This window comes from Aquabacter albus, assembly GCF_040049275.1.
Classification (GTDB): domain Bacteria; phylum Pseudomonadota; class Alphaproteobacteria; order Rhizobiales; family Xanthobacteraceae; genus Aquabacter.
The window spans coordinates 1-114,437 of the sequence record NZ_JBDZDT010000003.1 but is presented as its reverse complement, the minus strand read 5'-3'; the positions used below and the strand labels follow the sequence as shown (position 1 = coordinate 114,437).

Here is a 114,437-nt window from a genome sequence, read left to right as displayed (position 1 = left end):
GGTGACGCTGCTGCTCTATCGCGAGCTGAACTGGGACGCCTTCGTCCACGCGACGCTCGGGGCCGTGCGCACCACCGCCATGGTGCTGCTGGTGATCGGCACGGCGGGCGCCTTCGGCTGGCTTATGGCCTTCCTTCAGGTGCCCAAGGCCACCATCGAGCTGATGCAGTCCATCTCGGACAACAAATACGTCATCCTGCTGCTCATCAACGTCATCCTGCTGGTGCTCGGCACCTTCATGGACATGGCGCCGATGATCATCATCTGCACCCCCATCTTCCTGCCGCTCATCAAGGCGTTCGGCATCGACCCGGTCCAGTTCGGCATCATCCTGATCCTGAACGCCGGAATCGGCCTCAACACGCCGCCGGTGGGCTCCGTGCTGTTCGTGGGGTGCGCCGTGGGGAAGATCTCCATCGGCGAGGCCATGAAGACCATCTGGCCATTCTTCGGCGCCAGCATCTTCGTGCTGATGCTCGTCACCTACATCCCCGCCGTCACTCTCTGGCTGCCGGCTTTGTTCCGCTGAGGCGGGCGGCTTTTCTCGACTGAGGTTTCATCATGATCACCGACGTGCGCCATGTGTGCCACCCCGAAGCCGTGCGCTATTTCGATACGGACGAGCTGCGCCAGCATTTCCTCATCGAGGATCTGTTCGAGGCGGGCGAGGTGCGGCTCACCTATTCCCACATCGAGCGCTTCGTGGTGGGCGGCGCGACGCCCACCACATCTGCGCTGAAGCTGGAGAGCGACAAGGCCACCATCGGCTCGCCCAATTTCCTCGACCGGCGCGAACTCGGCGTGTTCAACATCGGCGGGCCGGGCAAGGTGGCGGCGGACGGCGTCACCTACGCCCTCGGCCATCGCGACGCGCTCTATGTGGCCATGGGCACGAAGGACGTGACTTTCGCCTCCGACGATGCGGCGAACCCGGCGCGCTTCTACCTGCTCTCCACCCCCGCCCACACCCGCTATGAGAGCAAGGTGGTGAAGGTGGCGGAGGCCAAGAGCATGCCGCTGGGCGATCAGGCCACCGCCAACAAGCGCACCATCTTCCAGATGATCCATCCGGACGTGGTGAAGTCCTGCCAGTTGGTCATGGGCATGACCCAGCTCGCCGAGGGCAATATCTGGAACACCATGCCCTGCCACGTCCATGACCGGCGTTCCGAGGTCTATCTCTATTTCGACGTGGCCGCCGACGCGCGCGTCATCCACATGATGGGCGAGCCGTCCGAGACCCGCCATCTCGTCGTGGCGGACGGGCAGGCGGTGCTCTCCCCGCCCTGGTCCATCCATTCCGGCGTCGGTACGCGGGCCTATACCTTCATCTGGGGCATGGGCGGCGACAATATCGACTATACGGACATGGACATGGTGGCCATGGACGCGCTGCGATGAGCGCTTTCGACCTCTCGGGAAAGCGCGCCGTCGTTACCGGCGCGAATACCGGGCTCGGCCAGGCGATCGCCCTGGCGCTTGCGGAAGCGGGCGCCGGCATCATCGCCGTGGGCCGCTCCTCCATGGAGGAGACCCGCGAGAAGCTACGCCCTACCGGCGTTGCCTTCACTGAGGTAAAGGCGGATTTCGGCACCCTTGAGCCCATTTCCCGCATCCTTGAGGAAGCGGGGCAGGGTGGCCGCGTGGACATCCTCGTCAACAATGCCGGCATCATCCGCCGGGCGGACGCCATCGACTTCACCGAGGCCGATTGGGACGCGGTGATGGATGTGAACCTGAAGGGCGCCTTCTTCCTCACCCAGGCGTTCGCGCGAGGCTGGCTGGCGGATGGCAAAGGCGGAAAGGTGGTCAACATCGCCTCGCTGCTGTCCTTCCAGGGCGGCATCCGTATCCCGTCCTATACGGCGAGCAAGAGCGGGCTTGCGGGCCTCACCCGGCTGCTCGCCTGCGAGTGGGCGGGGCGCGGCATCAATGTGAACGCCATCGCGCCCGGCTATTTCGTCACCAACAACACCGAGGCGCTGCGGGGCGACCCGAAGCGCTCGGCCGACATCCTCGCCCGCATTCCTGCGGGCCATTGGGGCGACCCCTCAGAGCTGGGCGGGGCGGCTGTGTTCCTCGCCTCGTCGGCGGCCAATTACGTGCACGGCGTGGTGCTGCCGGTGGATGGCGGCTGGCTCGCGCGCTGAGGTTCTTTCGGCTTTTACGCCGTCATGCCCGGGCTTGTCCCGGGCATCCACGTTTCTCCTTTAGGCGGGCATTTGCGGCGCCTCGTGGATGGCCGGGACAAGCCCGGCCATGATGGCGGGTTCATTTGCGGGGCACAGCGAGTGCCAATCTGGCTGGAGGTTTTGATCATGTCCCAGAAGGGTGCGTTCTTCGGCTTCGTCGACACCACCGAGACCGAAGTCATCGACGAAAGCGTCCGCCGCCAGATCCTCACCTATAATGACGAGATCATGATGGTGCGCATCACGGCCACCAAGGTGGGCCCCTGCGGCGTGTTCCACGACCACCCGCACGTGCAGATCACGTCCGTTGAGAGCGGCGTGTTCGACGTGACCATCGACGGCAAGACCGCGCGGCTGAAGGCGGGCGACAGCTTCTACGTGCCCTCCGGCCTGTGGCACGGCGCCGAATGCATCGAGCCCGGCGTGCTGGTGGATGTGTTCACGCCCATGCGGCAGGAGTTTGTGAAGGGCTAGGACCCGTCCGGGGCCACAGGGGCGGTGACGCCTCTTCCCGAGCGGGCGAAGTGGAGCCAAAAAAAACGGCGCAGGTCGGAAGACCTGCGCCGTTCTGTTTAAGCCCATATCTTCCGATGATCAGGCGGCCGCGGACGCGCTGCCCGCGACGGGGACCTCGGAGATGGTCTTCAGGATCTGCGAGGCGATCTGGTAGGGGTCGCCCTGGGAGTTGGGGCGGCGATCCTCGAGATAGCCCTTATAGTCGTTCTTCACGAATGAGTGCGGCACGCGGATGGACGCGCCGCGGTCCGCCACGCCATAGCTGAACGTGTCGATCGAGGCGGTCTCATGCTTGCCGGTCAGGCGCATGTGGTTGTCCGGCCCGTAGACGGCGATGTGGTCGGCGCGGTTCTTCTCGAAGGCCGCCATCAGCGCCTCGAAATATTCCTTGCCACCCACTTCGCGCATGTACTTGGTGGAGAAGTTGGCGTGCATGCCCGAGCCGTTCCAGTCCGTGTCGCCGAGCGGCTTGCAGTGGAACTCGATGTCGATGCCGTACTTCTCGGTGAGGCGCTGGAGCAGGTAGCGCGCCATCCAGATCTCATCGGCCGCCCGCTTGGAGCCCTTGCCGAAGATCTGGAACTCCCACTGGCCCTTCGCGACTTCCGCGTTGATGCCTTCGTGGTTGATGCCGGCCGCGAGGCAGAGGTCGAGGTGTTCCTCGACGATCTGGCGGGCGACATCGCCCACATTCTTATAGCCGACGCCGGTGTAATAGGGACCCTGCGGCGCGGGATAGCCGGCCGTGGGGAAGCCGAGCGGGCGGCCGTCCTTGTAGAAGAAATATTCCTGCTCGAAGCCGAACCAGGTGTCGGCATCATCCAGGATGGTGGCGCGCGCATTGCTCGCGTGCGGGGTGACGCCGTCCGGCATCATGACTTCGCACATCACCAGTGCGCCATTGGTGCGCGCAGGATCCGGATAGACCGCGACCGGCTTCAGGACGCAGTCGGAGCTGCGGCCCTCGGCCTGCATGGTGGACGAGCCGTCAAAACCCCACAGCGGAAGCTGTTCGAGCGAGGGAAATGCGTCGAATTCCTTGATCTGCGTCTTTCCACGCAGATTTGGCACCGGCGTATAGCCGTCAAGCCAGATGTACTCGAGCTTATACTTTGTCATTGCCAGTCTCTCATAAACTGATGACGCGAAGCGTTGGAAACCCCCTGATGCGTACGCAGTCACCACAGGCGTGCCCGGCCGCCAACGACCGAATGTGAATAAGCATTTAGCGTGCCAGCCGGTCCCGATAGCACGCGTTCCGCGGGCCTGCACGCCGTACCCCTTGTTTTGTCACACAAATGTCTTTGGCCGCGCTCGCGCTTTCCGAGCCGCGCACCGGCGAGCGGGGCTGTTCGCCTGGGAGCGAGGGAACAAAAAAGCGTCACTGGATATTTATTCATCAGCCTTATGTGCGGTGCGGCAAATAGGTGGAAAATAAGTTTCTGCAACCGAAAGATCGTTAGGTGAAGTCGTAAATTGAAGCGTGCCTAAATTATGATCATACGGTGATTTTCGAGAATATCCGTTGTGTAAGCATTGTGCGAACTCTGCTATAACGACTTGAACCTGATGCGCGGAGGCGCACCGCAAAACGAAGAGACATGAGATGACTGGAAGCTTCCACGGCGGCTCCGCCAAGATCTATCAGTTCCCCAAGGGAGGCCGCGCCGGGCTTGTCGCCCAGCGGCCGGAAGGCAAGCCGAGCGAGGATTTCGCCGCGCTTGCCGCTGCACAGATCGTCGTGGGTGATGCCTGGTATCACGAGGCGGCCATCAAGGAAGCCGAGCAGCCGCGCAAGCAGTGACGCCGCCCGAAGGCGGCGTCTGATCGCTTTTTCTGGGCGCGCCGGCAGGCGCGGGCTTGAGGCTCAGCGGGGCGTCAGCCAGGACAGCAACGGGTTGGCGGCGGCCGGCGTCTTGGGCAGGCTTGCCACCACGATGATCTGCTTGACCTCGCCGCGCTTATAGGCGCTCAGGAACTTCGAATAATCCCGGAACGAGATGCACCCGTTGGAGTCGCCGCGCGGCCCGAGCATGTAGGTGTGCGCGAGGATGCCATCGCGGCCATACATCTTGCCACGGTCCACCGGATTCATGCGCAGTGCCTCGACGCCGTGGAACAGCGCCTCGCGCATGGTGAGGTTGTAGGTGTTCGGCGGTGTCGGCCCGCGCATGCGCTTCGAGACATGGCGGGGATCGTCGAACATGTCCCCATAGCCGGAATGGGCCTCCAGCCGCTCGCCGCTGGGCATGTAGACGGTCTTCGCCTTGATGTCATAGACCGCATAGCGGTCGCTAACGCCGGGCAGGGAGACGTCGCCCTTGATGGGCGGCTCATCCTCGATGGGGCGGTCCGGCGGCAGGCTGGCGAGCTGGCGCTCCACGCGCATCAGCGGGTTCTTGGCGGGAAGCGGCGGGGCAGCAGCCTCCGCATCGTCCGTGGCCGGCGCGCGCGCCGCGACGCGGGGATTGACCGGGGGTAACGGCGTCATCCGCACCACTTCGGGCATCTCGCCGGGGGAGAGCGCCTCTTCCACGGCCGCCGTCTCGGTGGGCGGCGGTTCGGCGACGCCGGCGGCGGGATCGAACATCCAGCCCGGCACGGCGGAGATGGAGCCCGAGGAGGGGAAATTGCCGATATCGGACAGCCGGACCATTGCGAGGGGGCGCACCGTCAGCGGGTGCTCCACCGGCGCCTGCGCTTGGATCTCCGTCGCGCGTTCCTGAATGACCGGGGCCGATGCCCGCATCATCTGCCCCAGGTCCGATGTGCTGATCATCGCCGCGGCGATGGTGCTGAAGCCGACGAGAGCACCGAAGATGCGCACCTGCAGCTTGGTCTTCGACAGGGGGCTCTCAAGAGCGTCGTCGAACGTCAGAGTCGTATATGTCATGGTCCCCACTACGCAAAACAGAGGACTGGCCCGGTCATCGCCAAGGTTTTTTGGCCTTGCCGACCGACCCGATGCCGAAGCCTTCGCGAGAAGGCTCCGTACGACCTCGAGGAGAGTCCCGCCCGATCTGCCCTGCACCCGGAAGCCGGGCGCCGAAACATTCGGCATTCCTCACGAACCTTGTGGGGATGCGGCACACATCGCCGCAAATCCCTTCCGATCAGAGGAGACTGCCGAAACGAGGTAACTATTTTGTTTATGAGCGCGCTTTCATCAGACCAGAAAGGCGAGAATAAGAAGCTTAACCGTTGAATCTGCATGCCTTATTGCTTAGCTGATGCTCGTGCAGCCCATGTTCGACCCCCATCTCGCGCGCTGGCGCCTTACGGCAGACGGCGACCCCATCATCACCCATAGCGGTCGCCTGCTGCCCGTCCGGCTCGAAGGCGCGCCGGCCATGCTCAAGCTCGCAGCCGACACGGAAGAGCGTTTCGGCGCGGCGCTGATGGAATATTGGGGCGGGGAGGGCGCTGCCCGCGTGCTGGCGCGAGATGGGGAGGCCCTGCTCATGGAGCGCGCCGAAGGCCCTTCCCGCCTGGATGAGATGGCGCGCACCGGGCGCGACGACGAGGCGAGCCGCATCCTGTGCGCCGTTGCCACACGGCTGCATGCGCCGCGCCCGAACCCGCCGCCGGAACTGGTGCCGCTCACGGACTGGTTCCGCGAGCTCTGGCCTGCCGCCGACGCCCGCGGCGGCATCCTCGCCCGCTCCGCCGCGGCGGCGGGGGAGCTGCTGGCCGAGCCGCGCGAGGTGGTGGTGCTTCATGGGGACCTGCACCACGGCAATGTGCTGGACTTCGGGCCGCGGGGCTGGCTCGCCATCGACCCCAAGCGCCTCCGGGGCGAGCGGGCGTTCGACTATGCCAACATCTTCACCAACCCGGACCTCGATGATCCGAGCCGGCCGGTGGCGACCACGCCGGGCCGCTTCGCCCGGCGCCTGGAGGTGGTGTGCGAAGCCGCCGGCCTTGAGCGGGAGCGCCTGCTGCGCTGGATCCTCGCCTGGACCGGTCTTTCAGCCGTTTGGTATCTGGGTGATGGCGATCCGGCCCATGTGGACCTGACCATCGCCGAGCTGGCGGCGGCGGAGCTGGGGAGGTGAGCGTACGCCTCACTCGGCGACGATCTTCACCTTCTCCCCGTATTTCAGCTTCGAATCCCGGTCCAGGCCATTGAGGATCAGGAAGCGCTCCAGCGGCCGGTCGGGCACTTGCATGCGGGCCGCCATCTTCTCCACCGTGTCGCCGATGCCCACGGAGACGGAGCGCAGGCGCAAAGGCTTCACCGTCTCCGCCTCGTCGCTCGCCACCCGGCGAAACGTCTCGGCGGCGGCGCGGAACTGCTTGTCCAGCTCCGGCGTGAGATTGCGCGCGGCGAAGATGAGCCGGTAGACGTCCGAGCCGAAGCGGATGGCGAACATGCGGAACGACCATTGCTCGCCCCGCGCCACGGCGGTGGCCGCCGTGAAGCCGTTCACCGAGAGGCTTTCCACCGAGTTCACCTCCACCCCGTCGATCCAGCCCGAGGCGAGATACTGGCCGAGCGACTGGTCGCCGGCGACGCGCACCGCATCGAGCCGCAGCGCTTCGGAGCCGGAGGCGGTGGCGCCCAGCACCGCCTGGGAGGTGTTCTCCAGGGTGAAGCCCTCCGGCGCCACGAAGGTGAAGCCGAGCTTTGGATGGAAGAATTTCCGCCCGCGGACGAAGCCTTCCTTTGGGTCGTCGCCATAGACCATGCCGTCAATGGCGGAGAGATAGGCATTCCTGTCCTTCTCGCCATTGGCGGTGCCCGCGCCGGGATTGGCGGCATATTGCCGGGCATTGGCGATGGCGATGGAGATGCGCTCCGGCGTCGCCGGATGGCTGGAGAGAAAGTCCATGTCCGGCGAGGTGGAGGCGGTGGAGCCGCCGCTGATGCCGCCCGAAGACTTCAACGCCGCCTGCCGGCCCATGTCGGTCAGGAAGCGCGAGGCCCCATAGGGGTCGAAGCCGGCGCGGGCGGCGATGCCGACCCCAATGGCGTCCGCTTCCAGCTCCTGACCGCGCGAGAAGCTCGCCAGCGACATGCGGGATTTCTGCATGGCCAGCGCCCCGAGGTCCGGGTCGTTCACCACGTCGGAGATGACCCGGCTCACCAGCACCGCCTGCTTCACCTGGTCCTCGCGGATGGAGGCATGGCGGGCGATGACGTGGGCCATCTCGTGGGAGAGCACGGAGGAGAGCTCGGAGGTATCGTTGGCGAGCGAGAGCAGGCCGCGCGTCACGTAGAGCGAGCCGTCCGGCAGCGCGAATGCGTTGATGGCGGGGGAATTCAGCACCGTGACGCGGTATTTCAGGTCCGGTCGCTCGGAGGCGGCGACGAGGCGCTCCACCACCTGCTGGATCAGCGCCTTCAGCTCCGGGTCGTCATAGGCTCCGCCATAGCTCGCCACCAGCCGCTCATGCTCGCGGCGCTGGGCGGGCGTCATCATGTCCATGTCGCTGCGCATCACGGCAGGCTGGGCGCGGGGTGTCGCCCGGCTGCTGGCCTGCTGGACGCCGTCGAGACTTGCGCAGGCGGAGAGGGCAAGCGCGCAGGCAAGGGCAAGCGCGCGCCGCGCGCCCCGTATCATCGCCTTGCCCCGGCCCGCCACCCCCGTCACCACGCGCTCTCCTTGCGCCGCCCCGTTGCTGAAAACTCGGCGCCGCGCGGCTCGAAGGCGAGCATCGGGCTCGCTCCGCCGTTAACCACGCCGCGCACCCGCATCAGAGTGCCGGTCAACATGGCGGGATCGAGGCCATCGCTGGATTTGGCCGCAGTTGACGCAACAAGAGTTTCGCCGCGCGGGCCGGCAAAGTTCACATAGAACGTGTCGCCCGCCCGGCGGGCGCTATAGACCCGCCCCTCCGCGACCACGAACAGGCCTGTCCGGGCCCGCGCGGCCGCCCCGTCCCGGGCCGCCAGGATTGCATCCGGCGTGGACCACAATCCGCGCCGCTCCGCCCGGGCCCGCCGCTCCGCCGAAAGCAGCGCGTCGGTGCAGGAGGGCCGGCGCGCCGGGTCGGCATAGGCCGCTCCCGCCTCCACCAGGGCGACCGCGAGGTCCACCGGCTGCGCATCGCTGAGGGTCGCGGAGGCCGTCATGCGGCCATGGCGGTCGGCGGGAGCCGATGCGAGCCGCAGCGTGCGGCCCTCCAGGAGTTGGCGCGCGGCCTCTTCCGCAGCCTCGGCAAGCCGTTCGGAAGGATTGAGGTGGGTTGGGACGATCGCGCCGGGCGGCACGAGGCGGGTGCCGTCCACAAGCCGCACCGCCCCGCGCTCGATGCGGACCGGCGCCGCTGCCGGCTCCCCCCGCACGAGCGGACAGGCACGCGCGCCCGTGGCGGCGAGGGCCGCGAGCACAAAGACAGTGATGGCACGCTTTGATCGCCGCATCCGCAAGCTGAAACCGTTCGCTGAGCGAATATTCTAACCTTGGGGAGCCCAGCTTGGAAGCGGTTGCAGCATCACCCTTCCTTAACGCATCTTTCGCCCTTCTCCGCTACCTGTCTCCTGGGCTCCAGGGGGCAATTCATGCCCCAGAGAGACGCTGGCGTCTTCCATCCGGAACGCTGGCGCTTTAGAAGGAGTGGGTGTCTCCCGGTAGCTCAGCAGGATAGAGCACAGGTTTCCTAAACCTGGGGTCAGGGGTTCGAATCCCTTCCGGGAGGCCAAAGCCTTTTCATTCCAGCACCTGTATTGCGGCTCGCCAAGTGGAGCCGGCCGCGCTCTTTGGCGGTGCTTTGCCGGGCTATCGTCCGCTGGGGTGCTTGCCCGATTGCGGCGTTGCGTTCGTCCTCCTGACATCCTGACGACCGCGCCTGCGGTGCGGATAAATCCCCCACAAGGCTGAGCGTAGCCATCTGCATCCCTGGCAGACGGGCGCTTGCGTCTTTGGGCAGGAACTCCACCTGCTGGTCCGGCTTCCCTGAAACTGTTGACATTAGACGTTAGACCGAGATACCCAATTCTCGGGAGGAAACAAGAATGATGCCTCAGCTGAGATGCGGGATCGTGCGCGGCGGCACCGGGAATGCGGTGCGCCTCAAGTGCGCGGCGGGGTATCGCTGATGCGCGACGGGGAGCCTGCGAACGGGGCCGGCGCGGCGGCTCATTCCTTCCCGCTGCTGGCCTCGCCGGGGCGCATCGGCCCGCTGCAGCTGAAGAACCGCGTGATCATGGCGCCCATGGGCACCAATTACGGGACCACGGACGGCTTCTCCACCGAGCGGGACCGCTTCTATTACGCCGAGCGCGCGCGGGGCGGCGTGGCCATGGTGGTCACCGAGGCCATGAACATCTCGGCCGGCGCCCGCAACCACAACAATTCGCTCTGCGTGTTCCACGACCGCTTCATTCCCGGCCTCGCCAGCGTGGTGGAGGGCATCAAGGAGAATGGCGCGCTCGCTGTCGCCCAGCTCAATCATCGCGGCCATCTCCTGCGTCGCTCGGTGCTCGGCATCGAGCCGGTGGGACCCATGGATGGTGTCCACCCCGCCACCGGTGAGCCGGTGCGCGCGCTCAGGGTGGATGAGATCCGCCAGATCCAGCGCGACTTCCTTGACGCCACCCGCCGCCTGTGGCGCGCGGGCTATGACGCGGTCGAGCTGCACGCGGCCAACGGCTATCTCTTCCAGCAATTCTTCACCCGCCGCATCAACAAGCGGGACGACGCCTATGGCGGCTCCATCGAGAACCGCATGCGCCTGCTGCTGGAGACGGTGGAACTGATCCGCAACGAGCTGCCGGACCTGCCTTTGTTCGTGCGCATCAGCGCCACCGAATATGTGGCGGACGGCTATACCCAAGACGAGGCCATCGTCCTCGCCCAGGCGCTGGAAGAGGCCGGGGTGGTGGCGCTCGATCTGTCAGGCGGCTCCAACGAGAATCCCCGCCTCTCGCGCTATTGCATCCAGCCGCCCTCCCTGCCGCGCCGCTGCCTGGAGCCGCACGTGAAGCCGCTGAAGGAGGCGGTGAGCATTCCCGTCATCATCGCCGGGCGCATCATCTCGCCGGAGGATGCGGAAGGGGTGCTGGAGGCGGGCAGCGCCGACTTCATCTCGCTGGGCCGCGCCCTCCTCGCCGATCCCCACTGGACGGTGAAGGCGCTGGGGGAGGTGCATGCGCCCATCCGCCCCTGCATCTCCTGCAATGTCTGCTACGAGCGCCTGACGCTGGAGAAGGACGTGGCCTGCGTCCAGAACCCCATGGTGGGCACCGAGTTCGAGGCGCTGCACCATCTGGAGCCCCAGCTCTCCAACCGCCGGCCGGCTGAGAGCCGCCGCGTGCTGGTGCTCGGCGCGGGCGTGGCAGGCCTTGAGGCCGCGCGCATGGCGCGGGCGCTGGGGCACGAGGTGGAAGCCTGGGAGAAGGCCTCCGTGGCGGGCGGGCAGGTGCCGCTCGCCATCGCCTCCCCGGACAAGGAGGACGTTTCCGGGGTGTGGACCTACCGGGTGCAGGAGATCGCCGATTTCGGCGTCTCGGTGCGCACCGGCGTCGATGCCGATGCCGGCCGCATCCGCGCCTATGGTCCCGATCTGGTGATCGTCGCCACGGGCGCGAAGTCCCGCGGCCTGAAGCTCGATGTGCACGTCCCCGTACTCCAGGCCTGGGACGTGATCCGCGACCCCGCTCAGCTCCCGGCGGGGACCGCCGTCACCATCATTGGCGGCGGCATGGTGGGCATCGAGGCTGCCGATCTTCTCGCCGAGCACGGCTGCCGCGTCACGGTGCTGGAGATGCGCGATGCGCTGGCGCCTGAGATGGCGCGCAACAACCGTTTCGAAATCCTGGACCGCCTCTCCGGCCACGGCGTCACCCTGCGCACCGGGACCGCCATCCGCGGCACCTCCGAGGGGCGGCTGCTGCTGTCCTCGTCCGCCGGTGAGGGCGAGCTGGACCCGGGCGATGTGGTGGTGCTCGCCATCGGCCCCGAACCGGAGCGCAGCGTCCTCGGCGAGGTGGAGGCGTCCGGCGCGCCATTCGTGCTGGTGGGCGACTGCAACCGGCCGGGCGATTTCATGACCGCCATCCGCGACGCATCCATGGTGGCGCAGGCCTTGTCCTTTCCCGGCGCGGGAGGACGGCTCAGCGCCTGAACGCCTTTCCACAAACGACAACAGATTCTGGAGGAGACGCCAATGAAACCCCAGGCCCATTTGTTCTTAGCCGCGATTTTCGGAGCCGGCCTGCTGGCCACGCCCGCTTTCGCGCAGACCGCCCAGACCCCGGTGAAGGTCGGCGTCATCCTGCCCCTCACCGGCAATACCGCCTGGGGTGGCCGCCCGGCGAAGATCGCCGCCGAGATGGCGGCGGAAGAGGTGAACACGCAGGGCCTTGCCGGCAAGTACAAGCTGAACCTCGTCTTCGCCGACGGTGCCTGCGAGCCCCGCACCACTTATGCCGCTGCCGAGAAGCTGGTGAACCAGGACAAGGTCCAGGTACTCATCGGCGAATGGTGCTCCAGCGCCTCGGTGGCCATGGCGCAGGTGGCGGCCGACGCCAAGGTGCCCACCCTCGTGCAGATCTCCACCGCCGACTACATCGCCAAGAATGCCGGCCCCTACGTCTTCCAGTCCATCATGCAGAACCGGGAGATCCAGGAGCGCGAGGCCGAGCTGCTGCTCCAGAAGTTCAAGTTCAAGACCGCTGCGATCCTGGTGGAGAACAACGATTTCGGCCTGAGCTTCCGCGAGAATATCAGCCGGGTGTTCAAGGAGAAGGGCATCAAGGTCACCCTCGACATCCCGCAGGATCGCCACGACACCAACTGGTATTCCATCATCACCCAGATCCAGGGCGCCAAGCCCGACATCGTGGTGGCGTCCATCTCGGCGGGGCAGGCGGCGAACTTCGTCAAGCAGTATGCCGAGAGCAACATGACGATCCCGCTCTTCTTCGACTATCCGCCCCCGCCCTACATCTTCGAGAAGCAGGTGGGCGAGCAGGCGGGCAAGCTCGGCCTCGTGCGCGGCGCCTTCTTCCTGAAGAACCCCGACATGCCGCCGCGCGAGCAGGCGTTCATCACCAAGTTCGAGCCTTTGGTCGAGAAGGCGCTGGGCGAGAAGCATCCCACCGTTCACTGGGACATCGTCACCTATGACGCGGTGATGCTGGTGGCCGACGCGCTCAAGCGCAGCGGCAGCGTGAAGCCCGACGACATCGCGGCGGCGCTGGTGAAGGCCGACTATCAGGGCGTGCTGGCCAAGTACCAGTTCGACGCCGACCGCGGCGTGAAGCCCGAGGGCTTTGACTTCGCCTTCATCCGCAACACCCCCGGCGGCGGCCTCGAAGTCGTCAAGTAAGGAGCTGGTTCGTGCTCGTCCAAATCATCGTCAACGGGCTGATCCTTGCGGGGAACTATGCCCTGGTCGCCGTGGGCCTCACGCTGATCTTCGGCGTGATGCGCATGGTGAACTTCGCCGAGGGCCAGTCGGTGATGATCGGCGCCTTCGTCGCCTTCACCGCGACGCCCTATGTGGGCTACCTGCCGGCCATCGCCATCGCCATGCTCACCAATGCGGCGCTCGGCATCATCCTGGAGCGGACCGCCTTCCGGCCGTTCCGGGGGGTGGAGCTGAACGGCCTCATCGCCTCCATGGGCATGTCGATCATCCTGATCAATCTGGCCGAGTTGATCTGGGGCACGGTGCCCCAGACCTTCGACACCCCGCTCAATGCGGTGTCCTTCACCATCGGCACGGTGGGCGTTTCCGCCCAGCGCCTGCTGGTGATCGCCTCCAGCGTGCTGCTGCTCATGGGCCTGTGGTGGCTGGTTCAGTATTCCTCCCTCGGCCGCCAGTTCCGCGCCGTGTCGGAGGACCCCGAGGTGGCCGCAGCCATGGGCATCAACACCAATGCGGTGGCGCGCATGAGCGTGGTGCTGGGCTCCGCGCTCGCGGCGGCGGCGGGCGCGCTCTCCGGCCCGGTGAACCTCCTGTCCCCGGACATGGGGCAGGCGGAGATGCTGAACGCGTTCGCCGCCATCATCCTCGGCGGGTTCGGCAACGTGAACGGCACCATCTTCGGCGCCCTCGTCATCGGCATGGTCCAGAGTCTGGCGGCCGTCTACGTGTCCAACGCCTATTCCAACTCGATCGCGTTCGGGCTCCTGGTCGTGACGCTGATCTTCTTCCCGCGCGGTCTCATTCCGGAACGGATGGAAGAAAATGTCTGACGCCTCCATCTGGCTGATCCGCATCCTCTTCGTCGCCTTCCTGGCGGCGATCCCCTTCATGGTAGATGCGTACTGGCTCAACATGGCGATCCTGGCGTTGATCTACAGCCTGGTCGTCTACTCCATCACGGTCCTCACCGGCTTCACGGGGCTGCTCTCGTTCGGGCAGGCGGGGTTCGTGGGGCTCGGCGCCTATATCTACGGCGTCATGTCCGTGAAGGGCGTGCCGCCCGTCGCCGCCGCCGCATGGGGCATCGTCCTGCCCACCATTGTCGGCTTCCTCCTTGGGCTGCCGGCGGCCCGCCTGCGCGGCCATTACATGGCCATCGGCACTTTGGGCTTCGGCGTGCTGGTGGCCCAGCTGCTCAACAACATGGTGGACGTGACGCGCGGGCCCATGGGGCTGCTGGGCATCAAGTCGTTCGGCCTCGACCGGGTCACCTGGTTCTATTGCGTGCTCGCGCTCGCCCTCGTCCTGCTGGCGGCGCTGGAATATCTCGACCGCCGCACTTTCCTGGGCGTGGTGCTCAAGTCCGTGAAGTATGACGAGATTTCCGCCTCGGCCTGCGGGGTGGGCGTGTTCGGCGTGAAGCTGCTTGCCTTCTCCGCCTCGGCCTTCCTTGCCGGCACCTGCGGCGTGCTGCTCGCCGCTTATATGAAGTTCCTCACCCCCGACCTCTTCCTCAGCGCGGAATCCTTCCGCTATCTGATGATGGCGGTGGTGGGCGGCGTGGGCAGCGCCACGGGCGCCCTGGTCTCCACCCTCATCCTCACCGGCGTGCCGGAGGCGCTGCGGGCCTTCGGCGAGACCAATGTGCGCCTCCTGGTCTACGGCCTCATGGTGCTGTTCGTGCTGTGGTTCCTGCCAGGCGGCATTGGCGGCCTCATCGACCGGCTCATGGCGCCCCGGCGCAAGCCGCGGCGCACGTCCGCATCCGCGCCTCAGGCGCCCAAGGCCGACACGGTTCCCGGGAGGGTCTCATGACCAATCCTGTCCTCCAGCTCACCGGCGTCTCCAAGCGCTTCGGCGGCGTCCAGGCGCTCCAGGGCATCGACCTTGCGGGCAAGGCCGGCGAGGTCCACGGCCTCATCGGGCCGAACGGGGCGGGCAAGTCCACCCTCATCGGCTGCATCACGGGCGTGAATCGCATCGATGCCGGCGAGATCCGCCTGCGCGGGGATCGCATCGAGGCGCTGCCGGTGCATCGCCGGGCGCGCATGGGCGTCGCTCGCACCTTCCAGAAGATCCGCCTCGCCCAGCAGCTCACCGTGTTCGAGAACGTGGCCACCGGCCTTGCCGCGCGGCGCTTCGCGAAGGCATCCGGCTGGTGGGGCGTGCTCGCGCCCTTGTCCTCCGCGAGCATTTCCGAGCCCGTGGAGCAGGCGCTTCTTGCCACCGGCATTGCGGACCTTGCGGACGAGAAGGTGGCCTCGCTCCCCTATGGCAAGCGCCATTTCGTGGAGCTGGCCCGCAACCTCGTGGCCGAGCCCGACGTGGTGCTTCTGGACGAGCCGGCCACCGGCCTCACCGATGACGAGCGCGAGCGGCTCTCCACACTGGTGCGCCAGATGGCGCGGCGCGGCACGCTGGTGATCCTTGTGGAGCACGACCTCGATCTGGTGGGACGGCTCTGCGACACGGTCACGGTGATCGAGTACGGCCGCCGGATCTTCAACGGAACGCCGGCCGAGGCCCAGGAGAATGAGGCGGTGATCCGCGCCTATCTCGGCTCGGCGAAACTGGCGAAGGAGGCGTGAGCATGGTGCGGCGGCTCGAAGCGCGCGACCTGGTCGTGAACTATGGCGAGGTGCCCGGCGTGAAGGGCATCTCGCTTCATGTGGAGCAGGGCGAGATCATCGCCCTCCTGGGCGCGAACGGCGCCGGCAAGAGCACCACGCTGAAAGCCTTCATGGGCATGGTGCGCTCGAAATCCGGCGCCATCCTGCTGGACGGCGCGGACGTGACCGGCGAGCCCGCTTACACCGCGCCGCGCCGGGGCGTGGCGCTGGTGCCGGAAGGCCGGCGCATCTTCAAGCGCATGACGGTGAAGGAGAATCTCGAAGTGGGCGGGGTTACCCGTTCCGCCTCCGAGCGTCCCGCTTTGCTCGCGCAGGTCTACACCATGTTCCCGCGTCTCCAGGAACGCAGCACGCAGCTTGCCGGCACGCTGTCTGGCGGCGAGCAGCAGATGCTCGCCATCGGCCGGGCGCTCATGGCGAAGCCCGATTTCATCCTGTTCGACGAGCCGTCGCTCGGCCTCGCGCCGCTGGTGACGGCGAGCGTGATGGACGCCGTGCGCCGCATCTCCAGCGAGTTCGGCGTCGGCGCCATCCTCGTGGAGCAGAATGTGGAAGTGGCGCTCGACGTCGCTTCGCGCGCTTATGTGCTCTGCCGGGGCCAGATCGCGCTGGAAGGGGAGAGCGATGCGGTGCGCGTCGATCCCGCCTTGCGGCAGGCCTATCTCGGCATGAGCCACTGACCTTCAAGCTTGCGGACGCCCATGACCCAGACTTCCCTGCCCGAATACGAACTCTTCGCCATCCGCTACGCCATGCGGGGTGCGCAGCGCCGCGACCATTTCATCGGCGGCGACCCCCATGAGGGGCCCATGCCCATGGATTACTTCCTGTGGGTGGCGAAGTCCCCCGAGCGGACTTTCGTGATCGATTGCGGCTTCACCAAAGAGGTGGCCGATGCGCGCAAGCGCACCTATCTGCGCTGCCCCGTGGAGGCCCTGAACCTGCTGGGCATCGACCCCGACACGGTACGCGACGTCATCATCACCCACCTCCATTACGACCATGCGGGCAATTTCGATCGCTTCCCCAATGCGCGCTTCCACCTCCAGGAGCGCGAGATGAATTACGCCACCGGCCGCTACATGCGCTTCCCGCGCCTGTCCCACTCCTTCGAGGTGGAGGACATCTGCAAGGTGGTGCGGCTCAACTATGCCCAGCGCGTCCTATTCTATGACGGCGACGCGGAACTGGCGCCGGGCCTGACGGTCCACCAGGCGGGCGGCCATTCCCACGGGCTCCAGTTCGTGCGGGTGAACACGAAGCGCGGCCCCGTGGTGCTCGCCTCCGACGTCAGCCATTTCTACGAGAACATGGCGAGCGGCCGGCCCTTCCCCACCGCCTTCCATGTGGGCGAGATGCTGGAGGGCTTCGAGAAGCTCCTCACCCTCGCCCCGGACGAGAGCCACATCGTTCCCGGTCACGATCCCCTGGTGATGTCGCTCTATCCCGCGCCGAGCCCCGAGCTTGAAGGCATCGCGGTGCGCCTTGACGTGCCGCCCACAGGCCACGCCCCGACCCGCGCCGAAGCCCAATCCCACCACTGAACGTCGCCGCCTCAGGAGGCCACCATGCCCAGCGCCGCCACTGCCCAGCCGCTCGCAACGCCCGAAACCGCCCCCGCCGTGGAGGCCGCCGGCCCCACCATGCAGCTGGCGGAATTCGTGGCCGGTGTCCGAGGCGCCGGGGTGCCGGACGCGGTCCGCGCGGTGCTTCAGGATGCGGTGGTGGATGCGGTGGGCTGCGGGCTGTTCGGCCTCACCCAGCCGGCCTGCAGCATCGTGCAGGCCTACGCTCTTGAGCAGGGTGGCCCGCCCGAGGCCACCCTGTGGGCCTCAGGCGGGGCGAAGGTCTCCGTGGGCCATGTGGCGCTCGCCGCCGGCACGGCCATTCACGGCTTCGACTTCGACGACCACCACCGCTCCAAGATCCATGCCGGCGCCGCGGTGCTTCCCGTGGTCCTGGCCCTGGGCGAGCGGGAAGACATTGACGGCCCCACTTTCCTCGCGGCCCTGGCGGCGGGTTACGAGACCATGGCGCGGGTGAGCCTTTCCGCGAACCCCAACGCTGCCCGCATGCGCGGCTGGCATCTCACCGGCACCACCGGCACGTTCGGCGCAGCGGCGGCGGCCTCGGTGATCCTCGGCTTCGATGCCTCCACCACGGCGAGCGCTCTGGGTCTTGCGGGCACCCAGTCCGCCGGCCTGTGGGCGTTCAATTCCGACGGCGCCATGAGCAAGCGCCTTCATCCGGGACGGGCGGCGGAGAGCGGAGTCCTGGCCGCTGCGCTGGCGGGCCGCGGCTTCCAGGGACCGCGCTTCATCCTGGAGGCGGAGGACGGGGGCTTTCTCGCCGCCATGTCCGACGCCTCCCGCCCCGGCGAGGCGGGCCGCGCGCTTGGTCGGGAGTGGCGGGCGGAGGGTGTGTGCTTCAAGCCCTATGCCTGCTGCGGCAGCAACCATGCGAGCGTCGATGCCACCATCGAGCTGATGGCGGAGCACGATTTCTCCGCCGCCGACGTGGCGCGGGTGAAGGTGGGCATCAGCCGCGTGGTGGAGCGCCAGACGGGCTTCCCCTACAAGCAGTCCACCGTGCTCAATGCGCAGATGAGCATCCGCTACAATGTGGCGGTGGCGTTGCTCGACGGCACCGCTCTGGTGGAACAGTTCACGCCGCAGCGCATTGCCGCTGCCGACGTGAACGAGCTGACGAGCCGCGTGGACGTGGAAGTGGATGCCGACATGGATGCGGTTTATCCCGAGCGCTATGCCGGCATCGTCACCATCACCCTCAAGGACGGGCGCGAGGTGCGCAAGCGCGTCGACTTCTCACGCGGCATGCCGGAGAACCGCATCCCGCCGGAAGCCATGCGGCAGAAGTTCCTGTCCCTGGCCGGCGGCGCCGTGGGGTCGGACGCCGCCACAGAGCTTCTGGAGCGGCTCTCGGGCATCTTCGACTGCGACAGCATCGCCGCGCAGTCGCGGGCGCTGGGCGCACTGCGGCTTCTGGAGCGCCGTCCCGACCAGATGCTCGACTGACGGCGTTCGGATCAGATCCGGGTAAAGCCGTCCGCGCTCCAGAACTCGCTCCCCACCTGGTGATGGCCGGTGAACAGGCCGGTGGGGTCGTATTTCTGCTTGGCGGCGAGGAGGCGGTCGTAATGCGGCCCCCAAGCCGTCTCGCGCCAGTTCTCCTCGAAGAAGCTCATCTCGGATGAGTACGAGCCGCCGGCGGGCGCGGCCCGGCGCAGTTCGGCAAAGGCGGCAGAGATCTTCCGCGCTTCGGCGCGCGCCGCCGCCATGTCCGGCTCATGCCCGGGCACGCCGGGATAGGCCCGCGTCTGGCCCCCGGCGATGATCGCAAGGGCGAAGGCGTCGATGGCGTCCGGATGGATGGAGGTCTCGCGCGCCTCGCTGCGGCGGGCCTCGGTGGCGCCGGCGAGCCCCTTGTTGAAATGCAGCATGACCTCGTAGTGCCGTGAGGCCGCGAAAAGCGCTTCGGTGAGCGTGCCCTGGCCTCCGGGTTCAAGCAGGCCCTGCGGCAGCCATATGGACTGGTATCCGGAGAAATAGGCGCCGACCTCGCTGGCATTGCCCGCCCACCAGAATGTGCCCGGTGCGGCGTCGGGGCGCTCGTCGGCGATGATCGACTGGGGCAGATGCGTGCGGCGATAATCGAAGTCCCACCAATTGCGCATGGGCATCGAGATAATGCGCGGCTCGGAGGCTTCCGCGATGTCGGCGGGATTGTTGGCGATCCATGCGAAGAGCGGCGCCCATGCGCCCAGCGCCTCGGCGTCGGAGAGGCCCTGGAAGACCATTGCGATGGTCAAGGTATTGTCCGGTGCGAACGACGCCTGCTCGCCCCAATGCGGGTTGATGAGGCCTGCCTTCGCAAAGCCGCAGAATGCCGCGATGAGGCGGCGGAAGGCCGCGTCCGATGAGGCCCGGATCGTCCGCCTGAAGGAGCCCCCTCGCTCGGGCAGCTCCCGTGTGGCGAGGGTGAGCCGCGTGGTGATGCCGAAACCGGCGCCGCCCCCCTTGAGGGCGAGGAACAGATCGGGATTTGTGCAGGCATTGGCGATCCGGACCTCGCCGTCCGCCGTCACGATCTCGGCTTCCAGCAGGCTCGCCACGACGAGGCCGCCATATTTGGAGAAGCTGCCGAACCCGCCGGTCTGCACATGGCCGCCGAGCCCCACGCTCGTGCAACCGCCGCCCTGCACGAACCGGCCGCCCTTGGTGACCACGCGGTCGTAGAGCTGGATGAATTTAGCGCCCGAACCCACGCTGACCGCCGCCTGCGGCGCGACGGCGCCGGCGCAGCCCTGGGGCACGAACGCATCGTGCATTTCGATGGCGTTCAGCCGGCGGGTCCAGAGCAGCATGCTGTCCGCGGCGCTGGACTGGCCGAGATAGCTATGCGCGCCGCCCTTCACCACGAGGCGCAGATTCTTCTCCCGCGCGAAATTCACCACCGCGGCCACTTCGGCGGCGGTGCCGGGGATCGCCGCATAGACGGAGGGCGCGGACGTCCAGCCATCGATCCAACCGGACGACTGGGTGGCGCCGGCCTGGGCCTGGATGAAGAAGGGGTTGGACAAGTCCTTCAGCGCGGCGTCGCAGAGCTGGCCGTTGGCATCGCGCGCGCAGCTCGCGAGCGGGGAGGTCACGGGTTCGAGGTGCCCGCCGAGGGCCGTGCGCAATTCGTCCCAATCGCGTGCGCTCGGCCATTCGGGATCGCCGGGCCGCACCCGGCGCAGCGGCGCGGCAATGGAGGGCTGAAAGGAGACCGTGGCGCCCGCGCTTCCCGCCAGTGCAACGGACACCATGCCTTTGAGCAAGTCGCGCCGATCCATGTTTCCACTCTAGCCGTTTGGATACGAACGAGAGCCTAGCGGCGGTTCTACTCAAAAAGAAGGACTGAACGGCCGTCGCGCAGCCCATATCCGCCGTGCAAGGGGAGGTCACCCGCCGAGCAAATTGCTGCGCACGGATTTCAGATGGTCCTCGATGGCGCGTTCCGCCTGGGCGGCGTCTCGCGCGCGCAGCGCCGCGACGATGACGCGATGGTCCGCGCGGTAGGCGTCGCGCCGCTCCGCATTGATGCTGCGCCGCTTGAGGTCGCCCCATTCGGTGCGGTCCCGCGCGTCGGTGACGGCGCGGTAGATCTCGATGAGGAGCCGGTTGTGGGTGGCCTCTGCCATGGTCTGGTGGAGAGCGGCGTCCCAGCGCTCGAATTCCTCGAAATCGTCCGCCGCCTCGGCCTTGCGGTTGCAGGCATCCATGCGCTCGAAATCCGAGGCCGTGGCATTGGTGACGATGAGCAAAGCGAGCCGCGGCTCCAGCACGAGACGCGTCGCCATGATCTCGGCGGGGCTGACCTCACGCCCATTGGGCGCCTCTTCGCCAGAGCCGTTCTCCGCCACATAGGTGCCGCTGCCGACGATGCGCGTCACCTGCCCGCGCGCCTCCAGCACGGAAAGCGTGTCCCGGACCGCGCTGCGCGGGACGCCGAGATGCTCCGACAAGGCCCGCTCCGTGGGCAGCTTCGCGCCCCGGCCATAAGTGCCCGCTGCGATGGCCTCTTCCAGGAAAGCATGAACACGGGCGGCGGGCTTGGACATGGATCGGCTCCCAACGGGTAAATTGGTATACCAATGGCAGCGGCCGCGGAAGGGAAAATTCTCTTAGGGCTGATAGACATCAGCTATCAGCCGGATATAGTGCACCAAATAGAGCTACCTGCACGAAATTGGTCAACCAATAAGGGCTGTTATGAAACTGGCGACCGTTGAAATCCAAGGGCAGAAGCGCGTGGGCCTCGTCTCGCAGGACGAGAAGACCATCAACCTCATCGAGGCCGCCGACATGCTCGATGTCATCGCCCGCTGGGACGCGCTGGGCTCCAAGCTGTCGGCCAGCGGTGCCGGCCTGCCCCTGGGCGAGGTGAAGCTTCTCGCGCCCATCCCCCTGCCGCGCCGGAACATCATCTGCGTCGGCAAGAATTACCGCGACCACGCCAAGGAATTCGCCCAGAGCGGCTTCGAGGCCGGCGCGGTGGCGGGTGCGGAGATCGATACCCACCCGGCCGTCTTCTCCAAGCCGCCGAGCACCGTCATCGGCCCCGACGCGGTGGTGGACACCCATCCCGGCGTCACCGATTCCATCGACTATGAGGTGGAGCTGGCGCTGGTGATCGGGCGCGGCGGCAAGAACATCAAGGCGGCGGACGCCTTCTCCCACATCTTCGGCTACACCATCGTCAACGACGTGACCGCCCGCGACCGCCAGAAGAACCACAAGCAGTGGTTCCTCGGGAAGGCGCTGGACACCTTCTGCCCCATGGGCCCGTGGATCACCACGGCGGACGAGGTGGACGCCGAGAACCTCGACGTGAAGACCTGGGTCAATGGCGAGCTCAGGCAGAACGCCAACACCCGCGACCTCATCTTCACCATTCCGAGCCTCATCGAGACCATCTCCGCCGGCATGACGCTGGAGCCGGGCGACATCATCGCCACCGGCACGCCGTCGGGCGTCGGCATCGGCTTCAAGCCGCCGAAATTCCTGAAGTCCGGCGACGTGGTGAAGCTCTCCATCAGCGGCCTCGGCGAGCTGACCAACCGTTTCGAATGAGCTTGGGGGCCGCCGGGGTGTCAGGGCTCCCGGCGGCCACCAAAATACCGAGAAGGCCGGCTCGACCGGCACCTGAGGAAACGACCCAAACGGAGGTTCCCATGTTCAAACGCGTGACGCTCAGCCTCGCGCTTCTCGCAAGCGCTCTCGCGGCGCCTGCCGCTCTGGCGCAGCAGGACTATCCCAACCGCAGCATCCGCATCGTCGTGCCGTTCGGTCCCGGCGGCCCGGCGGACGTTTATGCCCGCTTCGTCGGGCAGCGGCTGCAGGAGGTGTTCAAGCAGCCCGTCATCATCGACAACAAGACCGGCGCCGGCGGCGTCATCGGCACGCTGGACGCGGCGAAGTCGCCGGCGGACGGCTACACGCTGCTGATGATGTCCAACACGCAGACGGTCAATGAATCCCTCCTTCGCAAGAAGCCCTATGAGCTGATGAAGGATTTCGTGCCGGTCTCGCCGGTGAATTATTCCGACCTCGTCATCGCGGTGAACCCCTCGGTGAAGGCGAAGACGCTGGCGGAGTTCATCGCTCTCGCGAAGGCCGAGCCGGGCAAGCTGAATTACGCCTCCTCCGGCCAGGGCACGCCCTACCATCTCTCCACCGAATTGTTCCGGGCCATGACGGGCATCGACATCGTCCATGTGGCCTACAAGAATTCGGGCGATGCGCGCACCGGCCTCATCAGCGGGCAGGTGGATATGATGATGGATGCGGTCACCACCATGGCGCCCCAGGTGCGGGCCGGCAAAGCGGTGGCACTCGCCACCACCGGCAAGGTGCGCTCTACCGTGATGCCCGACGTGCCCACCGCTGAGGAAGCCGGCGTGAAGGGCTTCGAGGCCTCCATCTGGCTCGGCATCATGGCGCCCACGGGCACGCCCCAGCCCATCGTCGACCGTCTCAACAAGGAGATCGTCGCCTATATGAGCGATCCGGCAGTGAAGGCGGAGTGGGCTAAGCAGGGGGCCTATCCGCTCATCATGACGCCGGCCGAATTCGGTGATTATCTGAAGGCCGACATCGAGAAGTGGCGCGGCGTCGTCACCAAGTTCAACATCACCGCCGACTGAAGCGCGGGGCGCATGCCGACCTACCAGCTCCACATCAACGGCAGCGCCCGCGCGGTCTCGGCCGAGGCCGAGACGCCGCTGCTCACCATCCTGCGGCACGAGCTCGGCCTGTCCGGCCCGCGCTTCGGGTGCGGGCAGGGCGAGTGCGGCGCCTGCCGGGTGCTGGTGGGCGACCAGTCCATGCCCTCCTGCGACACCCCCGTCTGGGCGGTGGAGGGGAAGGCGGTCACCACCGTGGAGGGTCTGGGGAGCGAGGCGGGGCCGCATCCCTTGCAGGCGGCCTTCCTGGAGGCGCAGGCCATGCAGTGCGGCTATTGCGTCTCCGGCATCATCATCACCGCCGCGGCGCTGCTGAAGCGCGTGCCGCGGCCGAGCGAGGTCGAGGTGCGCGAGGCCCTCGACCGCAATCTCTGCCGCTGTGGGGCGCACAACCGCATGGTCCGCGCCATCCTCAGGGCCAGCGAGGAGATGGCGGCATGAACGCCCCGTCCGCTCCCCCGCTGCCCAAAAGCCTCCAGGCCAATCCCCAGCTCGGCCAGTGGCTGAAGATCCTCCCCGACGGCGAGGTGCATGTCTGCGTCGGCAAGGTGGAGATCGGCCAGGGCATCGCCACCGCCTTGCTGCAGATGGCCGCCGACGCGCTGGAAGTGGATGCGGGCCGCATCCGCATGGTGCAGCCCTCCACGGCCTACAGCCCCGACGAGGGGGTCACCTCCGGCAGCCTGTCCATCCAGGATTGCGGGCGCTCCATCCGCCATGTCTGCGCCGAGGCGCGGGAGCTGTTCCGGCAGGAGGCCGCGCAGCGCCTCGGCACGGAGCCGGACGACCTCATCCTCGATGACGGCACCATCATCGGCCCGGGCAATGCCCGCACCAGCTATTGGGAGCTGGCGCAGGACGTGCCCCTCGACCGGCCGGCCACGCCGGGCGAGCGGGCCGTGCGCCGCCGCCACGCCTCCGGGCGCGAGGACCTCGCCCGCATCGATATCGCCGACAAAATCTTCGGCCGGCCCCACTTCATCCACGATCTGCGGCCTGCGGACATGCTTCATGGCCGCGCCGTGCATCCCCTGCGCCTCGGCAGCCGCCGGAGCGGGACGGAGGACCTGGCCGCCATCGCCGGCGCGGGCGTCCAGGTGTTCGAGGACGGCGCCTTCATCGGCCTTCTCTCCGACGACGAGCTGAAGGTGGAGCAGGCGGCCGCCCGGCTGCGGGAGAAGATCACCTGGCAAGGCGGCGCGCCGCTGCCCAAGGAGGCGGAGCTGCCCGACTGGCTGCGCGCCCAGCCCGTGGACCCCGTGGTGGAGACGCGCGGCGAAGCCTCCGCCCAGCCCGCCGCGCGCACCCTGTCGCGCTCTTTTCTCAAGCCCTATATCGCCCACGCCTCCATGGCGCCGTCCTGCGCGCTGGCCCTTTGGCCGCAGGATGAGGGCGAGACACGCCTTCGCGTGTGGACCCACAGCCAGGGCATCTACAATCTGCGCGCCGACCTTGCGGTGGTGTTCGATTTGCCCCTCGACGCCGTCGTGGTGGAGCACGTGGAGGGCGCGGGTTGCTACGGGCACAATCCAGCTGATGACGTGGCGCTCGACGCCGCTTTGCTGGCCCGCGGCTGTCCCGGCCGCACGGTGCGGGCGCAATGGAGCCGAGAGGACGAGATGTCCTGCGGCCCGTTCGGCCCCGCCATGCGGGTGGACCTCGACGTGGACCTGGATGCCGAGGGCGAGATCGCCGGCTGGCGCCACACCATCTGGAGCAACGGCCACAGCATGCGGCCCGGCCGCGCGAAGCAATCCACCCTGCGCGCGGCGGCGGAGATGGAGGGCGGGGCGCCATGCCCCATCGCCATCAACATGCCGGCCGCCACCGGCGGCGGCGCCGACCGCAACTCCATGCCGCTTTATGTCTTCCCGGATACGCGCATCACCAACAACCGGCTGATGGTGATGCCCATCCGCACCTCCTCCATGCGGGCGCTCGGGGCGTTTGCCAATGTGTTCGCCATCGAGAGCATGATGGACGAGGTGGCGCGCGAGAAGGGCGAGGACGCCGTCGCCTTCCGCCTGCGGCACCTGAAGGACCCGCGCGCGGTGAAGGTGGTCGAGGAAGCGGCCCGGCTGGTGAACTGGCCGGCGGGCAACGGCCTTGAGAGCGGCGGGCGCGGCTTCGCCTTCGCGCGCTACAAGAATACAGGCGCCTATTGCGCGGTGGTGGCGGACATCGTCTGCGAGGAGGAGGTGCGGGTGGAGCGCCTCACCATCACCGTGGATGTGGGCGAGGTGATCAACCGCGACGGCGTCCTCAACCAGGTGGAGGGCGGCGCCATCCAGGCGACGAGCTGGGCGCTGAAGGAGGCCGTGCGCTTCGACCGTGACGGCATCCTCTCCCGCGGCTGGGAGAGCTATCCCATCCTGCGCTTCTCCGAGGTTCCGGCGGTGGACATCCATATCATCGAGCGGCCGGACCTGCCTCCCATGGGGGCGGGCGAAGCCTCCCAGGGGCCGGCGGGTGCGGCCATCGCCAATGCGGTGTTCGACGCCATCGGCGTGCGCATGACGCAATATCCCATCACCCGCGAAAATCTCATCGCAGCCATGGAGCTGGGGCTTTGACCGAATTGCGTATCCTGAGCGGCGGTGCCGCCGAGGGCCTTGTGGGGCGCACCGCGCCGGCCTTCGAGACCGAGACCGGCTTTCATGTCGCCGGCACCTTCGGCGCGGTGGGCGTCATGGCCGCCAAGCTGCGGCAGGGGGAGGCGGCGGACATCCTCATCCTCACCCGCGCCTTGATCGATGAGCTGGCCGGGGAAGGCCGCGTGGATGCGGCGAGTGCCGTCGATCTCGGGGCGGTGCCTACGTCTGTCGCCGTGCGCAATGGCGATCCCGTGCCGGAAGTCTCCACCGGGGATAAGCTGCGCGCCGCGCTCCTCGCCGCGCCGGCGCTGTTCTCGGCGGACATCGAGACCGCCACCGCCGGCCGGCACGTGGCCTGGACGCTGAAGGAGCTGGGCATCTGGGACGAGATGTCCCCGAAGCTCAAAGTCTATCCCAACGGCGCCACCGCCATGGCGGCTCTGGCTGCGAGTGGCATCCCCGGCGCCATCGGCTCCACCCAGGCGACCGAGATCCTGAACACGGCGGGCATCACGCTCATCGCCGATCTGCCGGAGGGCGTGTCGCTGCTGACCATCTATACGGCGGCGGTGGCGATGGGCTCCGCCCATGCGCCGGAGGCTAAGAGGCTGATTTCGCTCCTTGCGGCGAATCCGGCACGGGCCGACCTCGGATTCGCAGGCTAACGCTGTCATGCCCGGGCTTGTCCCGGGCATCCACGTCTTTCCCTTAAGCACACCCAGCGGAGCCCCGTCATGGCCGGGACAAGCCCGGCCATGACGGCAGGAAAAGCGGTGAGCCTGCTCGTTCCGGAGACTCGAACTGCCCTAAAGCGGCAGCCCCTCCAGCTGCGCCACCGCCGTCATCACGCCGCGCACTTCGGCGAGGCCGCGCAGGCGACCGATGGCTGGGTAGCCGGGATGAGTCGGCTTGCCCACATCGTCCAGAAGCTCGTGCCCATGGTCAGGGCGGAAGGGCAGGCGCCAGTCGGCAAGGCCGGCCTCTTTCCGGCGCTTCTGCTCCCGCAGGAGCACCTGCACCACGGCGACGAGATCCACGTCGCCGCCCAGATGGTCGGCCTCCATGAAGGAGCCGTCCGGCTCCTTCGACACGTTGCGCAGATGGACGAAATGGATGCGGTCCGCAAAGCGCGCGGCCATGGCGGGCAGATCGTTGCCAGGCCGGGCGCCCAGCGAGCCGGTGCAGAAGGTGAGCCCGTTATTGCGCGAGGGATGGAGCGCCAGCACCGCCGCCAGATGGTCCTCGCTGGAGACGATGCGCGGCAGGCCGAGCAGCGGGCGCGGCGGGTCGTCGGGATGGATGCCCATGCGGATGCCCACCTCATCGCAGGTGGGCATCACCTCTTCCAGGAACCGGCCGAGATTCTCCCGGAGGCGCTCGGCGGAAACGTCCTTGAAGCGGGCGAGGATGGTGCGCAGGCTCGGGATGTCGTAGCGGTCGAAGGCGCCCGGCAGGCCGGCCATGATGTTGGCCAGAAGCCGGTCGCGGTCCGCCTGCGTGGAGGCATCAAACCATGCCTTCGCTCGCGCCAGCACCTCGGGCGCATGGTCGGCCTCAGCGCCGTCGCGCTCCAGCATGAACACGTCGAAGGCGGCATATTCGAAGGCGTTGAACTTCAGCGCCCGCCCGCCGCCGGGAACCGGGCTTGCAATGTCGGTGCGGGTCCAGTCCAGCACCGGCATGAAATTGTAGCAGACATTGTGGATGCCGCAGGCGGCGAGGTTGCGCAGCGAGGTGCGATAATTGTCGAACAGGGGCTTCAGGTCGCCCGTGCCGATCTTGATGGCCTCGTGCACCGGCAGGCTTTCCACCACGCTCCAGCGCAGGCCGAGGGATTTGTCCTGTTCGATGAAGTCCTTGCGCGCCTGGATCGCCTCGCGGGTCCAGACCTCGCCGGCGGGCACCTCATGGAGCGCGTTCACGATGCCGGCCGCGCCGGTCTGGCGCACATGCGCCAGGGTGATGATGTCCTTCGGCCCCCACCAACGCCATGTCTGTTCCATGAGCGCGACGCTCCTTCTTAATGATTGATTGTGCCGTCAGGCGTCGTTGAGGATGAGGCCCGGATGGGTAGCGGCCAGCGCGTCGGCCACCTTGAGCACTTCGGAGAGATGCTCGCGCGTCGCGGTCTCCGAGCGGGCGACGTCGCCGGCGCGCACGGCGGCCAGCATCGCCTTGTGCTGGGTGATGAGCGTGTCCACGGGCGTCACGTTGGGCAGAGAGAGGAAGCGCAGGCGGTCGAACTGCGCCTTCTCGCGCTCCACCACATCCCAGATGCTCCCCGCCTCGATGCCGTCCGCCAGCGTGCGGTGGAAGGCGTCGTCGGCGGTGGTGAAGCGCTCTGGATCGTCGCGGGACGCCTCCTGCTCGGCGATCACCTCGTCGAGCGTCCGCAGCCGCGCCGGGGATAGGCCGTGCTCGGTTGCGTGGCGCACGATGGCGACTTCCATGGCCTCGCGCACGAAGCGCGCCTTCTTCACCGCCCGCAGCGAGATGCGGGTGATGAAGGTGCCGCGCTGGGGCAGCACTTCGATGAGCCCTTCGTCCACCAGCCGGAACAGCGCTTCGCGCACCGGCGTGCGCGAGGTGCCGAAGCGGCGCGCCAGCTCGTTCTCGGACATGCGCGCGCCGGGCATGAGGCGGAGCACGATAATGTCCTGGCGGATCTCCGCCTGGATCGCCTCGACGCTGGGCGGCCCGGCGAAGGCGCGCACCTCGGCTCGCGCGGCCCCCGTCATGCGTTCCAGCCGAGATGGCTGAGGAAGTCGCGGGTGCGGGTCGCGTGGGGCGCGTCGAAGATCTGCTGGGGCGGGCCCTGCTCGATGATCTCGCCGCGCTCGAACACCACCACATGGTCGGCGACGCGCCGGGCAAAGGTCATTTCATGGGTCACGACGATCATGGTCATGCCGTCGTCGGCCAACGCCTTCATCACGTTCAGCACCTCGCCGATGGTCTCGGGATCAAGTGCCGAGGTGGGCTCGTCGAACAGCATCACCTCCGGCTCCATGGCGAGCGCGCGGGCGATGGCCACGCGCTGCTGCTGCCCGCCGGAAAGGTTGGCGGGATAATTGTTCATCTTGTCGGCGAGGCCGACCTTCACGAGCAGCTTCTCGGCCCGCAGACGGCAGTCCTTGTCCGCAAGTCCGAGCACGGTGGACGGGCCGATCATCACGTTCTCGATGGCCGTCTTGTGGGGGAACAGCTCGAAATTCTGGAACACCATGCCCATGCGCTGGCGCACCTTGCGGATGGAGGCGGGGTCTTTCGGCAGCGGCACGCCGTCGAAGCGGATCTCGCCGCCATCCATGGTCTCCAGCGCATTGGTGCAGCGGAGCAAAGTGGACTTGCCCGAGCCCGAGGGGCCGATGAGGCAGACCACCTGCTGGCGCTTCACTTCCATGGAGACGCCATTGAGGGCGACGAACTGCCCATAGAGCTTACGGACATCCCTGTACTTCAGCACGACGTCCGGGAGCGCCTGCGGCGCGGCAGTGGCGAGTGTCATTCCATTACCCCGAACTTCTTGCGGATCCAGTCCGCGATCTTGGCCTGCGGATAGCCCAGGAGCCAGTAGATGGCCGCCATGGCGGTGAGCATCTCCAGCACGCGGAAGGTCTGCGAGCGGATCTGCATGGCGGTGTGGGCAAGGTCGCCCACGGCGATGACGGAGACCAGCGAAGTATCCTTGAACAGTGTCACCCAGGTGGTGGCGAGCACGGGCAGCACGCGGCGCAAAGCCTGGGGCAGGATGATCTTGCGGAAGGCCTCCATCTCGCTCATGCCGAGCGCGAGGGCCGCCTCCGTCTGCCCCTTGCGGATGGAGCGGATGCCGGACCGGAACGTCTCGGAATTGTACGCCGTGTTGTTGAGCGAGAGCGCCACGAGCCCGGTGACGAAGGGCGAGAAGCTCACGTCCAGCACCACGGGCATTACATAGAACGCCCAATAGACCACCAGGAGGATGGGAATATTGCGGAACAGCTCCACGAAGCAGGTGGCGAGGAAGGACACCGGCTTGAAGCGGCTCTCCCGCAGCATGGCCACCACGATGCCGCACGGCATGGCGATGGCCATGGTGAGCACGGTGAGCGCGATGGTGATGAGGGCACCGTGAAACAGCAGCCCTGCGGAGGCGGGGATGACGGACCAATCGAGGTTCATGACCGCCCCAGGAAGGAAATGCGCTGGTAGACCATGTCCACGATGCGGGTGAGTGGGAAGATGACGAGGAAGTAGATGATCATCACGGTGGTGAAGACCTCCACCGGCGCATAGGTTTGCGCGGCGATCGTGTCCGCCCGGCGCATGAGCTCCGGCACGGCGATGACGGTGGAGATGGCGGTGTCCTTCACCGCTAGGGACAACAGGTTCCCGAAGGCTGGCATCATGCGCACGAAGGCCTGGGGCAGCACGATCTTGCGCACCACCTGCGCCCCCGACATGCCGAGCGCGAGGCCGGCGCGGATCTGGCCCGGCCGCACGGATTCGATGCCCGCGCGCACCACCTCCGCCACATAGGCGGCAAGGTGGAAGGAGAGGGCGAACAGCGCCGACCAGAAGGGCGGCAGGTTTACGCCCGTGGCAATGGGCAGGGCGAAATAGATCCATACCAGCACCACCAGCACGGGGATGGCGCGCATGGAGTCGATGTAGAAGACCAGGATGACCCGCAGCCAGGCGGGCCCGTAGCGCCGGCCGAGCGCCACCAGCGTGCCGAACGTGAACGCGCACAGCGCGACGCCGCAGGCGAGCTGGAGGGTGACCCAGAGGCCGCTGAGCAGGAAGGGCCAGCTCTCCAGGATCGGATCGAAATTGAAGTCCATGGGTGCCTATGTGCCGTTTCGAGTGGAGAAGCCGTCATGGCCGGGCTTGTCCCGGCCATCCACGTCCCTCCGTTAGCGCCCACCCGGCGGCACCCCGTGGATGCCCGGGACAAGCCCGGGCATGACGGCTGCTACTGAGGGTGGGTACTCAGGAAAGTCGTCTCACATGGTCGAGACGATCTTCTCTTCCTCGGCCAGGAGCGAGGGGAGCAGGGGGGTCGTCACGGCCTGGAGCCACGCCAGGAATTCCGGCTGGTTCTTGTCGATGGCGAGGCCGATCTCGGTGGCCGCCTCGGTCGAGTCCTGGCAGTTGTTGCCCTTGGGCAGCGCGGCGAGGCCCTTGACCTTGCGGTTCAGCGCCACCCACGGAATGCGGTTGATGGGGGTGACGTCGGCGCGCTTGGCCATGATCTCTTCCACGGGGGCGGCGGTGCCGGCGCTGGTGACGCCGCGCAGCTTGGCCTTCGGGAAGCGCTCCTTCGCCCAGTTCTCCTCACCGCCGCCGGTGAAGTAGGCGATGGTCACGTCCTCACGGTTGAAGTCGTCGATGGAGGTGGCGTTGGCGACCTTGGGATTGTCGGCGCGGCCGAACACGCAGAGCGCGGTCTTGGAATAGGTGACGAAGTCCACCACCTGCTGGCGCGCCTTGGTGACGGACAAGGGCGAGACGGTGATGTCCACCTGGTTGGCGGCGAGCACGGGCACCTTGGTCTCGTGGGACACCGGCACGGGCACCAGCTTCACGTCGAGGAGCTTGGCGTACTGCTTCACCAGCGTCCAGGCCGGGCCGGACCACGCCTCGCCCGAGCCCGTGGTGTTCTCAACCAGCCACGGCGGGTTGGCGAGCACGCCGACGCGCAGCTGGCCGGCTTTCTTGATGGCGTCGATGCGCGCGCTGGCGCCGGGCGCGGGGACAGGCACGGTCTGCGCGGCGGCGATACCGGCGGAAAGCCCGATGCCGACCACGGCGGCGGCCAGGGACAGGAAGGTGCGGCGGTGAAGCATCCAGATTTCCTCCAGGGACGCGGGGTCTGAGGCGACGATGAACGCCGGCTGCCCCTCGACTTGCACTCTAGTATACAAATTAAGGGGGCAATCAAGCCGCGCTTATTGTGCAGTGCGAAGGGCCGGGAACCATCGACATTCATCAGGGGGCGCGCAACGCTGCGCCGCTTCACCCTCCCCCCTTGCGGGGGAGGGCAGGGAGGGGGGTGATGCCCTCTCCACTTGCCGAGCCGATGTTGCTCCAGGAGGCGACCGTATCACCCCCTCCCCAACCCTCCCCCGCAATGGGGGAGGGGGCGAGGCAGTGGCCGGGACAGGCCCGGCCATGACGGAGGGAAACGCGCCTCAGGCGCCGATGGCGCGGGAGATGATGATCTTCTGGATGTCGGACGTGCCCTCATAGATCTGGCACACGCGGACATCGCGATAGATGCGCTCGACAGGGAAATCGGAGAGATAGCCGTAGCCGCCGAAGGTCTGGAGGGCGCGGGAGACGATGCGCTCGGCGGCCTCTGAGGCGAACAATTTGGCGATGGCGGCTTCTGTGAGGCAGGGCACGCCCGCATCCTTCAGGCGCGCGGCATTGAGCACCAGTTGGGTCGCGGCTTCCAGGTCCGTGCGCATCTCCGCGAGACGGAAGCCGAGGGCCTGATGATCGATGATGGCCTTGCCGAAGGCGCGCCGCTCCTTGGCATAGGCGACCGCCGCCTCATAGGCCGCGCGCGCCATGCCGACGCTCTGGGCGGCGATGCCGATGCGCCCGGTCTCGAGCGAAGACAGCGCGATGCGATAGCCCTCGCCCTCCTCGCCGATGCGGTATTCTGCGGGCACTTCCAGGTCCTCGAAGCGCAGCGAGCAGGTGTCGGAGGCGCGCTGGCCGAGCTTCTCCTCCACCTTCGCCACCACATATCCGTTGGCCGAGGTGGGCACGAGGAAGGCGGTGATGGGGCTCTTGGTGGCCGCGCCCTCCACTTGCGCGAACAGGATGATCCAGCCGCCGATCTTGCCCGAGGTGATGAATTCCTTCCCGCCGTTCAGGATGTAACGGTCATTGCGCTTCACGGCGCGGGTTTTGATGGCACCGGCATCGGAGCCCGCATCCGCCTCCGTCAGCCCGAAGGCGCCGATGAATTCGCCGCGCGCGGCGGGCCGCAGCACCTCCTCCTTCTGCGTGTCCGAGCCATAGCGCTGGAGGATGGCGTTGAAGGGGGCGTTGTGGACGCTCATGATGGTGGAGACGGCCCCGTCGCCCGCCGCCACCTCCATGAGGGCGAGGGCATAGCTCACATAGTCCGCGCCCGCGCCGTCATAGTCCGGCAGCACGGTCATGCCGAGGAAACCGAGGTCCGCGAGGCCCTGGAACACCTCCGGCTCGATGGCCTTTTCCCGGTCGCGCAGCGCGGCGCCGGGCGCGAGCACGTCGCGGGAGAAGGCGGCGGCGGTTTCCTGGACGAGGCGCTGTTCTTCGGTCACGTCCTGTTTTCCTCCATCTGGTTCAGCGGCCCGCCAAGATAGCTCGGAAAGCCCCAGCCGAGCACCGCCGCAAGATCCGCCTCGTCATGGTCGGCAGCGAGCCTCATTATGATGCTTGCCGCCGCCGTGCTCTGCGCGCGGATGAGGCGCCGCTTCACCGCCTCTGGTGTGGTGGGCGCCGCGCCGTCGCCTCCCGCTACCGCCCGGCCAAGTGCGCGCGCCAAAGCGAGCGGGCCATAGGGCATGCCGGCGGCGCGGGCGCAATTCTCGATCATTGCCGAGGGCGTGCCTTCGCGGAGAAGGGCGAGGCCCTCTTCTATGAAGGCCTCCATGCAGCGGGAGGCATAGAGGGCAAAGCCATCGCTCGGCATGATAGGGGAGGGGCGCGCATAGCCCACCTGCTCCAAGGCGCGCACCAGCGCCTCATCCTCGATGCCGGCCGCATCCGCCTTGGCCTTAGAGAAGAAGAGCAGCCCCTTCGCGCCCTCGGCGCGGGAGCGCTTCTCGATCTTCTGGCGCGTGAGGAACAAGGTGCGGATCATGGCCCGCGCCTGTGGGCCGGCGAACAAGGCGCCGAAGCGCTTGCGCTCCAGGCGGAGCGCGGTGTCCATGGGCAGGCGCGTGCCCTCGAACACGCAGGCGAGGATGGCTTCGGGCGCGGGATAGAGATGGCGGGTCTGCGCCTGCATCCTGGCATTGAGGAGGCTGAACGCATCCATGATGCGCGGGCTCTGCGGCGCGCCGCCGGGCAGGGCGAACCCCTTTCTGTCCCACGGCGCGACGGGTGACACGCGACTTTCCCTCAGCGCGCGCCGGGCGGCGGGCAAAAGGTCCTCGGGCGCCACCACGTCGTCGAGGATGCCGGCGGCCAGCGCCTCGGCGGGGGAGAGCGCGTTGCCCTCCAGCATGAGCGGCAGGGCCGCTTCGATGCCGATGAGGCGGGGCAGGCGCTGGGTGCCGCCCACGCCGGGGAAGAGGCCGAGCTTCACTTCCGGCAGGCCGAACACGGCGCCCTTCGCATCCGCCGCGATGCGGTAATGGCAGGCGAGCATCAGCTCCAGCCCCGCCCCCAGCGCCGTGCCGGGCGCGGCCGCCACCACGGGCTTGCCTGAGGTTTCGATGCGGCGGAACACGTCCGCCATCTCGCCCACCTTCGCGGCGATCTCCCGCGCCGTGCCCGCCACCTGCTGGAGCACCGCGAGGTCCGCGCCGGCGATGAAGGCGGGCTTGGCGGAGGTGAGGATGAGGCCGGTGATCGTTTCATCTGCCGCGAGCCGCGCCACCTCCGCATCCAGGGCGGCGGCAAGGTCCCAGTCCATGACGTTCATGGACCGGCCGGGCAGGTCGATGGCGAGTGTGGCGATGCCATCTTCGATGGTGGTCGTCAGCATCTCACACCCGCTCGATGATGGTGGCGACGCCCATGCCCGCGCCGACGCACAAGGTGACGAGCGCGGTGCCCTTGCCCGTGCGCTCCAGCTCGTCCAGCGCCGTGCCCAGCAGTATGGCGCCGGTGGCGCCCAGGGGATGGCCCATGGCGATGGCGCCGCCATTCACGTTCACGGTTTCGGGGTCCAATTCCAGCGCCTCGCAGAAGCGCTTGGGGATGGCGGCGAAGGCCTCGTTCACCTCGAAGAGGTCGATGTCCGCCACCTCCATGCCGGCGCGCCGCAGAGCCTTCTCGGCGGCGAAGGAGGGGGCGGTGAGCATGATGGTGGGCTCCGAGCCGATCTCCGCGAAGGCGCGAATGCGTGCGCGTGGCTTGAGGCCTGCAGCGATGCCGGCCTCGCGCGAACCGATGAGCACCGCCGCCGCCCCGTCCACGATGCCCGAGGAATTGCCCGCATGGTGCACATGGCGGATCGCCTCCACCTCCGGATAGCGCAGCAAGGCGATGTCGTCGAAACCGGCTTTGGCGCCCAGCTCAGCGAAGGCGGGCTTGAGCTTGCCGAGATCATCGGGCGTGCAATTGCCGCGAATGGTCTCGTCGCGCTCCAGCAGCGGATCACCGATCACGTCCATTACGGGCACCACGGAGCGGGCAAAGCGCCCCTCGCTCCAGGCACGGGCGGCGCGGCGGTGGCTCTCGGCGGCGAGCGCGTCGAGCGTCACGCGGGAATAGCCCCATTTGGTGGCGATGAGGTCGGCGCTGATGCCCTGGGGCACGAAATAGGTGGAGAAGGCGATGCTGGGGTCTGAACTCCATGCACCCCCGTCGGAGAGGATGGGCACGCGCGACATGCTCTCGCAGCCGCCGCCAACGGTCATGTCCGCCTGCCCCGCCATCACCTTGGCGGCGGCAAGGTTGCAGGCTTCCAGGCCCGAGGCGCAGAAGCGGTTGATCTGCACCCCCGCCGTCTCCTGCGCATAGCCCGCATTCAGCACCGCGATGCGCGGCAGGCACTGGCCCTGCTCGCCCACGGGCATGACGATGCCCATGATCACGTCGCTCACCAGCGTGGTGTCGAGATGCGATCGGGTGCGGAGCGCATCGAGCACTGTCGTGGCGAGGTGGACGGGGGTGGCCTCATGCAGCGCGCCGTCCGCCTTGCCGCGCCCGCGGGGGGTGCGCACATGGTCGTAGATGTAGGCGTCGGGCATGGGGTGGTCCTAATGGGCTGGCCGCGGGGGTTCTCCCTCCCCCCTTGCGGGGGAGGGCGGGGAGGGGGGTGATGCCCTCTCCGCTCGCTCAACAGATGCCGCTCCGGGCGGGGCCTGTATCACCCCCCTCCCCAACCCTCCCCCGCAAGGGGGGAGGGGGTGTTTTGGCGCCGAGGGGGCCGCGTAGCCCCTCATTTCGGCGCCATCCTCAGCGCGCCATCGAGGCGGATCACCTCGCCGTTGAGCATGGGATTGCCGATGATGTGCAGCACCAGCGCGGCATATTCCTCCGGCATCCCGAGGCGCGAGGGGAAGGGCACGCTCGCCCCCAGACTGTCCTGCACATTCTGCGGCAAGCCCTTCAGCATGGCGGTCTCGAAGATGCCCGGCGCGATGGTCATGACGCGGATGCCCACCCCCGCCAATTCGCGCGCCGCCGGCAAAGCGAGCCCCACCACGCCCGCTTTGGAGGAGGCGTAGGCCGCCTGGCCGATCTGCCCGTCGAAGGCGGCGATGGAGGCGGTGGAGATGATGACCCCGCGCTCGCCGCCCTCCAGCGGATCGAGCGCGGAGGCGCCGGCTGCCGCGAGGCGCATCATGTTGAAGGTGCCGATGAGGTTGATCTCGATCACGCGGCGATAAGCGTCCAGCGCCAGCGGCCCGTTGCGGCCGACGATGCGTCCGGCATCGGCCACGCCCGCGCAATTGACCAGGATGCGGGCCGCCCCGTGGGCCTCGGCCGCCTGCGCCACGGCCGCCTCGGCGCTCTCCGCGCGCGAGACATCGCACTTCACCGCGATCCCGCCGATCTCTTGCGCCACCGCCTTCGCGCCCTCCTCGTTGAAATCGAGGATCGCCACCTTGGCGCCGGCCTTGGCCAGCGCGCGGGCGGTGGCCTCGCCGAGGCCGGAAGCCGCGCCGGTGACGAGAGCCGCGTGTCCTTGAACCTGCATGTCGAACCTATCCTTGGGTTTAAAGAGAGCCCCGCTCAGGCGCGGGCATAGAGGCCTTCGATCTCGGCGGAATATTTGGTCTGGATGTTGGCGCGCCGCACCTTCATGGTGGCGGTTACCTCGTCATCGTCATGGTCCAGCTCCTTCGTGAGGAGATGGAACTTCCGCACATGGGAGACCTGCGCGAGCTGCGCATTGGCCTTGTCGATCTCGGCGGCCACCAGCGCGCGCACCTTTTCGTTCTCCGCCAGCGAGCGGAAATGGGTGTAGGCGATGCCGCGCGCCTCGGCCCATTGGCCCACCGTGTCCGCGTCGATCTGGATCAAGGCGGAGATGTATTTGCGCCGCTCGCCGATGACGATGCATTCCTTGATATAGGGGCTGGCCTTCACCGTGTTCTCGATCTCGGAGGGAGAGAGGTTCTTGCCGCCGGCGGTGATCATGATGTCCTTCAGCCGGTCCACGATCTTGAACTGGCCCTCCACCATCTCCGCCACGTCTCCGGTGTGCAGCCAGCCCTCGCGAATGACCGCGGCGGTGGCCTCCTCGCCCTTGTAATAGCCCGCGAACACGCTTTCGCCCCGCACCAGCAGCTCGCCCATCTCCCCGAGCTTCATCTCGACGCCCTTCGCTGCCGGGCCGACGCAGAGGGGCACGAGGTGCGCGCGCTTCTGGCCGCAGGCGAGGCCCGTGGTCTCGGTGGCGCCGTAGACCTCCACGAGGGGCACGCCGATGGTGCGGAAGAAACGCACGATGCGCGCGGAGATGGGCGCCGCGCCGGTCATGGCCACCTTGGTGTGGGCAAGGCCGATATAGTTCTGGAGCGCGCGGAAGATCAGCAGCCAGCACAGCGAGAAGGTGGCGCGCTGGATCAGCGTCCGCTTCTCCTGCGGCACTTCCGCGAAGGGCTCGCACGCCGCATAGGCGCGCTCGAACAGCGCCCGGCGCAGGCCGCCCGCCTCCATGAGCTTGAGATAGATGGCGGAGTTCAGTTTCTCCCAGATGCGCGGCACGCCGAGGAAGATGGAAGGGGCCACCTCCCGCAGGTCCTCCTGCACGGTGCGGATGCTCTCGCCGAAATTGATGAGCGCACCCAGATAGATGGGCATCATGGTGGTGAGCATCTGCTCGGCCACGTGGCACAGCGGCAGATAGGAGAGGTGGGTGGTGTCCTCGTCCGCCTCCAGCACGTCGGCAACTGCGATCGCCTCGGCCCTGAGGTTCCGGTAGCTCAGCATGGCGCCCTTGGGCTTACCCGTGGAGCCGGAGGTGTAGATCATGAGGCCGATATCATCGAGGGTCTGGCGGCTGAGGCTCTCTTCGATGAAGCGTGGATGGTCGATCTCATAGGCGCGGCCCATGGCCTCCAGCGCCGCGAAGGAGATGACGAGGTCGCCGGGATAGGCGCGCAGGCCCTTTTCTTCGATGACGACGATGCGCCTGAGCGCCGGCAGCTCGGCGCTCCGCTCCAGCACCTTGTCCACCTGCTCCTGGTCCTCGCACACCACCATCTCGGCGTCCGAATGGGCGAGCACGTAGGCCACCTCATTGGCCGGGCTGGTGCAATAGACGCCCACCGTCACGGCATTCACGAGCCCCGCGCCGAGCTGCGCCAGCACCCATTCCACCCGGTTCTCGGAGAGCACGGCCACATGCCCGCCTTCGCCGAGCCCGAGCGCCCGCAGCCCCAGGCCCACATGGCCGGCGCGGCGGAAATAGCCCTCGAAAGTCAGCGGCTTCCAGATGCCGAAATCCTTCTGGCGGATGGCGGTGCGCTCACCCCGCACGCGGGCCTGCTCGCGCAGCATCTGGGGAAGGGTGAGGAGCGGGAAGTCCATGGGCAGGCCTTCAGGAGAGCCAGCGCTTGCGGCGCTTGTAATGCTTCACGTCGCGATAGCTCTTCTCCGCCCCGTCGGAGCCGGCGACGCCGAGATAGAATTCGCGCACGTCCTCATCCCGCATCAGCTTCTCCACGGGGCCGTCGATCACCACCTTTCCCGTCTCCATGATGTAGCCGTAATGGGCGACCGCCATGGCCACGGCGGCGTTCTGCTCCACGAGCAGCATGGAGACGCCGCGCTCGCGATTGATGCGGGCGATGATGGCGAAGATCTCCTCCACCAGCATGGGGGAGAGGCCGAGCGAGGGCTCGTCCAGCAGGATCAATTTGGGCTGCGCGATCAGCGCGCGGCCGATGGCGAGCATCTGCTGCTCGCCGCCGGAGAGATAGCCCGCACGCCCGGAGCGGCGCTCATAGAGGCGCGGGAAATACTCATAGACCGCCTCGAACTTCGTGGGCGCCACGCCTCGGCCGGAGAGGGCGAAGGTGGCGGCGGTGAGGTTCTCCTCCACGGTGAGGTCCTCGAAGATGCGGCGGCCTTCCATCACATGGAACAGGCCGCGCCGCACCAGAGCATGCGGGGCGTGCCCCGCCACGTTCACGCCGTCGAAGGCGATGGCGCCTGACGTGACCGCGCCGTCTTCAAGGTCGAGCAGGTTCGAGATGGCCTTCAGGGTGGTGGACTTGCCGGCCCCGTTGGAGCCCAGCAGCGCCACCACCGTGCCGCGCTCCACGCGCAGCGACAGGCCGCGCAGCACCTGCACGGTCTTGTTGTAGACGACCTCGATGTTGGTGACCTCAAGGATGGGGTCGGGCATTTCGGGTTACCTTGGAACTTTCGCTGCCGTCATGCCCGGGCTTGTCCCGGGCATCCACGTCTCTCCCTTAAGCTTCACCTGGCGGAGCCCCGTGGATGGCCGGGACAAGCCCGGCCATGACGGTGGTTCTTTGAGGCGATGGTGAGCTTGAAGATCGAGGCGACCTCACGCCCCCACCCGGATCCAATCCGAATCCGCCACCATCAGCTTCTTTGCGGCGTCGTAGCGATAGACGCGCCCCACCGGGATGGAATTGCCGGGAATGGAGATAGGCACCCCGATGAGCCCGCCCGTGTCGAAATCCTTCAGGGAGTTCAGCGCGGCCTTCAGGTTCGTGCCGTTCAATTCCTGCTTGGCCTCCAGTGTGCGCTTGGCGGCCTCCAGGAACAGCATGGCGGTGAGGAAGCCCTGCATGTAGGCGGTGGACTGGTATTCGGGCCGCATCTGCCGGATCTTGTCCAGCATGGGGCTCTTGCCGTCCGTGTCGTAATAATAGCGGTAGGGCATCACGCCCATATAGCCGTCGGCGGGCTCGCCCACCTTGGTCCAGAGGGAATTGTCCATGGACCAGAAGGTGCCCATGAACTTGGTGGCGAGCCCCATCTGCTTGGCTTGGCTCATGAATTCAGGCAGCGGTGCCAGCACGTAGCCGTGGAAGATGGTGTAGTCCGGATTGGCGCGCCGCAGCTTCAGGATCTCGGTGGAGACGTCCACGGCGGTGGGCGGTGTGACGATGGTCTCGGTCATCTTCAGGCCGAGCGCCTTCACCTTCTCCTGGCCGGCGGCGATGGGGTCGCGGCCGAACTCGGTGTCGGAATGGACGAAGGCGATCTTCGCGCCCGGCTTCGTCTTCGCCACGTACTGGAGCAGGATGTCGAACATCTGCGTGTAGTCGGGGCCGGAGATGAACTGGAAGGGATATTTCTTCGGGTCGTTGAGGTCGGATGCGAAGGAGGCCCCTGCCATCAGGATGGTCTTCTTGCGGTCCAGCTCCGCATTGATGGTCTTCGAGAAGGCGGTTGAGTCCGCATAGTAGAGATTGATGTTCGCCTGGCTGGTGAGCTTGTTGAACACCGCCACCGACTGGTCGGTCTTATAGGCCGTGTCCTCCGCCAGATACGTCACCTTCCGCCCGGCGATGCCGCCGCCATCGTTGACGATCTTCACATAATCCTGGATGCCGGCATGGATGCCGATGCCCGCGAAGGCGAACACGCCCGAAAGCGGGATCGAGCCGCCGATGACGATGTCGTCCGCCGCCAGCGAGGGGCGGATGCCGGCGAGAAGGGTGCCCGCGCCGAGGGCTAAGGTGAGGGCGTCGCGCCTGTTCAATTCCATGATGTTCCTCCCGATTTTATGGTTTGTTTTGGTCGTCACGTCTTGAAGGGCCACAAATGGAAGAAGCGCCGCGTGCGCCGCCAGATCTCGGCGAGGCCGTGGGGCTCGAAGATGAGGAAGCCGACGATCAGCGCGCCGAACACGATGGTGCGCACCGGCGAGAGGATCGCCACCGCGTCCGGCAGTATGGGCGAGAGCAGGCCGACGGCGAGCTTGAGCACTTCCGGCACCATGGTCATGAAGACCGCGCCGAGAATGCCGCCGAGGATGGTGCCCATGCCGCCCACGATGACGGCGGCGAGGAAGAAGATGGAATAGACGAAGGGAAAGCTCTCCGGCGTCACCACGCGGAAGAAATAGGCCCACAGCCCGCCCGCGACCCCGGCATAGAAGGAGGAGAGGGCGAAGCTCATGAGCTTGTAGCGCAGCAGCGGAATGCCCAGCACCTCCGCCGAGATGTCGCGATCCCGGATGGCGATGAAGGCACGGCCGATGCGGGTGCGGAACAGGTTCGAGGCGGCGAGCACCATGAGGCAGGTGAGCGGCACGATGAGCCAATAGAGCGAGAAGGGCCGCGACAGCTCGATGCCGAAGACGGAGGCCGGCGCCACATTGATGCCCGACACGCCCTTGGTGACGCTGGTCCAGTTGGCGAACACGAAATGCAGGATGAAGGAGGCGGCGATGGTCGCCATGGCGAGATAGAGCCCCTTCACCCTAAGGCTCGGCAGGCCCACCACCGCGCCCACGAAGGCGGTGATGAAGCCGGCGAGGATGAGGTTGACGAGCGCCGGGGTGCCGAGCCGCGCCTCCAGCACCGCCACGCTGTAGGCGCCCACCCCCATGAAGGCCGCCTGCCCCAGGGAGACGAGGCCGGTGAAGCCGGTGAGGATGTTGAGGCCGGTGGTGGAGATCACGTGGATGGCTACCAGGCAGGCGATGTAGAGCCAGTATTCGTTGGCGGTGAACGGGAAGATGATGAGGGCGAGGAAGAAGAGGGCGAGCCACGCTTTCTGCGTGCGCGTGTCGAACAGCGCCTCGTCGGCGGAATAGGTCTCCTTCAGCGTGCCGATGCGCATGTCAGAGCCTCTCGATCTCGACCGTGCCGAACAGGCCGTAGGGCCGGATGACCAGCACCAGCATCAGAAGGCCGAAGGTGGCGAGCATCTTGAACTCGCCGCCCAGATACGTGCCGCACCAGGCTTCCAGGAGCCCCACCAGCATGCCGCCGATGAGCGCCCCGGCGATGGAATCGAGCCCGCCCACGATCACCACCACCAGCGCGGAGAGGCCGAACACGCCCATGGCCGGCGAGATGCCGCCCACGGCGCCCACGAGGATGCCGGCGCCCGCCGCGGCGGCGCCCGCGAAGATCCAGGCGAAGGAGAAGACGGCGGGCACGTTGATGCCGCAGGAATAGGCGGCTGCCTGGTCGCTGGCGGTGGCGCGGAGCGCCACGCCGCCGCGCCAGAAGCGGAAGGCGAAGAGGACGCCGGCGATGACCACCGCCGCCACCGAGAAGCCGATGACCACTTTGCGCGAGACGTAGGCATCGCCGATGAAGATGGGCGCCTTGCCCATGAAGTCCGGCAGCGCGGTGGGCTCCGCGCCCCAGATCATCTCCGTGACGCCGATGAGGATGGAGCCGAGGCCGATGGTGACCATCAGCACCGAGATGGCCGCCTCGCCCAGCATGGGGCGGATGATGGAGCGCTCGATGATCGCGCCCAGAGCGGCTCCGCCCAGCAGCGCCAGCGGGATGGCCACGAGCGGCGGAAGCCCCATGCCTGCGGTAAAGGAGAAGAAGAGATAGGCGCCCACCATGAGCATCTCGCCGATGGCGAGGTTCACCACGCGGGTCGCCTTGTAGATCAGCACGAAGGCGAGCCCCGTGAGGGCGAGGAGAGCACTGTTGCCGAGCCCGGCGAGGGTGACTTCTGAGAAGAACAGCCAGTCGAACTCCATCACGCCGCCTCCCGCCCCTGGATGCGGCGCTGGAGCGCCTCCACGTCCGAGCCGCCGAGATAGGCCTTGATGACGTCCGGGTCCTGCGTGACCTCGGAGGGGCGGCCGCGGGCGATGACATGGCCGAAATTCAGCACCACCACATGGTCGGAAATATCCATGACCATGCCCATGTCGTGCTCCACCATGAGGATGGTGACGCCCCACTCCTCCTTCACATCGAGGATGAAGCGGGCCATGTCCTCGGTTTCTTCCCGGTTCATGCCCGCCACCGGCTCGTCCAGCATCAGCACCTTGGGCTGCATGGCGAGTGCGCGGGCCAGCTCCACCCGCTTGCGCAGCCCGTAGGCGAGGGAGGCGACGGGGGCGTTGCGGATGTGGTTGATCTCCAGGAAGTCGATGATCTTCTCCTCGACCTCGGCGCGGAGCTCCATCTCCTCCTTCTGCGCCCGGCCCCAATAGACGAGCGCATCGAAGAGATTGGTCTTCATATGGGCGTGGCGGCCGAGCTTGATGTTGTCGAGCACGGTCATGCCCCGGAACAGGGCGATGTTCTGGAAGGTGCGGGCGAGGCCGAGCTTGGCGCGGTGGGGCGGGTGCGTGCGGGTGATGTCCGCGCCTTCGAACCGGATCGCGCCGGCGCGCGGGGTGTAAAAGCCGGAGATGCAGTTGAAGAGGGAGGTCTTGCCCGCGCCGTTGGGGCCGATGATGGCGGTGATGGAATTGGGGGCGACGTCGAAGGACACGTCGGTGAGGGCTTTGAGCCCGCCGAAGGAGAGGCTGAGGGTGTCGATGGAGAGGATGGGGGAGGGGGTGGTCATGCTCTTCGCCCCGTATTCGCTCTTGTCCTGGACAAGTGAGAGCGAAGCTCGAACGCAGATCCGGGACCCAGCGCAGGACTCCGGCGAAGCCGGCAATGAGCGACCAGCGTGCAAGCGCCATCGCCGCGTGGCGGCGCCGGCGGGATGAAGTGCCTTCGGCAGACTCTTGCGCTGGGTCCCGGATCTGCGCTCCGGCTGCGCCGTCGCTTGTCCAGGACGAAAGCGGACACATCTCCCGCACGGAAGAGAGCACGACCTCGTGCCAGGGCGGCAAGCCCCTCCTTCATCTCGTCCATCCTCCCGTCCGGCGCTTTTCGCGCTCTCAATGATGCGGGCGTTGGAGCGCCCGTTTGTGCTTACACAGGCCCTCCGAAGGGGAGGTTGCGCGCATAGACGCGCTCCACCGGCTCGTCGAGATCACGGCCCGCGCGCTCGAAGCCGCGGCGCCAGTCATAGATGTGCCGACGCATCCAGAGCCGGACCTTTTCCGCATCCCGCGCCTTCAGCGCGTCGATGATGTGGCGGTGGGCGGCGATCATGCGGCCCGGGCCTTCGGGCACCCGGCGGCAGATCAGCTCGGTGGTGGGGAAGAAAAGCAGGCTCGCCGGCTCGCGGGAGAGGAGAAGCACGCGGTTGCCGGAGGCTTTCGCCACCAGCATGTGGAACTCGCTGTCCACTTCGGAAAGGCGCGCGGCATCGCCTGCCTCCCCGGCGGCCTCGATCTCGCGCTGGTTCTCTTCCAGGCGCTCCAACATGTCGTCCGTGATGTTTTCCACCGCCTGCTCGGCGCTCGCCACCTCCAGCGCGAGGGAGACCGAGAACAGCTCGCGGAACGTGACCTCATGGAGGATCAGCGCCCGGCTCATGCGCGAGGAGAGGCGGTTATAGCGCGGCAGGCAGGCATAGAGCCGGCGGTCCGGCCCGCGCTGGATGAAACCGCCTTCCTCCAGGGCGCGGATGCCCTCGCGCACCGTGGAGCGGTTCACGCCGAACTGGCGCACCAGCTCCGCCTCGGTGCCAACCGGCTCGCCCGGCAGGAGGCGGCCGGACACCACTTCGCGCTCGATGGCCTCCGCCACCAGCTGGTAGGCCGGGGCCACCTGAATGCGCTCGAACCGTCCCGGAGCTGCTTCCGACATTTCGTCGTTCTCGTTATTCGTGGATGCTATCGAGCTTTGTCGGACACAGTCAATGATGCAGAGGCATGCGGGAAAAGCGCCTTATTAGAATGCCCAGGTATTGGCGGATTTCTCGCTTGTCCGACAAAGTTCAAGCGCTGAGGGCCAAAGGCCGGCAGGCCTCCCGATATTCCCGGATAAGGCGCTGGCAGAGCTGGGCGGCCGGCAGGATGTCCTGCACGGAGCCGACGCCCTGGCCGGCGGACCACACGTCGCGCCAGACCTTGGCCTCGCTCGCCATGTCGAGCTTGGCATGGGCCGGCAGGTTGTCGGGGTCGAGGCCATTGCGGAGCAGGCTGGGGGTGAGGAAGTTGGCATTCACGCCGCTGATGGCCGGGGTGTAGATGATGTCCTTCGCATGGGTGTCGACGATCATCTGCTTGTGCGCGGGGTCCGCCATGGCCTCCGCCGTCGCGAGGAAGCGCGTGCCCATATAAGCGAGGTCCGCCCCCAGCATCTGCGCCGCCGCCACGTGGGCGCCGGTGGAGAGGGCGCCGGAGAGCACGATAGTGCCCTCGAAGATGGAACGGATCTCCGGCACCAGCGCGAACGGGCTCAGCGTGCCCGCATGGCCGCCCGCCCCCGCGCACACGGCGATGATGCCGTCCACTCCCGCTTCCGCCGCCTTCTCCGCATGCCGGCGGCTGATCACGTCGTGGAAGATGAGCCCGCCATAGGAATGCACCGCATCCACCACCTCGCGCACCGCGCCCAGCGAGGTGATCACCAGCGGCACCTTGTGCTTCACGGTTGCGGCAAGGTCGTCCATGACGCGCGGGTTGGACTTGTGGACGATGAGGTTCACGCCAAACGCCGCCGCATCGGTCCCCGCGAGGCGCGCCTGGATGTCCTCGATCCAGGCCTCATAGCCTGCCGTTGTGCGCTGGTTGAGGCTCGGGAAGGTGCCGATGAGGCCGGAGCGGCAGGTCTCCACGACAAGGTCCGGCCCCGAGGCCAGGAACATGGGGGAGACGATGGCGGGCAGCTTGAGATTCTTCGTCAGCCGAGGCGAAACAGGCATGTGTCCTCCCCTTGATCCGCGCGGTGCGCCCGCCTTTATGCCGCCGGCCGGCGACGGGCTTATGGAGGCATTGTCCGACAATCCGATTTTGGGTCAACTCGGCGGCGGGACTGCGCAGGCGAAATTCTTCCAGTAGGGTGCGGGGACAAAATGGGACGAAACGCCAAATGAATGCCGAAACCCCCGCGAGCCTCGCCAATCCGAACTCCATCGAGGCCCGTGACCGGCGCTCGGTGATCCACGGCCTCACCGACCTTGCCGTCCACCAGGAGCGCGGCCCCGTGGTGATGGAAAGCGGGCGCGGCGTGTGGGTGCGGGACATCCACGGCAACGAATACATCGAGGGCATGTCCGGCCTCTGGTGCATCGCGCTGGGCTATGGGCAGAAGCGGCTCGTCGCGGCGGCGGCGCAGCAGATGGAGAAGCTGGCCTATTATCACCTCACCAATCATCGCGGGCATGAGCGGGTGGTGGAACTGGCGGAGAAGCTGCTCGCCATCGCCCCCGTGCCCATGACGCGGGTGTGGTTCGCCAATTCCGGCTCGGAAGCCAATGACTGCGCGGCCCGCATCGCCTGGTATTATTGGAACGCGGTGGGCAAGCCGGAGAAGCGCAAGTTCATCGCCCATCTCCAGGCCTATCACGGCAACACCATCGCCACCGCCAGCCTGTCAGGCGTCGGCTATGCCCACCAGCGCTTCAACCTGCCCCTCGAGGGTTTCCTGCACGTGGCCTGCCCGGACAGGCTGCGCAACGGCTTGCCCGGTGAGAGTGAAGCCGAGTTCGCCCGGCGGCTGCTTGCCGACATCGAGGCGCTGATCCTGCGCGAGGGGCCGGAGACCATCGCCGCCTTCTTCACCGAGCCGGTGCTGGCCGCCGGCGGCGTGGTGGTGCCGCCGGAAGGCTATTTCGCGGGGCTCCAGGCGCTCCTGAAAAAGTACGACATCCTCCTCGTCAGCGACGAGGTGGTGACCGGCTTCGGGCGCATCGGCGAGATGTTCGGCGCGACCGCCATGGGGCTGAAGCCCGACATGCTGGTGGCCGCGAAAGCACTCTCCAGCGCCTATATCCCCATCTCCGCGGTGCTTGTGAACGACCGCATCTTCGAGGCCATGATGCGCCAGAGCGGCGAACTCGGCGTGTTCGGCCTCACCATGACCTATTCCGGCCATCCCGTTGCGGCGGCCGTCGCGCTGGAGGCGCTCGCCATCTACGAGGAGGAGGACATTGCCGGGCGGGTCGCGCGCCTGGAGGATGCCTTCCTCGGCGGGCTGCGGCGGCGCTTCCGCGACCATCCCCGCATCGCCGAGGTGCGCGGGCAGGGGCTGCTCGCCGGCGTGCAGCTCGTGCGCTCGCGCGCGCCGCTCGCCTTCTTCCCGCCCGCAGCCGGCGCGGGGAAGCTCTGGGCGGAGGCGGCCGAGCGGCGCGGGCTCATCGTGCGCGCCATCGGCGACACCATCGCGCTCTGCCCGCCGCTCATCATCAGCGAAGACGAGATCGCCATGCTCATCGACCGGCTGGCTCTGGCCCTTGATGATGTGGAGCCCCTGCTGGCCCCATAGCGGGCGCGGGTCTATCGTCCCCGTCCTGCACCGGAGATGCGCCCATGAAGCCCCAGGTCGTCATCGCGGAAGAGGATGTCATCGCGAGCGTCGCCGATGCGCTCCAGTACATCTCCTATTTCCACCCGGCCGATTACATCGCCCACCTCACTCGTGCCTTTGAGCGGGAGGCGTCCCCGGCCGCAAAGGACGCCATCGCGCAGATCCTGGTGAATTCCCGCATGGCGGCGCTGGGTCACCGGCCCATCTGCCAGGATACCGGCCTCGTGGTCGCTTTCGTGAAGGTGGGCATGGAGGTGCGCTTCGACACGGAGCGCCCGCTGGCGGACCTCATCCATGACGGCGTGCGGCGCGCCTATCTGGATGAAGCGAACCCGCTGCGCGCCTCCATGGTGGAGGACCCGCTCGTCGCCCGCCGCAACACCCGCGACAATTCTCCGGCGGTGGTCCATGTGGAGCTGGTACCGGGGCGCACAGTCACAATCACGGTGGCGGCGAAGGGTGGCGGCTCGGAGAACAAGGCGCGCTTCGCCACCCTCAATCCCGGCGCCTCGGTGGTGGACTGGGTGCTGAAGACCGTGCCCGAGCTGGGCGCCGGCTGGTGCCCGCCGGGCATGATCGGCCTCGGCATCGGCGGGAGCGCGGAAAAGGCGATGCTGCTCGCCAAGGAGGCGCTGCTGGAAGAGATCGACATGACCGATCTTCTCGCGCGCGGCCCGGCCAGCAAGGAAGAGGAACTGCGCGTCGAACTCTATGAGAAGATCAACGCGCTGGGCATCGGTGCGCAGGGGCTGGGCGGCGTGACGACGGTGGTGGACGTGAAGATCGCCACCTATCCCACCCACGCCGCCTCCAAGCCCGTGGCGCTCATTCCCCAATGCGCCGCCAACCGCCACGCCACCATCATCCTCGACGGCACCGGCCCCGTGCGGCTCGACCCGCCGGACCTCTCCGCATGGCCGCAGATCGTCATCGGGACCGCCAGCCTCGGCGCGCGGCGGGTCGATCTCGATACGCTCACGCGCGAGGAGATGGCCGAGTGGAAGCCGGGGGAAAAGCTGCTGCTCTCCGGGCGCATGCTCACCGGCCGGGATGCCGCCCACCAGCGCCTCTCGAACCTGCTGAAGGCCGGCGAGCCCTTGCCCGTGAGCCTGAAGGACCGGGTGCTCTATTATGTCGGCCCGGTGGATCCGGTGGGCGCCGAGGCGGTCGGCCCCGCCGGGCCCACCACTGCGACGCGCATGGATCCGTTCACCGAGGACATTCTCGGCACCGGCCTCCTCGCCATGGTGGGCAAGGCGGAGCGCGGGCCGGAGACCATCGCCTCCATCGCCCGCCACAAGGCCGCCTATCTCATCGCCGTGGGCGGCGCGGCCTATCTCGTTTCCAAGGCGGTGAGGGCGGCGCGGGTGGTTGCTTTCGCCGATCTCGGCATGGAGGCGATCCACGAGTTCGAAGTGGAGGACATGCCGGTGACCGTGGCGGTGGACGCCACCGGCCAATCCATTCACACCCTCGGCCCGGCGCTCTGGCGCCGGCGGATTGCGGAGGGGCGTGTCGGCGCCGAAACGTGATGCCGGCAGCGCCGGATGTCAGGCGCGGGACAAGAGGAAGACGCCGAACAGATTTTCGCTATCGGTCCACGCCTCGTCCATCTCCCAGCCTGCAGAGCGTGCAAGGTCTGCCACTTCGCCGGGCGCGTATTTGTAGGAATTCTCCGTGTGGATGGTCTCTCCGCGCGCGAAGCGGAAGGTGCAGCCGGCGGCCCGGACCACCTGGTCCGCAAGGCTTTCGATATGCATCTCGATGCGGCTCTCCTCCTCATTGAAGAAGGCGCGGTGGGCGAAGCGCGAGAGGTCGAAGGTGCCGGAAAGCTCGCGGTTGATGCGGGCAAGCAGGTTGAGGTTGAAAGCCGCCGTGACGCCGGCGGCATCGTCATAGGCGGCCTCGAGCCGCGCTTTGTCCTTCTTCAGGTCCACGCCCAGCACCAGCAGCGCGCCCGGCCCGAGGGTGCGTCCTGCTTCGGCGAGGAAGTGGCGCGCTTCGGCGGGGGTGAAGTTGCCGATGGTGGAGCCGGGAAAGAAGCCCAAGGTCCTGCGGCCTGCAAAGGCGGGCAACACAAGGCTGCGGGTGAAGTCGCCCACCACGGGCGTGATCTGCAGGGCGGGGTGGTCGAGCGCCAGCGCCGCGCTGGCGGCGACCAGATGGTCGGCCGAGATGTCGATGGGCACAAAGGCGGCAGGGGCGTCCAGCGCGTCCAGCAGCACGCGCACCTTCACCAGCGAGCCGGCGCCGAACTCCACCAGCTTCGCTCCGGATCCGGCATGGCGGGCGATATCCGCGGCGTGGGCTTCGAGGATGCCCAGCTCGGTGCGGGTCGGGTAATACTCGTCGAGCGTGCAGATCTGGTCGAACAGGCGCGAACCCGCGGTATCATAGAAATGCTTTGCCGGCAGGCTCTTGCGCGGGGCACCAAGGCCCTTCAGCACATCCGCGCGGAAAGCTTCGGTTTCGGGCGCCTCAACGAGGGCGGCCGCGTCGGGAGCGGCCTTGCGATAAAGGGTCATCAGGCATCCTCCGCCAGGCGCAAGCCGGCGAAGGGCCAGCGCTGGTGCGGGTAGAAGAAGTTGCGGTAGGTGGAGCGCACATGGCCGTCCGGCGTTGCGCAGCATCCGCCGCGCAGCACGAACTGGCTGGCCATGAACTTGCCGTTATATTCGCCGAGCGCGCCGGGGGCGGCCTTATAGCCGGGATAGGGGCTGTAGGGGCTCTGGGTCCATTCCCACACATCGCCGTAAAGCTGTACGGGCTGGGCATCGTCCGCTGCCGCGATGGGGCGCAGGAAGGCCGCGCCCGCGAAATTGCCTTCGATGGGCCGCTCGCGCGCGACGGTCTCCCACTCGGCCTCCGTGGGCAGGCGCTTTCCGGCCCAGCGGGCGAAAGCATCGGCCTCGTAATAGGAGACATGGCAGACGGGCGCGGCACGCTCAACGGGATGCTGGCCCGACAGGGTCATGGCGTCCCAGCCGTGCGCGGTCTTCTCCCAATAGAGTGGCGCCTCGTACTCGCCAGTCTTCACGCGCGCCCAACCGTCGGCGAGCCAGAGGTCCGGCCGGCGATAGCCGCCATCCTCCATGAAGTCGATCCACTCGCCATTGGTCACGGTGCGCGAGGCGATCCGGAACGGGCGCAGCAGCGCCTGGTGGCGCGGGCTCTCATTGTCGTAGGAAAAGCCGTCGCCCGCATGGCCCACCTCGATAATGCCGCCGGCATGGTCATGGAAACGCAGCGGCGGTGCCTCCCGCGCGAGGCTTGCGCGATACGGTGCGTAGGCCGGGCGCAGGGGATTGCGCGAGAACAGGTTCAGGATATCCATCAGGATGAGTTCCTGATGCTGCTGCTCGTGATGGTTGCCGATATCCACCAGCGGCGCGATCTCGCTCCAGAGCGCTTCGTCCGCCGTCTCGAACAGATGCTCCATGGCGCGGGTCACATAAGCGCGGTAGGCGCGGACCTCCTCCACCCCCGGCCGCGTGGCGAGGCCCCGCTCGAAGCGCGGATGCCGCGCGCCGGCGGCCTCGTAATAGGAATTGAAGAGATAGGCGAACTGGGGATGGCGCACCTCGTACCCCTTCAGGTGCGGCACCAGGATAAAGGTCTCGAAGAACCAGCTCACATGGGCGAGGTGCCATTTGGTGGGGCTGCAGTCCGGCATGGACTGGACGGTCTGGTCCTCCGCCGTGAGCGGCTGCGCCAGCGCCTCGCTGTGGGCGCGCATCGACCTGAAACGTTCGATCAAAACGCTGGCTCCGGGGAGCGCGGACGGGCTGCTCTCACGTGTCTGCATGGGCGTGACCCTTCCCGATCGAACGCGGCACTTGGGGGTTAAAGTCGGGCGGGCGTGAAAAAGTTCAAGGGGCAGCGTCCCCCAGTCGCGGATACGCCACGCATGATGGTGCGCCAACCCGTGTGCCGAGATATTGATTTATATCTTCATGATTGCTTTAAAATATATAAAATATGAAATTTATACATAAAAATACTACTTAAGTTGTAGAAACTCAGCGTGTAAAAATAATACCCCCATCGACATATAGTAATAAATCATAGTAATGTACGAATAAAGAAAGTAGTTATCATACCTTAGTGATAGCGACGAAATGCGCTCGTTGTGCTCTCATGGGGTGTTTTCCCTTAGCGTACAAGCCGGGTGAGTGTATTTACTATTATACAGTCGATCGCCCGTATCAGATGGGACAATTTTTGGGTATCTTCATTTACTAGCTTACATGAGGTATTATGTGCCGCGTATGGTTGCGGAAATAGCTTTTGTCTATTTTGGAGAGAGGCTTATGACGCTGGGGTAGAGGTTCTTCGACAACCGATCCCGATTGGTCATGGGGGGCGAATATGGATCCGAAGGAAATCGCTAAACGGTTGGCGGAGGAACTGAGCCAGAAATCTCAGGACGAGGAGGAGGTGGAGCGCGCCATCCGGGAAATGTCGGAGGCCGTCATAAAGGACGTCATCATATTCATTGACGAACTCGACAAATGGATGAAGCTAAAAAATATCGGATCTGTTGAGAGGTTTTACCGCGTAAACGTTCCCGACAGGATGCTTGAAATAGAGTTGCGGATTCTGTCTCTGGGACGGGAGAAATCGCTGAGGTTCGGCGTGCAGAAGACGAAAATATTCGTCGCCCTGAAGGGTGAGAACACCAAGCTGCAGCCGTCCGGGCCGGTCTACACCCAGAAGCAGGTGATCGACTGGATCTCCAAGCAGGTCATGGGGTGAACCCCGCCGTCAATGCGGCGGCATGGGGATGAAGACCGGCGGGATGCCCGGGAAAGTGTTGCGGCTCTTGATCCAGGCGTCATCCGCGCCCTGGGGTTTCAGATAGACATAGAAGCGGTTGTTCCGCTCCACGATGTCCTCTTTCGGCGCGCTGCTCTGGCTGATGAGCATGTCGCTCTGGATGAGCACATGCATGTAGCCGGGGATGAGCTGGGACCAGTCCGACGCATCCACCTGGAACAGCACCGAATAGGTGTGTGAACCCTCCAGCTTGACCACGCCCCAAGGGGCGCCGGGCGGTGCCTGGGAGGGGACCTCCTGCCAGGAGAGCCCGGTCTGCACGAAGGCGCGCGCCGGGTTGAGCATCACGTAGAGTGGCCTGTCCGGATTGACGTTCTGCATGCTCAGCGTGGCGCGATAGGACTTTCCGTCGGGCTCGTAGGCGACCCGCACCAACTCCACATAAAGCCCCTCGAAAGCCGCGCTCCTTAGGGCGAGCGTCGCCTGATCCTGCCGCGCGAGCGCCCGCTGCTGATAGAAACCCACCCCGAAATCCAGCAGGAAGCTCAGCCCCACCAGGATGACCAGCCATTGGAGCGGGCGCCATTCCAGGAAAGAGAAGCCGCGCCCGAGCGCCGGAGCGGCCGGGGACGATGTGCGGCCCCGGCGGGACGGCGCGGTGGTTCGGATGCGCGCGCTGAGGCTCTCCGGGGGGGCAGCCGCGGCCGGGTTGGGCGGAGCGGCGGGTGCGCCGCCGTCCAAGGCGACGAGGGTCTCCCACAGGCTGACGATGAGCTCGTCCTTCTGTGCCTCCGTGAGGCTTGCAAGGTCCGGGAGCCTGGGCGGGCGCGGTCCGCTCACGGCACCATCGCTCCGTCGGCGATCTGCACCACCTGCTGCGCCTGCGCCGCCAGGGCGAGATTGTGGGTGACCAGGATGAGGGTGGTGCCTCGCTCGCGGTTGACCCGATCAAGCAGGGCCATGATCTCGCGCTCGGTCTGCTCATCCAGGTCGGAAGTGGGCTCGTCCGCCAGCAGCAGGGCGGGCTCGCTCACAAGGGCCCGGGCGATCACCACCCGCCGCTGCTCGCCCGCCGACATCTCCGCGGGAAAGGCATCGAGATGCGCGCCGAGGCCCACCTCCTCGAGAAGCGCGGCGGCGCGGTCATAAGCGTCCGCATGCCCGCCATCCAGCAGGAGTGGCAGGGCGGCATTGTCCAGCGCGCGCAGCGTCGGCAGCAGGCTGGCAAACTGAAAGACGTAGCCCACGCGGCGGCTGCGGAAGCGGGCGAGGGCGCTGCCACTGAGGGCCCAGATGTCGGTGCCCTCGATCACCACTTGGCCCGAGGTCGGCCGGCTGAGGCCGCCCATCATGGCCATGAGCGAGGACTTGCCCGAGCCGGAGCGGCCGATAATGGCCGCATAGCGACCCGCGGCCACCTCGAAATCCACCCCGCGCACCGCCTCCACCGGACCCCTGTCGGTGGCGTAGCGCTTCGCGAGGGCACGGCAGCTCAGCACCTCAGCCCTCCGCCCGGATGAGGTCGTAGGGCTCCTGCCCGCTGGCGCGCCAGGAGGGCACGAGCGCCCCCAGCGCGCCGACGAGGGCGGCTGCGGCGATGCAGGCTGCGGCGACGAGCAGCGTGCTGCCCCGGTCCAGCCACAGGAAGGGTATGCCCATCTCGGTGAGGTGGTAGACCAGCGAGCGCTCGAACAGGCGCAGCAGCAGCGCGCCGAGAAGCACGCCGAGGACGCCTCCCGCGCCAGTCGCCACCACCGCCTCCAGCACGGTCATGCCGACGATCTGCCCGCGCCGTGCGCCGATGGCCTTCAGCAGCCCCAGCTCCGTGCGCCGCTCGGAGACGATGGCGGAGAACAGCACGCTCACCATCACCGCCGTCGAGGCGAACATGAGCGCCACCAGCGCCACCGCCCCACCGAGCAGGGCGGAAAGGCCCTGGCGGATGCCCGTCAGGAGCGAGGCGCCGGCGACCACCTTGATGCCGGAGAGCCGGGAGAGCAAAGCGAAGCGCACCTGAAGTTCGCTCGCGCCGGGCGCCAGCTCCACGAGGAAGCCGGTGACCCGCGCCGGTTCCAGCATGGGCGGAATGGTGCCGGTGCGGGCCTGGATGGCCGGGGCGAGCCTGAGCAGGCCGGCGGCGTCGAGGAATATCCCGCGCTCATGGGTTCCGGCGCCCGTGGGCGAAAGCTTGCCATAGACGCGGAAGGGCGTGCCGAAGATCACGATCTCCGCCCCCAGGGGGAGGGTACGGGCGGCGCCGACGATGACGTCCTGCGGGCCCATGGGCCGGGACAGGCGCTCGGCGATCCAGGGCTGCACCGTGAAATCCCTCTGCGGGTCGAAGCCGATGAGGTCGACGGCCTCGCCATGGCCGCCAATGCCCGACTGGGTGGTGCGGAACACCCGCTGGGGCGCGGCCTTGCCGATGCCCGGGATGTCGGCCTGATCCAGGAGGTTCGCGGGCACCGTGCTGTCGGTGGGCTCCACAGTGAGAAGCGCGACGGTGATGTTGGTGAGCGCATCCTGCGCCACCACCATCAGGTCGGCGCCGAGGCGGCTGAAGCCCACCTCCATGCTGGTCTCGATGCTGCGCATCACCACTGCGCCGGCAAACGCGATGGCGCTGCTGATGGCCACCGCCGCCAGCAGCAGGCCGGTGCGCGTGCGCCGCCGGCCGAGGTTTTGCAGCGCAAGGCGCGCAATGAGGACGCGCGCGCCCGGAACGTGGGCCATGAGGTGCTAAACCCGTTCCTGAACTGTGATGCGGCGGCACGCTTGCCTCACAGCGTGCAGGACCGGGTGTGCTTCATGTGCGCCAGTTCCGTGGGCACGATCACGCAGTCATGGTGCCCACCGGAACTGGGCAGGATGCCGATGAGCGTATCCGTGGCGGTCTCGATCACCGCGATGCCGCTGGAGAGGCGCTGGAAGCCGCTGAAGGGCACGATGACATACTTGCCGTCATAGGTGATGGCGGGGGTCTGGAGATCCGGCCCAATGCCCTGGATTTCCTTCTTGATGGTCCAGGTGTCGGTGTCCACCACCATCACGCCGCTGGAAGCGGGCGAGGGGTGCAGCACCGAGAGATAGAGCTTCTTGGAATCCAGCGAGAACACCATGTGGAAGGGATTGGGATACTTGCCGCGCCACAGCGGGTCCTCCACGTGGGCGATCTTCTTCCAGTTGCGCGGGTCCGGGTCCGCGCTGGAGAAGACCGAGCAATTGTTCTCCCGCAGATTGTTCATCATGCACAGGAAACGCCCGTCCGGGGAGAAGCCGATCTCGTGGCCTGGGGAGTGGATCTTGTCGAAGGTCACCTCCCAATGGTCCTTGTCCTTTTTCACCACCTCGTACTGGTCCTGCGAGTTGGTGTTGAACTGGAGGAAGGCGACGGGGTCGAAATTGTTCTCCGCGTCCAGGATGACGATGCCGCCGCACAGACGCACCACGGTGGCGGCCCAGCGGCCGGTGGGGTGCCAGATGGTGCCGTCGGCGCCGGAAAGGCCCATGGGATCGTCGCCGGGAAGCGTGCCTTCCTCGACGAAGAGTTCGCCCATGGGCACCATCTCCCACTCGATCTTTTGTCCCTTGGTGCCGAGATAGTCGTATCGGCCGGTGGCGGCGTCGGGATAGATCTTGGAGATCTTCAGCACGCCGCCATCCTGCCAGGCGCGGGCGAGCTGGGTGGAGTTGGCCACCCAGTCGAACTTCAGCGCCGCCTTCACCCGCGAGGTGGTGCGGTCGAAGCAGGCGGCGATGTCCTTCTGCCCGTCGGTGACGAAATAGGACTGGGCATCCTTGGGATTGATGGTGACGTGCACGCCGAGGCCGAGGCCTGTGGTCTCGGAGACATTCTCCATCAGCTGCATCTGCGCGCCGTCATAGCGGACCCGGTAAATGTTGAAGCCGGGCCCCGGCTCCGTGATGTTGGTGGGGATGCCGTAGATCAGCGAGTTCTTGCCGCCCTGGGTGCTGTTGACGAACTCGAAGCTGTTGTACGGATCGGCGCTCGGGAAGGCGCACAGATGGTGGGAAATGGGGTTGAAGTCCCCATAATTCCAATACCAGATGGAGGACATCACCCGGTTGGTGTTGAGGTCCAGCGCATAGGCCCCGCCGCCCATCTTGGTGGGGAGCACGGCAACCCATTTGCCGAGGCTGCGCCCGTCGAAATTGGCGCGGGAATCGATGAGCTCGCGGGTGATGGGCGCATTCTGCGCTTGGGCGAGCACGGCGCTCCCGGCGCTCTGGCCCTGTCCCGTTCCCACCCCCAGGGCGCCGAGCGCGCCGCTCTGCACCGCGTGGTAGCCGAGCGCCGCCGTCTCGCCGGCAATGGCGGTGGCGGCCGCCATCTTGAACATGTTGCGGCGGGTGAAGATGGGCTCTTTTTCCTTCTCCAGCACTGGCGGCGCGGCCTCGGCCTTCGCCGCCAGGGCATGGGCCTGCTTCTCGCGCAGATAGGCCTGGAATTCCTCGTGATCGGACCGTGTGACTTCCGAACGGCGGGCGAGGAAGGCGTTCACGTCCGCGCGCGCGGCCGGCACGCTGGCGCCGGTCTCGCTCTCCGGCAGCGGAAGCCCGATATCAAGGCGCTCCGCGTCCTCCGCTTTCGCAGGTTTGCTGAACTCGTTCATGCCCCAAGCCCTCCTGCCAATCGACAATCCAGTTTCGAAAAATATTCGCCCCCGGCTCGTGCGCCGAAGGTCCTTACGGTTCCACGTCCTTTGTCGTGCGCTTCGTCGTCCTGCGGGTTCCGCTGCGGGCCGGCGCCTTCCGCGCCGCTTCCGCCAGGAGCACTTCCTTGGCGTGGTTGATCTTGGACGCGAGATAATTGGAGCCGCCCCGGTCAGGATGGACGAGCTGCACCAGGCGCCGGTGGGCGGCGCGCACCGTGGCGGCCGAGGCGCCCGGCTCCAGGCCGAGCACGTCGAGTGCCTCTTCGGGGCTCATCTCGCCCTGGTCCGTCGGCGCTGCGCGACGCTGGGTGCGGGGCGCTGCGCCGGAATCGATGCGCGAGGAGATTTCGGGATAGCCGGCGTGGACGAGATAATCCTCCAGCACGATGGCCGCGCGGCGCACCAGCTCGGGGTCGGGCGGCGGCTGGCCGAAGTCGCCGCGCATCTCATCCTCCGGGGGCTGCCCTTCCTGCCACATGGGGCGGAATTTCCGGCGCGGCACGAAGGCGCGCCAGTTGAGGAAGGCCGGCACCGCCAGCATGGCGGCGCCCAGCACCATGGCGGCAGTGTATTGCTCGTAGATCAGAAGCAGGATGAGGCTGGGCACGGAGGCGACCGCCGCACCGAACATCAGCCACCGGCCGGTGCGCACAAGAGTGCCGGGGTCCGAATGGAGCAGCCAGTCGGCAAACTTGAAGGCCGTGATGATGAAGGAAACGCCAAGGGCAACGGAGCTGAGGATCATGCCAAGGCTCATGCGAAAATACCTTCAGCGGAGCAGTAGATAAGGCTAAGCTCAAGGCGGTATTAAATCACCGCAGGCATACGCGGGCACGCCGCAGAGAATGCAGCGGCTGAAAACGCGAAAAAGAGTTGGCAAAACTTTACTGATTGTGGCGACGGTAAGGGAAGTTGTTGAAAAGAGCAACGATTTCCTGCATCTCTTTATGGTCCTCGTGTGCAATCTCCAGAAGTTTTCCAACGGAATGCACTTTTGTGGCGCGTCCGTTTCCGGGATTTTTATGGTCAGGCTCGCGTCTTTCGTCACACGGAATCCGGTCGCCGCCACGGCCTGCGTGGTCGCGTCGCTCGGCTTCATCGCATTCGGCGTTTCGGGTCTGGGCCACACCGAAGGCTTCGGGACCGCGCGGAGCGCCGCGGCAAGGCCCGTGACGGCGCCGGATGATCTCACGGTGCGCCTTGAGACTCTGGCCCGCGAGGCGGAGATCAGCCCGAGCCAGATGCCGGCATGGCGCGCCTTCTCCGGCGCCATGCTCAACCTGCAGCAATTGACGGACAGGTTCGACGCGCGTTTGGCGGCAGGGGAGAAGGTGGAGGAGCCGCAGGAGCGGGCGATCCACGCTTTGATGTTCGGGGCGGCCCTGTCCGAGATCGACCAGAACCTGTCACCCCGGCAGGCCGAGATCGTCCGCCGCGCCGTCGACCGCCTCATGCCCTCCGTGATCTGCCGGGGCCTCGCCAGCGGCTGACGGATCGGGGAGGGATGTTCAGGGGCGCGGCTGGCCTACCGAGGCGAGTGCACTTACTGCGAGGCAGTCATTGAGCCGGGCGATGAGATGGTCGCGATCGAGGTCGCGGCCGATCAGCACCAGCCGGTTCGCCATTTGGCTTTCGCTTTTGTCCTCCTCCACCGAGAAGCGCCCGCCCACGAGGTGGAAGACATAGCGGCGGCCGGTCTCCACCATGGAAACGAACCCCTTGGCCCGGAACAGTCCGGGCGGCCTGTCCCGGTCGAGGAAAGCCTGGAACCTCGCCAGGGAAAACGGGATGTCGCTTTCGAACGCGATCGATGTGAAGCCGTCCGCCGCCCCATGGCAATAGAACGGCTCCGCCGCGATCGATGGGGCCGCGCCCACGTCGAGGATCAGTGGCAGAGGCAATGCGCAGCGCAGGGTGCGCACGATACTGGCATTCGGATTGATCGCGGCGAGCCTTGCCTCCACTGAGGCCAGTTGTGCGGGCGTGGCCACATCGGTTTTGTTCACCAGCACCACATTGGCGTTTTCGAGCTGGCTGCGGGCGGCGACGCCGTCGAACATATCGAGGCTGAACTGCTCGGCGTCCGCCACGGCGATGATGGCGTCCAGGCGGAGGCAGCTTCTGAATTCGGACCGCTGGAGCGTGAGGGCGACGGGCAGCGGGTCGGCAATGCCCGAGGTCTCGATGACGATATGGTCCACCCGGTCCTCGCGGCTGAGCACCTGCACCAGCCCATCCACCAGATCGTCATTGACCGAACAGCAGATGCACCCATTGCTCAGCTCCACCATGCCCGCCTCGGCGGCGATGACGAGGTCTCCGTCGATGCCGATCTCGCCGAACTCGTTCACGAGCACGACCACCCGCAATCCCTCTGCATAGGAGAGGATGTGATTGATAAGGGCGGTCTTTCCGCTGCCGAGAAAGCCGGTGACGATGGTGACCGGCAGCTTCTGTCCCGCCGGCAGCACGGGCGGCCGGAAGGTCCTGACGTTCAAGGGTGCCATCACGCGGCGGGCCGGCCGGTCTGCTCGAACACGTAGGTGGTGCCCACGGCGGACTGGCTGACCCGGTCGCCGAACGTCTCGGCAAGGGCGGCGAGCGCACGCCAGCCGGTGCAGTGGCCGGTGATGATGTAGCGAATGTCGAAGGGCTTCAGCCCCTCCACCGTCTCGGGGATGATGCGCTCCATGACGCCGCCGAGATGCAGGCCGCCCAGCACCGCATGGATGGGCAGGTCTGGGAACAGCTGGCGCACCTGGGTGCATACGTTCACGATGCCGGCGTGCGAGCACGCGCTGAAGACAATGAGGCCCAGCCCGCGCACATGGGCGAGCAGCATGCGCTCGTCCATGAGCAGCGGATCGGGCTGCCAGTTCGCGCCGGGGCCGGTGCGGCAGAGGTGGTCGACGCGGCCCTTCTCGAAGGCGGACACGCGGGGGATCTCGCCGCTATAATAGAAATGCCCGTCCAGCAGCAGGCGCTCGGCGCGGTCATTGACCACCGTGGCGCCCAACGCCTCCATGTCCTCAACCGTCGGCACGTTGGCGACGGGAATGACGGTGCCGCTCTTCAGCACCACGCCGCGCTCGTTGAACATGTCGGGATTGACGTGCACCGTCACCGCCCCGCGTTCCGCGACGATGGCCGCGATGGCGTCGGGCAGCGCGCCCATATGGTCCCAATGGCCGTGGGTGACGGCGATCTCCTCGACCTCCCCGAGGTCGAGGGAGAGGTTCCGGCAATTGCGCAGGAAGATCGCGCCTTCCGGCCCGGTGTCGAACAGCATCACATGCTCGGTGTCCCCGACCCTCGAGCGCAGGCGCAGGCCGTAGCCGAGATTGGCGGCCAGCAGCGTCTCCCCTGAAATCTCCTTCGCGCCGCCGAGGATCACATTGGAGAATTCCGAGACCGCGAACTGGGTCTTGGAGACATAGGAATCGCTCACATTGTCCGTGATGACCTCCACCTGGAGCGCATCGAGGGCGAGGAGCGAGGAGGGGCCGCTTTCGGAGATCATATGGTCGGCTCCGCAAGGCGCGCTCAAGAGGCGCTCGGTGGATCACCAATGGTCAATGGAACGTACCGGCGATGAATACTCGAAGGTGCATATCAAGCTTGATTTGATCGCGGATGTTAAGTCGCCTTGATGACGAACCTATCCTGGGGAGGGCGGCCAGCGCCGCGAAGCCTCGGCCGGGCCGCCGTTCCCACGCACTATAAGCCGATGAGGCCGCCGGCCAGGAAGCCGCCATCGACGCCGATGGTCTGGCCGGTGACGAAGCCGGATTTCTCCCCGTCCAGCAGGAAGGCGATGGCGCCGGAGACCTCAGCGGGCGCGGCGTAGCGCTTCATGGGAACGGTCTGCATCCAGGCGGCGCGCGCCTCGTCCGTGTGGAGCGCCTTAACCAGGGGCGTCTCGATGGGCCCCGGGGCGATGGCGTTGACGCGCACGTTCGCGGTGGCGAGCTCCACCGCCATGACCTGGGTGAGGAGGATGACGCCCGCCTTGGAGGAGCCATAGGCCGCGCGGCCGAGATTGCCGCGCTGGCCGGAGACCGAGGCGATGTTCACGATGGAGCCGCCGCCATTGGCCTTCATGGCCTTGGCCGCCTCCCGGGCCACCAGGAAGGTGCCGACGAGGTTCACGTCCAGGATCTTGCGGAACAGCTCGGCGGAGGTCTCCAGCGCCGGGACGTCGCGGGCGATGCCGGCGCAGTTGACGACGCCCTTGAGCGGGCCGAAATCCCGGTCGGCGGCGGCGATGGCCTCCACCACGGCGGCTTCGTCGGCTACGTCGAATTCGGCGAAGCGGAGCTGGTTGCCATAGCCGGCGAGCTGCTGTCCGGCAGCCTCGATATTGGCCCGCACCACGTCGGATGCGATGACGCGCCAGCCTTCCCTAAGCAATTCCTCCACCAGCGCGAGGCCGATGCCGGAGGCACCGCCGGTTACCAGGACGCTTCCGCTATGTGGCACGTTCTTTTCTCCTTGGTCTGAGGCTCCCCCTCCCCCGCGAGCGGGGGAGGGGATGGTATCCATTCCTCCAGCGCGACCTCGAAGGTGACGCAGACCGGGTTGCGGCCTTCCACGAAGCGCCCGCCGAAGACCCGGCCGTCCGCGTCGGAGACGGTGCCGGAAAGGCGGGCGCGGGGCGTGCCGTCTACGGGGCGCACCTCGCCCATCAGCGTCAGCGTCTCCACCGCAGCGCCGGAGACCTGGATCTGCCGGCCGCCGGGCACCTCCAGGCACGCCTCCGTGAGGCTGCCAAGGCTTCCGCGCACGAGCGCCGCCGTGATGCCATGGTCGCGGCAGACGGCTTCGATGGAGCGCACCAGATCCTCATTGGGCCGCACCCGCGCATAGAGGAGACGGCCCGTGCGGCCGGCTTCCACTTGGATGTCAGCCATGGGCGGGCTCCGCGACCTTGGGATGGAAGATGGACATGGCGGTCTCGGCGTCGGGCCGCTGGGCGATGGCGACACGGCTGAAGGCCCGCGCGAACACGAGCGGCGGCTCGTCCCCCACCATCGCCTCATGGGGCAGGAGATGGCCGCCGAAGACGGCGCCGTCCGCCCCGCAGAGCAAAGCGTGGCAATGCACGATGGGTTGCCCCTCCACATCGATCCCCAGCGCCGCGCTGGCGCCGATGAGGCCCACCGGGCCGGCGGGGATAGGGGCCGAATAGCGCGCCACCTGGGGCCCCTCCGGGTTCGGGGCGGCGATGCAGTATTTCAGTCGCGCGAAACCCCCGCCCGTGAGCACGAAGGCGGCGGAGGCCGCACCAATGCGGCCCATGGCCCCGACGAGGCCCTCATGCAGCGAGCGCCCCGGCATGAGGCTGAAGCGGAAGGCGCGAGCGGCCGCGTCGGCGCGGCTCTCCCGGCGCTCGGGCGCCATGGGGCCGGGATGGGTCAGCAGCCGCAGCGGCGGCGCGCTCATGCGGAGCGCTCCGCGGCCTTGTCGAGGGGCAGGAGGCCGCGTTCCTCCAGGGCTTCGCGCACCATCTTCTTGGTGATCTTGCCATAGGCGGAGCGGGGCAGCGCGTCCCACACGAACACGCGCTTCGGCAGCTTGTAGCGGGCGACCTTGCCTTCGAGAAAGGCAATGAGCTCCGCCTCCTTCACCTGCGCGCCCGCGCGCGGCACGCATACCGCGACGCCCACCTCGCCCCACATGGGGTCCGGCACGCCGAGGATGGCCACCTCCGCGACAGTGGGGTGCTGGAGCACCTTTTCCTCCACCTCGCGCGGATAGACGTTGGAGCCGCCGGATATGTACATGTCGGAAGCGCGCCCCGTGATGTAGACGAAGCCCTCCTCGTCCATGTGGCCGAGATCGCCGGTGCGGAACCAGCCGTTTCGGAACGCCTTCGCATTGGCCTCGGGGTTGTTGTAATAGCCCGCGAACACGGCGAGGCCCGCGACGCAGATCTCGCCGGTGGCGAACGGCGCCACCTCCGCGCCTGCATCGTCCTGGATCTGCACCTCGATGCCCGTGCGCTCGAAGCCGCAGGTACCCAGCTTCACGTGTGGCCCGTCGTCCAGCTCGTGGAGGGCTGGGGGCAGCACGGTGATGTTTCCGGTCACCTCGCCCAGGCCGAAATACTGCACCAGCACCTTGCCGAGCTTTCCCAGAGCGCGCTTCTGGTCCTCCCGGTACATGGGCGCGCCGGCATAGATCACATAGCGCAGGGAGGAATGGTCAAAGGCATCCACGCTCGGATGCTCCACCAGAAGCTTGGTGATGGTGGGCACGGTGAAGAGGTTCGACACCCGCCATTCCTCGACCAGCCGCCACGCCTCCTCCACGTCGAATTTTTCAGAGGAGAGCAGGATGGTCTTCGCCCCCCGCGCGGTCTGCACCAATTGATGGATGCCGGCACCGTGGGAAAGCGGCGCCACCACCAGGGAGGCGTCCGCGTTCGTCGTGCCCGGCATCAGGTCGCACAGATGGTTGGTGATGACGAAACCCATCTGGCCGTGGGTGAGCACCGCCGCCTTCGGCCGCCCGGTGGTGCCGGAGGTGAAGAAGAACCAGCATGGATCGTCATGCTCCACATCGGCGGGCTTCACCACCGCGCCGAGATGGGCCGCCACTATGGCCCCATAGCTCTCGCCGAAGGGGGCCTCGCCAATGGCGATGACGGTGGCGATGGACGGCGCATCGCGCCGCGCCGCCACTACATGATCCGGGAAGTCCACGTGGCAGATCATGGCGGCGGCGCCGGAGGCCTGCGCGAGATAGGCCACCTCGTCCGGCGTCTGGCGGAAATTGGTGGGCACCCACACCGCGCCGATCCGGAAGCAGGCGAACATGCTCTCGAACATCTCAAGGCAGTTCTTCGACTGCACCAGAACCCGGTCGCCCTTGCTGATGCCGCGCGCGGCGAGCCCCGCCGCCATGGCATCCACCCGGGCGTTCATCTCGCTCCAGGTGACCTTCTGCGTGCCCTGCACGAAGCCGACCTCATGGGGGAAGCGGCGCGCCGCCTGGCGCAGGACATGAGCGAGGTTCATCACCCGTTTGGTGCAGGGGACGATGCCCCCCTTCGGCACCACCGGAATGGCGCTTCCTTCCCGACGATCCATTATGTGGACCTTATACTTAAGTTGAGCTAGAGACCCGACGACAAGTTCTGGGCGAGACTGTATCTCTCGCCCCTGAGCCGCCACAAGAGGCGCGCCGCGAACATCAATAACGGCCCGCGCAACGGGCCTTCACGAGGAAGCCGGCCCGCAGGGGCTGCCAAGGGAGGAAGAGGTCATGTCGCTGAGCCGTCGCACTCTGTTGAAGGCGAGCGCCGCCACCATGCTCGTGGGCGGCGTGGCCGCGCCTTACGTGGCCCGCGCCCAGGGCGCAGAATTCTCCTACAAATACGCCAACAACCTGCCCGTCTCGCACCCCATGAACATCCGCGCCAACGAGATGGCGGACGCCATCAAGAAGGACACGGACGGCAAGGTGGAGATCAAGGTATTCCCGTCCAACCAGCTGGGCGGCGACACCGACATGCTGAGCCAGTTGCGCTCCGGCGGCATCGAGTTCTTCACCCTCTCCCCGCTGATCCTCTCCACCCTCGTGCCCAATGCCTCGGTGAGCGGCATCGGCTTCGCCTTCCCGGACTATGACACCGTGTGGAAGGCCATGGACGGGGATCTGGGCGCCTATGTGCGCGGGCAGATCGCCAAGTTCGGCATCGTCGCCATGGACAAAATCTGGGACAACGGCTTCCGCCAGACCACCACCTCCACCAAGCCCATCGAGAGCGCGGCGGACTTCAAGGGCCTGAAGATCCGCGTGCCGGTCTCCCCGCTCTGGACCTCCATGTTCAAGGCGTTCGATTCCGCGCCCGCCTCCATCAATTTCGCCGAGGTCTACACCGCGCTCCAGACCAAGGTGGTGGATGCGCAGGAGAACCCCCTCGCCATCATCTCCACGGCGAAGCTCTACGAGGTGCAGAAATACTGCTCCGTCACCAACCATATGTGGGACGGCTTCTGGTTCCTGGCGAACCGCCGCGCCTGGGAGCGCCTGCCGGAGAACCTGCGCCCCATCGTGGCGAAGCACATCAATGCGGCGGGCGAGAAGGAGCGGACCGACGTCGCCGCGCTCAACGCCAATCTGCGCAAGGAGCTGACCACCAACGGCATGGTGTTCAACGACACCAAGCCCGACGACTTCCGCGACAAGCTGCGCTCCGCCGGCTTCTATGCCGAGTGGAAGGGCAAGTTCGGCGACGAAGCCTGGTCGCTGCTGGAGAAGTATTCCGGCAAGCTCTCCTGACGGCCCGCCGGGGCGCGCCGCGCCCCGGCCACCTCTTTTCGGCGGATCGCGCACATGGCTTCGGCAGGCGAAGACACCTTGCCCCTCGTCTCGGAAACCGAGGCGCCGCGCTCCGGCTCGCGCTTCATGCGGCCCGTCGAGGCCATTGCCGCCGCGCTGCTGCTGGCGGTGGTGAGCCTGCTGCTGGTGGGCGCGACCTCGCGCTATTTCTTCGCCCTGCCGGTGGTGTGGATCGACGAGGTGTCGTCCGTCTGCTTCATCTGGCTCGCCATGCTCGGCTCCATCATCGCGCTGGACCGCAACGAGCACCTGCGCCTCACCCTGGTCGTCCGCGCGCTGCCGGACGGGACGAGGGGCTTCGTGGAGACGCTGGCACTCCTCTTGATCGCCGCCTTCCTCATCGCGCTCGCCTATCCCGCCATCGACTATATGATGGAGGAATCCTTCATCACCACGCCGGCGCTCAACATCTCCGGCAGCTATCGCGCGGCGGCGCTGCCGGTGGGCGTTTGCGGCATGGCAGCGCTGGCGGTGGCGCAGGCGGTGAAGCGCGGCACGCTGCGCGACATCCTCGTCAGCCTCGTCCTCATCGGCCTTGTGCTCGGCGCGCTGTGGCTGGCTTCGCCCGCGCTCATCAAGGCGGGCAATCTCAGCATCATCCTGTTCCTGGTGGGCTTCGTCGCCCTGTGCCTCGCGGGCGGCGTGCCCATCGCCTTCTGCTTCGGCATCGGCACGCTGGCCTATCTCGCCTTCGCCACCCGCGTGCCCGTCTTCGTGATGATCGGGCGCATGGACGAGGGCATGTCGAGCCTCATCCTGCTCTCCGTGCCGGTCTTCGTGCTGCTGGGCTGCATCCTCGACTCCACCGGCATGGGCAAGGCCATCGTCGATTTCCTCGCTTCGCTCCTCGGCCATGTGAAGGCGGGCATGTCCTATGTGCTGCTGGGCTCGCTGTTCGTGGTCTCGGGCATCTCCGGCTCCAAGGTCTCCGACATGGCCACCGTGGCCCCGGCCCTGTTCCCGGAGATGAAGCGGCGCGGCCACAAGCCCAAGGAGATGATCGCGCTGCTCGCCACGGGCGCGGCCATGGCGGACACGGTGCCGCCCTCCATCGTGCTCATCGTGCTGGGCTCGGTGGCGGGCGTGTCCATCGCCGCCCTCTTCACCTCCGGCTTCGTGGTGGCCATGGTGCTGCTCGCGGCCCTTGCCGCGCTGGCGCGCTTCAAGGCGCGGGACGAGGACATGCGCGGCGTCCGGCGGCCCACCGGCGCGCTGGTGCTGCGCGCCGCTTTGGTGGCACTGCCGGCGCTGGTGCTGCCCTTCCTTATCCGCAGCGCCGTCTCCAGCGGCATGGCGACGGCCACCGAGGTCTCCACCTTCGCGGTGGTCTATGCCTTCTTCATCGGCATCGTGCTCTATGGCGGCATCACGCTGCGCACCTTCTATTCCATGCTGGTGGAGACCGCCGCGCTCACCGGCACCATCCTGATGATCCTCGCCTGTGCCGTCGCCATGGCCTGGGCCATCACCCAGGCCGGCATCGCGCAGGAACTGGCGAACATCATGGCCGGCCTGCCGGGCGGGTGGATCGGCTTCATGGCCGTCTCCATCATCGTGTTCCTGGTGCTGGGCTGCATCCTGGAGGGCCTGCCGGCCATCGTGCTCATGGCGCCCCTGATGTACCCCATCGCGCGCAAGCTGGGCATCAACGACATCCAGTATTCCATGGTCATCGTCACGGCCATGAATATCGGCCTCATGACGCCCCCCATCGGCATTGGCTTCTATCTCGCCTGCAAGATCGGCAACGTCTCGCCTGACGAGGCCATCAGCGCGATCTGGCCTTATTTGGTGGCGCTGTTCATCGGCCTCATCTTCGTGGCCGCGGTGCCGTGGATCTCCATCGGGCTGCTGTAGGGCGCGATAAGGCGCGGCGGACTCCCTCTCCCGCTTGCGGGGGAGGGCTGGGGAGGGGGCTCCTCAAGCAGGGCAACGTATCCGGACCCGAGGCGAGCGCCCTTCCCCCTCCCTCCCCGCACGCGGGAGAGGGAATAAGGCAACGGCCCCCTCACACCCCGTAATAGCCCCGATACCACTCCACGAAGCGGGAGACGCCCTCGCGCACCGAGGTGGTCGGCCGGTAGCCCACCGCCGCCATCAGCGCGGACACGTCGGCCCGCGTATCGGGCACGTCGCCGGGCTGGGCGGGGAGCATCTCCTTGATGGCCTTGCGGCCGAGGCAGTCTTCCAGCACCTCGATATAGTCCATCAGGCTCACCGGCGCGTCGTTGCCGATGTTGAAGATGCGGAACGGCGCGTTGGATGTGGCGGGGTCGGGCGCGTCCGAGTTCCAGTGCGGGTCCGGCGCTGCGATCTGGTCGCTGGCGCGCACCACGCCCTCCACGATGTCCGCCACATAGGTGAAATCCCGCGTGTGGTGGCCGTTATTGAACACCTTGATGGGCTCGCCCGCGAGGATGCTCTTGGTGAACAGGAACAGCGCCATGTCCGGCCGGCCCCACGGGCCGTAGACGGTGAAGAAGCGCAGCCCCGTGGTGGGCAGCCGGAACAGGTGGCTGTAGGAATGGGCCATCAATTCGTTGGCGCGCTTGGTGGCGGCGTAGAATTGCAGCGGGTGGTCGGCGCCGTGATGCTCGGAAAAGGGCATGCGCGTGTTCGCGCCATAGACGCTGGAAGTGGAGGCATAGGTGAGGTGCGGCACGTTTCGGTGCCGGCACGCTTCCAGCATGTTGGTGAAGCCGACGATGTTGGAGGCCACATACTCTTCCGGATGGGTGATGGAGTGGCGCACGCCCGCCTGGGCGGCGAGATGGATCACCCGGTCGAAATCATGGGCCTTGAAGCAGGCATCCACGGCGGTCTTGTCGGCGAGGTCGCCGCGCACGAACTGGTACACCCCATTGCTCTGGCGGGCGGCCGCTTGCAACTCGGTGAGGCGGCTCTCCTTTAAGGAGGGGTCGTAATAATCGTTCACCACATCGAAGCCGACCACGTCGTCGCCCCGCGCCAGCAGGGCTCTCGCCGTGTGGTAGCCGATGAAGCCCGCACTGCCGGTAACCAGTATCTTCATGTCTCAAGGCGCTCGAGGAGGCCGGTCCGCGCCGGCCGTTGCCTGGATACGCTGCCAGCAGCGTCCGGCCAAGTGCGGGAAAAGCGCGCTCGCGCCAAAAGCACATTGGACGCCCTCTCCCTTTGCGGGAGAAGGGAAACAATCTTAGCCCGCCGCCGCCTTGGCGCGGACCGGGGCCTTGCGGGCGCGGGGCGCCGCCACTGGCGCGAACTCGTTGAGGAAGTTAGCGACGATGCGCGCCACCATGGCCGCCTTGTCCTCCATCACCGGCAGGCGGTGGATGTATTTGCGCACCAGGAAATAGATGAAGGTCGAATGCAGGTGCCACACCAGCTCGAATTCGAGCGGGTCGATGGCGCTGTCCTCCGGCAGGCCGCGATAGACGCGCAGCTCCCGCAGGATGATCTCCAGAAGGCCGTTGACGTGGCTCTGGATGTACCGGGCGATGATGTCGTGGCCCGCAAGGCTCGCATAGAGCGACACGCGGATCCAATGATACTCGTCCACCGCATCGAAATAGGAGAGGTAGAAGCGCTCCAGCCGGGCGGGGAAGGGCATTGTCCGGTCCTTCAGCCCCATCTCCCAGGTGCGCGACCAGCGCTGGAGGAAGACCTTCTGGTAGACCTGCTCCACGAGGTTCTGCTTGGTGCCGAAATAGCGGAAGATCAGGCCCTGGGAGACGCCGATGCGCTCGGCCAGATCCTTGGTCTGCGCCTCGAAGCCGTGCTCGGCGAAGAATTCCACCGCGGCGTCGAGGATCATGCGCGTGCGCACGCCCGGATCGAGGCGGGTGCGGGGGAGGGCCGCTTGACGGGGGACTTTGCCGGCGCGCCGCGCACGCCCTTTTCCTTCAGTGGGATCGGTTTCTTCACGCCTTCCTCCGGCGGGCCGCCTTCGAGGGCGCCTGTCACATCGTTTAGACCCGTCAGCGCCTATTGACAATCGACTCAATATGAATTGATCTCCTGATCAATAAGGCGGAGAGGACACCCGCCGAATTGGGAGAGAACGTTGGCAAAATCCCGGAAGGTGATCATCACCTGCGCCGTCACGGGCGCGATTCACACCCCCACCATGTCCCCGTATCTGCCGATCACGCCCGACGAGATCGTGACCGATGCGCTGGCCGCCGCCGAAGCCGGCGCCGCCATCCTCCACCTCCACGCCCGCGATCCCGAGAACGGCAAGCCGGACCAGCGCCCCGAGGCGTTCGCCCCCTTCCTGCCGCGCATCAAGCAGGCGACCTCCGCGGTCATCAACATCACCTCCGGCGGCAGCCCCTATATGCGGGTGGAGGAGCGCGTGCTCCCGGCGGCCACCTTCAAGCCGGAAGTGGCCTCGCTCAACATGGGGTCCATCAATTTCGGGCTCTATCACCTGCTCGACAAGTACAAGGACTTCAAGTTCGAGTGGGAGCGCCAGCATCTCGAGAACACGCGCGACCTCGTCTTCCGCAACACGTTCAAGGATATCGAGTATATCCTGCACACCTGCTACGATAACGGCACGCGCTTCGAGTTCGAGTGCTACGATATCGCCCACCTCTACAACCTCGCCCACTTCCTCGACCGCGGCCTCGTGAAGCCGCCGCTGTTCGTGCAGTCGGTGTTCGGCCTCCTCGGCGGCATCGGCCCGCACCCCGAGGACGTGATGCACATGAAGCGCACCTGCGACCGGCTGTTCGGCGACAAGTATCGCTGGTCCGTGCTCGGCGCCGGGCGCAACCAGCTCCCCATCGCCGCCATGGCCTGCGCCATGGGCTCCAACATCCGCGTCGGCCTTGAGGATTCCCTCTGGGCCGGGCCGGGCAAGCTCGCCACCTCGAACGCCGACCAGGTGAAGCTCGCCCGCAAGATCATCGAAGGCCTCGGCCTGGAGATCGCAAGCCCGGACGAGGCGCGCGAGATCCTGGAGCTGAAGGGCGCCGACAAGACCAATATCTGACGATCAGGACCACACCGCCGGCACGGGTGCCAAGCCGGCCGGCGGTGATGAGAAGAGCGGAGCGAAAAGCCCGTCAATCGGCCGGAACAGGCCGTCGCCTAGGAGAGGAAAAGCCATGGGATTCCTTAAAGGTATTACCCGCCGCGCGGTCGTGGCCGCGTTCGCGGCGGCGGGGCTGGCCTGCGCCAGCCTTCCCGCCATTGCCCAGACCGCCCAGCCGCCCGTCCGCATCGGCATGGGCATCGCCCTGTCCGGCGGCCTTGCGGCCTTCGGCAAGTCCGCGCTGCTCGCCATGCAGCTCTGGGCCGAGGACCAGAACGCCAAGGGCGGCCTGCTCGGCCGCAAGGTGGAGCTGGTCTATTATGACGACCAGTCCAACCCGGCCACCGTGCCCGGCATCTATGCCAAGCTGATCGACGTGGACAAGGTGGAGCTGGTGGTTTCCGGCTATGCCACCAACCAGATCGTCGCGGCCATGCCCACCGTGATGCAGAAGAAGAAGGTGTTCATCACCCTCTTCGGCCTCGCGGCGAACGACAAGTTCAATTACGACCGTTACTTCCAGATGCAGCCCAACGGCCCGGATGCGCAGGCCGAATTCTCCAAGGGCTTCATCCAGGCGGCCATGTCCATGGACCCGAAGCCGCAGACCATCGCCCTCGTGGGCGGTGACGCGGAATTCCCGGCCATCGCGCTGGCCGGCGCCCGCGAGAACGCCAAGAAGGCTGGCCTCAAGATCGTCTATGACCGCACCTACCCGCCGAACACCATCGAGTTCGCATCCGTGGTGCGCGCCATCAAGTCCACCAATCCTGACGTGGTGTTCCTCGCATCCTACCCGCCGGATTCGGCCGGCATGGTGCGCGCGGTGCGCGAGGTGGGCCTCGACAATGTGAAGATGTTCGGCGGCGGCCTCATCGGCCTCCAGGCGGCGGCTCTCAAGACTCAGCTCGGGGCGTCGCTGAACGGGGTGGTGGGCTACGACCTTTATGCCCCCGAGCCCACCATGAAGTTCCCCGGCGTCGAGGACTTCCTGGTGCGCTACCGCAAGGAAGCGGACAAGCAGGGCGTCGATCCGCTCGGCTTCTACATCGCCCCGCTCGCTTATGCGGAGCTTCAGATCCTCGGGCAGGCGGTCGAGGCCACGAAGTCGCTCGATGACGCCAAGCTCGCGGACTACATCCGCAGCACCGATTTCAAGACCATCGCCGGCGACATCAAGTTCGGCCAGCGGGGCGAATGGGCCGAGCCGCGCATCCTCTGGGTCCAGTACCAGGGCATCGTCGGCAACGACCTCGCCCAGTTCAAGGAAGCGGGCAAGCAGGTGATCATCTATCCGGACAAGTTCAAGTCCGGCACCCTGAAGTATCCGTTCAGCGCGGCCTCCAAGTAGTCGCGCCGATCAAGGCTCGTAAATCAGAATGCTCCGGGTGGCGGAAGCCGCCGCCCGGAGCTTGCCCGCCACCTTGAACCGAGGCGGCACGCCGGGCTGCGCCCGCACGCCGCCGAACCGGGGACGGACATGGACTTTAGCTGGGACCTGCTGCTGAACGCAGTGGCCTCCGGGATCATGCTCGGTGGCTTTTATGCCGCCGTGGCGATCGGGGTGACCATCGCGTTCGGCATGCTGGATATCGTCAACATCGCCCACCCGGCCTTCATCGTGCTGGGCTCGTTCCTCGCGTATCTCTCCATCAACAGCCTGGGCATCGACCCGTTCCTGTCGGCGGGGCTGTTCGCGGTGGTGGGGTTCGTCTTCGGGCGCTACTTCTATCGCGCCTACTATCATTTCTTCGAGCGCCGGGGAGATGACTCCCTCCAGGGCCTCGCCTTCTTCTTCGGCATCATGTTCATCGTGGAGATCAGCCTGGTCCTGATCTTCGGCGTGGACTATCGCCTCATCGATCTGCCCTATCTCGCCAAGACCTACGAGATCGGCTTCGTCCAGATCCCGCTGCGGCTCGCCGCGCCCTGCGTGGCCGGTGTCGCGATGCTGGTGGCGATCCAGCTCTATCTGTCCAAGACCTTCACCGGCCGCGCCATCCTCGCGGTGGCACAGGACCTGGAGGCGGTGCGCTTCGTCGGGGCGAACCCCATCAAGACCAAGGAGATCGCCTTCGGCATCGCGGTGGCCAGCGCCATCGTCGCCGGCATGCTGCTCATCGTCATCCAGTCCGTGGAGCCGTCCATCGGCCGTGAGTTCATCGGCCGCGCGTTCGCCATCTGCGTGCTCGGCGGCATGACGAGCCTTCCCGGCACCCTTATCGCGGCCATGATCCTCGGCATCGCCGAGACCATGACCTCCACCTTCTTCGGGCCGTCCTGGTCTCCGGCGGTCGCCTTCGGGCTGCTGCTGCTGACCCTCGCCTTCAGACCTGCGGGGATTCTCGGCCGATGACCGCCATCCATTCTTCCGCTGCGCCCCCGGCCCTTCGCCGGGTCCCCAAGCCCTTCTCCTGGCCCATCCTTCTCGTCGGCGCCGCCATCGTCGCCGTGGAGATCCTGCTGGGCAGCCAGGTGAGCGAGTACTATTTCCTGCTCGCCTACGTGATCATGCAGTACATCGTGCTCGCCACCGGCTGGAACATCCTCGGCGGCTATGCGGGCTACGTGAATTTCGGCACCGCGGGCTTCTTCGCGGTGGGCTGCTACACCACCATCGCGCTGGAGAAGCTGGCGGACGTGCCGCTGCCCATTGCCATCCTCGCCGCCGGCGTGGTGGCGGGGCTGCTGGGCCTCGGCACCGGCTATCTCACCTTGCGCCTGCGCGGCGTGTTCTTCTCCATCGCCACCCTCGCCATGGCGGTGGTGCTCCAGACGCTGATCGTGAACTGGAGCTTCGTCGGCGGCTCGCGCGGTGCCTACATGATGCGGCCCGACGCTTTGGCGCCGTTCACCACCTATGTGCAGTACCTGCTGGTGGTCATGACCGTGCTCGCCATCGTCGCCGTGATGGTGGCGGTGGCGGTGGAGCGGTCCTGGATCGGCATGGGGCTCGCCGCCATCCGCGACGACGAGCTTGCAGCCGAGGCGAGCGGGGTGCCGGGGCTGCGGCTGAAGCTGCTCGCCACCACGCTGTGCGGCGCCTTCATGGGCATGGCGGGCGCACCCTTTCCTTACTTCATCACCTATGTGGACCCGCCCTCCGCCTTCTCGCTGGCCATCGCGGTGAACGCCATCGCCATGCCGCTCATCGGGGGCACGGCCACATGGTGGGGGCCGGTGCTGGGCGCGGTGCTGCTGGGCACCACCCAGCAGGTGCTCACCGTCACCATCTCCTCCGCCGCCAACCTGCTCATCGTCGGCATCGTGCTGGTGGTGTTCGTCACCGTGGCGCCGCTGGGCGTGGTCGGCCTCGTCCGGGCCTGGAAGGGGAGGCGGACATGATCATGACATCGCGATCGCACGCCGCCGCGCCCATCCTCGAAGCCAAGGGGGTCACCAAGCAGTTCGGCGGGTTTACGGCGCTGGACACGGTGGACTTCGCCATGGCGCCCGGCGAGCGGGTGGGGCTTATCGGCCCCAACGGCTCGGGCAAGAGCACCTTCGTGAACTGCCTCACCGGCGCGCTGACCCCGGAGCGCGGCACCATCTCGTTCGAAGGCAGCAGCATCGCCGGCCTTCCCGCCTGGCAGCGGGCGCGCAAGGGGCTCGTGCGCTCGTTCCAGATCCCGCGCCCGTTCAAGAAGCTCAGCGTCATCGAGAACGTGCAGGTGCCGCTGCGCTTCGCGCTCGCCCAGCCGCCGGCTGGCGGCAGCGAGCACAAGGCGCTGGAGATCCTGGAGAGCATCGGCCTCGGCCCCAAGGCCTATTGGAGCCCGAAGGACCTCAGCCAGGTGGAATTACGTAAGCTAGAGCTGGGCCGTGCGCTCGCCGCAAGCCCGCGCCTCCTCATCGCCGATGAGGCCATGGCGGGCCTCTCCGACAGCGAGGTGGACGAGATCGTCGAGCTGCTGGAGCGCCTCAACGGGGAGGGCATCGCCATCATCCTCATCGAGCACATCATGCGCGCCGTCATGCGCTTCTCACAGCGCATCGTGGTGCTGGTGGCGGGCAAGAAGATTGCCGACGGCGATCCCCACGAGGTGATGCGGCACGAGGACGTGGAAAGGGCTTACCTTGGCCAATAGCATCACCATAGAGGGCCTCCACGCCGGCTATGGCGCGGTGCGCGTGCTCACCGGCATCGACATGAAGGTGGGCTCCGGCGAGACCGTCGCGCTGCTCGGCACCAACGGCAACGGCAAGAGCACGCTCATCAAGTGCGTGACCGGGCAGGTGCGCCCGACGCAGGGAACCGTGCGCGCCACCATCGACAATGTGGAGTACGACCTCGCCGGCCGCGCCACCGAGGACATTATCGGCCTCGGCATCGCGCTGGTGCCGGAAGGCCGGCGCCTCTTCCCCAAGCTCACGGTGGAGGAGAACCTGCTGCTCGGCGCCTTCCGGGCGGCGGCGCGGCCGAGGCGCAATGAGAGTCTCGCCTTCTGCTACGACGCCTTCCCGCGCCTGAAGGAGCGCCGCTCCCAGCTTGCCGGCTCCATGAGCGGGGGCGAGCAGCAGATGCTCGCCATCGCGCGGGCGCTGATGACGCTGCCCAAGATCCTGCTGGTGGACGAGCCGTCCGTGGGCCTCGCGCCCATCCTGGTGGCGCGCACCATCGACACCATCGCCGAGCTGAAGCAGCGGCTCGGCCTCACCGTGCTGATGGCGGAGCAGAACTTCCCCCAGGCCATCCGCATCGCGGACCGCGGCTACGTGCTGGTGCACGGCCGCATCGAATTGTCCGCCGACGACCCGCAATCGCTGAAGGACAGCGACATCGTGCGCAAGCTTTATCTCGGCGGCGTTTGAGCCGCCTTCGTTTCAAACCCGAGAGGACAAGACCCATGGATATCAAGGTCGGTAAGAAGGCGATCGCCGAAGCGACGGAAAAGCTCTCCAACTGGGGGCGCTGGGGCAAGGAAGACGAGATCGGCACGCTCAATCACGTCACCCCTGAGAACATCGTCGACGCCACCAAGCTGGTGAAGAAGGGCAAGGCCTTCGCGCTCGGCATCCCGCTCGGCTCCTCGGGCCCCCAGAACGGCCTGTTCGGCGGCCGCTGGAACCCCATCCACACCATGCTCGCCACCGGCACCGACGCCATTGCCGGCCGCTTCGACGAGACCAACAAGATCCGCTATGCGGATGACGCGCTGAACATGCCGGTCCAGGCCGCGACCCACTGGGATTCGCTCGGCCACGTCTTCTATGAGGACAAGATGTACAACGGCTTCGAGGCGAAGCTGGTGGACTCTGGTGGCGTGCACAAGAACGGCATTGAGCACACCCGCAACAAGATGATCGGCCGCGGCGTGCTGCTGGACGTCGCCCGCTTCAAGAAGGTCGAGTATCTGGAAGACGGCTACGGCATCTCCAACGACGAGCTGGACGCGGTGGCCAAGGCCCAGGGCGTCGAGATCCGCAAGGGCGACTTCGTCATCGTCCGTACCGGCCAGATGGAGCAGCGCCTGAAGACCGGCGAGTGGGGCGGCTATGCGGGCGGCGACGCGCCGGGCGTGAAGTTCGAGAATTGCTACTGGTGCCAGGACAAGCAGATCGCCGCCATCTGCTCCGACACCTGGGGCGTGGAAGTGCGTCCCAACGAGACCACCGAAGTGTTCCAGCCCTGGCATTGGGTGGTGATCCCGGCCATGGGCCTCACCATGGGCGAGATCTTCTTCCTGAAGGAGCTGGCTGAGGATTGTGCCGCCGACGGCGTGTTCGAGTTCCTGTTCGTCGGCCCGCCGCTCGTCATCACCGGCGGCACGGGCTCGCCCATCAACCCGCAGGCGATCAAGTGAGCTCGGGCGTTCTCGAGGGCCAGACGGCCCTCGTCACCGGGGCCGGCAAGGGCATCGGGCGCGCCTGCGCCCTTGCCCTTGCGGGGGCGGGCGCACACGTCATCGCCGTGGCGCGCACGGCGGCCGACCTTGCGAGCCTGGAGCAGGAAGCTCCGGGCCGCATCGAGCCCTGGATCGAGGACGTGCGGGGCGATACCCTGCCGGCCCGCATCAAGGGGCTGAAGCGGCTCGACGTGCTGGTGAACAATGCCGGCACCAACAAGCTGCAATATGTGCTCGATGTGGACGACGAGACCCTCGACATGCTCATCGCCCTCAACATCCGCGCCGCCTTCAAGGTGGCGCAGGCGGCGGCGGCGGCGATGGTGGCGCAGGGCGGCGGCGGCTCCATCGTCAACATCTCGTCCCAGGTGGGGCATGTGGGCGGCCCGCGCCGCACGGTCTATTCCATGACCAAGCACGCGATCGAGGGCATGACCAAGTCCATGGCCATTGATCTTGCGCCCAGCAAGATCCGCGTGAATGCGGTGGCGCCCACCGTGGTCGAGACGCCCATGACGGCGCCCTTCTTCCAGGACCCGGCCTATCGCGACGCCGCCATGGCGAGCATTCCCTTGAAGGAATGGCTCCAGCCTGCGGACGTGGCGGGAGCGGTGCTCTATCTCGCATCTCCCGCCGCCCGCCTCGTCACCGGCTCCAGCCTCCGCGTGGATGGCGGCGCGACTGCGATGTGATGGGCTGGGCGGTGGCGTCTGGCGCGCCGCCGCCCGCCGGTCGCGTCATGGCCGGGCTTGACCCGGCCATCTCCCGCCCATGTCGCGGACCTTCGAAAGATCCCCGGATCAGGTCCGGGGATGACAATCCTTCGTGAAGCCCGAAATCAGGCCAACTCGCATTGGGCCAGATCTCCTGTCCGTGCACTTGCTGTGCCTTGCCCCGGGCCGTGACGGCGACCAGGGCGACGATCGCCTTGGGCACTGCATCCGCTTGAACGGACCCACGGCGCCAACGGGCTTACTGCGTCGGGCCACTTTAATTCATCATTATTATATCAACACTCACAGTGTGAGAGATAGGAAAGTTCGGATTGGCCACGTAAGCTGGCCCTGGATCTCTTCCATTCTCGGGCTGGAGCCTTGCATCGGAAGGCAGATTTGATATCGAGAATTCACGTTTCACATAAAGAATAAAACGGAGGGAATGCCATGGCCGGCGCCGATGCGGTCTGCGATGTGATCGTGGTCGGGTCCGGGGCCGGAGGGCTTGCGGCGGCGGTTTTCTGCGCGGCGGCGGGGCTGGATGTGCGGGTCCTGGAGAAGGACCACACGGTGGGCGGCACCACCGCCATCTCCGGCGGCATGGTGTGGATCCCCGACAACCCGCACATGCGCGCCATGGGCGCGCAGGACAGCATCGCGGCGGCGGAGCTTTATCTCGACGCGTTGGGCGCGGCCGCCACGCCCCTGCGCCGGGCCTTCCTTGAAGCCGGCCCCCGCGCCATCGCCTTTCTGGAGCAGCGCACGCAGGCGCGGTTCCGGCCGGTCAAGAGCTATCCGGATTATTATCCCGACCGGCCCGGCGCCACGTTGGGCGGGCGGGTGCTGGAGCCCCTGCCGTTCGACGGGCGCGCGCTCGGCCCCTGGTTCGCCCGCGTGAAGCCCCCTCTGCCCGCCTTCACCTTGTTCGGCGGGATGATGGTGGACCGGGCGGACATCCCCCATTTCCGAAAGGCCGGAAAATCCCTGCGTTCCTTCGCGCGGGTGGCGGAGCTCACCGCCCGGTATGCCGGCCAGCGCCTGTCCCATGCGCGTGGCACCACGCTCTATCTCGGCAACGCACTGGTGGCGCGCCTTCTGGCCTCGGCGCTCGATGCGGGTGTCAGGATCGAGACCGGCGCGGCGGTTTCCGCCTTGGTGGAGGAGGACGGGCGCGTCGCCGGGGTGACCTCAAGCGAGGGGCGCACGCTGCGCGCGCGGCGTGGCGTGGTGCTGGCCGCAGGCGGCTTTCCCCATTGCGGACGTCTCGCGCCGGCCCTCCTGCCCGGAAAGGCATCCACCTATTCCGCCGCCGATGCGGGCGACACTGGCGATGGCCTGCGCCTCGGCGCCTCAGTGGGCGGCGTGATGGGGCGGCAGGCCCATGGCAATGCCTTCTGGGTGCCGGTCTCGCTGCCGCCGGGCGGGCGCCCCCATCCCCACACGGTCACCGACCGGGGCAAGCCGGGCGCCATCGCGGTGGACAGGAGCGGGCACCGCTTCGCCAACGAGGCGCGCTCCTACCACCAGTTCGTGGAGGACATGCTGGCTGCGGGCGCGGTGCCCTGCCATCTCGTCTGCGATGCGGATTTCCTGAAATCCTACGGTCTCGGCACCATCAAGCCCTTCGCCCTGTCCACGCAGGCGGAGGAGAAAAGCGGCTATCTGGTGAAGGGCGGCTCGCTGGCGGAACTGGCGGTGAAGCTCGGTATCGATCCCGCCGGGCTGGAGCGCACGGTGGCCGCTTTCAATGCCGGTGCGGACGAGGGCCGCGATCCTGCCTTCGGGCGCGGCAGGGATGCCTATCAGCGCCACATGGGCGATGCGGCGCGCCAGCCCAATCCCTGCGTCGCCCCACTCCGCCGCCCGCCTTTCTATGGGGTCACCCTTTATCCCGGCACGCTCGGCACCGCCGCCGGCCTTGCGGTCGACGGGGCCGCGCGGGTGCTGGATACGCAGGGCGCGCCCATTCCCGGCCTTCATGCGGCGGGCAATGACGTGAACTCGGTGATGGACGGCACCTATCCCGGCCCCGGCATCACCCTCGGCCCCGCCCTCACCTTCGCCTTCCTCGCCGCCGAGGCGCTGTCCGCCTCGAATGTGTGAGGCGGCTCAGGGGCGCGCCAGTTCCGGCGATCCCTTCGAAAGGAGGGCGTCGAAATAGGCGATGGTCCGGATGAGGCCCTCGCGGAGCGGCACTGTGGGCTGCCAGCCCAGCGTTTCTCCGGCAAGCGAGATATCGGGGCGGCGCTGCTTGGGATCGTCCTCGGGCAAGGGCTTGGTGACGATCTCCGACGGCGAGCCGGTAATGTCGATCACCGTCTCGGCCAGCGCGCGCATGGTGAACTCGCTGGGATTGCCGATATTGATCGGCCCCGTCACCTCGTCCGGCGTCCGCATCAGCCGGACGAGCCCGTCGATGAGGTCGTCCACATAGCAGAAGGAGCGTGTCTGCGAGCCATCGCCATAGAGCGTGAGGGGCTCGCCGCGCAGCGCCTGCACGATAAAGTTGGAAACGACGCGGCCGTCATTCAGCTTCATGCGCGGGCCATAGGTGTTGAAGATCCGCGCCACCTTGATGCGCGAGCGGTGCTGGCGCCAATAGTCGAAGAACAGGGTCTCGGCGCAGCGCTTGCCCTCGTCATAGCAGGCGCGGCTGCCGATGGGGTTCACATTGCCCCAATAGCCCTCGGGTTGGGGATGGACGGTGGGGTCTCCATAGACTTCCGACGTCGAGGCCTGGAGCACCTTCGCGCGCAGCCGCTTTGCGAGGCCGAGCACGTTGATGGCGCCGAGCACGCTGGTCTTCGTGGTCTGCACCGGATCGAACTGGTAGTGCACCGGGGAGGCGGGACAGGCGAGATTGTAGATCTCGTCGCATTCGACGAACAGCGGATGCGTGATGTCGTGGCGCAGCAGCTCGAAATTCTTGCTGTCCAGCATCGTGTTGATATTGGCGCGCTGGCCGGTGAAGAAATTGTCGACGCACAGCACCTCCGCGCCGGATTCCAGCAGCTTCTCGCACAGATGGGAGCCGAGGAAACCGGCGCCGCCGGTCACGAGCACTCGCGAACTTTCGATCATTTCAAACGGCCTTGGTCCTGTTCGGCGTTAAAGGCGCACCCGCCTGCCATGGAGTTATCGCGCCAATTGTCCCGAAGTGCGCACCCGGCGCAATGCATCGAGGAAAAAGTCGGTGAATGCCGCGCTGCGCTCCGCGGTGAGATGGGGCGAGGAATCCATATAGAGGAGTTGCCCGTTGAGCCAGCTCCCGCACGTCGCCTCCGCGGATGCGCCCGTCTCGCACAGCATGTCGTGAGGATCGAGGATTTCGACGTCCTGACGCCGCTTGATGTCGGAATAGATGTCGGAGAGCAGCTGGCGCCCCTGCCGCGACTGGCTCAGGGGCGTCCGGCACGCGGTAGGGTCGAAGGTGGATCTCAAGAATTCGCCTTCGCCGCAGACCTTCGGAATGTCCTCGATGAGGATCACATGCAGGCCCATTCCTGAAAGGTCTGACGTCAACGTCTCCAGCGATGCCTGGAAGGTCGCCCGGAGATTCGGATCAAGCCGGGTCCGGACGAAACTGAGAAAGACCACGTCCCCGGGCTTCGAGACGGCCGCCATGCGGGCCGTGAGGTCCTTCGCGGTGCCCTCCTGGCAGAAGCCGGCGCTGCATCGATTGGTCAGCGACAGATAAAGCGAGCGTCCCGTCAGGTGCTGCACCCCCATGCCCATGCTCTTGCCCGCCGCACGGAGCGCGAGAAGGAAGCTGCCGGCATGGGAATCCCCAAGGAGCCAGACCGTACCCTGACCGCTCCCTGCGTCCCGCAGGCAGGTTTGCAACCCGTCGCGTCCCGGAGCGTGGCATGGGGTTTCCACCAGGAAATAACGCTCCAGCATCGCCGGTGGCCCGAGATAGAGCATGGGTCGCGCCAGCCACAGTCCGGCGATCAGTACGGCGCTGGCTGCTGCTGCCGCCGGGAGCGCAAGGACGATGCGCTCCCGGCGGCAGGGCCAGGTCATGCGGCGGAGCGGCCGCTCCACAAGGACGTATGAGAGTGTCGCCGTGGCGAGGGTTGCGCTCGCATAAAGGGGCAGAAGAAGGCCGGGGGGCGCCAGCAGCTTGGTGAAAACCACCACCGGCCAATGCCACAGATAGAGCGCGTATGAAATCCTGCCGATGCCCTGCATGAGGGGATGGCAGAGCAGGGGATTGAGCTGCGCTTGACGGGAGGAGGCGAACACAAGTCCGCAAGCGAGGGCGGCGCATAGGACCGTCGCCAGCGCTTCCGGGAGGCCGTTCGTCCCCATGAGGATCAGCAGTGCGGCCAACAGGGCATATTGCAGGCAATGCCAGAGGCGCGGCGACCATTTGTCCTCGCGCTGTGGCCGGGGCACGAAGAAAATCAGTGCGCCGCTCAGGAATTCCCAGAAGCGGAAGATGGGCAGATAGAAAGCTGCTGTCGGAAAGGATGTCCCGGCTGCGAGATAGGCGGCAAGGCTCGTCGCAGCGATGAGGGCGAGCACCAGCCTGACGAGCGGTCTGCCGGACAACAAGGCCAGGAGGAAAGGGAAGACCAGATAGAACTGCTCCTCCACGCCCAGGGACCATGTGTGGGTGAGCGGGTTCCATTCCGACGGAGCGGCGAAGTAATCGTGGCCGAGGCCCCAAAGAGCGATGTTCGAGACACCCGCAAGGGCCGCGGCGCCAGTAAGAACGATGGTCTGCTTGGGCAGGACCAACGCGGAAAAGAAGATGGTCGAGATCACCAGCAGCGCGAGCGCGGGAAAGAGCCGCTTGAATCGCCGCATGAAGAAATCATCTATGGCGAACCGTCCTTCATCCATCCTTTTCCATATGGACTGGCTGATGACGAAGCCGGAAATGACAAAGAATACATCGACGCCGAGATAGCCGAACGGAAGTATCGACTTCTGGAAATGGAAGGTGATGACGGCCATGACGGCAAAGGCTCTGAGGCCGTCAATCTCCTTGAAATAGCCGAGGAGCTTCATTCTCGCCTTGCCGGTCTGGCTTCAGTGCCGGTTCAACTGCTCGGCTGGGGAATGAAGGAATTGGCGACCGCTTCGCCCATGCGGCCAACAAGGGCGTCGCGGAACCCTGCACGGTCCTCCGGGGGGAGGGCCGCAAAGGCGGTGCGGACCATGTTGAACTCGAACGGCGTGTAGCCGAGGCGCGCGCTCGCTATGTCCTGCACCACGGCATTCCTGAGGGTTTCGACCTCCTCCGCGGATGCCGCCAGGGACTGGATGCGCGCCCAGCTCTGAAGCATCAGGAGGGTACGCGCCAGAGCGGGCTCGACCTCGCGCGGGGCGGTGAGCTGCGCCATGGCAAGCGACGAGAGGACGGGGGAAAGGGTGGCCTCGTCCAGCAATTGGAGCTGGGCGAGCTCGAACCAGAGGTCGGAGCGGGTCGGGCGAAGGGCGAGCGCAGCCTTGATGCGCGCCGTCTGTATCTGCCGTTGCGCGCCCTCGTCCGCAGCCCCGGCGAGGGCGCTGCGGGCCTCCGCCTCGGCGGCGCGGCCGGCAAAGCCCACCAGGCGCCAGGCGCCGGCCGCAGCCTGCCAATGGGCCTTTTCCGTGTTGATGATGTCGGCCCGGTCCGGCGCCAGCTCCCGCCTTTGGGCGGCATTGGCGAGGTCTTCCTCGACGACCGCATAGACCAGCACGCTGCCGAGATAGAGCCCCACGGCCGCCAGGGCGCAGATCACGGTCCGGACCAGGAGTGCGACCACGGCCTTCATCGGCGGTAATAATTCTCGGTGTACTGGCTGTAATATCCGCCGCCATAAAGCGAATAGGCGCTGTATTTCGCGGCCGCGCGCTCATCGATCATGGTCAGCACCGCGCCGGCGACCTTGCGATGGTCGCGGATGGTCTGGAGGGCTTCGCGTGCGAGCTGGCGGGGTGTCTCGTTCCAGCGGACCACGAAGAACAGCTTGTCCACGAGATTGGACAGGATGACCGCATCGGCCAGCGGTCCCAGCGGCGGGGCGTCCACCAGCACATAGTCATAGTCCGTGCTCAACTCCTGCAGCAGCTTCTGCAGCCGGGTGGAGGTGAGGAGGTCCTGCGGCGTCTGCGTATCGGCGCCGCCGGGGAAGATGTGCAGCCCGGTTTCCGTGTCCTGGAAGATGCAGTCCCGCAGCGCCCGCGCGCCCGTAAGCACATCCACGAGACCGGGATTGTTCTGAAGGTGGAACTGGAGCGTCAGGCTTTTCTTGCGCAGGTCGCAGTCCACCAGCAGCGTCCGCGCGCCGGAGACGGCACACGACAAGGCGAAGCTCACCATGGTAGTGGACTTGCCTTCGCCCGGCATGGTGGAGGTCACCATGATGAGCTTGGGCGGGTGGTCCACGTCGCTCATGTGAAGGCTGGTGCGCAGCGTGCGGATGGCCTCGCTGTAGTGGGCCAGGGGCTTCTCCACGATGAGATGCGCGATGGCCTGGCTGTCGGCCCGCCGCTGGACGGCTTTCTCGCGGCGGCCTTTTCTGTCGGCGGTGTTGCCGCCGGACGCTGAGGGAGCGGGCCCTTCCTCCAGGGTCAGGGGGATTCGCGCCAGGATCGGGATGCCCAGCGTCTCCACGATCTGGCTTGGGGATGTGAAGCCGGTATTGAGAAGCTCCACCACATAGGCGGCCGCAAGGCCGATGACCAATCCGACCACCATGGCCAAAGCGAGGCCCAGCGTCTTGCGTGGATAGCTCGCCGACCCCGGCGGCACCGCCACGGTGATGATCCGGCTTTCCGGGGCTTCGAACGTCACATATTCGCTTGTGAGCTTGGCGCGTGAGAGGAAGTTCTCGTAGAGGGTGCGGTTCGCATTGGCCATCCGCTGAAGCTCGCGCAGGCGAATGGACACGGCCTCGTCCACGCCGCTCTGGCCGGTCAGCTGGGCGATATTCTGCTCCAGCGCCACCTGCTGTGCCTTGGCCACCTCGTAGGAGCGCTGGATGGTGTCGAGGATGCGCCGCGTCTCGGCGGTGATGGCGCCCTGGATGTCGGCCACCTCGGCCCGCACGTTCACCACCAGGGGGTGGCGCGCGCCGTAGCGTGCGACGAGGTCCGCTTCCTTGCGGTTCACCTCCGCCTCCTGCCCCCGCAGCTGGGCGATGACGGGGGAGCGCATGACGTCGGGCAGGGAGGCGGGGTTGGCGCCCTTCTCGCGGGCCGAGACCACCTGGTCATAGCGGGCGGCGGCGACCGCGGTTTCGGCGCGCGCGGCGGCGAGCTTGACGTTCAGCTCTGAGAGCTGCTGATCGTTGATGGTGCCGTTGGGCAGGGCGACGAGGTTGTTCTGCTTGCGGAATTCGGCAACGGCCTCTTCGGAATCCCTCAGCTGATCCGCCAGGGTCGTCAGCCGTTCGGCCAGCCAGACGGACGCCCGCTGGGCGGTCTCGTAGCGCGCCTCCAGCTGGTCGATCACGTAGGCGTTCGCCACCGCATTGGCGAGTTTGGCCGCCATTTTCGGGCTCTTGGCGGTGGCCGAGATTTCGATGACGTAGGTCAGCTTCACCCGCGAGACCCGTATGGCGCCGCGAAGCTGCCCGATGGCGCGCAGCTCGGCCGGGGTCAGCGCATTGGCGTCCTCGGGGGTGGCGGCTGCCGGCTCCTCTTGCGGCCCCGTATCGAAGAAGGAGGTGATGACGCCGATGACGGTGGAGAGGAGGGAGCGTTGGCCCGTGCCGGAGAATTCGGGATTGTTGAGGAGGTTTTCCTTCTGAACCACCCGCCGCAGCAAGGCGCTGGAGGTGATGAGGCTCAACTGGCTGTCGACGACCGCATTGCTGCCGCTGATCTGGCTGAGGACAGCATCCGCGCCGCTGCTCTTGGAATCCGCCTGGTTGAGCAGGATCTGCGTCCGGGCGGTGTAATAGGGCGTCATTGTGAGCATGATGATCAAGGCAAGGATCATCGTTGCGGCGGTATAGGCCGCGATCATCTTCCAGCGGCGCGACAGGAAGGCCAGGGCCGCGCGGATGGCCGCGCCGCCGGCCTTGCCCTCCTCTTCTTCCGCGTAAGGCTCGGTCTGCATCAGCATGGTGTCGTCATAGCCCCGCAGGTCGCCGGATCGCGGCGCGCGCCGCATCGGCTGCCGGTTTCTCGCTCGGCCATGATTGGCTTGCGCCGACGCCCAGCAGCATCGCGTAGGTCACCGCCACCCCCTGCATCTGCAGGCTGAAATCCACCATCGCGTGTACCCCAACCGTCACGCTCACGGCAGCAGCGAGCAGGGGAATCTCCTCATCCTTCCTGCGAATGAGGCTGCCCCGCACGCACAGCGCCACGAGCAGGATCAGGGCCGCCATCAGCAGGGCGAAGGCGGGCAGGCCGAGGCCGAGGGCGGCTTCCAGATAGGTGTTGTGGGCCTTGTCGATCAGGAGCGCGCCGGGGAGGCTGGCGTCGCGGTAAAGCCGGAAGCTCTCCTCGAAGGTGCCGAAGCCGAAGCCCGCCAGCGGCTGGTCACCGAGCGCGGTGAGGCCCAGCCGCAGGATGGCCAGCCGCACCGCATCGAGGACGCCCTGGGCCTGAAGCCTCTGGCTCACCAGATCGTCGTACTGCAGGACGACGACGAGTATCACGAGGGCGGCGGCGCCCAGCGACACGGCCTGGGGCCAGCGGAAGCCTTTGCGGCAGGTGTGGAGCAGGTAATAGACGATGACGCCGAGCAGGCTCGAGGCGATGCCGGCGCGCGAGCCGGTCAGCATCAGCGCCATGCCGTTCAGCATCACCGCGCACAGCAGCAGGCCGGGGACGATGGCGCTGCGCGTGAGGAGAAGAGAGATCCAGCGCTTCCAGGAATAGGCGCTATCGTGGATGCGGGCGATCATGCTGGACAGGGCGCTGAGGCTCGCGAGCAGGCCCATGCCGGCATAGGTGGCGTAGCTGTTCCGGTTGACGAAGGTGCCGGTGGCGGAATCGAGATAATACTCCTTCCGCACCCAGAGCAGGCGGGTGGGGAACCAGCCCAGAGAGAAGATGGCGTATGCGGCGTAGGCCGCCGAAATGCCGGCGAAGCCGAGGACGGCGAGGCGCGCGCGGCGACTTTCCCGGCCCAGCTGGAGCGCGAGCCAGAAGGCGGCGGCCGGCGGCAGAAGGGTCAGCAGCGCGAGCTTCGTCGTATCGGGATCGATGGAGATGGCGCCACCGACGGGCATGTCCAGGGCGCCGGCCGCGAGCGGCCACAGCGGATTGTGCATTCCCACGGGCATCAGGGGGCTGCACTGGGCGAGGATCCAGGCGAGGACGCAGGCCATGAGCGCGAGAACGGGGGCCAGCCGTGCCGGCGGCACGGGATAAGGCCGGCGCTTGAAGGTCAAGGCCGCCTCATAGGCGAGGATCAGGCCCGACCACACCACCGCATTGACCATCCAGGCGAAGGGGCGGTTGCCGCCGAACCAAAAGGGCGCGAAGGCGAGCTCGGCCAGGAGCAGAAGGAACAGCCCGTCTTCCAGGCTCGCATCGGCGCGCCGTTCCGCCGACCGTTCCGCCGCGCGCGCCGGCCGTGCCTGCCTGCCGCGGTCCGGGAGAGGGCGCCCCGTGGCGCCGGCTGGGAGAGCGGGTTCTCTCATGGGCGCTCAGAATGCGTTTCGGGGCCTGCAGACCTCGTACACGGTTCTCATGAGAATCCAGATGTCGAGGAGAAGGCTCCAGGAGGAGATGTATTCGAGATCGTGCCGGACCCGCGCTTCCATCTGCGAGAGGTGCGCGGTCTCGCCCCGCAGGCCGTGGATCTGCGCCCATCCGGTGATGCCCGGCTTCACGTGATGGCGCCGGGCATATTCGGCGACGAGCCGGCCATAATGATCGTCATGGGCTACCGCATGGGGGCGCGGCCCGACCAGCGACATCTTCCCGGACCAGACATTGATGAGCTGCGGCAGCTCGTCGATGCTCGACGCGCGCAGGACGCGGCCGATGCGGGTGATGCGCGCATCATTCCGGCGCGCCTGGGGAATGGCGGCGCCGTCCTCCTGCACGGTCATGGTGCGGAACTTGAGGATCTGGAATTCCTGGCCGTCGAAGCCGATGCGGCGCTGGCGGAAGAAGACCGGCCCCGGACTGTCGAGCTTGATGATGAGCGCGATCACGGGCACGAAAGGCAAGAGCAGCGCGCCTGCACAGGCCGAAAGGACAAGGTCGAGGCAGCGCTTGCTGGCCAGCTCCAGCACCGTCAGCGGACTGCGCTGGACCTCGTAGGCCGGTGAAAAGCCGAGCTCGACCTGCGGATAATGCTGCAATTCGGACGCGACGGAATCCGGGAGGAGGCGGACGGGGACCGGCACGGCGCGCAATTCGGCCCGCAGCTCGGCGATGCGCTCCTTGTCCGACCAGGGGAGGGCGAGGATGATCGCTTCGGCCTGCTCGCCCCGCGCTGCGGCCACCGCCCTGGCGGCGACCTCCGCGCAGGACTGTATCCCCGCCGGCAGGAGAAACGGGCCGATGAACCGGACGCCGTGCGTGCCGAGATGCTGGGAGGCGGGAAGGCGCGCGATCTCCTGTTCGGTGCCGATGACCACGAGCCGGGTGGGCGCGACCACGCCGCGCACGATGAGCTTGCGCAAGGCCGCCGAACGCCAGGCATTGCATTGCAGAAGCGCCGCGAGGGCGAAGACGCCGAACAGGGTCGTCGATCCGCGCGAGACCTCGGCGCCGCGCTTGAACAGGAACAGGATGAGCACCAGGAACAGGACCGCGCCCAGCCACCGCCAGACGATCACGTTGCGGCTGGCGCGTTTCGAAAGAAGGACTTGCGGCTGGTAATAGCCGCCTTCCAGCATCATCGCGATATAGACGCCGCCGGATATGGCGGCGCTGCGCAGCAGGCTGGTGAATTCCTCGAACGACCCGTCGGTGCCGATATAGACCAGGTAGCCGGCGATCGCCGCAAGGAGCAGCGCGATGGCGTCGAAGCAGACGCCGAGCAGCGAAATGAAATGCCGCGAGGCGAAGCTGCTCAGCCGGGGTGAGATCGTCTCGCGCGGCGCGTGCAGGGCTGCCGCTCCCGGAGGAAGCGAGCCTCCAAGATCTGCACTCCACAAAGCCGGGTCGCGTTTCGGTTTCATATATCCTCGGCCGCGTCATGCGGTCGAAAGAGGGGTGACAAAGCTAAAAGAAGCGCTCGGGAACGCGGATGAGGTCTCCCGGATAGATCATCACCGTCGGGCTCAGCGGGAACTTCTTGAAGTCCCCCTTCCCGCCGCGCTGGATCAGGACTTCGTTCTGGCTGGCGCGATAGGTCGGGCCGCCGGCGACCGCCATGGCGCTCAGCACGTTCAGATTGCTGGTGTAGCTGTACTGGCCGGGCTTCTCGACTTCCCCGAGGATGAAATAGGGACGGAAGCTCGCGATCTCGACGGTGATCTTCGGGTTGGTGAGATATTCGCCCTTCAGCTTCGAGGCGAGCACGCGCTCGAAATCCACCCGGGTCATCCCGCCGGCCTTCACCGTGCCGGCGAGGGGCAGGGAGACGAAGCCATCGTCATCGATCTGGTAGGTGCCGGTGAGCTGGGCCTCGTTGAACACCGTGATCCGGATGGTGTCCCCCGGCGAGAGGGCCAGCGCCGTCGCCGGAAGGCTCGCCTCCTCGGCCGTCGCGGTGGGGGCATTGGTCATGCTCGCGCTGGAGCACGCCGAAAGGGCCATTGCGAACATCATGCAGAGGACCGCACGCGGCCTCCCCGTCCATTGACCGGCTCGGCTGCCCCTCGCGGTTCGCAGGGCGCCTTCAAGCAGAGCAAGCGAAGCTCTCAGCAAACGACTCACCAAATGTTTTCGGGCATCAGATACGCGACCCCGAGACAGCAGCCTCAGTGGGGGCTCAGCACGATGGCGGCGCGGCCGCCACCGGTGGCGATCACGCCGGCCTGCACATTCGCGCTCATGCTGTTCAGGAAGCTCAGCGCGGCGGCCTGCCCCGCCGTGCCGATGGAAGCGGTGCTGAAGGCATCGGGCAATGCATTCAGAACGGCGGTGCGCAGCCGGCTGTCCGGCTGCAGCATCACGGCGTTGGCGATGTCGTTGGCGAATTGTGGATTGGCAACCGCGAAGGCCGCCAACTGGTTCGCAAGATCATGCACGATGGCTGCGCGGTCGGCGTCGGACACGCAGGGTGTGCCCGGGACGGGGGGCCGCGTGACGGGCGTGCGGCTGAATTCCGGCAGGCACGGCGCATTGTATCGGGTGGCGGCGGTGGCGAACATCAGCACCACCTGCGCACGCGCAGCGGCCGCGCTGGTGACGGTGATGGCCTGGGCCGACGCATTCTGCGCGAGGCCGCACAAGGCCAATGCCAAGGCGGCGAAAAACACGGAACGGAATGCCCATTGCATGAAGCGCGCCCCCCAGCCCAATCCCGGCATCGGCTCAGCCGAAAGCACGTACGCGTGTTGTATGTAAGTTTTAAGTCCGTAGCGGGGTGCGGGGTAATATTCCACGCGGTTTTTGCAGCCAATCGAGAGGGCAATGCGCGTTATTGGTGTGGTTCGCGCTGCCGGGACCTTCAGGCGGTAGCCAATGTCTACCGGCGTTCCAGCGCCTTCAGGACACCTTCCGAAAAGCGCCCCGCCATGTCCTCTATGGTATAGGTCGCGGCGATCTGCCTGGCGCCGCGGGACAAGCCGGCCAGCCGGGCCGGATCGCCCCTCAGGAGATCCCCGACCGCCTTCGCGTAAGCGTCCGCGCTGGTCCACGGGCGCGCGACGAGGCCGCTCGTCCCATCGTCCATGTAGGCGATTTCGGGGCTGTGAAAGGGATAGTCGGTGGTGACGACCGGCAGCCCTGCGGCGCCTGCGTCCAGCACCGCAAGGCCCACGAGCCCGGGCATCAGAAACGCTTTCGCCAGCGCCATCAGCTCCGCCTTGTCGGCGCCGAAGCGCGGCCCCGTCACCTTGAGCCAGGGTCGGGTGGATGCGGCCCTGGCCGCGACCGGCGCATCGACACCCCCGCCGACGATGATCAGCTCGAAATCAGGGATGAGGGCCCGTATCCGGTCCGCGGCGGCGATGACGAAGTCCAGGCGTTTTTCCGGGTAAAGGCCCCCGACGAAGATCGCGATATGGCTGCCGAGGAGGTCCAACTCCGCCCGCCTTGCGGCAAGCCGCTCGGGCGTGACGGCGGCGGAAAGGCGCGCCGCCTCGCCTGTATCGATCGCATTGTTGAACACCGTGATGCGATCCGGCGGAAAGCCCAGGGAAGCGATGTGGCGCCCGCCTTCCTCCGTATAGGCGAACCACCAGTCCACCCGGGTGGCCCAGAAGCGCTTCCACCGCTCGCCGCGGCTGCCGGGATCTGCTGCCTGGAAATTGCGGCCATGGCCCCAGAACGCGATCTTCCGGCGGGGGGAACGGTGAAGCGACTGGAGAAAATAGTTCGTGAGAACCTTGTTCTCCTGGGGGATGATCAGAAGGTCCGATTGCAGGATCGGCTTCGGCAGGGCTTGAACGACCGACTGCTTCCCGAGAATGTCCACATAGACAGTCTTCACCTCGCAATAGTGCGGCAGAAGCACCGAATCCGCCGTCGAGCGCAGGTTCGCCGGAGGGCGCCCGGCCGCCACCACATAGTCGATGCCGCTGCGGGCGAGATGCTCCTGCACCAGCGCGTGGAAGCGCACGCGATAGGAATTGACCACGAGGCTGAGGAAGCTGACCCTCATGGCCTGGCTCCGCTGTCGCGCGCGAGATACGTGCCGTAAAGGGCTTCATAATCCCGCGCCATGCGCGCTGCGGAATAGGCCTGCTGCGCGGCGGATATCTGCGCTTCCGCGCCGGCGTTCAGTTCGGGCAGCTTTTCCAGGCAGAGACGCAGCGCGTGGGTGAGGGCGGCGGGGTCCTCCGCCGGAACCCGCAGCATCTCGTGGGTGGTCGGCACGTCGCATATGCCGGGTGCGTCCGACATCAGTGTGGGGACACCGGCCATGCGGGCTTCCAGGGCGACGGTGGGAAAGCCTTCATAGCGCGACGGGACGATCATCAGGTCGAAGGCGGCCATGAGGCGGCGTGCATCCGCCCGCGCGCCGTGAAAGCGCACGGGTAGCCCAGCCGCCCGTGCTTCCAGGGCGTTCCGCTCCGGACCATCGCCGATGACGTGGACCTCGATCTGACGCGCGCCTCCCTCGAGGCGCTCAACTGCATCCAGCAGGAGGTCGAGGCCCTTCTGGCGGTCCATCCGCCCGACAAAGCCCAGGCGGAGCCGGTCGGGCGCGAGGCCGAGGATTGTCTCCGCCTGCGCTTTCGCTCGCAGGTCGCTCTCCTCCGGCGGGACGATGCCGTTGGGCACGACGTCGACGAAGTTCGAGGCGGGCAGGCCGAGTCGGGCTCTCAGCGCGAGGTAGGCGACCTTTGCGCCTTCACCCACGCACACCACCAGATCGTCGCGAAACCGCCCCTCGACCATGCGCGGAATGATGGTCCGGCCGGGCCAGAGAACGGTGTTGTGGATGGTGCGCGCCTGGGTGAACGGCATCGCGCGGCGCACAAGGCTGACGAAGAAATCCGGAATGTCCGTATGACTGTGCACGATGTGCGGACCGAAGTTCCGGATGGCGCGGCCAAGCCTTGCGAGGGCGCCCAGCATCTGCGGTCCTTTCCCGCGCAGGCCGATCTCGATGGTCTTCACCCCGCCCGCCGCCAGCAGCCGCAAATTCTCCTGCCGAATGGTCTCGTACGCAGGCTGCACCCCGAAGATACCCACCACCAGGACATCGTGATGCCGCGCAAGCTCGGTCGCGAGCGAGAATGCCACCCGCTCGGCGCCTCCCATGCCGAAGCTCGTGACCACGTGCAGGATCTTCAGCATCTGAGCGCCCCCTCCGCGCCGGTCTCAGGAGGGAATGGAAATGCCAAGGCCGCCGCCGGGATGCCAGTGGCCTTTGGGTTCCTCGCGCCAGAACAGGAAGCGGCGGCCATGCTGCCGCGACCAGAGGGCGAGCTCGTCCGTGACATGGGCATTGTCCGAAACCACCAGAGCGCCGGGCGCAAGCAGGGGCGCGATGGCCCGGTATTCGGCCGCCTCATAGGCGGAGGAATGGTCGCTGTCATTGATGAAGAGGCCAATCTGATCGAGCGTTGCCAGGGTCTCGATGCTGTCGCCATAGGCGACTTTCCCAACCTCCGCATAGGGGCCATCGAGGAAGCGCCCCGCCGCGGGATTGATGTCGGTGCCCACAAACCGCCCATGGCCATTCTTCAGCAAGGCCGCGCAGAGCACGACGGACCCGAGGCCCTTGTCCACGCCCGTCTCGACGATCAAGGCGGGCTTTACGATGCGGGCCAGGGCGTACCATCCCAGTCGCCGGCCAAAATCGACCCGCATGTCGGCCGTGGAGCGATAGCGGGCGACATGGCCCAGGATATGGTCCCGCAGCTGCGCTTCGTTCAGAAGTTCTGAGAAATAGGTCTCGACAACTTCGATATCCACATGGGTCGCAAGAGCAATGAAGTGGGCCAGATAGTGTTGGTTGAGGTCCGTCAGCGAGTAGGTGAAATTCGTGTCTTCGCGCGACGTGAACAGCCATTTGACCATGCGTACGAGCGGCTGGCTCGCCAGGGGTATGGAGCGAAAGGCGCGCCGGGGAATGTTCACATAAGGCCCGATCGGCGAGGCGCGGACGGCGCGAAGCACGGGTTTGATCTGCATGTCCATTCCCCCCTGAAACCTGTACGCAGCCGGCATTGTCCCGTCACTGGAGCGGGGTCTGTTCCCTTCGAACAGCGTGATGGTCGGCAACCACGGAACGGTAGATGTCCATCAGCGCGGCGAACCCCACCTCCGGCGACAGGGCGCGCTCATAGGTGCTGCGCGCCTGCGCGCCGAGCCGGTGCTTGTATGGCCTGTCCCGCCCCGCAAAATCATCCGTCAGGCGCCGCAGGGCCAGCGCGTCTCCCGGCGGGAACAGCAGGCCGTTCATGCCATCGGCGACGATGTCGGGCAGCGCCCCGAGGTTCGATGCGATGACCGGCGTCGCGAGCGCCATCGCCTCCACCAGCGACAGGGGAAAGTTCTCATACCAGACCGAGGGCAGGATGAGGGCTTCGGCCGAGGCCACCGCCGCGAACATTTCGGATCGGGAAAGCCCGCCGCCGAGATAGCGGATTGCGGGGTTGAGGGCGGCCGCGGCGGCGACTTCGTGCGCCAGAGGCCCATCGCCCACGATCGCCAGCGGGCGGGGATTGTCCCGCCAGGCTTCGAGAAGGGTGGAAACGCCCTTCTCCGGGCTGAGCCGTCCCACGAAGACAAAGCCGTTGCGGATGGCGGCCGGGCCGATAAGGCCTGATGGATCGGCGATGAAGTTGGGCTTCACCGCGATGCGGGCGGCGGGGAGGCCAGCGCGGATGAAGATGTCGCGGGCGAACGCGGTGAGGGCGATGTAGCGCGCCACGTATCGCTGCCATGTGCCGATGCTGCGATGGATGCCGATCATGGCGGCGACCGCCGCCGAGCCGGCACGCGAACCGCGATAGCAGCGGTGCTGCACGGCGCGCCAGGGCAGATGGCCGACACAGGCCTCGCAAGGCTTGAGGTCCCTGAGCAGGAAGCCGTTCGCGCATGTCACGCGGAAATTGTGGAGGGTCCACACCGCCGGCACCCCCGCCGCCGCGCAGGCGCCGAAGATGGACGGGCTCAGCAGGGGAAAGAAATTATGCACATGGACGACATCCGGCCGCGCATCGGCGATGGCGTGGCGCATGAGGGCGCGGCCCTGCGGGCTGTGGACCGCGCCGGCGGCTGCGCCGAGCGCCGCCCACGAACCGCTGATCTGCGTGTTCGACACCTCCAGCGTCGCGACCTCATGGCCGCCGGCTTTCAGAACGTCGCGCTCCGTCTCAAAGACTACGTCCTCGCCGCCGACCCGCTGGTAGCGGTTATGGACCAGAAGGATTTTCATGGCGCGGCGCGGGCCTTCTCCAGAGAGGAAGGCATCCCGAGATGGCCGAGAATGTCCAGAAGGAGCCCTCTGTGGAACAGGCCGTAATAGGCGACCGTCGCAAGGCCGCAGGCGGCCACTTCCAATGCAAGGCTCAGGGGCATTGAAATCGGGCCGCTCGCGGCCTGCGACACGCTCCAGCCCACGGCGCCGGATAACAGGGCCGCGACGGCGCCCGGACGCATCCATCCCGCCATCTCCCAGAGGCCCGTCTCTAGCCGCTGCCCGGCGCAGTGCATGGAGAGGACAAGCCACAGAAGGCTTGCGGCGGCCATTCCGGCTGCGGCCCCGGCAAGCCCGAAAAGGACGGCGCCGCCTGCCATGGCAACCACCAAGGCCAGCGTGCTCACGACCTGGATGCGGGTCTTCTCCCGGAACAGCTGGGCGGCTTCGTTGAGGATGCTGAAGATGACGCCGGTCATGATCGCCCAAGTAGACACGGCGAGGAACGGCACCAGTTGCGCGCCCTCAAGCCATTGCGGCCCGAGAACCACCCCGACGAGGTCATGGCGGCAGGCGATCATGCCGGCGGCCACCGGCGAAGCAAGGGCGGTGGTGAGCGTGACGACCTTCCGGAACGCACGCAGGAGCCGCTCGCGGTCCTCCTTCACCAGCACGAGGCCGGAGATCAGCACCCGCGTCAGCGCGTTGACGGAAATCTCCACCGGCAGCTGGATCAAGGCATAGATCCGGTTGAAAAGACCCAGCTGCGCCACGCCAAGCAAAGCCGGCACGAGAAGCGAGGGGATCTGCGCATTTGCGATCTCGGACGCCGTCATCTGCGCGGTGAGCCAGAGCTGCTTCAGGAGCTTCACCAGTTCCGCAAGATCGATGCGCAAGTCGAAAGGATGGCGGGCGGCGAGGCCGACATAGGCGGCGGAGACGAGCGCCTGGACGAGGGCTCCGGCGGCGAGCGCATAGGCGCCCCAGCCCGCAAAGGCGCACAGGACGGCGACGAGGCCGGTGCCGAGGATCTGGCCGGAAAGATCCCCCAGCACGATGGGCCTGAACTGCAACTGGCGCCGCAGCGTCGCTCTGGCCCCCACCACAAATGCGCCCGGAAAACTGGCGGCAAGAACCACGAGCGCCAGCCATTCGTGGTGCGGAAACCCGCCGAGCCAGCTCACCAGCCAATGGGCCGCAAGGCCGATGGCCGAGGCTGCGGCGACGAGAAGGGTGTGCAGGACCGCAGGCGCTGCAGCGCGCCGATCATCGGGGCCAACGGTCAGCAGCCGTTCCAGGCTTCCCAGGACGAGCGCGCTCGACAGCCTGGAAATCGACGCCGCCAGCGCGAACAGGCCATAGTCTTCCGGCGTCAGAAGGCGCGCGAGAACAACCAGGATGAGCCCCTGGACAAGCATGCCGGCAATGCTGGCGAGCACCGTGATCCGGACGGCGGAAACGGCGCGCCGTGTCAGCGGCTCGCTCACCGTTTCGACTGCCGTTCCAAATGCACGTCCCGGCATTGCGCGAAGGCGCGCGCATACACGATGTCCGCTTCCAGATTGTCCTTCACCCATTGCTGGGCGGCCAGCCCTTCCTCCCACAGGTGCTCATCCGGGCGGCTCAGCAGCCACGACACGCATTCGGCCACCTCTTTCGGGGTCTTGCCCGTGTAGAATCCACGGCAGCCAGAGAAGATATGCTCGTATCCCGGCTGGTAGGATGTGACATGGGGGACGCCCGCGGCAAGAAATATGGGAACCCTGTCTGAGAAATAATAAGGAAGATGCGGAAAGTTGTTCCAATGCACTGATACGCGCGCTTCTCGAACCGCATCATGCTGTTCCAGATACGGCAGCGGGCCTTTCGAAGACCGGAGTTTCTCCCAGCCTGCACCGTGCAGCGCAAACCTCTCCCCGTAAGCTTGCGAGAGCGCCTTGAACAATTTGTATCGCGTGCGGCCGCCGGGAAGGAACAGGAATTTCAGTCGCGCTCTGCGCCACGCATTTCCAACAGCGATGATGTCGTATTTCTTTTCAGTATTTGGCGGCGCAATGGGAAATCTCATTTTATCGAAGCAATGCGGCATGTAAAATACCTTTCCATTGCTCAACTTGGAAAACTGATCTGCCACGTAGCCGAGGCTCACCACGAAGTTGAGGTGGGAGGCACCCAGGATGTGCCGCATGGGCTCGTCGATCTTCTTTACAAGGCGGCCGTAGGCATCCCCGTCCTGATAGGCAAGCGTTGCCATCGGGGCCCGCTTTAGGGCGTCTCTCCATAAGTCCTTGTCCAGCGGACGCCTGGTCACGTGCTGAACAAAGATGATGTCCGGTTTGAAGGCTTCGATTTCACTCAGCAATTCGGCGCGAAAGGCGCCGTAGTCCGGGTTCTTATTAAGCCGTTCTATATAACTATAGGTATGAAGATGAGAAATGGAGCCTTTCAGGTGAAGGTGCTTGAATGCGTTGCGGGCGCTCAGCTCCATCTTGGCGGGGTCTGTGCTGCTCAGCTCGTTGGGCAGGTGCAACAGTCTCACGAGACCTCTCCGCGACCGAACCTTGATCTCACGTCCGCAGTCTCGGGCATTGCCGCTTTCATTCGAGATGGGAGGAGGTCACCGGCCCGCTTGGGGCCGACGGGTTGAAGCATCCTTCTGGAGGGGGCGCTCTTGGTTGAGCTGGCAATGGCAAGCGCGAGCATCAGCCCCTGCTCGTTCCGCAAATCGTAGCTATAGCCGAATACGGCGCACATCATCGTCAGAGCCAAGCCCACGCTGGGGCCGGGCAGGTATGGGTTGCTCGGCGTCTTCTTGAGGCGGGTGAGATTGCCGAATGCGGTCAGGCCCAGAAGAAGAACATAGAGGGTAACGCCCACCAGGCCGGCCACCGCCAGATAGCCGTAATACATGCTGTGTACGCCGAGCTCCCAATAGATGCCGCCCCACAACGAAATGAAAATCGTCGGACGCTCCCCCATGGGCAGGCCGAAATATTGCGAGATCCAGGGCCAGCTGTCGAAGTCGACCATGAGGCCTGCCCATATTTCCTGTCGTGTCTCCAGATTTGCGGAACGCCGGAGCAGCCAGTTCTCCATGCCGCTCGGGAGCAGATGCTCCAGGGAATCGTAGGTCAGAAGGTCCGAGGCGGTCACGATCACGAGGCCAAGGAGGGTCATCGTGCCGATGGCGGCGACCCGGAGCTCCCGGGATGGACCCGGGGCAATGGCGAGCACGAGAAGAATGGACAGAAGTCCCGCCGCATTCGCCGTTCCCTGGCCGCTCGCAACTAGTGCAACGCAAAGAACCAGGAGGATGATGCCGTAGTTCAGCCTGACATGGGGGCCCTGCCGGGGCGCTATGGCTCTTTCGGCAGCGAAGATCCCGCCGAATGCAAGCCATAGTGCGCCCGCCGAGGTCAATGCCCGGCCGCCATCATTGATATCGACTTCGCGGATGATGTCGTCGGTGATGAACAGGCTGGCGCCAAATATGGAGCGCAGCGCGACGAGACTTGCAAGGATGATGCTGGAAACAATGACGACGCGGCGAATATCAGCAAAGATGCGACCTTCATCCGGCAGAAGGACGGATATCACCAGCAAAACAATGAAAGCCCCGGTGGAGCGCAGGGCAAAAACCGCGTCATAGGGGGAGACCAGAAGCCCCCTCAGAAAGCCCGCCAGAGTTATCGCGACAAGCGCGATGATGATCAAGGATATGGCGTTGAGCTTTATCTTCTTTAACAGGGCGATGAGGCACGCCACGGTGGACAGGAAAATCACATCGTGGATGGAGAAATTCAGCGCCCCGACATACAGCAGCGTCTGGCTTCCGGTGATTTCCTTGAACAGGACGCAGAAAGAAATGACGCACGTTGTGTATAGAATAATACTGCTCTGAAAGGAGCCTTTCGTCCTTCTTGAATGGCCTGGAGGGTTTCCCCTGCGTGTCGTCACAACTTATGCCTCGGTCTGATGGGCGAGCGGCGGATATGTGATTTGGGTGTTAGCTGGCTGTGGCGAGCAGGTTTATACTGGAGATGGCACTCTTTTCTTCGTAGATTTCACGGTATTTTTGCGCATTGATCTGCATTGAATATTTGCCATCCACATACGTGGAAAGAGCTTTCCCTCTTTCTACGCGTTCATGTAAGGGAATGTCGGTGATCGCGCGGACCGTCTCGGCGATGGCGCCGGGATCTGCCGGAACGAGATAGACGTTCGGCAGCCCTTCAAGCTCGGGCGCAAGACCAACCCGTGTCGTCACGCAGCAAATGCCGGCGGCCGCAGCCTCCAGCAATGCGATGGGGCCGCCCTCGACGCTGGAAGCCGAGATGAAGACGTCGCTTGCGGCAAGCACATCCTTGATATCGGGGACCCTGCCAAGGAAACGGACGCGGTCTTGCACGCCCAGTTCTGAAGCGCGCTCCCCCTCCCCATGGTCCGCATGCCCTTCCCCGCAATGCAGATAAAGCGGTGGCCGGGAGGGGGCGAACCGGAGAAGCGATTCAATAATGACGCTATGGTTCTTCAATGAAGAGCAGTTGCCAATGGATGCGATGACGATATCGTCGTCCTTGATGGACAGGATGCTGCGGGACCTTGCCCGTTGAGCGAGATCGGAAAAGACCACCCTGTCCGGACAGTAACCGTTGCTGATCACCGCCGGCGAATACCCGAACTCCGCCGCCTCGTTATGGCCCACCGTGGTGGAGCAGGCGACCATCGCCACACCCATCTTCGCCATCAACCGTCGCTGAATGCCGCGAACCCGCCTCAGGCGAGGCGGGAACCTGAAGGTGTTGTGGATGGTGCGCACGCAGCGGCCCCCCGCCGCCATCGCGGTCAGGGCTGTCCAGAATGATGCGCGCTCCATGTGGATATGGATGATGGAATATTCATTCTCGCGAATGAAAGAAAACAGTCGCCAGAAATAAGAAGGAGAGGGGCGGAACGGCAAATGGTGCACCTGATATCCGGTGCTTTGCAGGGTTTCCGCATACGCGCCAACGTCTTCGCCCGTGGCGATGATGTGGTGTTCGAAGCCGCCCTCCGAAAGATCCTTGAACGCGGCATTGAGCATGATCTCCGCCCCGCTGAACCGGAGCGACACCAGGATATGCAGGACCTTCCGGCGATCACCCTTCACGATCGGCTCCAAGGGTGACGCTCTCGAGAGGCGGGGCCGGGTCGCCGGCAAGGCCGCTGCTCGGCGGGGCCTTTCGGGCTGTGCCCCGTCCCGTCGCCCACGTTGAGCGCAGATGTGCCGCCAACAGCCGGACATAAGGAGACAGGACGGGAAGGAGGCCGGAAGGGCCAAAGTTCCTGAAATTATAGAAGAGGCTGGGCCAGAAGGGGTGGCCTAGGGGGTGCTCGATGGACCTTAGCCGCCCGCCCAGCGTCAGGCCGGGGTCCAGCCATCCCCTTCGCCTCACCACATTGGCAAGGGTGACGCCCAGATGGCCCGGGGCAACCCAGATGCGAAAGCCCGCGTGGCGCGAGGAGAAGCCGAAATCAAGGTCGGCCAGAGAGTGGCGATAGGCCCTGGGGATATTGCCAACCTTTAGCGCCACCGCCGCCGGGACCAGCACGAAATTGCCGTGCAGGGTGTCGCATTCGCGGGGGGCGTCCGGCCAGGGCTCGATCCGGCGCAGCCGCCAGGGCTTCAGTCCCGAGCCGCGCGCGAGGCCGCCATAGGTGGTGGCGCCGTCCTGGTCCCGCATGGCGCCCACCACCACATGGGCGCCGCCATGGGTGCGCTGGAGGTGCTCCAGAGTGGAGAATGCGCGCCACAGCGCATCGTCGAGAAGCAAAGCGTCGTCATTCATCCAGAGGTAGAAATCATGGCCTTCGGCCAGGGCCGCGCCATAGACGATGCGCATGCCGCCGGCCCAGTATCTGTGGCCGTCGCCCTGGTGGATGATCACATCCGGGAATGCACGGGCCACGGCCGCGCCGGTGCCATCTGTGCTTGCATCGTCCAGAAGATGAACCACGAGCCGCATGTCGGCGGGGCGGCGCTGGGCGAACAGGCGCTCCAGGCAGGCCAAGGTTTGGTCGCGTCGATTGAAGCATGCAATGCAGACAGCAAGACTCGGCATGCCGGCGGCGCTCTCCCGGTCGAATTCTAAAAACCTGCGAGAATTGCGCAGGATAACACGCTGAACATGTCCGAGCTGCGACGCTTCTGACCGGCGCCACTTCAACGGGTTGAACGGGTGCCCGGCTTATTTCCCGGTGGGTGCCTTCGCCCTGATCCGGCGGATGGCGCGGCCCATTTCCTCGGCCGCGGCGGCCATGAGAAACTGCGGGGCCAGCAGAAGGTAGCGGCGCCAGAGACGGCCGGGCTCGCTCGCCAGCCTGTGCAGCCATTCGAGGCCGTGATCGCGCATCCAGGGCGGCGCGCGCCGGATCGTCCCGGAATGAAAATCGAACGCCGCGCCGACGCCGAGGAAGACGCCCTGGCCGATGCGCGGGGCGGCGCGGGAGATCCAGGCTTCCTGCTTCGGGCTGGAAATCCCGACCCAGACGAAATCCGCCCCGGATTTCCGGATGAGGTCGAGTTCCGCCAGCCCGTCCGTGTCGAAGGAGGCGGCAGGATCGAACGCCCGCATGGGCGGGGAATGAACCCCCGCGACCCTCAGGCCGGGATACCGGGCTTCCAGCCTATGCGCCATCTCTCCGGCGACCCCGGGCTTGCCGCCGTAGAAGAAGTGGGTGCGGCCGGTTTCAAGGGAGGCCGCGCAGACCGCATCGACCAGATCGGCACCGGCTACGCGCCCGATCTCCCCGCCGAAGCCCCGCAGGCGTCCGATCCAGACCAGGGGCGTGCCATCCGGCACCACGAGGCTGGCATGCTCGTGCAATCGCTGCAGCGGCTCATCCCTGGAGATCAGCATCAGGCTGGGCGCGTCGCGCACGAAGACGGAGTGGGGCCCTCCCTCCTCGGCCCACCGGCTCAGGAGCGATGTCGCGCGCGGGAGGTCGATCACATCCACGCGGACGCCCAGAATGTGCATGCGGCCCGGCAGTGTGCCGTCGGTGCCGCCCTGTGGCGTCGGCATCTCCAGATGTCGGGCACTGTGCATGGGGCGAGGCAGCCTTGGGTTCAGGAGCGCGGGCGCCTTGGCGGCCGCGATTGCGGGGCGGCCGTCATTTTGCGGGTCGCAGCCCTTTCGCGGACACCTGCATGAGCCGGCGCGTCTCCCCCTGGAGCCGCAGAATGGTGAGCTTGCCGGTCATGCACGCGCCGGTGTCGATATTGATCCGGTTGTCGCGGACGTCCGGCTCCATGACCGGGGTGTGCCCGTGAACGATGAACTTGCCATGGGATTTGCCGCTGGATGTGAACGCCTCGCGGATCCAGATGAGGTCTTCGATGGCCTGGTCCGACAAGGCGACGTCCGGCCGCACGCCGGCGTGGCAGAAGAAATAGTCGCCGAGCTCGAAGCTGGAGCGCAGGTTTTCAAGCCATAGGCGGTGGCGCGGGGGCAAGGCGGCGCAGAAGGCGCTGCGGGCTTCCGCGATGTTCGTGCCGCGCTGCAGGCCCCGCACGTCGACGCCGTAGGAGAAGAGGGTCGGGAGACCGCCAAAGTCGCACCATTGCAACAAGGCCGGGTCGGACTCCCATGCCTGGCGCATGATGTATTCGTGGTTGCCGAGCAGCGCGACGATCGGGGTTGGAAAATCCCCGGCGCTGAGGCGCTCGATCACATCCGCCGAGTTCGGGCCGCGGTCCACATAGTCGCCGAGAAAGACCGTGAGGGTGTCCGCCCCCGGCGCGTCGGCCATGTCCTTCGCGATCGCCTCTGCCGCAAGCTGCAGGAGATCTGCCCGGCCGTGGAGATCAGCAATGGCATAAACGAGCCGGTTCTCCGGAAGGCAATGTTGAACAGCCACCGGTTCCGGGCCTTTGAAAAGAGATCGGGCGCGACGAAGCATGGTCTAGGATAGCCGGGCGCGGCGGGCGCTCCAACGTGTCCGAAATCTCATATGGCCCTGGCACATGTCAGATCTGACCGCGGGCGGAAATCCGCACGATATTCTGGACGAAGCTGTCGGTGGGAATATTGGAATCAACGTTTGTGTATGTGTAGTTGAGGTTGATGCCCCAGTTGTTCACAAGCATGTAGGTCAATCCCGCCATCAGGCCCCACTGGTTGTCGACCCGCGGCTGGTTCACATAGTCCGCATGCAGGTATGACACGCCCGCCACGGAGGAAAGCTGCCGGGTGATTTCATACGTGCCGGTGAGGGCAATGTTGGTGTTCTTGGTGACGTAGGAATTATAGATGCCGATATTGTCGGTGGTGAAGGCCAGGGTCGGCGCGGAAACGGCAACCGACTGGTCCACCGTGAAATTCACGGTGATGAGGCGGGTGGGATACCAGGCGAGGATCATGCCGAGCACCGGCATGTCCACATCCCCGAAGGAGGCGTTTCCGAAGTCCTGGACCTGATAGCCGCCGTAGATCTCGCCCCGGAACAGCCCGATCCGGTCGGTGCCGATGCCGCCGATGAGGCGCACGCCGTTGGAGTCAAAGAGGCTGTTTTGATACTGCCACCAGTTTACCTGTGGCTCGAGGAAGACATAGATAACCGGAGAAATTTCGTATCCGACGCGGCCCGTGAGCGTATAGGTGGTGCCATCTGGGGAGTTCACCGTGAAGGCCTGGCCCGATACGGCGCTCGGATCGGCATAATCCAGGTGCTTGATGCTTGCGCCCAGATCCACGAAGGCCCGACCGATTTCCTTGTGCACGCCCATGGAGCCGAAATACTGGTTATAGCCTTCGGGGCTGCTGTAAATTGTTTGCCCGAGGGGGACGTTTCCGGCGCCGCCCGGGTAATAAATCCCGCGGTAGTAATCCAGCTGGGTGCGAAAGATCATATCCCGCTGGATTTCCCAGAGATTGACCATGCCGCCGCGGCCGGTGACGGTGTCGGCCTTGCTGGTCGTCTCGTAGAAATCGGCGTTCAAGGCGCCATAGAGGCTCGTCTTGACCAGCCCGCTGGACCGCTCGGCGACGATGGTGGGCGCGACGCCGAAGCCCCAGCTGCCCACCTGGTTGGTCTCTGTGCCGAACAGGTTGTCGTTGTAGAGCACGCCGGCGTTGAGGGTGCCGTTGATCAGCCAGTCCCCAAGCTGGAACGTGTGCTCGTCGGGCTTGATCAGGGTCTGTCCAGCCGCGGACTTCTTCGACCCGAACTCTCCCCAATCATTGGCGAAAACGGTGGGGACCGGCGTGCCGGAAGCCTGCACCACCTGCGCCGCGACGGGCGCGGAACCCATGGCCAGACAGGCAAGAAGCGAACATGACAAGCGAGCGGGCGCGCGGTGCGCCCACCTCAAACCTTTCATTCCGCCGTTGGATTGCAACGTCGACGCCCCCAGCCACCTGACGAAACGCGGTAGCCCCAGCGTTTCGTTGGAGGTCTAACAAGTTTTATATTGGGTATCAAGTGGGGCAGTTTAGGTCATATGCCCTCAAATCAGGCAAAATGTCCAAGTCAACATTGTCGTATTTTTGTAATCATCAACATTATGTTGTGTATATATTGGAGCCACTAAATTTCATCGAGGTGTGAACGCTGGCGGATGCGAGGGCTTTCTGATGAACGGAAGCTTGCGGCGTTAAGTTTCGCGGCAGCGGTAAGGCTCAAGTTATTTGGCGCGTATTGGCGCTCTGCATGGGTCTGTTCAGAGCTCTTGCGGCCTGTGCCCCGCGTGAGCGTCAAGACCTTACCGTCGCCAAGTTGCAGTTTCTGAAGGGCCTGCATGCGCGGGCCGGGCGGCACCGGCTAGAGGCGCAGCAAAGTCCTCAGTCGCCTGAAGACCCAGCCCGGCAGCTCGCGGGCCAATCGCTTTCCGGCGATGGCGTCATAGGACGCCATGCGCTCGTATTTTTCAGGATGCACTGCGTCGAGAAGGATGGGCGACGCGTAAAGGGTTCTTTGCGCGTCTGTTGCAATGTCGATCTTTGCCCTGTTGTCGCGGCGAACATAAACAAATGTGTTCTGCCGATACCAGTAATGGATATCCCGGTTCAGCCAATGCTTCGGCCGGACAAGGTCGAAGACGTCAAATCCGGCGGCGGAGAATTTCGATTGCCACCAGGACGGCCATTGCTCGTTCACATGCCGATAGCCGCCTTGGAGGGGAATAGCGGCGCTGAAGAGCACGATATCCGCGCTCGCGGTGAGCGAATTAACCAGGATGTCGGAAAACGCGCCGTCTAGATGCTCCGCCACCTCCAGGCAGACGCTCATGTCGAACCGCCGTTCGAGATTCAGCGACTCCGAGAGGTCGCGCACCCGGTAGAGTTGCGGATCGATGAGCAACTCCTCGGCCTTGTTCCAGGGCCCGTCCACCGCAAGGCAATCCTCGACACCGGCATGGATCGCCGCCTGCGCCCAATGGGCGTTGCCGCAGCCGACTTCGAGCAGGCTCCTGACCTGGAAGAGCGACATGAGATCGGGCAGGATCGTCCGCGCGGAATGGGCCGTCTTGTCGGAATAGACCTTGTGCCATTCCACGGCATACATGACGTCCCGGCTCCGACCGAATATGGATGGTGACGCGCTTTTAACGGCAGGAGCGCTACGGCGCGATGTCATTCCGCCGAATGGCCCCGAGCAAAAGAACCGAAGCCGCTAGGGCAGGTCGATGTCTTCCGCTTTCCAGGAACTTTCATGTTAGGAAAGAGGATTGAAACCCGCCGCGCCAGCGGATAGGGCCAGTGCGATGCAGCCGTCATGGGGGTCACCCTTGTGGCGGTGATCCGACGGGACAGCCCTCTGACGCCAATCTCCATTTCCTGCCCGCCATCGTCGGCCCACAAAGAAAGAAGAGGTCCATCATGGATGCCAAGACTGACCGCAGCGATGTTGTGAAGACCCCCTTCCGTGTGGAAGAGGCGACCATAGACGCGCTGCACGCGGCGATCCGGAGCGGGGCCACCACCTGCCTCGATGTGGTGAAGCAATATGTGGCGCGGGTCCGGGCCTATAATGGCGTGTGCACCCGATTGGTCACGGCGGACGGGGCGCCCGTCCCGGCGGCCGAAGGCACCGTGCGCGGCGGTTCGCCCATCGCCTTTCCGCAGGAAACGGTGGCGGCGGCGGACATCCTTCCCGATTTCGCGCGCTATGCCGGCCCCCCGCTGGAATATGGCCGCATGGAGCCCACGTCCTCGGACCCCTCCGTGCTCCAGCAATATGGCTGGGTCACCGGCATCCCCGATGCCAGGCAGGTGAACGCGCTGGCCACCCTTAACATTCGCGGCGAGCGCTCGGTCACCTGCAAGGGGGATTTCGACCTCCACCCGTCCAAGGGTCCGCTGCCGGCCGGCGCGCCGCCCATGTGCGAGATGTTCCGCCATCTCCCCGACGCGCTGGAGCAGGCGGCGGCGTTGGACGCGCAGTACGGCACGAATCCCGACCTTGAGAAGATGCCCATGTACGGCGTCGTCTTCTCCTTCAAGGATGCCTTCGACGTGAAGGACATGCGCTCCACCGGCGGCGGTGATGCGGCTTATGATATCGACGTGCCGGCCCGCGACCATGTGCTGGTGGACCAGCTCCGCAAGAAGGGCGCCATCATCTTCGCCAAGGCGGTGATGACCGAATATAACGGCCGCGGCGGTGACCCGGGCGGCGCGCACGAGCCGACGAAGGTCCTGCCCTCCGTGCTCGGCTATCAGCGCTCCTCCTGGGGCGGCACGCCGGGCAATCCCTACGACACCACCCGCTCGGCCTCGCTCGGCTCCTCCTCCGGCTCGGCGCTCTCGGTGAGCACCAATCTGGTGATGGCGAGCCTGGGCGAAGAGACCCGCGCCTCGTGCCGCGGTCCGTCCAACCACAATGCGGTTGCGCTGCTCCTGCCCCACAAGTCGCTCATCGGCTTCGACGGCGGCGCCATCGGGGCGGACATCTATGTGGACCGCACCGGCATCCACTGCCGCGCCATCGGCGACTGCGCCAAGGTGCTGGACGCGCTGAAGGACGACGAGGAAGGCTATTACGACCCGCGCGACGTGTTCACCACCGTCCCGCGCTCGTCCATCCTGCCCTCCTATGCCGTCCACGCCGCGGCGCCGGCCCCGCTGAAGGGCCTGCGGCTCGGCATCATCCGGGAATCCATGATCATCCCGCCGGGCTCCAAGACCGAGGTGCCCATCGTCGAGGCGGCGGACCGGGAGATCAAGGCGGTGCTGCGCGACGCGCTCGGCGCGCAACTCGTGGAATCCGCCCACGCGCACTGGACGCCTGATCCCGAGATCGAGCCCATGAACGTGGACTTCCGTACCGCGCTCGCCCGCATGGTGCCGGTCTTCATGCCCGAGCTGCTGTTCCGCCTGAAGCTGGACGGCACGCCCTTGTTCGAGGAATTCGCCGCCGCCATCATCCCCACCGAGTTCATGCCGGGGAAGATCTTCGGCTCGGGCACCATGCGGCCCATCGACTATTTCGTGGCGCTGGCGGAAGGGAAGATCACGCCGCCCGCCAATTTCGATTTGATGAGCGTGCAGCAGCAGCAGCTCGCCAACGCCTTCCAGTTCCACATCCACCAGTATCTCGGCCGCCGCGCGCAGGACTGGAAGGCGCTGGGCTTCGAGGAGACGCTCACGACCTTCGCCGCCCTCAACGCGCGCTCCAAATTCTGGGGTGACGACCAGCGTGCCGCGTTCAAGAACTGGGAAGATGTGGTGGACATGCGCAACCGCTTCGACCAGCGGCAGGGCGTGAACGAGCGCATCATGCTGCGGGAACTGCTGCGGCGCGTGGACATGATGGTGATCTACGAGAACAAGCTCGATGCCCTCGTGCGCCTGCACACGCCGTTCGCGCCGGCCAAGATCGGCGGGGCGCGGCAGCCGCGCACCATGTTCGGCCTGGACGCATCCCGCGACCAGAACCTCCTGCCGGAATCCTTCGACGGACCCAATGCCGGCCTCACCGAGGCCCTGGTGCCGGCGGGATACGTGACCACGGTCTACGATCCCGTCCACGAGCTCCTGCCGGACGGCTCCCGCTGGACCTCGCGCGCCTCCGAGGAGCCGACGCAGATCCCGGCGCCGGGCCTGCCCTTCTCGCTGGTGTTCCGCGCCGAGCCGGGCCGGGAGGACATCCTCCTGAAAGTGGCGTCCGCCTACGAGGCGGCCTCTCGCCGCCGCGTCCCGCCGCCGGCTTTCGGGCCCCTCTGAGGCGGGTCAGATCGGCCCGCCAAAGGCCATTTGCACCGCGCCGGGCGTGGTGATGCCATTGGCGATGAGGAGCTGGAGCAGGACGCGGGCCTTCGCCGGCCCGTAGAAGTCCGACGCGACGAAGCCCAAAGCGTCGTCCGGCACCTCGATGTTGCGCATCACCGGCCCCGAGCCCGTGCGGCTCGCGCGCACCACGACGATGCCGGCGGCCACCGCCTCCGACAGCGCGGCGATGGCCGCCTTGGCGGCGTTGCCGTCGCCGACGCCGGCCAGCACGATGCCCTTGGCGCCCGCCGCCACCGCGCCCCGGATCTCCCCGTCATCCATGCCGGCATGGGCATAGATGATGGAGACGCGCGGCAAAGGCGGGGCGGGGGGCAGAATGTACGTGACCGGGCGGCGGGCCGCCCGGCGGAAGAAGACGACGCCATTGGGCGTCACATGCCCCGCCGGGCCGAAATTCGGCGAGCGGAAGGTCTGCACCTCCATGGTGCTGCTTTTGGTCACGTCCATGGCGCCATGGATCATGTCGTTCAGGACCACCAGCGTGCCCCGGTTGCGGGCCTGCGGCGCGGTGGCCACCAGCACCGCCTCTAAAAGGTTGAGCGGGCCGTCGGCGCTGAGGGCGGTGGCCGGCCGCATGGCGCCCACCAGCACCACCGGCTTCTCGCCGCTCACCACCAGGTCGAGAAACAGCGCCGTCTCCTCCAGCGTGTCGGTGCCATGGGTGACGAGGACGCCGTCCACATCGTCCCGGGCCAGGAGCGCATCGATGCGCGCGGCGAGCGTGAACCACACCGTCTCGTTCATGTCCTGGCTGCCGATGGTGGCGACCTGCTCGGTGCTGATGCGGGCGATCATCTCCAGGCCCGGCGCGGCGGCCACCAGCTGCTCCGCCGAGATCTGGCCGGCATTGTAGCCGGCTTGAGACCGGGCATCCGAGGCGCCGGCAATGGTGCCGCCGGTGGCAAGTATGACGATATGGGGCAAGGGCGCGGCTCCGGCCGGGGAGGGAAGGCAGGCGAACAGGCGAAGCGGAAAGCATGCAGCAAGGCGGCGCGGCGCATCAAGCCGGCCGGCTTGACGCGGTCTCCCGACCGCCAGACCATGCCCGCCGTTCACGGGACGGGTATTTCATGTTTGATTCCATGAAGATCGAGAGGCGCCTCGACAAGGCGGCGTTCAAGGCGCTGGAGCCCAAGCTCCACGAGGACCTGCTCGACCTCCAGGCGGAGCTGATCGCGGGCCGGAAGCGCAGCATCCTGGTGCTGCTGGGCGGCGCGGACGGCGCCGGTAAGGGCGCCGTGCTCAACCAGCTCTATGGCTGGCTCGATGCCCGCAAGCTGCGCACGCTGACCTATGAGGCGCCCACCTGCGAGGAGAGCGCCCGCCCCGACATGTGGCGTTATTGGCGCGACATGCCCGCCGCCGGGGAGATCGGCATCGTGCTCGGCTCCTGGTATCACGACGTCCTGGCCTCCCACGTGCTGGACGGGGAGGGACGCACGCGCTTCACCGAGCGCCTCAACGCCATCAACCGCTTCGAGGAGATGCTGTGGCGCGAGGGCGTCTTCATCCTGAAGCTGTGGCTCTATCTGGAGCCGCGGGAGGCCCTCGCCCGCCTGAAGGCCCTGCGCGGCAAGCCCGACCGCCCCGTGGTGCGGGAATGGGAGGCGATTTCCGGCAAGAAGCAGCGGCGGCATCTGGAGGCGGCGGCGACGGAGGCGTTCCGCATCACCTCCACGGTGGAGGCGCCCTGGATCGTCGTGCCCTCCGAGGATGATCATTATCGCGACGCCATGGTCGGCCATGCGCTGATGGAAGTGCTGGAGAAGGCGATCCAGCCTCCGCCGCCGCCGGCCCCCGCGCCGGAACCGGTCAAGGCCCTGCCCGACGCGCTGCCGAAGGTGAGCATCCTCTCCAGCCTCGATTTCTCGAACGCACTGCCGGACGACGAATATCGCGCGCGGCTGGACATCCAGCAGCGGCGCATCACGCGCTTCACGCAATCCGCCAAATTCAGCAAGAGCGGGCTCGTCTGCGTGTTCGAGGGGAGCGATGCGGCCGGCAAGAGCAGTACCATCATGCGCTTGCGCCAGGCGCTCGACCCGCGCCATTTCCTGGTCCACCCCATCAGCGCGCCCACGGACGAGGAGAAGGCCCGGCCCTATCTCTGGCGCTTCTGGCGGTCCGTGCCGAAGCGCGGCGATGTCGCCGTGTTCGACCGCAGCTGGTACGGGCGCGTGCTAGTGGAGCGGGTGGAGAATTTCGCCGCGCCTGACGAGTGGGGCCGGGCCTATGGCGAGATCAACGATTTCGAGCACGAACTGTGCGAGGCGGGCTATGTGGTGGTGAAGTTCTGGCTCGCCATCACCCAGGACGAGCAGGCGCGCCGCTTCGAAGAACGCGAGCGCGTCGCCTACAAGCGCTTCAAGCTCACCCCCGAGGATTGGCGCAACCGCGAGAAATGGCCCCTCTACGATGCCGCCGTGACCGACATGGTGGACCGCACCAGCACCTATTACGCCCCCTGGACGCTTGTGACGGCGCAGGACAAGCACTGGTGCCGGGTGCAGGTCCTCACCACCATCGCCGACCGGCTGGAGAAGGCGGCGGGGTAGGGGCGAGGGGCCGTCTTCTGGATTCCCTCTCCCGCTTGCGGGGGAGGGTTAGGGAGGGGGCACCTCAAGCAGAGCCATGGCCTCGGGATTGAGGGCGTGCGCCTTCCCCCTCCCCAGCCCTCCCCCGCAAGCGGGAGAGGGAGCGCATATGACAACGGTTCACAGACCGCCAGCCGCCGCCTTCCAGAACGCTTCCGCTGCCGGCGTCATGCGCGCCTTCGGGCGCAGCAGGCGGATTTCCATGGGGATGTCCCATTCCTCGCCGCCCGCGCGGGCGAGGCGGCCGCCCGGCTCCAGGTCGTCCGCCGCAAGACTGAGCGGAGCATAGGCGACGCCGCGCCCGTCCGCCGCCAGCATTTTCAGCGCCGTGGAAAGATGCGAGGTGAAGACCGGCTTCAGCACCGCCGCTGGCCCGCCGGCCGCGCGGGCCGCCTCCACGATGCGGCCCATGCCGGATTCCGCGCTGAAGGCGAGATAGGGTACCGGGGCCTCCTTCGTGCCCGGCAGGGCATGGAGCGGTCTTCCCTCGCCATCGCGCCCGCAGACCGGGATCAGCGTGTCCGCCCCCAGCGTCACCGAGAGGAAGCCGGAGGCATCCAGCCGGCTCGGCGCGGCGGGGTGGTGGTGGCAGAGGAAGAACTGCCCGCGCCCTTCCAGCATCATGCGCTCGCACGCCTCCATGTTGTCCGCCGCGAGGCGCACCGCGCTGTCCGCCACCGCGCCTTCCAAAGTGCGCAGCCACGCCGGGAAGAAGGTGAGCGACAAGGCATGGGTGGCAAGGAAGGTCAGCTCCCCCGAGGCCCCCCGCGCCGCCTCGACGGCCGCTTTGCGCCCGCGCTGGAGGAGATGCAGCGCTTCTTCCGCCACGGGGTGGAAGGCGTCTCCCGCCGGGGTCAGCGCGAGGCGATGGGTGTCGCGGTCGAACAAAGGCGCGCCCACCCAGGCTTCCAGCGCGCGGATGCGGCGGCTGAAGGCGGGCTGGGTGACATTCCGGCGCTCCGCCGCGCGGGAAAAATTCATGCACTCCGCCAGCGCGATGAAGTCCTCCAGCCACGCCGCTTCCATTCATGCCACCTCGATATGGAACAAGGTGCAATCGGCATAGGGCATTTGCACCGCTGCGCGATAGTGTGCCGCCGTCCCGCTCGCGGACCAAGCAGGGGCCAAAGCCCCAAGGAGGATGTCATGGCGCAGTATCGCATCGCCGCCATTCCCGGCGACGGCATCGGCAACGAAGTGGTGCCCGAGGGCATCCGGGTGCTGGAGGCTGCCGGCAAGCGCTTCGGCATTTCCTTCCAATGGGATCATTTCGACTGGAGCTGCGCCTATTTCCAGAAGCACGGCGAGATGATGCCCAAGGACGGCCTCGACCGCATCAAGGGGCATGACGCCATTTATCTCGGCGCGGTGGGCTTTCCCGGCGTGCCGGACCATGTCTCGCTCTGGGGCCTGCTCATCCCCATCCGCCGCACCTTCCAGCAATATGTGGCCCTCCGCCCCGTGCGGCTGCTGAAGGGCATGACCTCGCCGCTCGCCGGGCGCACGGCGAAGGACATCGACTTCTACGTGGTGCGCGAGAACAATGAGGGCGAGTATTCCGTCATTGGCGGGCGCATGTTCGCCGGCACGGAACGGGAGTTCGCCTCCCAGCAGGCGGTTTTCACCCGCAAGGGCACCGACGCCATCATGCGCTATGCGTTCGAGCTGGCGCGCACGCGGGCGAAGAAGCACGTCACCTCCGCCACCAAGTCCAACGGCATCGTCCACACCATGCCCTATTGGGACGAGCGCTTCGCGGCGATGAGCAAGGATTATCCCGACATCCGCACCGACCAGTACCATATCGACATCCTCGCGGCCCATTTCGTGATGAATCCGGACCGCTTCGACGTGGTGGTGGCCTCCAACCTGTTCGGCGACATCCTCTCCGACCTTGGCCCGGCGGTGGCAGGCTCGCTCGGCATCGCGCCGGGGGCCAACATCAATCCCGAGCGGGAGTTTCCCTCCATGTTCGAGCCGGTGCACGGCTCGGCCCCGGACATTGCCGGCCAGGGCATCGCCAACCCCATCGGCCAGATCTGGTCCGGCGCCATGATGTTGGAGCATCTCGGCCACAAAGATGCGGCGGACGCGGTGGTGGCCGCCATCGAGACCGTGCTGGCGGAGCCGTCCTTGCGCACCCGCGATCTCGGCGGCAAGGCGTCCACCGTGGAGTGCGGGAAGGCCATTGCCGAGGCGGTGGCGGGCTGAAAAAGCGTCGTCATGGCCGGGCTTGACCCGGCCATCTCCCGCTGTTGCGCTCACCGTCGGAAGATCCCCGGATCAAGTCCGGGGATGACGGAGGAGAGGGAAAAATCCTTAGGACTTGAACAGCGTGTGGATCGGCCGCCAAGCCAGCCGGAACGGAGCGGTGAGGGCGTCGGCAAGGCTGCGCTCGCCGTCCCGCGGCGGGCAGGCATAGAGGCGGCGGAAATAAGCGGCGAGCGCCGGCGGCGGCTCGCCCAGACGCACCAGCTGCTTGAAGCTGCGCACCTTGTGGCGCTTCAGCATGCGCCACCAGTAAAGGGCCGCGTCCGGGTCGTCGTGGAGCTGGTCGAACACCTTCTGGAAGATGACGAGCGCCTCGCGCACCTCCAGCGTCCGATCTTCGGGCGTGGAAGGGGGCGGCTCGGTGGAGATGAGGGTGAGCGGCTCTTCCAGATAGGCGAGGCGCGGGTTGAGGCGCAGCGCGCGCAAATGGAGATCCACATCCACCAGCCGCGTCAGGCGCGGATCATACTCCAAAGGCGGCGCGCGGCGGCGGATGGCGGCGCTGGCCGATCCGATCACATCGCCCAGCAGCAGCCGTTCCGGCCGGCGCTTCAGGTCCGCCAGCTGGGCGGGATCGGCGGCGTTGAGGGACGTCTGGCCGGCTTCATCCTCCACCCGGCTCGCGGCGAAGCCCAGCAGGCAGTCGGGGTTCTCGTCCATCAGGGCCACGAACCGCCCGAGCGCATCGGGATGGGCGAAGCGGTCGTGGGGATGCAGCATCTTGATGAGCGGCGCGTGGGACAGGCGGATGGCCTCGTCCCAGTTGCGCGGCGCGCCGAGGGGGTGCGGATTGCGGAAATAGCGCAGCCGGCCGCCGAAATCATAGGTGCGGATCAGCGCTTCCACCTCGCTGTCCGGCGAATCGTCGGTGATCACCACGTCATAGTTGGTGAAGCGCTGGACTACGAGCGAATCCAGGGCCTGCTCAAGGGCGGCCACCTGCCGATAGGCGGGGATGCAGACGGAGACGGCGGGCAAGGCAGGGTTCCGGGGCGAAGATCGCCGCATTCAACCTGCGGCGTGGGCGTGGATCAAGTCAACTGATCCCGTCCGGTTCCGCGTCAGAGGAAATTCATCAGCTCGTTCAATGTCTCCTCCGGCCGCTCTTCCTGCACCAGATGGCCGCAATCCAGCGCGCGGCCGCTTACCTCACCCGCCTTCTCGCGCCAAGTGGCGAGGACGTCATAGAGCTCGCCCACCACGCCGCGCCCGCCCCACAAGGCCAGCAGCGGCGCCTCGATCCGTGCGCGCGCATCGGCCGCGTCATGGACGAGGTCGATGCCGGCGGCGGCGCGATAATCCTCGCAGATGGCGTGGCGCAAAGCCGGGTCCATGTAGCAGCGCAGATATTCGGCGAAGGCTTCGGGCTCGGTGGCGCCGGGGGTCTTGGTCTGGCCGTCGAGATGGCGGCGCAGGAAATATTCCGGGTCGGCGCCGATCATGCGCTCGGGCAGGGGATAGGGCTGGATCAGGAAGAACCACCAGAAATAGCGGGTGGCGAACGCCTTGTCGGTCATGGCGTACATGGTGGCGGTGGGGGCGATGTCGATGACGCAGACCTTCGAGACCGCCTCCGGAAAGTCGAGCGCCATGCGGTGGGCGACGCGCCCGCCCCGGTCGTGGCCGATGAGGGCGAAGCGCTCGAAGCCGAGCCGCGCCATGAGCGCCACCTGGTCCTTCGCCATCTCGCGCTTGGAATAGGCGATGTGGTCTTCGCCGCCCTCGGGCCTGGAGCTGTCGCCATAGCCGCGCAGATCGGACGCCACGACCGTGAAGCGCCGCGCCAAAGCCGGGGCGATCTTGCGCCAGGTCACATGGGTTTGGGGATGGCCGTGCAGCAGCAAGAGGGGCGGCCCCTCGCCGGCCACCGCCGCGCGGATGGTGACGTCGCCCACCGCCACGTCCAGGAGGCGGAAGCCGTCCATGAGCGGGGCCGGGCCGAGTTCCGTTACGCCTTCCAGGGGCATCTTCTCCTCCGCTTTTGTTGGAGCGTACCTTGGCACAGGCGGGGTGGGAGCGCTTATGCCGGGGCGGCATGATTCCATCGCGCTCCAAGCCATAGCGCACCAACCATCGTCATGGCCGGGCTTGACCCGGCCATCCCCTCGGGTCGGGGGGAGATCCCCGGGTCAAGCCCGGGGATGATGTCCGGAAGGAGGCTTACTTCGCCGCCTTTTCCTTGCGCGCCTGCAGGAAGGCGATGATCTCGCCCACGACGCCCCGTCTGAAGAGCGACACCGCCAGCACGAAGATGACGCCCTGGATGACGAGCACCCATTCGCCCAGCGAGGCGAGGTAGTTCTGCATGGTGACGATGATGGCGGCGCCCACCACCGGGCCGAGGATGGTGCCCATGCCGCCCACCAGGGTCATCAGGATCACTTCGCCCGACATCTGCCAGGCGACGTCGGTGAGCGAGGCGAGCTGGAACACGATGGCCTTGGTGGAGCCGGCGAGCCCCGCCAGCGCCGCCGAGAGCACGAAGGCGAGGGTCTTGTATTGGTTCACCCGGTAGCCCAGCGAGATGGCGCGCGGCTCGTTCTCGCGGATCGCTTTCAGCACCTGTCCGAACGGCGAGTGCACCGCCCGGTAGA

Annotated in this window: 102 protein-coding genes and 1 tRNA gene (1 of these 103 running past the window's edge); 38 read left to right on the top strand and 65 right to left on the bottom strand. The window is 66.4% G+C overall.

Features of this window, described 5'->3' with window-relative positions:
• From ABLE91_RS07040 to ABLE91_RS07025, 4 genes are all read left to right on the top strand, one after another.
• Positions 1-529, top strand: the 3' end of a protein-coding gene (locus ABLE91_RS07040) for a TRAP transporter large permease (protein WP_348929852.1). 752 nt of this gene lie to the left of the window's left edge; the window shows 529 of its 1,281 coding nt (coding positions 753-1,281); the start codon falls outside the window, past its left edge; the stop codon is at positions 527-529.
• 32 nt (positions 530-561) lie between these two features.
• Entirely contained in the window at positions 562-1,401 is an 840-nt protein-coding gene (kduI, locus tag ABLE91_RS07035; protein ID WP_348929851.1) for a 5-dehydro-4-deoxy-D-glucuronate isomerase, read from the top strand.
• Entirely contained in the window at positions 1,398-2,150 is a 753-nt protein-coding gene (gene kduD, locus ABLE91_RS07030) for a 2-dehydro-3-deoxy-D-gluconate 5-dehydrogenase KduD (protein WP_348929849.1), read from the top strand. Before kduI ends, kduD begins: the two co-directional genes overlap by 4 nt.
• 168 nt (positions 2,151-2,318) lie before the next feature.
• Complete coding sequence (locus ABLE91_RS07025) at positions 2,319-2,666, top strand: cupin domain-containing protein (RefSeq protein WP_348929848.1); 348 nt, start codon at positions 2,319-2,321, stop codon at positions 2,664-2,666.
• A 120-nt stretch (positions 2,667-2,786) separates the two neighbouring features.
• Here ABLE91_RS07025 and ABLE91_RS07020 read toward each other — a convergent pair whose 3' ends face one another.
• Positions 2,787-3,827, bottom strand: coding sequence for a glutamine synthetase beta-grasp domain-containing protein (locus tag ABLE91_RS07020; RefSeq protein WP_348929846.1), 1,041 nt, complete (start codon positions 3,825-3,827; stop codon positions 2,787-2,789).
• 487 nt (positions 3,828-4,314) lie between these two features.
• Between ABLE91_RS07020 and ABLE91_RS07015 the strand changes: the two genes are divergently transcribed.
• Positions 4,315-4,512, top strand: a complete 198-nt coding sequence (locus ABLE91_RS07015; protein WP_348929845.1) for a DUF2735 domain-containing protein — start codon at positions 4,315-4,317, stop codon at positions 4,510-4,512.
• 63 nt (positions 4,513-4,575) lie between these two features.
• Here the strand turns inward: ABLE91_RS07015 and ABLE91_RS07010 are convergent, their stop codons facing one another.
• Complete coding sequence (locus ABLE91_RS07010) at positions 4,576-5,601, bottom strand: DUF2778 domain-containing protein (protein ID WP_348929843.1); 1,026 nt, start codon at positions 5,599-5,601, stop codon at positions 4,576-4,578.
• A 352-nt stretch (positions 5,602-5,953) separates the two neighbouring features.
• On the opposite strand from ABLE91_RS07010, the gene ABLE91_RS07005 reads away from it, so the two are divergent.
• Positions 5,954-6,763, top strand: coding sequence for an aminoglycoside phosphotransferase family protein (locus ABLE91_RS07005; RefSeq protein ID WP_348930592.1), 810 nt, complete (start codon positions 5,954-5,956; stop codon positions 6,761-6,763).
• A 9-nt stretch (positions 6,764-6,772) separates the two neighbouring features.
• Here the strand turns inward: ABLE91_RS07005 and ABLE91_RS07000 are convergent, their stop codons facing one another.
• Together ABLE91_RS07000 and ABLE91_RS06995 are read right to left on the bottom strand one after the other, a co-directional pair.
• Entirely contained in the window at positions 6,773-8,272 is a 1,500-nt protein-coding gene (locus ABLE91_RS07000; RefSeq protein ID WP_348930591.1) for a M48 family metalloprotease, read from the bottom strand.
• A gap of 26 nt (positions 8,273-8,298) precedes the next feature.
• Positions 8,299-9,075, bottom strand: coding sequence for a thermonuclease family protein (locus ABLE91_RS06995; protein ID WP_348929842.1), 777 nt, complete (start codon positions 9,073-9,075; stop codon positions 8,299-8,301).
• Positions 9,076-9,276: 201 nt separating this feature from the next.
• Here ABLE91_RS06995 and ABLE91_RS06990 point away from each other — a divergent pair.
• The 9 genes from ABLE91_RS06990 (at position 9,277) to ABLE91_RS06950 (ending at position 18,690) form a co-directional block, all read left to right on the top strand.
• Positions 9,277-9,353, top strand: a tRNA-Arg gene (locus tag ABLE91_RS06990).
• Between the two features lie 396 nt (positions 9,354-9,749).
• Positions 9,750-11,777, top strand: coding sequence for an oxidoreductase (locus tag ABLE91_RS06985; RefSeq protein WP_348929840.1), 2,028 nt, complete (start codon positions 9,750-9,752; stop codon positions 11,775-11,777).
• Between the two features lie 42 nt (positions 11,778-11,819).
• On the top strand, positions 11,820-12,983 hold the full coding sequence (locus ABLE91_RS06980) for an ABC transporter substrate-binding protein (protein WP_348929838.1): 1,164 nt from the start codon (positions 11,820-11,822) through the stop codon (positions 12,981-12,983).
• Positions 12,984-12,994: 11 nt separating this feature from the next.
• The gene (locus ABLE91_RS06975; RefSeq protein ID WP_348929836.1) at positions 12,995-13,855 is read left to right on the top strand and encodes a branched-chain amino acid ABC transporter permease; all 861 of its coding nucleotides are present in this window, start codon (positions 12,995-12,997) and stop codon (positions 13,853-13,855) included.
• Entirely contained in the window at positions 13,848-14,840 is a 993-nt protein-coding gene (locus ABLE91_RS06970) for a branched-chain amino acid ABC transporter permease (RefSeq protein ID WP_348929834.1), read from the top strand. Before ABLE91_RS06975 ends, ABLE91_RS06970 begins: the two co-directional genes overlap by 8 nt.
• Positions 14,837-15,613, top strand: coding sequence for an ABC transporter ATP-binding protein (locus ABLE91_RS06965; RefSeq protein ID WP_348929832.1), 777 nt, complete (start codon positions 14,837-14,839; stop codon positions 15,611-15,613). The genes ABLE91_RS06970 and ABLE91_RS06965 overlap by 4 nt, the downstream gene beginning before the upstream one ends.
• Positions 15,614-15,615: 2 nt before the next feature.
• The gene (locus ABLE91_RS06960; protein WP_348929831.1) at positions 15,616-16,335 is read left to right on the top strand and encodes an ABC transporter ATP-binding protein; all 720 of its coding nucleotides are present in this window, start codon (positions 15,616-15,618) and stop codon (positions 16,333-16,335) included.
• A 21-nt stretch (positions 16,336-16,356) separates the two neighbouring features.
• A complete protein-coding gene (locus ABLE91_RS06955; RefSeq protein ID WP_348929829.1) occupies positions 16,357-17,199 on the top strand; it encodes an N-acyl homoserine lactonase family protein in 843 nt (280 codons plus the stop codon).
• 24 nt (positions 17,200-17,223) lie between these two features.
• On the top strand, positions 17,224-18,690 hold the full coding sequence (locus tag ABLE91_RS06950; protein ID WP_348929827.1) for an MmgE/PrpD family protein: 1,467 nt from the start codon (positions 17,224-17,226) through the stop codon (positions 18,688-18,690).
• An 11-nt stretch (positions 18,691-18,701) separates the two neighbouring features.
• Here the strand turns inward: ABLE91_RS06950 and ABLE91_RS06945 are convergent, their stop codons facing one another.
• On the bottom strand, positions 18,702-20,510 hold the full coding sequence (locus ABLE91_RS06945; protein ID WP_348929826.1) for an FAD-binding oxidoreductase: 1,809 nt from the start codon (positions 20,508-20,510) through the stop codon (positions 18,702-18,704).
• A gap of 108 nt (positions 20,511-20,618) precedes the next feature.
• Positions 20,619-21,278 carry a FadR/GntR family transcriptional regulator gene (locus tag ABLE91_RS06940; protein WP_348929824.1) on the bottom strand — a complete coding sequence of 220 codons (660 nt, stop codon included), beginning with the start codon at positions 21,276-21,278 and terminating at the stop codon, positions 20,619-20,621.
• 151 nt (positions 21,279-21,429) lie between these two features.
• On the opposite strand from ABLE91_RS06940, the gene ABLE91_RS06935 reads away from it, so the two are divergent.
• From ABLE91_RS06935 to ABLE91_RS06915, 5 genes are all read left to right on the top strand, one after another.
• A complete protein-coding gene (locus ABLE91_RS06935; protein WP_348929822.1) occupies positions 21,430-22,290 on the top strand; it encodes a fumarylacetoacetate hydrolase family protein in 861 nt (286 codons plus the stop codon).
• 101 nt (positions 22,291-22,391) lie between these two features.
• Positions 22,392-23,363, top strand: a complete 972-nt coding sequence (locus tag ABLE91_RS06930; protein ID WP_348929821.1) for a Bug family tripartite tricarboxylate transporter substrate binding protein — start codon at positions 22,392-22,394, stop codon at positions 23,361-23,363.
• Positions 23,364-23,375: 12 nt separating this feature from the next.
• Positions 23,376-23,843, top strand: coding sequence for a (2Fe-2S)-binding protein (locus ABLE91_RS06925; RefSeq protein WP_348929819.1), 468 nt, complete (start codon positions 23,376-23,378; stop codon positions 23,841-23,843).
• Positions 23,840-25,975 carry a xanthine dehydrogenase family protein molybdopterin-binding subunit gene (locus tag ABLE91_RS06920; RefSeq protein ID WP_348929818.1) on the top strand — a complete coding sequence of 712 codons (2,136 nt, stop codon included), beginning with the start codon at positions 23,840-23,842 and terminating at the stop codon, positions 25,973-25,975. The genes ABLE91_RS06925 and ABLE91_RS06920 overlap by 4 nt, the downstream gene beginning before the upstream one ends.
• The gene (locus ABLE91_RS06915) at positions 25,972-26,661 is read left to right on the top strand and encodes a molybdate ABC transporter substrate-binding protein (RefSeq protein ID WP_348929816.1); all 690 of its coding nucleotides are present in this window, start codon (positions 25,972-25,974) and stop codon (positions 26,659-26,661) included. The genes ABLE91_RS06920 and ABLE91_RS06915 overlap by 4 nt, the downstream gene beginning before the upstream one ends.
• Before the next feature lie 141 nt (positions 26,662-26,802).
• Here ABLE91_RS06915 and uxuA read toward each other — a convergent pair whose 3' ends face one another.
• The 18 genes from uxuA to ABLE91_RS06825 all read right to left on the bottom strand — a co-directional run bounded on the left by uxuA (position 26,803) and on the right by ABLE91_RS06825 (position 45,835).
• The gene (gene uxuA / locus ABLE91_RS06910) at positions 26,803-27,999 is read right to left on the bottom strand and encodes a mannonate dehydratase (protein WP_348929814.1); all 1,197 of its coding nucleotides are present in this window, start codon (positions 27,997-27,999) and stop codon (positions 26,803-26,805) included.
• Between the two features lie 36 nt (positions 28,000-28,035).
• Positions 28,036-28,734: a GntR family transcriptional regulator gene (locus ABLE91_RS06905; RefSeq protein ID WP_348929812.1), complete on the bottom strand. Its 699-nt coding sequence runs from the start codon at positions 28,732-28,734 to the stop codon at positions 28,036-28,038.
• Entirely contained in the window at positions 28,731-29,504 is a 774-nt protein-coding gene (locus ABLE91_RS06900; protein ID WP_348929811.1) for an amino acid ABC transporter ATP-binding protein, read from the bottom strand. Before ABLE91_RS06900 ends, ABLE91_RS06905 begins: the two co-directional genes overlap by 4 nt.
• Positions 29,501-30,160 (bottom strand): amino acid ABC transporter permease, encoded by a 660-nt coding sequence (locus ABLE91_RS06895; protein ID WP_348929809.1) that lies wholly within the window; start codon positions 30,158-30,160, stop codon positions 29,501-29,503. Before ABLE91_RS06895 ends, ABLE91_RS06900 begins: the two co-directional genes overlap by 4 nt.
• Complete coding sequence (locus tag ABLE91_RS06890; RefSeq protein ID WP_348929808.1) at positions 30,157-30,822, bottom strand: amino acid ABC transporter permease; 666 nt, start codon at positions 30,820-30,822, stop codon at positions 30,157-30,159. The genes ABLE91_RS06895 and ABLE91_RS06890 overlap by 4 nt, the downstream gene beginning before the upstream one ends.
• 162 nt (positions 30,823-30,984) lie before the next feature.
• Positions 30,985-31,827 carry a substrate-binding periplasmic protein gene (locus ABLE91_RS06885; protein WP_348929806.1) on the bottom strand — a complete coding sequence of 281 codons (843 nt, stop codon included), beginning with the start codon at positions 31,825-31,827 and terminating at the stop codon, positions 30,985-30,987.
• Positions 31,828-32,172: 345 nt separating this feature from the next.
• Positions 32,173-33,300, bottom strand: coding sequence for an acyl-CoA dehydrogenase family protein (locus ABLE91_RS06880; protein ID WP_348929804.1), 1,128 nt, complete (start codon positions 33,298-33,300; stop codon positions 32,173-32,175).
• Complete coding sequence (locus ABLE91_RS06875) at positions 33,297-34,691, bottom strand: enoyl-CoA hydratase-related protein (RefSeq protein WP_348929802.1); 1,395 nt, start codon at positions 34,689-34,691, stop codon at positions 33,297-33,299. The genes ABLE91_RS06880 and ABLE91_RS06875 overlap by 4 nt, the downstream gene beginning before the upstream one ends.
• Before the next feature lies 1 nt (position 34,692).
• Positions 34,693-35,901 carry an acetyl-CoA C-acetyltransferase gene (locus tag ABLE91_RS06870; protein WP_348929800.1) on the bottom strand — a complete coding sequence of 403 codons (1,209 nt, stop codon included), beginning with the start codon at positions 35,899-35,901 and terminating at the stop codon, positions 34,693-34,695.
• Positions 35,902-36,092: 191 nt separating this feature from the next.
• Positions 36,093-36,854, bottom strand: a complete 762-nt coding sequence (locus tag ABLE91_RS06865) for an SDR family NAD(P)-dependent oxidoreductase (RefSeq protein WP_348929798.1) — start codon at positions 36,852-36,854, stop codon at positions 36,093-36,095.
• Between the two features lie 35 nt (positions 36,855-36,889).
• Positions 36,890-38,692: an AMP-dependent synthetase/ligase gene (locus ABLE91_RS06860; RefSeq protein WP_348929796.1), complete on the bottom strand. Its 1,803-nt coding sequence runs from the start codon at positions 38,690-38,692 to the stop codon at positions 36,890-36,892.
• Positions 38,693-38,702: 10 nt separating this feature from the next.
• Positions 38,703-39,512 (bottom strand): ABC transporter ATP-binding protein, encoded by an 810-nt coding sequence (locus ABLE91_RS06855; RefSeq protein ID WP_348929794.1) that lies wholly within the window; start codon positions 39,510-39,512, stop codon positions 38,703-38,705.
• A 165-nt stretch (positions 39,513-39,677) separates the two neighbouring features.
• Positions 39,678-40,850: an ABC transporter substrate-binding protein gene (locus tag ABLE91_RS06850; protein WP_348929792.1), complete on the bottom strand. Its 1,173-nt coding sequence runs from the start codon at positions 40,848-40,850 to the stop codon at positions 39,678-39,680.
• Between the two features lie 35 nt (positions 40,851-40,885).
• Positions 40,886-41,929, bottom strand: coding sequence for a branched-chain amino acid ABC transporter permease (locus ABLE91_RS06845; protein WP_348929790.1), 1,044 nt, complete (start codon positions 41,927-41,929; stop codon positions 40,886-40,888).
• A 1-nt stretch (position 41,930) separates the two neighbouring features.
• Positions 41,931-42,815 (bottom strand): branched-chain amino acid ABC transporter permease, encoded by an 885-nt coding sequence (locus ABLE91_RS06840; RefSeq protein ID WP_348929788.1) that lies wholly within the window; start codon positions 42,813-42,815, stop codon positions 41,931-41,933.
• Positions 42,815-43,636: an ABC transporter ATP-binding protein gene (locus tag ABLE91_RS06835; RefSeq protein ID WP_348929785.1), complete on the bottom strand. Its 822-nt coding sequence runs from the start codon at positions 43,634-43,636 to the stop codon at positions 42,815-42,817. The genes ABLE91_RS06840 and ABLE91_RS06835 overlap by 1 nt, the downstream gene beginning before the upstream one ends.
• A gap of 356 nt (positions 43,637-43,992) precedes the next feature.
• On the bottom strand, positions 43,993-44,775 hold the full coding sequence (locus ABLE91_RS06830; RefSeq protein ID WP_348929783.1) for a FadR/GntR family transcriptional regulator: 783 nt from the start codon (positions 44,773-44,775) through the stop codon (positions 43,993-43,995).
• Positions 44,776-44,905: 130 nt separating this feature from the next.
• Positions 44,906-45,835 (bottom strand): NAD(P)H-dependent flavin oxidoreductase, encoded by a 930-nt coding sequence (locus tag ABLE91_RS06825; RefSeq protein ID WP_348929780.1) that lies wholly within the window; start codon positions 45,833-45,835, stop codon positions 44,906-44,908.
• 167 nt (positions 45,836-46,002) lie between these two features.
• On the opposite strand from ABLE91_RS06825, the gene ABLE91_RS06820 reads away from it, so the two are divergent.
• Positions 46,003-47,397 carry an aminotransferase gene (locus ABLE91_RS06820; RefSeq protein WP_348929777.1) on the top strand — a complete coding sequence of 465 codons (1,395 nt, stop codon included), beginning with the start codon at positions 46,003-46,005 and terminating at the stop codon, positions 47,395-47,397.
• A 44-nt stretch (positions 47,398-47,441) separates the two neighbouring features.
• Entirely contained in the window at positions 47,442-48,971 is a 1,530-nt protein-coding gene (locus tag ABLE91_RS06815; RefSeq protein WP_348929774.1) for a fumarate hydratase, read from the top strand.
• Positions 48,972-48,989: 18 nt separating this feature from the next.
• On the opposite strand, the gene egtD is transcribed toward ABLE91_RS06815, so the two are convergent.
• Together egtD and egtB are read right to left on the bottom strand one after the other, a co-directional pair.
• Positions 48,990-49,964 (bottom strand): L-histidine N(alpha)-methyltransferase, encoded by a 975-nt coding sequence (egtD, locus tag ABLE91_RS06810; RefSeq protein WP_348929771.1) that lies wholly within the window; start codon positions 49,962-49,964, stop codon positions 48,990-48,992.
• Positions 49,964-51,175 carry an ergothioneine biosynthesis protein EgtB gene (egtB, locus tag ABLE91_RS06805; RefSeq protein WP_510181913.1) on the bottom strand — a complete coding sequence of 404 codons (1,212 nt, stop codon included), beginning with the start codon at positions 51,173-51,175 and terminating at the stop codon, positions 49,964-49,966. Before egtB ends, egtD begins: the two co-directional genes overlap by 1 nt.
• A 632-nt stretch (positions 51,176-51,807) precedes the next feature.
• Between egtB and ABLE91_RS06800 the strand changes: the two genes are divergently transcribed.
• Positions 51,808-52,194, top strand: a complete 387-nt coding sequence (locus tag ABLE91_RS06800) for a hypothetical protein (RefSeq protein WP_348929766.1) — start codon at positions 51,808-51,810, stop codon at positions 52,192-52,194.
• A 9-nt stretch (positions 52,195-52,203) separates the two neighbouring features.
• On the opposite strand, the gene ABLE91_RS06795 is transcribed toward ABLE91_RS06800, so the two are convergent.
• The 5 genes from ABLE91_RS06795 to ABLE91_RS06775 form a co-directional block, all read right to left on the bottom strand.
• Entirely contained in the window at positions 52,204-53,055 is an 852-nt protein-coding gene (locus ABLE91_RS06795) for a hypothetical protein (protein ID WP_348929764.1), read from the bottom strand.
• Positions 53,052-53,714 (bottom strand): ABC transporter ATP-binding protein, encoded by a 663-nt coding sequence (locus ABLE91_RS06790; RefSeq protein ID WP_348929762.1) that lies wholly within the window; start codon positions 53,712-53,714, stop codon positions 53,052-53,054. Before ABLE91_RS06790 ends, ABLE91_RS06795 begins: the two co-directional genes overlap by 4 nt.
• A gap of 1 nt (position 53,715) precedes the next feature.
• A complete protein-coding gene (locus ABLE91_RS06785; protein WP_348929759.1) occupies positions 53,716-54,948 on the bottom strand; it encodes an FtsX-like permease family protein in 1,233 nt (410 codons plus the stop codon).
• A 47-nt stretch (positions 54,949-54,995) separates the two neighbouring features.
• A complete protein-coding gene (locus tag ABLE91_RS06780; protein WP_348929757.1) occupies positions 54,996-56,849 on the bottom strand; it encodes a hypothetical protein in 1,854 nt (617 codons plus the stop codon).
• A 73-nt stretch (positions 56,850-56,922) separates the two neighbouring features.
• Positions 56,923-57,636: a DnaJ domain-containing protein gene (locus ABLE91_RS06775; protein ID WP_348929754.1), complete on the bottom strand. Its 714-nt coding sequence runs from the start codon at positions 57,634-57,636 to the stop codon at positions 56,923-56,925.
• Positions 57,637-57,736: 100 nt separating this feature from the next.
• Here ABLE91_RS06775 and ABLE91_RS06770 point away from each other — a divergent pair, with 100 nt between their 5' ends.
• Positions 57,737-58,381, top strand: coding sequence for a hypothetical protein (locus tag ABLE91_RS06770; protein ID WP_348929751.1), 645 nt, complete (start codon positions 57,737-57,739; stop codon positions 58,379-58,381).
• Positions 58,382-58,399: 18 nt separating this feature from the next.
• On the opposite strand, the gene ABLE91_RS06765 is transcribed toward ABLE91_RS06770, so the two are convergent.
• The 6 genes from ABLE91_RS06765 to ABLE91_RS06740 all read right to left on the bottom strand — a co-directional run bounded on the left by ABLE91_RS06765 (position 58,400) and on the right by ABLE91_RS06740 (position 63,982).
• Positions 58,400-59,389 carry a CobW family GTP-binding protein gene (locus ABLE91_RS06765; protein WP_348929749.1) on the bottom strand — a complete coding sequence of 330 codons (990 nt, stop codon included), beginning with the start codon at positions 59,387-59,389 and terminating at the stop codon, positions 58,400-58,402.
• An 8-nt stretch (positions 59,390-59,397) separates the two neighbouring features.
• Positions 59,398-60,411 (bottom strand): MBL fold metallo-hydrolase, encoded by a 1,014-nt coding sequence (locus ABLE91_RS06760; RefSeq protein ID WP_348929746.1) that lies wholly within the window; start codon positions 60,409-60,411, stop codon positions 59,398-59,400.
• A 197-nt stretch (positions 60,412-60,608) separates the two neighbouring features.
• On the bottom strand, positions 60,609-61,370 hold the full coding sequence (locus ABLE91_RS06755; RefSeq protein WP_348929744.1) for an SDR family NAD(P)-dependent oxidoreductase: 762 nt from the start codon (positions 61,368-61,370) through the stop codon (positions 60,609-60,611).
• Positions 61,343-61,801 (bottom strand): PCC domain-containing protein, encoded by a 459-nt coding sequence (locus ABLE91_RS06750; RefSeq protein WP_348929742.1) that lies wholly within the window; start codon positions 61,799-61,801, stop codon positions 61,343-61,345. The genes ABLE91_RS06755 and ABLE91_RS06750 overlap by 28 nt, the downstream gene beginning before the upstream one ends.
• Positions 61,794-62,333: a PCC domain-containing protein gene (locus ABLE91_RS06745; RefSeq protein WP_348929740.1), complete on the bottom strand. Its 540-nt coding sequence runs from the start codon at positions 62,331-62,333 to the stop codon at positions 61,794-61,796. Before ABLE91_RS06745 ends, ABLE91_RS06750 begins: the two co-directional genes overlap by 8 nt.
• The gene (locus ABLE91_RS06740; protein WP_348929738.1) at positions 62,330-63,982 is read right to left on the bottom strand and encodes an acyl-CoA synthetase; all 1,653 of its coding nucleotides are present in this window, start codon (positions 63,980-63,982) and stop codon (positions 62,330-62,332) included. Before ABLE91_RS06740 ends, ABLE91_RS06745 begins: the two co-directional genes overlap by 4 nt.
• A 175-nt stretch (positions 63,983-64,157) precedes the next feature.
• On the opposite strand from ABLE91_RS06740, the gene ABLE91_RS06735 reads away from it, so the two are divergent.
• Together ABLE91_RS06735 and ABLE91_RS06730 are read left to right on the top strand one after the other, a co-directional pair.
• The gene (locus ABLE91_RS06735; RefSeq protein ID WP_348929735.1) at positions 64,158-65,177 is read left to right on the top strand and encodes a TRAP transporter substrate-binding protein; all 1,020 of its coding nucleotides are present in this window, start codon (positions 64,158-64,160) and stop codon (positions 65,175-65,177) included.
• 54 nt (positions 65,178-65,231) lie between these two features.
• Positions 65,232-67,094: a TRAP transporter large permease subunit gene (locus tag ABLE91_RS06730; RefSeq protein WP_348929732.1), complete on the top strand. Its 1,863-nt coding sequence runs from the start codon at positions 65,232-65,234 to the stop codon at positions 67,092-67,094.
• A 151-nt stretch (positions 67,095-67,245) separates the two neighbouring features.
• Here the strand turns inward: ABLE91_RS06730 and ABLE91_RS06725 are convergent, their stop codons facing one another.
• Positions 67,246-68,268, bottom strand: a complete 1,023-nt coding sequence (locus ABLE91_RS06725) for an NAD-dependent epimerase (protein ID WP_348929730.1) — start codon at positions 68,266-68,268, stop codon at positions 67,246-67,248.
• Positions 68,269-68,412: 144 nt separating this feature from the next.
• Positions 68,413-69,030: a TetR/AcrR family transcriptional regulator gene (locus tag ABLE91_RS06720; RefSeq protein WP_348929728.1), complete on the bottom strand. Its 618-nt coding sequence runs from the start codon at positions 69,028-69,030 to the stop codon at positions 68,413-68,415.
• Between the two features lie 249 nt (positions 69,031-69,279).
• On the opposite strand from ABLE91_RS06720, the gene kce reads away from it, so the two are divergent.
• The 9 genes from kce to ABLE91_RS06675 all read left to right on the top strand — a co-directional run bounded on the left by kce (position 69,280) and on the right by ABLE91_RS06675 (position 78,919).
• Positions 69,280-70,212 (top strand): 3,5-dioxohexanoate:acetyl-CoA acetone transferase, encoded by a 933-nt coding sequence (kce, locus tag ABLE91_RS06715; RefSeq protein ID WP_348929725.1) that lies wholly within the window; start codon positions 69,280-69,282, stop codon positions 70,210-70,212.
• A 115-nt stretch (positions 70,213-70,327) separates the two neighbouring features.
• On the top strand, positions 70,328-71,605 hold the full coding sequence (locus ABLE91_RS06710) for an amino acid ABC transporter substrate-binding protein (protein ID WP_348929723.1): 1,278 nt from the start codon (positions 70,328-70,330) through the stop codon (positions 71,603-71,605).
• Positions 71,606-71,734: 129 nt separating this feature from the next.
• On the top strand, positions 71,735-72,610 hold the full coding sequence (locus tag ABLE91_RS06705; RefSeq protein WP_348929720.1) for a branched-chain amino acid ABC transporter permease: 876 nt from the start codon (positions 71,735-71,737) through the stop codon (positions 72,608-72,610).
• Positions 72,607-73,599, top strand: a complete 993-nt coding sequence (locus ABLE91_RS06700; protein WP_348929717.1) for a branched-chain amino acid ABC transporter permease — start codon at positions 72,607-72,609, stop codon at positions 73,597-73,599. The genes ABLE91_RS06705 and ABLE91_RS06700 overlap by 4 nt, the downstream gene beginning before the upstream one ends.
• The gene (locus tag ABLE91_RS06695; RefSeq protein ID WP_348929715.1) at positions 73,596-74,342 is read left to right on the top strand and encodes an ABC transporter ATP-binding protein; all 747 of its coding nucleotides are present in this window, start codon (positions 73,596-73,598) and stop codon (positions 74,340-74,342) included. Before ABLE91_RS06700 ends, ABLE91_RS06695 begins: the two co-directional genes overlap by 4 nt.
• Positions 74,332-75,066, top strand: coding sequence for an ABC transporter ATP-binding protein (locus ABLE91_RS06690; RefSeq protein WP_348929712.1), 735 nt, complete (start codon positions 74,332-74,334; stop codon positions 75,064-75,066). Before ABLE91_RS06695 ends, ABLE91_RS06690 begins: the two co-directional genes overlap by 11 nt.
• Before the next feature lie 35 nt (positions 75,067-75,101).
• A complete protein-coding gene (locus ABLE91_RS06685) occupies positions 75,102-76,058 on the top strand; it encodes a cyclase family protein (RefSeq protein WP_348929710.1) in 957 nt (318 codons plus the stop codon).
• Positions 76,055-76,792, top strand: coding sequence for an SDR family NAD(P)-dependent oxidoreductase (locus tag ABLE91_RS06680; RefSeq protein WP_348929707.1), 738 nt, complete (start codon positions 76,055-76,057; stop codon positions 76,790-76,792). The genes ABLE91_RS06685 and ABLE91_RS06680 overlap by 4 nt, the downstream gene beginning before the upstream one ends.
• 471 nt (positions 76,793-77,263) lie before the next feature.
• Positions 77,264-78,919: an FAD-dependent oxidoreductase gene (locus ABLE91_RS06675; RefSeq protein ID WP_348929705.1), complete on the top strand. Its 1,656-nt coding sequence runs from the start codon at positions 77,264-77,266 to the stop codon at positions 78,917-78,919.
• 6 nt (positions 78,920-78,925) lie between these two features.
• Here the strand turns inward: ABLE91_RS06675 and ABLE91_RS06670 are convergent, their stop codons facing one another.
• The 21 genes from ABLE91_RS06670 to ABLE91_RS06570 form a co-directional block, all read right to left on the bottom strand.
• A complete protein-coding gene (locus ABLE91_RS06670) occupies positions 78,926-79,897 on the bottom strand; it encodes a UDP-glucuronic acid decarboxylase family protein (protein WP_348929703.1) in 972 nt (323 codons plus the stop codon).
• Positions 79,898-79,951: 54 nt separating this feature from the next.
• Complete coding sequence (locus tag ABLE91_RS06665) at positions 79,952-81,832, bottom strand: acyltransferase family protein (protein ID WP_348929701.1); 1,881 nt, start codon at positions 81,830-81,832, stop codon at positions 79,952-79,954.
• A 32-nt stretch (positions 81,833-81,864) separates the two neighbouring features.
• Positions 81,865-82,581: a hypothetical protein gene (locus ABLE91_RS06660; protein WP_348929698.1), complete on the bottom strand. Its 717-nt coding sequence runs from the start codon at positions 82,579-82,581 to the stop codon at positions 81,865-81,867.
• Positions 82,578-84,926 carry a polysaccharide biosynthesis tyrosine autokinase gene (locus ABLE91_RS06655; RefSeq protein ID WP_348929695.1) on the bottom strand — a complete coding sequence of 783 codons (2,349 nt, stop codon included), beginning with the start codon at positions 84,924-84,926 and terminating at the stop codon, positions 82,578-82,580. Before ABLE91_RS06655 ends, ABLE91_RS06660 begins: the two co-directional genes overlap by 4 nt.
• A complete protein-coding gene (locus ABLE91_RS06650) occupies positions 84,886-86,409 on the bottom strand; it encodes an O-antigen ligase family protein (RefSeq protein WP_348929692.1) in 1,524 nt (507 codons plus the stop codon). The genes ABLE91_RS06655 and ABLE91_RS06650 overlap by 41 nt, the downstream gene beginning before the upstream one ends.
• Positions 86,410-86,415: 6 nt before the next feature.
• The gene (locus tag ABLE91_RS06645) at positions 86,416-87,903 is read right to left on the bottom strand and encodes an undecaprenyl-phosphate glucose phosphotransferase (RefSeq protein ID WP_348929689.1); all 1,488 of its coding nucleotides are present in this window, start codon (positions 87,901-87,903) and stop codon (positions 86,416-86,418) included.
• Between the two features lie 43 nt (positions 87,904-87,946).
• The gene (locus tag ABLE91_RS06640; RefSeq protein ID WP_348929686.1) at positions 87,947-88,453 is read right to left on the bottom strand and encodes a polysaccharide biosynthesis/export family protein; all 507 of its coding nucleotides are present in this window, start codon (positions 88,451-88,453) and stop codon (positions 87,947-87,949) included.
• 194 nt (positions 88,454-88,647) lie between these two features.
• Positions 88,648-89,274: a hypothetical protein gene (locus ABLE91_RS06635; RefSeq protein ID WP_348929684.1), complete on the bottom strand. Its 627-nt coding sequence runs from the start codon at positions 89,272-89,274 to the stop codon at positions 88,648-88,650.
• An 83-nt stretch (positions 89,275-89,357) separates the two neighbouring features.
• A complete protein-coding gene (locus tag ABLE91_RS06630; protein WP_348929682.1) occupies positions 89,358-90,494 on the bottom strand; it encodes a glycosyltransferase family 4 protein in 1,137 nt (378 codons plus the stop codon).
• Positions 90,491-91,636, bottom strand: coding sequence for a glycosyltransferase (locus ABLE91_RS06625; RefSeq protein ID WP_348929680.1), 1,146 nt, complete (start codon positions 91,634-91,636; stop codon positions 90,491-90,493). The genes ABLE91_RS06630 and ABLE91_RS06625 overlap by 4 nt, the downstream gene beginning before the upstream one ends.
• A 24-nt stretch (positions 91,637-91,660) precedes the next feature.
• Positions 91,661-92,476, bottom strand: a complete 816-nt coding sequence (locus ABLE91_RS06620) for a class I SAM-dependent methyltransferase (protein WP_348929677.1) — start codon at positions 92,474-92,476, stop codon at positions 91,661-91,663.
• 43 nt (positions 92,477-92,519) lie between these two features.
• Positions 92,520-93,725: a glycosyltransferase gene (locus tag ABLE91_RS06615; protein WP_348929675.1), complete on the bottom strand. Its 1,206-nt coding sequence runs from the start codon at positions 93,723-93,725 to the stop codon at positions 92,520-92,522.
• A complete protein-coding gene (locus tag ABLE91_RS06610; RefSeq protein WP_348929672.1) occupies positions 93,722-95,194 on the bottom strand; it encodes an oligosaccharide flippase family protein in 1,473 nt (490 codons plus the stop codon). Before ABLE91_RS06610 ends, ABLE91_RS06615 begins: the two co-directional genes overlap by 4 nt.
• A complete protein-coding gene (locus ABLE91_RS06605; RefSeq protein WP_348929671.1) occupies positions 95,191-96,246 on the bottom strand; it encodes a glycosyltransferase family protein in 1,056 nt (351 codons plus the stop codon). The genes ABLE91_RS06610 and ABLE91_RS06605 overlap by 4 nt, the downstream gene beginning before the upstream one ends.
• Positions 96,243-97,664, bottom strand: a complete 1,422-nt coding sequence (locus ABLE91_RS06600) for a hypothetical protein (protein ID WP_348929668.1) — start codon at positions 97,662-97,664, stop codon at positions 96,243-96,245. Before ABLE91_RS06600 ends, ABLE91_RS06605 begins: the two co-directional genes overlap by 4 nt.
• Positions 97,665-97,713: 49 nt before the next feature.
• Complete coding sequence (locus tag ABLE91_RS06595) at positions 97,714-98,856, bottom strand: glycosyltransferase (RefSeq protein ID WP_348929665.1); 1,143 nt, start codon at positions 98,854-98,856, stop codon at positions 97,714-97,716.
• On the bottom strand, positions 98,846-99,808 hold the full coding sequence (locus ABLE91_RS06590) for a glycosyltransferase family 2 protein (protein ID WP_348929662.1): 963 nt from the start codon (positions 99,806-99,808) through the stop codon (positions 98,846-98,848). The genes ABLE91_RS06595 and ABLE91_RS06590 overlap by 11 nt, the downstream gene beginning before the upstream one ends.
• Before the next feature lie 126 nt (positions 99,809-99,934).
• Positions 99,935-100,771 (bottom strand): WecB/TagA/CpsF family glycosyltransferase, encoded by an 837-nt coding sequence (locus ABLE91_RS06585; RefSeq protein WP_348929661.1) that lies wholly within the window; start codon positions 100,769-100,771, stop codon positions 99,935-99,937.
• 88 nt (positions 100,772-100,859) lie between these two features.
• Entirely contained in the window at positions 100,860-101,648 is a 789-nt protein-coding gene (locus ABLE91_RS06580) for a metallophosphoesterase family protein (RefSeq protein WP_348929659.1), read from the bottom strand.
• 67 nt (positions 101,649-101,715) lie between these two features.
• Positions 101,716-102,999, bottom strand: a complete 1,284-nt coding sequence (locus tag ABLE91_RS06575) for an outer membrane beta-barrel protein (RefSeq protein WP_348929657.1) — start codon at positions 102,997-102,999, stop codon at positions 101,716-101,718.
• 509 nt (positions 103,000-103,508) lie between these two features.
• Positions 103,509-104,252 (bottom strand): class I SAM-dependent methyltransferase, encoded by a 744-nt coding sequence (locus tag ABLE91_RS06570; protein ID WP_348929654.1) that lies wholly within the window; start codon positions 104,250-104,252, stop codon positions 103,509-103,511.
• A 314-nt stretch (positions 104,253-104,566) separates the two neighbouring features.
• Here ABLE91_RS06570 and ABLE91_RS06565 point away from each other — a divergent pair, with 314 nt between their 5' ends.
• Positions 104,567-106,912: an amidase family protein gene (locus ABLE91_RS06565; protein ID WP_348929652.1), complete on the top strand. Its 2,346-nt coding sequence runs from the start codon at positions 104,567-104,569 to the stop codon at positions 106,910-106,912.
• A 6-nt stretch (positions 106,913-106,918) separates the two neighbouring features.
• Here the strand turns inward: ABLE91_RS06565 and ABLE91_RS06560 are convergent, their stop codons facing one another.
• On the bottom strand, positions 106,919-107,902 hold the full coding sequence (locus tag ABLE91_RS06560) for an asparaginase (protein ID WP_348929649.1): 984 nt from the start codon (positions 107,900-107,902) through the stop codon (positions 106,919-106,921).
• A gap of 146 nt (positions 107,903-108,048) precedes the next feature.
• Between ABLE91_RS06560 and pap the strand changes: the two genes are divergently transcribed.
• Entirely contained in the window at positions 108,049-109,533 is a 1,485-nt protein-coding gene (pap, locus tag ABLE91_RS06555) for a polyphosphate:AMP phosphotransferase (protein WP_348929646.1), read from the top strand.
• Positions 109,534-109,692: 159 nt separating this feature from the next.
• Here pap and ABLE91_RS06550 read toward each other — a convergent pair whose 3' ends face one another.
• Positions 109,693-110,598 carry a LysR family transcriptional regulator gene (locus ABLE91_RS06550; RefSeq protein WP_348929643.1) on the bottom strand — a complete coding sequence of 302 codons (906 nt, stop codon included), beginning with the start codon at positions 110,596-110,598 and terminating at the stop codon, positions 109,693-109,695.
• Between the two features lie 120 nt (positions 110,599-110,718).
• Here ABLE91_RS06550 and ABLE91_RS06545 point away from each other — a divergent pair, with 120 nt between their 5' ends.
• Entirely contained in the window at positions 110,719-111,783 is a 1,065-nt protein-coding gene (locus ABLE91_RS06545) for a tartrate dehydrogenase (RefSeq protein WP_348929640.1), read from the top strand.
• Between the two features lie 108 nt (positions 111,784-111,891).
• Here the strand turns inward: ABLE91_RS06545 and ABLE91_RS06540 are convergent, their stop codons facing one another.
• From ABLE91_RS06540 to ABLE91_RS06530, 3 genes are all read right to left on the bottom strand, one after another.
• Entirely contained in the window at positions 111,892-112,821 is a 930-nt protein-coding gene (locus tag ABLE91_RS06540) for a glycosyltransferase family 2 protein (protein WP_348929637.1), read from the bottom strand.
• Between the two features lie 83 nt (positions 112,822-112,904).
• Positions 112,905-113,768, bottom strand: coding sequence for an alpha/beta fold hydrolase (locus ABLE91_RS06535; RefSeq protein ID WP_510181926.1), 864 nt, complete (start codon positions 113,766-113,768; stop codon positions 112,905-112,907).
• A gap of 235 nt (positions 113,769-114,003) precedes the next feature.
• The coding region (locus tag ABLE91_RS06530; RefSeq protein ID WP_348929631.1) for a branched-chain amino acid ABC transporter permease at positions 114,004-114,437 on the bottom strand (434 nt) is incomplete at its 5' end.

Bases quoted from the DNA above. Each gene is read 5' to 3' on its own strand.
- kduI (WP_348929851.1), top strand. From the start codon at position 562: ATGATCACCGACGTGCGCCATGTGTGCCACCCCGAAGCCGTGCGCTAT.
- kduD (WP_348929849.1), top strand. From the start codon at position 1,398: ATGAGCGCTTTCGACCTCTCGGGAAAGCGCGCCGTCGTTACCGGCGCG.
- ABLE91_RS07025 (WP_348929848.1), top strand. From the start codon at position 2,319: ATGTCCCAGAAGGGTGCGTTCTTCGGCTTCGTCGACACCACCGAGACC.
- ABLE91_RS07020 (WP_348929846.1), bottom strand. From the start codon at position 3,827: ATGACAAAGTATAAGCTCGAGTACATCTGGCTTGACGGCTATACGCCG.
- ABLE91_RS07015 (WP_348929845.1), top strand. From the start codon at position 4,315: ATGACTGGAAGCTTCCACGGCGGCTCCGCCAAGATCTATCAGTTCCCC.
- ABLE91_RS07010 (WP_348929843.1), bottom strand. From the start codon at position 5,601: ATGACATATACGACTCTGACGTTCGACGACGCTCTTGAGAGCCCCCTG.
- ABLE91_RS07005 (WP_348930592.1), top strand. From the start codon at position 5,954: ATGTTCGACCCCCATCTCGCGCGCTGGCGCCTTACGGCAGACGGCGAC.
- ABLE91_RS07000 (WP_348930591.1), bottom strand. From the start codon at position 8,272: ATGATACGGGGCGCGCGGCGCGCGCTTGCCCTTGCCTGCGCGCTTGCC.
- ABLE91_RS06995 (WP_348929842.1), bottom strand. From the start codon at position 9,075: ATGCGGCGATCAAAGCGTGCCATCACTGTCTTTGTGCTCGCGGCCCTC.
- ABLE91_RS06985 (WP_348929840.1), top strand. From the start codon at position 9,750: ATGCGCGACGGGGAGCCTGCGAACGGGGCCGGCGCGGCGGCTCATTCC.
- ABLE91_RS06980 (WP_348929838.1), top strand. From the start codon at position 11,820: ATGAAACCCCAGGCCCATTTGTTCTTAGCCGCGATTTTCGGAGCCGGC.
- ABLE91_RS06970 (WP_348929834.1), top strand. From the start codon at position 13,848: ATGTCTGACGCCTCCATCTGGCTGATCCGCATCCTCTTCGTCGCCTTC.
- ABLE91_RS06965 (WP_348929832.1), top strand. From the start codon at position 14,837: ATGACCAATCCTGTCCTCCAGCTCACCGGCGTCTCCAAGCGCTTCGGC.
- ABLE91_RS06960 (WP_348929831.1), top strand. From the start codon at position 15,616: ATGGTGCGGCGGCTCGAAGCGCGCGACCTGGTCGTGAACTATGGCGAG.
- ABLE91_RS06955 (WP_348929829.1), top strand. From the start codon at position 16,357: ATGACCCAGACTTCCCTGCCCGAATACGAACTCTTCGCCATCCGCTAC.
- ABLE91_RS06950 (WP_348929827.1), top strand. From the start codon at position 17,224: ATGCCCAGCGCCGCCACTGCCCAGCCGCTCGCAACGCCCGAAACCGCC.
- ABLE91_RS06945 (WP_348929826.1), bottom strand. From the start codon at position 20,510: ATGGATCGGCGCGACTTGCTCAAAGGCATGGTGTCCGTTGCACTGGCG.
- ABLE91_RS06940 (WP_348929824.1), bottom strand. From the start codon at position 21,278: ATGTCCAAGCCCGCCGCCCGTGTTCATGCTTTCCTGGAAGAGGCCATC.
- ABLE91_RS06935 (WP_348929822.1), top strand. From the start codon at position 21,430: ATGAAACTGGCGACCGTTGAAATCCAAGGGCAGAAGCGCGTGGGCCTC.
- ABLE91_RS06930 (WP_348929821.1), top strand. From the start codon at position 22,392: ATGTTCAAACGCGTGACGCTCAGCCTCGCGCTTCTCGCAAGCGCTCTC.
- ABLE91_RS06925 (WP_348929819.1), top strand. From the start codon at position 23,376: ATGCCGACCTACCAGCTCCACATCAACGGCAGCGCCCGCGCGGTCTCG.
- ABLE91_RS06920 (WP_348929818.1), top strand. From the start codon at position 23,840: ATGAACGCCCCGTCCGCTCCCCCGCTGCCCAAAAGCCTCCAGGCCAAT.
- uxuA (WP_348929814.1), bottom strand. From the start codon at position 27,999: ATGGAACAGACATGGCGTTGGTGGGGGCCGAAGGACATCATCACCCTG.
- ABLE91_RS06905 (WP_348929812.1), bottom strand. From the start codon at position 28,734: ATGACGGGGGCCGCGCGAGCCGAGGTGCGCGCCTTCGCCGGGCCGCCC.
- ABLE91_RS06900 (WP_348929811.1), bottom strand. From the start codon at position 29,504: ATGACACTCGCCACTGCCGCGCCGCAGGCGCTCCCGGACGTCGTGCTG.
- ABLE91_RS06895 (WP_348929809.1), bottom strand. From the start codon at position 30,160: ATGAACCTCGATTGGTCCGTCATCCCCGCCTCCGCAGGGCTGCTGTTT.
- ABLE91_RS06890 (WP_348929808.1), bottom strand. From the start codon at position 30,822: ATGGACTTCAATTTCGATCCGATCCTGGAGAGCTGGCCCTTCCTGCTC.
- ABLE91_RS06885 (WP_348929806.1), bottom strand. From the start codon at position 31,827: ATGCTTCACCGCCGCACCTTCCTGTCCCTGGCCGCCGCCGTGGTCGGC.
- ABLE91_RS06875 (WP_348929802.1), bottom strand. From the start codon at position 34,691: ATGCTGACGACCACCATCGAAGATGGCATCGCCACACTCGCCATCGAC.
- ABLE91_RS06870 (WP_348929800.1), bottom strand. From the start codon at position 35,901: ATGCCCGACGCCTACATCTACGACCATGTGCGCACCCCCCGCGGGCGC.
- ABLE91_RS06865 (WP_348929798.1), bottom strand. From the start codon at position 36,854: ATGCAGGTTCAAGGACACGCGGCTCTCGTCACCGGCGCGGCTTCCGGC.
- ABLE91_RS06860 (WP_348929796.1), bottom strand. From the start codon at position 38,692: ATGGACTTCCCGCTCCTCACCCTTCCCCAGATGCTGCGCGAGCAGGCC.
- ABLE91_RS06855 (WP_348929794.1), bottom strand. From the start codon at position 39,512: ATGCCCGACCCCATCCTTGAGGTCACCAACATCGAGGTCGTCTACAAC.
- ABLE91_RS06850 (WP_348929792.1), bottom strand. From the start codon at position 40,850: ATGGAATTGAACAGGCGCGACGCCCTCACCTTAGCCCTCGGCGCGGGC.
- ABLE91_RS06845 (WP_348929790.1), bottom strand. From the start codon at position 41,929: ATGCGCATCGGCACGCTGAAGGAGACCTATTCCGCCGACGAGGCGCTG.
- ABLE91_RS06840 (WP_348929788.1), bottom strand. From the start codon at position 42,815: ATGGAGTTCGACTGGCTGTTCTTCTCAGAAGTCACCCTCGCCGGGCTC.
- ABLE91_RS06835 (WP_348929785.1), bottom strand. From the start codon at position 43,636: ATGACCACCCCCTCCCCCATCCTCTCCATCGACACCCTCAGCCTCTCC.
- ABLE91_RS06830 (WP_348929783.1), bottom strand. From the start codon at position 44,775: ATGTCGGAAGCAGCTCCGGGACGGTTCGAGCGCATTCAGGTGGCCCCG.
- ABLE91_RS06825 (WP_348929780.1), bottom strand. From the start codon at position 45,835: ATGCCTGTTTCGCCTCGGCTGACGAAGAATCTCAAGCTGCCCGCCATC.
- ABLE91_RS06820 (WP_348929777.1), top strand. From the start codon at position 46,003: ATGAATGCCGAAACCCCCGCGAGCCTCGCCAATCCGAACTCCATCGAG.
- ABLE91_RS06815 (WP_348929774.1), top strand. From the start codon at position 47,442: ATGAAGCCCCAGGTCGTCATCGCGGAAGAGGATGTCATCGCGAGCGTC.
- egtD (WP_348929771.1), bottom strand. From the start codon at position 49,964: ATGACCCTTTATCGCAAGGCCGCTCCCGACGCGGCCGCCCTCGTTGAG.
- egtB (WP_510181913.1), bottom strand. From the start codon at position 51,175: ATGCGCGCCCACAGCGAGGCGCTGGCGCAGCCGCTCACGGCGGAGGAC.
- ABLE91_RS06800 (WP_348929766.1), top strand. From the start codon at position 51,808: ATGGATCCGAAGGAAATCGCTAAACGGTTGGCGGAGGAACTGAGCCAG.
- ABLE91_RS06785 (WP_348929759.1), bottom strand. From the start codon at position 54,948: ATGGCCCACGTTCCGGGCGCGCGCGTCCTCATTGCGCGCCTTGCGCTG.
- ABLE91_RS06780 (WP_348929757.1), bottom strand. From the start codon at position 56,849: ATGAACGAGTTCAGCAAACCTGCGAAAGCGGAGGACGCGGAGCGCCTT.
- ABLE91_RS06775 (WP_348929754.1), bottom strand. From the start codon at position 57,636: ATGATCCTCAGCTCCGTTGCCCTTGGCGTTTCCTTCATCATCACGGCC.
- ABLE91_RS06770 (WP_348929751.1), top strand. From the start codon at position 57,737: ATGCAGCGGCTGAAAACGCGAAAAAGAGTTGGCAAAACTTTACTGATT.
- ABLE91_RS06760 (WP_348929746.1), bottom strand. From the start codon at position 60,411: ATGATCTCCGAAAGCGGCCCCTCCTCGCTCCTCGCCCTCGATGCGCTC.
- ABLE91_RS06750 (WP_348929742.1), bottom strand. From the start codon at position 61,801: ATGGCTGACATCCAAGTGGAAGCCGGCCGCACGGGCCGTCTCCTCTAT.
- ABLE91_RS06745 (WP_348929740.1), bottom strand. From the start codon at position 62,333: ATGAGCGCGCCGCCGCTGCGGCTGCTGACCCATCCCGGCCCCATGGCG.
- ABLE91_RS06740 (WP_348929738.1), bottom strand. From the start codon at position 63,982: ATGGATCGTCGGGAAGGAAGCGCCATTCCGGTGGTGCCGAAGGGGGGC.
- ABLE91_RS06735 (WP_348929735.1), top strand. From the start codon at position 64,158: ATGTCGCTGAGCCGTCGCACTCTGTTGAAGGCGAGCGCCGCCACCATG.
- ABLE91_RS06730 (WP_348929732.1), top strand. From the start codon at position 65,232: ATGGCTTCGGCAGGCGAAGACACCTTGCCCCTCGTCTCGGAAACCGAG.
- ABLE91_RS06725 (WP_348929730.1), bottom strand. From the start codon at position 68,268: ATGAAGATACTGGTTACCGGCAGTGCGGGCTTCATCGGCTACCACACG.
- ABLE91_RS06720 (WP_348929728.1), bottom strand. From the start codon at position 69,030: ATGATCCTCGACGCCGCGGTGGAATTCTTCGCCGAGCACGGCTTCGAG.
- ABLE91_RS06710 (WP_348929723.1), top strand. From the start codon at position 70,328: ATGGGATTCCTTAAAGGTATTACCCGCCGCGCGGTCGTGGCCGCGTTC.
- ABLE91_RS06705 (WP_348929720.1), top strand. From the start codon at position 71,735: ATGGACTTTAGCTGGGACCTGCTGCTGAACGCAGTGGCCTCCGGGATC.
- ABLE91_RS06700 (WP_348929717.1), top strand. From the start codon at position 72,607: ATGACCGCCATCCATTCTTCCGCTGCGCCCCCGGCCCTTCGCCGGGTC.
- ABLE91_RS06695 (WP_348929715.1), top strand. From the start codon at position 73,596: ATGATCATGACATCGCGATCGCACGCCGCCGCGCCCATCCTCGAAGCC.
- ABLE91_RS06685 (WP_348929710.1), top strand. From the start codon at position 75,102: ATGGATATCAAGGTCGGTAAGAAGGCGATCGCCGAAGCGACGGAAAAG.
- ABLE91_RS06675 (WP_348929705.1), top strand. From the start codon at position 77,264: ATGGCCGGCGCCGATGCGGTCTGCGATGTGATCGTGGTCGGGTCCGGG.
- ABLE91_RS06670 (WP_348929703.1), bottom strand. From the start codon at position 79,897: ATGATCGAAAGTTCGCGAGTGCTCGTGACCGGCGGCGCCGGTTTCCTC.
- ABLE91_RS06665 (WP_348929701.1), bottom strand. From the start codon at position 81,832: ATGAAGCTCCTCGGCTATTTCAAGGAGATTGACGGCCTCAGAGCCTTT.
- ABLE91_RS06660 (WP_348929698.1), bottom strand. From the start codon at position 82,581: ATGAAGGCCGTGGTCGCACTCCTGGTCCGGACCGTGATCTGCGCCCTG.
- ABLE91_RS06655 (WP_348929695.1), bottom strand. From the start codon at position 84,926: ATGCGGCGCGCGCCGCGATCCGGCGACCTGCGGGGCTATGACGACACC.
- ABLE91_RS06650 (WP_348929692.1), bottom strand. From the start codon at position 86,409: ATGAGAGAACCCGCTCTCCCAGCCGGCGCCACGGGGCGCCCTCTCCCG.
- ABLE91_RS06645 (WP_348929689.1), bottom strand. From the start codon at position 87,903: ATGAAACCGAAACGCGACCCGGCTTTGTGGAGTGCAGATCTTGGAGGC.
- ABLE91_RS06640 (WP_348929686.1), bottom strand. From the start codon at position 88,453: ATGACCAATGCCCCCACCGCGACGGCCGAGGAGGCGAGCCTTCCGGCG.
- ABLE91_RS06630 (WP_348929682.1), bottom strand. From the start codon at position 90,494: ATGAGGGTCAGCTTCCTCAGCCTCGTGGTCAATTCCTATCGCGTGCGC.
- ABLE91_RS06625 (WP_348929680.1), bottom strand. From the start codon at position 91,636: ATGCTGAAGATCCTGCACGTGGTCACGAGCTTCGGCATGGGAGGCGCC.
- ABLE91_RS06620 (WP_348929677.1), bottom strand. From the start codon at position 92,476: ATGCAGATCAAACCCGTGCTTCGCGCCGTCCGCGCCTCGCCGATCGGG.
- ABLE91_RS06615 (WP_348929675.1), bottom strand. From the start codon at position 93,725: ATGAAAATCCTTCTGGTCCATAACCGCTACCAGCGGGTCGGCGGCGAG.
- ABLE91_RS06590 (WP_348929662.1), bottom strand. From the start codon at position 99,808: ATGCCGAGTCTTGCTGTCTGCATTGCATGCTTCAATCGACGCGACCAA.
- ABLE91_RS06585 (WP_348929661.1), bottom strand. From the start codon at position 100,771: ATGCCGACGCCACAGGGCGGCACCGACGGCACACTGCCGGGCCGCATG.
- ABLE91_RS06580 (WP_348929659.1), bottom strand. From the start codon at position 101,648: ATGCTTCGTCGCGCCCGATCTCTTTTCAAAGGCCCGGAACCGGTGGCT.
- ABLE91_RS06575 (WP_348929657.1), bottom strand. From the start codon at position 102,999: ATGGGTTCCGCGCCCGTCGCGGCGCAGGTGGTGCAGGCTTCCGGCACG.
- ABLE91_RS06570 (WP_348929654.1), bottom strand. From the start codon at position 104,252: ATGTATGCCGTGGAATGGCACAAGGTCTATTCCGACAAGACGGCCCAT.
- ABLE91_RS06565 (WP_348929652.1), top strand. From the start codon at position 104,567: ATGGATGCCAAGACTGACCGCAGCGATGTTGTGAAGACCCCCTTCCGT.
- pap (WP_348929646.1), top strand. From the start codon at position 108,049: ATGTTTGATTCCATGAAGATCGAGAGGCGCCTCGACAAGGCGGCGTTC.
- ABLE91_RS06550 (WP_348929643.1), bottom strand. From the start codon at position 110,598: ATGGAAGCGGCGTGGCTGGAGGACTTCATCGCGCTGGCGGAGTGCATG.
- ABLE91_RS06545 (WP_348929640.1), top strand. From the start codon at position 110,719: ATGGCGCAGTATCGCATCGCCGCCATTCCCGGCGACGGCATCGGCAAC.
- ABLE91_RS06535 (WP_510181926.1), bottom strand. From the start codon at position 113,768: ATGGACGGCTTCCGCCTCCTGGACGTGGCGGTGGGCGACGTCACCATC.